Here is a 115,343-nt window from a genome sequence, read left to right as displayed (position 1 = left end):
CAGGAAAAGCTCGTCATCACCGTGGCGCCGTACGGACCGGAGTGGGAGCCCTCCGATTTTCCCGAAGACATCGCGGTGACGATGGAAGAGCAGGTCCAGAAAGCCGTGGATTGCTACAACGCCGGCGCCACGGTGCTGCACGTGCACGCGCGCGAGCCGGACGGCAAGGGTTCCAAGCGCCTGTCCAGGTTCAACGAGCTCCTCGCAGGGCTGCGCGACGCGGTGCCCGACATGATCCTGCAGGTCGGCGGCTCGATCTCCTTCTCCCCGGAGACCGAAGGGGAAAAGGCGAAATGGCTGAGCGATGATACACGCCACATGCTGGCCGAGCTCTCGCCCAAGCCCGATCAGGTCACGATCGCGATCAACACGTGCCAGATGAACATCGTCGAGCTGATGACCGAGGACGACTATGCCGGGAGCTCGTTCGCGCGGCCCGAGGTGTACAAGGCCTACCGCGAGATGACCGTGCCGGCCGGCCCGGCCTGGGTCGAAGAGCACCTCCGGCGGCTCTCGGCCGCCGGCATCCAGGCCCATTTCCAGCTCGCCAACGTCCCCCAGCTCGAGACGGTGGAGCGCCTCCTCCGCCGCGGGGCCTACACAGGGCCGCTCAACCTCACCTGGGTCGCCATCGGCGGCGGATTCGACGGGCCGAACCCCTACAACATGATGGAGTTCATCCACCGCGTGCCGAACGGCGCCTGCCTGACGCTGGAGACCGTCATGCGGAACGTGCTCCCCGTGAACACGATGGCGATCGCGATGGGTCTGCACACCCGCTGCGGCATCGAGGACACGTTGTGGCGGCGCAAGGGGCAGCGCATGACCTCCGTGCAACAAATCGAGCAGCTCGTCCGCATCGCGCGCGAGCTCGGCCGCGACGTGGCCACCGGCAAGGAGGCCCGCCGCATTTACAAGATCGGCGAGTTTTACAAGGATGCCGACGAAACCCTGGCAAAGCTCGGGTATGCGCCCAATCGCAAGGCAGGCGAGCGCGGGGTCCCGCGGCGCATGGCGGCCTAGCGAAGGCCAAGGGGGGCATTTCCATGGCCCACGCGGTTCGATTTCACGAGACCGGCGGCCCTTCGGTCCTCTGCTGGGAGGAGGTCGCCGTCGGCGACCCGGGTCCCGGCGAGGCCCGGGTCCGTCACGTCGCCGTCGGGCTCAACTTTGCCGACACCTACTTTCGCACGGGGCTTTATCCGGTGCCGCTCCCGAGCGGGATTGGCGTGGAGGCCGCCGGCGTGGTGGAGGCGGTCGGCGAAGGCGTCACGAACGTCGCGCCGGGCGACCGGGTGACGTATACCGGTTTTCTGGACACGCTCGGAGCGTACAGCACCGAGCGAACCCTGCCGGCGGCGCCCCTGATTCGGTTGCCCGAAAGCATCCGTCCCGAGACCGCCGCGGCCATGACCATGCGGGGCCTCACGGCCGCCTACCTCTTGCGCCGCATCTGGCCCCTGAAAGCCGGCGACAGCGTCCTCTTGCACGCGGCGGCGGGCGGCGTGGGCCTGATCGTATCGCAATGGGCGAAGCTCCTCGGCCTCACGGTGATCGGTACGGTGTCGACCGAAGCAAAGGCAGAAATCGCCCGCGCGCACGGCTGCGACCACGTCATTCATTACGGCCGCGAGGACGTGGCCCGGCGCGTGCGCGAACTGACGGGTGGGGCCGGCGTATCGATCGTGTACGACAGCGTCGGAAAGGACACGTTCACGGGCTCGCTCGATTCCCTGAAGCGGCGCGGGCTGCTCGTGTGCGTGGGCACGACCTCGGGCCCGGTGCCGCCGCTCGACGTATCGAGGCTCGCGGTCAAAGGCTCCGTCTTCGTCACGCGCCCGGCGCTCGCCGATTACATTGCCGATCCCGCGGAAAAGGCCGAGCTCGCCGGAGAGCTGTTCGGTCACGTCGCGGCGGGGCGGATCCGGATCGAAATCAACCAGCGCTACCGGCTGGAGGACGCGGCGCAGGCGCACCGCGACCTCGAATCACGCAAGACGACGGGATCGTCGATCTTCGTCGTCTGAAAACCCGAGAAATTCGACATGGAAACGTCAGCATCGTCCACTCCCGCCCCTGCCCGCGCGGCGACGGGCGGCACCATCGAGGTCGCGCCCTCGACCTGCACCATCGGCGCCGAGCTCAGCGGCGTGAGCCTCGCCGACGCCGCGCGCGATGACGTGCTCTTCGCGGAGATCCGGGCGCTCCTCTTGAAGCACCGGGTCCTGTTTTTGCGAGATCAGGACATCACGCGCGCCGACCACGTCGCCTTCGCGAGGCGCTTCGGCGAGCTCGAAGGCCACCCCGTCGCCGGCAGCGATCCCGACCATCCGGGGCTGGTCCGCATTTACAAGGACCTGAACAGCCCACCGGAGCATTACGAGAACGCCTACCACTGCGACGCGACGTTTCGCGAAGCGCCGCCGATGGGCTGCGTCCTGCGCTGCGTCGAGACGCCGGCCGTCGGCGGTGACACCATCTGGGTGAACATGGTCGAGGCCTATCGCCGGCTGCCCGAGCCCATCAAGCAGCAGATCGCCGGGCTACGCGCCAGGCACAGCATCGAGGCGACCTTCGGCGCGGTCATGCCCATGGAGAAGCGCCACGCGCTCAGGGACCGCTTTCCGGATGCGGAGCACCCGGTGGTGCGCACGCATCCGGAGACCGGCGAAAAGAGCCTGTTCGTCAATGCGTTCACCACGCACTTCGTCAACTTCCACACGCCGGCGAACGTGCGCTTCGGCCAGGACTTCACGCCCGGGGCGAGCCAGCTCCTGAGCTATTTGATCAGCCAGGCGCAGATCCCCGAGTATCAGGTGCGGTTTCGCTGGAAGAAGAACAGCGTCGCGATCTGGGACAATCGCTGCACGCAGCATTACGCGGTCCAGGATTACTGGCCGGCGGTGCGCAAGATGGAGCGCGCTACGATCGTGGGCGATCGGCCGGGATGACCGAGACGCTGAGGATCAGCTTTTCTCCGGCGACTCGCCCTCGCCCTCGGCACGCACCTCGGCGACCTCCGCCCACAGGGCATCGATATCGATCACGAGCCCGGCGCATCCCGGAACCGATTCAATCCGCCCGTCGGTCGACGTGACCTTGTGGATGTATTCGTTTTCGGGCCCGAGCTCGAGGATCTCGAACGATTGAAGCGCCGGATCGACGATCCAGTACCACTTCACGCCGAACGCCGCGTACTCCTTCAGCTTCTCCACGCGGTCGCGCCGCGCGTCCCGGGGGGTCGACGAGACGACCTCGACGGCGATGCTCGGGGGCACGCGGATCGGCCCTTCCGCGGGCGGGCGGCGCGCGCCGGCGAGGTACACCGTGAGGTCCGGCATGCGCCCGCGCGTGGCCGACACCGCGAACTTCCCGGCCGACCCCGCGACCCGCGCTCCATGCGCGAGCGCCCAGGAACGAAGCAGGTGCGCGAGCCAAACGACGACGACCTCGTGGACGTACCCGGCCATCTCTTCCTCGACGAGCTCGCCATCGACGAGCTCCCCCGGCTCATCCTCGGGCAGCGCGGCCCACTCCTCGAGCGTCATGCGCCGAGGGGACGCGCGGTCGGCATCGTGAGCGACGAAGCTCATGGGGGAAAGTCTACCGAACGTGGATGGGTGTGTCGAGGCGAGGGGGAAGCGGCGGGGAGGGGGGCGCGCGGGCTCTGCGGGGCGGGGCGAGCGCCGCGCCGGTCGATATCAGGCGTCCGCGGGCGGGAGGGGCTGCGAGGGAAGCGGGTCTTGCGCGCCGTCGTCCTCGCTCGTGGTGGTGACGATACTGGCCTCCTCGACGGCCGGGAAGATGACGTCCTGGGTTACGCGATCGCGCGGGAACGTGGCGCGGACCTGGCCCATGATCCGGTCGACGGTATCGTGGTGCGCTTCTCGGAGCGCGACCTCGAGCTTGAAGGCCTCGTCATGCGCAGTGAGCGCCGAAAGGTGCGCGGCGACGGCCGCCTCGAAGCTCGCGAGCGCGGCTTGCAGCTTCGGGAGCCACGCGGCGCGATACGCGTCGATGCCGACGACCTTCGAATTCGCCAGTCGCTCGACGAGCTCGCGCAATGGTTTGACCTGGCGTTTCCCGACGGGGGCGAGGATCGGCCGGGATCCCTTCGGAAAGACGCTCGCGCAGATACGCCCGCGCCTGCCACCGTCCTCCATTTCGGCGGCGCGGAGGGCCAACCGAATGACGCGCTCGACGCTATACTCGCCGAAGCGGAGCGCGGCGCGGGTCCTGATGACGGGGACCTGCAGGGCACGGCGCTTGTCGTGCTGGACCGCGAGGGCCTCGTTGACGGTCTGGATATCGGCGGCGGCGGAGGCCATCTCGGGGAACGAGGAGAGGCCGGCGGCGAGCTCGACGCCATACTCGAAACGAACGATCGACGAGGCATTGCTGCGATACTTGCGCATGAGGTCATCCCTGGGCCCAAGGCCCGGTCTGGTGGGTTTCGGAATCCCTGCCGCGCCATCGCGTCGGCGGGTCCCCGTTGAACGAGGGCCGTAGTTTTTCATTCGGGGAAGAGCAGGAGTTCGACGTTCGGAGCGACGCGAGCGGGCCTGCGCGAGGCGAGGGGGACGCGTCACCGCGACGCGAAGGCGTCGGGACCGAAGCGACGAGCGCGCGTGACCGTGACGCGTGGGGGTAGGCGCGAGGCCAGGGCCGCGCGGAGAGGCCACGCAGAGCGGTCGGCGCCGAGCTCGGGGCCTCGCGTCGAGACGACGCGAAGGGGTCGGCACGAGGCGAGGCGCGCGCGTCGGCGTAACGCGAAGGCGTTTTCGTCGAACCGAGGGGCGCGCGTCACCGTGACGCGAGGGGGTCGCCTCGCGGCGAGAGCGAAGGACACGAGCGAACGGGCGGCCCGGGAGCGGGGCCCTCTCTACCCCCTCTTCCGCCTGCGCAAGAGCCCTTCCTGGGCCGTGGACGCGACGAGCCGCCCGTCGCGCGAAAAGACGCTGCCCCGCACGAGCCCACGAGCCCCGGATGCCGACGGGCTGTGGATCACGTGCAGGAGCCAATCATCCATGCGGAAGGGCCGGTGAAACCACATCACGTGATCGATGCTGGCGACCTGCATCGAGAAATCGAACCACGTGACGCCGTGGGGGCGCAGCGCGGTGGTGACGAAGGCGTGGTCCGACGCATACGCGAGCAAGTACCGGTGCAGCGCCGGATCGTCGGGCAGGGGCCCGGCCGCGCGGATCCAGATGGCCTCGTGCGGATCTCTTTTCTCAGGGCGAAAAGGATCGATCGGGTTCACGTGGCGAATCTCGATCGGCTGCTCGGCGACGGCGCGGGTGCGGAAAGGCTCGGGGATCTTGTGCGCCAGGCGGCTCCAGATCTCCTGCTGGCTCGAGAGCCCGTCCGGACCTGGGACCTTTTCCATGCCATCGGCGTGCTCCAATCCCTCCTCTTCGACCTGGAAGGAGGCGGACATGTTGAAGATGGGCTGGCCATTCTGGATGGCCACCACGCGGCGGGTCGTGAAGCTCTGCCCGTCGCGAATGCGATCGACGTCGTAGACGATCGGCTTGCGCGCGTCGCCGGGGCGGAGGAAATACGCGTGGAGTGAATGGACCTGGCGCTCGGGCGGCACGGTCTGCGCGGCGGCAGAGAGCGCCTGGCCGAGGACCTGACCGCCAAAGACCTGACCCCAGCCGAGATCCTGGCTCTGGCCCCGAAACAGGTTGGTTTCGATCCTCTCCAGCGAGAGCAGCTCGATGAGCTCGGTCAGCACGCGCGTCATGGTGCTGTGCGTCATAGTGGACGCACTGCCAGGCCGGCAAGAGAGCGGGGTTCCAGAGGGCGTAAAAGTTTTGAGGGGCCGTGGCAGTCCTTACGGACTCCCCGAGGAGCCGGCTAATCGCGGCCCAGCGCGACGGCGTCGGCGCCGAACACCTTGATACTCCCGATTCGGTCCACGTAAATCGCGAGGTCCTCCCCCATCGCCCACTGGACCCGCAAGAACGGCCATGCATAGGCCCGGATCACGTGGCGTACCACGCTCGCGCCGGCGCCGATCGCCGAAAGGCCCGCGAGCGCCTTGTCGATCGTGTCGCCGAAATCGTGGCCGTGAAAATCGGGGCGGACCGTGCGCTCGCCGCCGCGATAGGCCGAGGCGGCCACGCGGCCCGTGAGGTCGTGGCAGCGCAGCTCCTCCGGTAACGCCTGCTGGAACTGGATGTCCTGCTCCATGCGGCTCTCCAGACCGAAGAGCGGCGGCACCGTCGTGATGTGCGACGGCATGTAGGCCTCGCTCAAAAAGGCCGGCGTGTCCGTGTAATAGCGGAGCCGCACCCGGTTTGACTTCGCCGCGCCGCCGCACGTCGGGCACGTGATGAAGCCACCGTCGCACGAGCAGGTCGTGAAGAAGACCGTGCCCGAGCCGCCACAGATGCGGCAGCGCCGTTTGCCCGGCGTCAGCGTGCACGCCGTGCACGGGCCGCCCCCGAGGCTCGCGTCGATCCGCACGTGGTGGTGGATCTCGAGATCGTCGGGCGGCGGCGGTTCGCCACGTTCGAGCGTCGCGGGCGCGATCTCCGTATCCTCCGCCCAGCTCGTGCGCCGGATCAACGCCGCGTGAACCACCAGCATCGCGAGCCGCTCCACCGAGACCGGCTCCCCGGCCGGCAGCGGGAGCTGCACGCGCGCTGTTTCGAGTGTCGGGAAATACGATGCCAGCGACATGTCCCGGAGGAAGCCAGCCTTGTCGCGCGCCGTCAAGGGAAGAGCCTTCCACGACCCCAGAGCTCTGTTACCATGCGCGACGAAAGGGCGTTTCGGGTGTGATGATGGCAACCTTCGGGCTCGGCAAGATCGTCCTCTACGCGGGGAATCCCGAAGCCGTGAGCGCCTTTTATGGGCGCGCCGCGGGGCTCTCGTTCGATCGGGTGGAGGGGACGCGGCGTTACGAGTCGGTGAGCGCAGGCGGGACCTCGCTCGTGATCGATCTCGCGCTCGAACCCCTTCCGCGAGGCCGCAGGGAGTGCGCGCTGTCGCTGCGCGTGCCGAACCTGCAAGCCGTCGCGTCGAGCCTGCGCGAGGACGGCATCGACGTGGGGCCGATCCTCGAAAGGCCCTCCGGCCTCTTCGCGTCGCTCAAGGACCCGGAGGGGCGTGACGTCGAGCTCTGGGAGCCCCGCGCCAAACCCGTGAGCGTCGCGCCGCCGCCGCTCGTGGACAAACCCACACTCGACACGCCGCCGCTCCCGCCCCCGCCGGTGCCGCTGCCGCCGGATGTGCCGGCGATCGTCGAGCCGCCCGCGATCGTCGACAAACCCGCGATCGTCGCGCCGCCCGCGATCGTCGACAAGCCGCCGGTGCGGCTCGAGATGCATTCGGCGCTCGACCTCGAAAAGGAAGTGGACAAACCCGCGACGGAGCCGGCCGCGGAAGAGGGTGCGACGTCCGAAAAGCGCGGGACCGAGCCGCCGCCGCCTCCGCCGATGATGGGCGCGCCGGGGCCCATGCTCACCGCGGCGCGGCCGGCGAAGGTGTCGGCGCAAGGCGGCACGAAGATCTCGCTCTACGGCGCGAACTTCGCCGACGGCTGCCGCGTGCTCGTCGACGGCGACGATTGTACGAAGCCGAAACGACTCGACGATTTTACCCTGGAGATCGAGGCGCCGCCCCACGCACCGGGGGCGGTCGATATCGTCGTGGAAAACCCCGACGGACAGCGCGCGGTCATCCAGATCGTCTACGACGAGGGTCCCGCGATCGAGCGTTTTTCCCCGCTCGAAGGCTCGCCGCGCGGCGGCACCGAGATCGTCGTCGAGGGCCGCAACTTCGAGGACGGCTGCCGCATCACGTTCTTCGGCAACCGCGCGCCCGAGGTCATCTTCGAGAGCGCCTCGCGCATCCGGTTCGTCACGCCGCCGCAGGAACAGCTCTTCCACGGCGAGCTCCGCGTGACGAACCCCGATGGCCTCTCCGCGCTCGCGGCCGAGCTCTTCACCTATCGCCTCGCGACGCCGCACGTGCGCGAGGTTTCGCCCGCGTCGGGCCTCATCGGCGGCTCGAAGCGCGTCGCCGTGACCGGCGTCGACTTCCATCCGCAATGCGTGGCGCGCCTCGGTGGCAAGCAAGCGGCCGTCACGTTCCGCAGCGCCGAATCGCTGGAGCTCGTGACCCCGCGGGCAAACGAGCCGGGACCGGTGGACCTCGAAATCGAGAATCCCGACGGGCAAATCGCGAAGCTCGAAGGCGCATTCACGTACGAGGCCGAGCCCACGCCGCCGCTGCTCGTCGAGGTGCGCCCCGACCGCGGGTATTGCGCGGGCGGGCAGACGATCCGGCTCGTCGGCGACAATTTCGAGGCGGATACGGTGGTGCGTGTCGGCGAGGTGCGAGCCATTTCGCGGACGCGGTCGCGGCACGAGATCGAGGTGGAGCTGCCGCAACGGACGCAGCCGGGCCTCGTGTCGATCGAGCTCGTCGATCGGCACGGCGTCGTCGTGCGCCGCGAAGATGCATTCACGTACGAGTCGCGCCCGGCGCCGCGCGTCGACAGCATCACGCCGCGCAATGGTCCCATGGTCGGCGGCACGCGGATCGTCCTCGAAGGCGATTTCTTCGATGAGCACGTGTTCGTGCGCATCGGCGGGCAGGCGCCGAAACGCGCCGTGGTCCGATCGGCCACGACGATCGAGCTCGTGGCGCCGCCGTCGCGCGCGTCGGGGTTCGTCGACGTCGAGGTCGGTCGCGGCGACGCGGGCACGACCGTCGTGAAGAATGCATTCCGCTACGACCCCTCGCCCGCCCCCGCGATCGATTCCGTCGCGCCCAACAAAGGTTCGGTCGAGGGCGGCACCGAGGTCAGCATCGAGGGCAAAAACTTCGTCGCCGAGTCGGCCGTGCTCTTCGGCGGCAAGCCTGCCCAACGCGTCAAATTCGTCTCGGCCTCGACACTCGAAGTCAAGGCGCCGCCGGGCAAGAATGGCGAGATGGTCGACGTCGTCGTGCGCAATCCCGACGGCAAAGAAGCCATCACGAAGCGCGCGTTCCTTTACGACGCGCGTTACCGTTCCTGACGTCTCGGCCTCATCATGCGGACGTTCCTGGCGATCACACTCTTCGGATGGGTCTCCGCGCTCGGAGCGGCCTGCATTCCCGAGGGCTCGACGACCCTCGATTGCCTCGAAGGAGGTGGCTGCGAGCAGAGCTGCGCGACGAACGAGGACTGCACGTTCACCTGCGAGACGGGCAGGTGCGATCAGACCTGCTCGGACACGCTCGATTGCAGCATGGACTGCAACGCCGGCGGCTGCGCGCAGCTCTGCTCGGGCAGCCAGTGCGTGATGACGTGCGACCTCGCGTCGTGCACCCAGGGCTGCGACAGCCACGTCTGCGGCGAGCGGTGCAGCGCGGGCGGGTGCACGCAGTCATGCGAGAGCGACGAGACATGCGCGCTCGATTGCAGCGTCGGGTGTCCGCAGACGTGCACGAGCCCGTCCTGCGGGCTCGTCTGCGCGGGAAGCCAGTGTGATCAGTCCTGCAAGGCGGGCCTCTGTGATGCGTCGTGCGACACGGATTGCCTGCAAACCTGCGAGGGCGACACCTGCCGGCTCGAATGCGGGGCGGGCGGCCATTGCACGCAGGCCTGCACGAAGCAGAGCGGCGGCACCTGCAACCAGGCCTGCGCGGGCGGGGGCTGCACGCAGGAGTGCACCCAGCCCACGTGCGTGCTCGACTGTGCCGGCGGCAATTGCACGCAGAAATGCCTCCAGGGCACGTGCGACCTCCACTGCGGCGGGGGCGGGTGCATCGTGGAATGCATGACCACGTGCGTGGTCGATTGCCCCGCCGGCGGCTGCCAGGTGACGTGCCCGGGCGGAACGCCGCCGATCACGTGCCCCGGAGGAACGCTCTCCTGCGGGGCGAATTGCCCGTGAGCCGCCTCAAGGCGCCTTCGTGATCGCCCACTCCTTCACGATCGCGATCTTGTCCGCCGGCAGCTTCTTCTCGTAGTTCGGCGGCGGCATCGATCGGTCCTCGGCCACGCGCGCGACTACGCGATCGACGAGGCCGAGCGCGACATCGTAGTTCTCGAAATCGATCTTCGGCGCGCCGCGCGTCCCCGAACCATGGCAATCGGCGCAATACTCGCGCATGATCGGCTTGACGTCCGTGAGGAACGAGAGCGGGGTGCCGAGCGCGAGCTTGCGCGCCATCGTCCCCTCGCCCGCATACACGTCGCCAATCCTGTCGACGGCGAGCGAGCGCGGCGCCTCCGCCGGCCCGAGCGTCGCCACGACCTCCGGCACCTCGCCCGCGCGCACGCGCAGGACCCAGCTTCCCGCGAGCGCGTAGAGCCGTTGCTTGCTCGCGTCGAGCGCGAATGCGTCGATTCCGACCGCCGATCCCCCTTCCGCGGCGAGCGGATAAAGCGAATACTCGCCGCTCGGCGAGCGCTCGACGAGTCCCGCGTCGGAGGCGAAATACACGAGCGAGCCGTCCTCGCACGCGAGGCTCCCGCAGGCCATGGCCCGGACGAACCCCACGTCGAAGACGAGCGGATACGCCTTGCCGCTCGCCTTGTCGATTTCGTACACGCGCTCGCCATAGGCGAGATACACGCGCTCCTTCTGCGTGAGGACGGCCGTGGGCGCGCCCTCCTCGCCCTCCACGGTCCAGGTCACGAGCGCCCCGCCGCCGAGCTCATAGGCTCCTTTTTCGCCGCGAATGGCGAGGTGCGTCTCGGCCGTCCCGTCGCCGTCGTCGTCGGCCACACGCGCGCGCATCGCCTGAATGCCGAGCGGCGCGAGCTCCGCGGTGCCGAGCGATCGCTGGAGCACACCGCCCGGCGTGAAGAACACGCCGCCCTCGGCCGCGACGAGCACGCCGTTTTCATAACCGGCCATCGCGCGCACGGCGCCTGTCTCGCTCGGGAGATCGGGCGCGTCGCCGACGATCGGCAGGAGCGTCGGGCCCGCCGCTGCGAGCTCGTAAACACCCGTCGTCGTGCCCACGGCGACGAACGCGCCCTGGCTGCCCATCGCGGTCGAGTATCCCTCGATCGTGAACGTGGCGCTTTCGGGCTCGGCGTTCGGCGTCGCGGGCGCGCCGTGCACGATGGCGAGCTCGGGGGGGCCTTCGGGGCCGGCATTCGTGGGGGGGGCCTCGCCGCAAGCCGCCGTTGTGATCACGGCAAGCATCGCAATGAGGCTCGAAAGGCGCCTGTGCGGTATTCTTCGGTGGAACTGTAGATGGGGGGAGTCGAACACAACCTGGCAGGATAACAAATTTCGTCCTCACTCCCAAGAGATGGTTGACGAAACGTTATGGCTCGGTTCCACTGGAAGGTGGCCCGCTCTCGCCCGCGGTGCCCCCCTCCTTTTGCCCCGAGCTGTATCATGAAGAGCAAACGACGCTGGCAAGCGCTCTGCTTCGCCCTCCTCGCGGCTGCGCCTTCCGTGGCGCTCGCCGAAGACGGAGAGCAATGTTTCTTGCACCGGGAGTTGCCCATCGAACGGCAGCTCCGACGCCTCTCGATCGATCTGCGTGGGACCGTGCCCGACGTCGCCGAGTACGACGCGGTCGCGGGGCTCTCCGAGCTACCCGATGCGCTCCTCGACGAGTATCTCGCGAGTGACGCGTTTCGCGTGCAAATGCGCCGTTATCACGAGAGCCTGCTCTGGACGAACCCGAACATCGCCCTCGCCGACGTGAACTTTTCACTGAACACCGTCAACTACGACGGGAGCCCGGTCTACTTCGTCCCAGGGGCGGGGAAGAGCGCGCTTTATCGCGGCGGCGACGGCACGCATACCTGCCAGAACAAGCCCCAGGACGCCCTCGGTTACGATCCCGTGACGGGATTGCCGAAAACCGAATCCATGGGCAGCGACGGCGTGAGCGAGTGGTTCGCCGAGGGCTGGGTCGAGGTGCATCCCTTCTGGGAAGCCGACCCGGCGAAAAAGGTGAAGGTCTGCGCGTTCGACGCCCAGGCGACGGAGACGTACACCCTGCCGCCCGGGGATCCGGACGCGGGGACGTATTCGTGTGATCACCTGATGGCCACGGGCAAGGCGAAGACCTGCGGCTGCGGGCCGGAGCTCAGCTATTGCATGCCGGCCGGCATCGTGCAGCCGCTCGTGCTCGCGGCGCTGCGCGAGCAGGTGCTCCGTCTCGTCGATGAGCACACGGACGGCACGCAGCCGTACTCCGGGCTGCTCACGACGAGGCGCGTGCATTACAATGGTCCGCTCGCCCATTACTTCCGCTACCATGCGCAGCGGCAGACGCTTTCGCGCACCCAGAACGAGCACCAGCCCTCGGACGGCCCGCTGCCGGAGCTCGCGTTCACGGACGTGGATACCTGGGTCGCGGTGGACCGCGAGGCGCCGCACGCCGGCCTCATCACGCTGCCCGCATTCCTGCTGCGTTTCCAGACGAACCGTGGACGGGCGAATCGCTACCGGATCGCGTTCCTCGGGCAATACTTCCAGCCGCCGAGCACGAAGGACACGAACTGCGAGAAAGAAGGCGACGACCTCACCCGCCGCTGCGTTTGCCGGAGCTGCCACGTGACGCTGGAGCCGCTCGCCGCGCACTTCGGTCAATTCACGGAGGCCGGGAGCATGTCCCTGCACGATTTCGCCCGCGAATACCCGACCCGCAAGGCCTGCGCCAAGGGCACCGCGCCGCAAAACGCGGGGTGGTGCGACCGCTATTATGTGCCGGTCTCGGACCAGACGGACCCCGATCTCCGGACGTACAGGTTGAAGGCGCTTCAATACGCCGACGACGAGCACCCGGAGCTCGAGCCGAATTTCGAGGCGGGTCCAGCCGAGCTCGTGAAGGCCGATCTCGAGAGCGGTCGGTTCCACGAGGTGGCCATCGAGCACCTCTTCTCGTACCTCATGAAACGCGAGCCGAACCTCGATCCGACGACGAGTGATTACGAGGGCGACGCGCTCGCCAAGATCGCCGCGGCGTTCCGGGTCCACGACGACATTCGTCAGGCGGTCCGGGATCTCGTCGAGCTGCCCGCCTACCGGAGGTTGCCATGAGCGCGTCTCGCCTCAGTTCCCTCTGCGCGCTCATCGCGCTCGCCGCGGCCGCGTGCACGAAAGAAGCGCCGTCCGCCGATCCCCAGGAGCCGTGGGAAGCGCCCGCGGTCGCCGCGAACGGTGAAACCGAGAATGCCCCCGTGGACCTCGGCGGCGGCACGCTGCCCGGCCCCGCGCGCGGGGTGCGGCGCCTGCGCATCGATACGCTCCAGGCGGCCATGAGCAAGGTCGCCGGCAATGACATTTATGGCGCCCCGATCCTCTGGCGTGTCAATACCCGGGACGGGTTCAGCGACCTCGCATTCGGCAAGGCGCTCGGCCGGCCCGATTATCAAACGTCGACCGAGGAGAGCACGGTCTCGAACGCGCTCTACCTCAAGTTCGTCGGGGACGCGGCGCGCGACATCTGCATGCAGATGGCCAAGAACGACATGAAGCGCTCGGGCGATTCACGCGCGCTCTTCCCGAAGGCGCCCGTGGACGGGACCGCGACCGACGCGCAGGTGAACGAGAACCTGCAATACCTCGTGCTCCGCTTCCTCGGCCTGCGCGTGGCGGCGGACGATTCGATGGTCACGAACCTGCGCGCGGTCTACGACGCGGGCGTGGCGAGCGTCTCGTCGCCGAACGGCGGCGAAATCACGGCAGCGGCCGAGGGATGGCGGGGCGTGTGCGTCACGCTCTTCGAGTCTCCCCTTTTCCACAACGATTGAGGAGGAACACGCCATGAGCCAGAAAGGCCAGATTTCACGACGCACGCTCCTCGGCGCGCTCGGCGCCGCGAGCGGCGCGCTCCTCCTCGACGGCCTGCTCGGCCTGCGCCACGCGCGCGCGGACAACGTCGATCCGGACAGCGCCCCGCTCCTCGTGATGTGCGAGTTCGCGGGCGGCTGGGATACGCTGTATTGCCTCGACCCGCGCAACCACCACGATTACGGCGAGTTCGCGGGCGGCATTTACACGGGCTTCGACCTCGTCACCGATGGCCCGACGAAAAAGGTCATCGAGGACGAGACGGGCGGCACGGGCCTCGTGAAGCCCGTCGGCTCGAGCGTCGCCTACGGGCCGACGATGTCGAAGCTCGCGGCCGCGCATTCCAAGGATCTCTGCGTCGTGCGTGGCATGAGCATGGGCACGCTGACGCACGAGGTCGGGCGGCGGTATTTCCTCACGGGCAAGTTCCCGCGGGGCCTCGCCGCGAGCGGCAGCTCCCTGGAGACGTGGTGGGCGGCGGCTTCGGGCCAGCTCGAGCATCACGAGATTCCGAATCTCGTCACGGGCGGCGCGGAGACGTACAACGAGGGGCTTTCGCCGCTCGCGAGCGGCCTCTCGGTGCCTAGCTACAACGAGATGTTGCAGGTGCTCCGGCCGCTCAATGCGTCGCTCTCGCTCGACGGCAAGGTGGAGCAGGCGGCCTCCAAGTTCCACCACGACGAGTATTGCCTGCACCAGCAGCTCGACGCTCGGGGCGGGCAGGTCTCGACGCACCTCTCGGCGTGGCGCTCGGCGCAGACGCTGGCGAACGGCGGACTCTGGAAGCATTTCGACTTCAAACCGAACCCGCCGGCGACGAGCCAGCTCGCGAAGCTCTACGAGACGTTCGGCGTGAATCCGACGAACCCGGGAGCGACACTCGCGGGCCAGCCGAAGGGCCAGGCCGCGCTCGCGGCGCAGGCGCTCGTGAATGGCATCTCGCAGGTCGTGCTCCTCAGGCTCGTCAACGTCACCGACGCCCATTTCGACGACGACTGGCCGTCGAACCACCCGGCGCGGCAGCGGGCGGGCTTCGACGCGGTGAGTGATCTCATCACGTACCTGAAGAACACGCTCGACAACAACGGCAAACCCTACTGGGACCGGACGACGCTGCTCTGCTTCTCGGAGTTCGCGCGCACGCCCCGGATCAACCCGCAGGGCGGACGTGATCACCACCTCGCGTCGGCCTGCCTCGTCGCGGGCAAGGGCATTCGGGGCAACATCGCGATCGGCGCGACGAAGGACACGAACTACGACGTGCGCCCGATCAACCTCGACACCGGCGCGCCGGACGACGAGATGGGCACGGTCGTGAAACCGTCGGACGTGCACGCGACCATCCTCACGGCCGCGGGTTTGCCCTACGATCACATCTCGAATCAGGATCCGAAGCTCATCAAGGCAATGCTCAAGAACCCTTGATGGCCTGACGGTGAGAGAGAGGCCTCGCCCGGCGGACGACCGGGCGAGGCCTTTTTCATTTCAGATGGGATCGAGCACGAGCGTCGGCGTCGAGAGGAACGGCATGCCGCTGCCGAGCTGCCCGTAATACGCCGCGCCCCAGCAGGAGAGCACGCCGTCCTGCGCGATGCCGCAGGTATGCTCGTTGCCGAGGGAGACGACGTTCCACGGGCTGAGGCTCGGGATCTTTTGCGGCGCATTGAAGCTCGACAGGTTGCCGAGGGCGAGCTGGCCGAAGGAGCCGACGCCCCAGCAATAGAGGTCGCCGTTTTTCTTCGTCGCGCAGGTGGTCAATCCTTGGCCGAGGAAGGGCCGCGCCCAGTCGGTCGCATTGCCGACCTGCGTGGGCGTGGCGATCGGCGTGACGGCATTGCCGAGGCCGAGCTCGCCGTTGTTGTTACGGCCCCAGCACCAGAGCTTGCCGTCGAGGCGCACGCCGCAGGTGTGGTTCGCGCCCGCGTCGATCGCCGTGTACGTCCCCGGGACGGCCTTCGGCACGTTCACGGGCGAGACTGTGTCGCCCTGGCCGAGCTGGCCGAGGCTGTTCACGCCCCAGCAAAACACGTTGCCGCCCTCGCGGAGGCCGCAGGTGAAATCGCCACTCGCCACGACGTCGAGCCAATCGGCGGGCTCGGCCTGAGCGATCCACCTCGGATCGGGCCGGGTCGTCGTCGAGGCGTCGCCGAGCTGGCCGCTCGCATTGCGGCCCCAGCACCAGAGGGTCTTGTCCTGGCGCACGGCGCAGGTGTGGTTGTACCCCGCCGCGATCTCGACCCAGGGCGAATCGTTGCCGACGGTGGAGTTCACGGCGGTGGGTACGTTCTGGCTCGTCACGGTAGGCCCATTGCCGAGCTCGCCATTTCCGTCGAGGCCCCAGCAATACGGGATGTCCGGGCCGCCGCCGTCGCTCGCGATGCCGCAGGTGTGTGTGCGACCGAGCGTGACGCGCTTCCAGATCTTGCCCGCGCCGATCTCCACGGGTGTGACGCGGGTGCGCGTCGTGCCGTCGCCGAGGTGACCGTAGACGTTGCGGCCCCAGCAGAAGAGCTTTCCGCCGGTGCGAATGGCGCAGCCATTGTCGAGCTGCGTGTCGACGCGCTCCCAGTCGGTATCGGCGGAGATGGGTGTGGCGTCGGTCCGGTCCGCGGAAAAACCCGCCCCGAGGGCGCCGCGGCTCGCCGAGCCCCAGCAGAGGAGATCGCCGGTTTGCCGTACGCCGCAGGCGAAACGCAGGCCGCTGGAGAACGAGACCCAGTCGCTGATGTTGGAGACAGGCAAGGGGGTCAGCGTGGGCCCCTCGTTGTCCGGCTGGCCGGTTTGTCCGACGCTGCCATCACCCCAGCAATGAAGCTCGCCGCTCTTTTTCTGGGCGCAGCCGGCGAGGTCACCGACGTCCAGGTTCGCAGACCAATCCGTGGCCATGTCCGCGGCCTTCGGCGTGACGACGGTCGCGAGCAAGCCGTCGCCGACCTGCCCCAAGGAGTTCGTGCCCCAGCAATGGCGCGTCCCGTCGGTCTTCGTGCCGCAGGTGAACGCATTGCCCGTCGACACGCTCGCCCAGTCGGTGGCGACCGTGAACTCCTGCGTGGGCACGAGCCGCTGCCCGGCGTTCGTGCCGTCGCCGAGCTGGCGGGCATTGTTGAAGCCCCAGCAATGAAGCGTCCCGTTCGCCTTGACGCCGCAAGTGAACTCGGTCCCCGCCGAGACCATCGACCAGGGGCCCGCGTCGACGAGCACGGGCGAGAGCGCGTTCGTCGTGGTGTTGTCGCCGATCTGGCCGCGGTTGTTCTGGCCCCAGCAATAAAGCGCGCCGCCCGTGCGAATGCCGCACGCATGCGTCGAGCCGGCGCTCAAGGCGATCCAGTCCTCGTAGCCGCCCGCGCCGATGGCGGGCGTCGATTGCGCGACGCCGAGGCCGTCGCCGATCTGGCCGACGCTCCCCGAGCCGAAGCACGAGATGCGCTTGTTCTCGTCGAGCGCGCAGGTGAACGCGCCGCCCGCGCTCACGGAGACCCAGTTCGCCGCGCCAGAGGCGGGCACGGGGCGCAAAAAGACCTGGTCCGACGTGCCGGTGCCGACCTGCCCGCTCGTGTTGAGGCCCCAGCAATGCAGGGTCTTGTCGGTGCGGATCGCGCAGGCGTGGTATTGCCCTGCCGACACGGACTTGTACTTCGCGTCGCAGGTCTTGCCGTCGCCCGAGAAGCCCGCGGGGCACGCGCAATCGAACCCGCCCGGCGTGTTCGAGCACGTCGCGTTCGTGTCGCAGTCGTGAAGGAGCGTCGTGCATTCGTCGACGTCCACGCACGTCTTGCCGTCGCCCTCGTACCCGGGCTTGCAAGTGCAGGTGAAATAGCCGGGGGTGTCGACGCATTCGGCGTCGGGCGCGCAGTCGTCGAGGCCGAGCGCGCATTCGTTGACCGCGAACGGGTCGCCGCCGCTCCCGCCATTGCCGCCGCTCCCGCCATTGCCGCCGCTTCCGCCTCCGCCGTTCCCGCCTGCGGCTCCGCCGCCGCCCCCGCACGCGGCGGCGGCGAGCGACACGAGGACGAACCACGCCCGAGCCCTTGCGCCTCGCAACATCGAAACCGATCTCCTTCAGCTCAACTCAATAGGACGCCGCAATGGGAACGGGCGCGAACGCGAGCCCGTCGCCGCGCGCATTTTGACCGATTTCCCCCGACCCCCAGCACGCGAGATTTCCGGCCTGCGTGACGCCGCAGCCATGGTTGAAGCCGAGGGTCGCCGCGACGAACGCCCCGGAGAGCGCGGTCGGCACCTTGCGCTGGCCCGTGTCCCCGAGCCCGAGCTGGCCGACGTTGTTCGCGCCCCAGCATTGCAATCCACCGCCCACCTTGCCCGCGCACGTCGATGCGTTGGCGGCGATGACGAAGGTCCAATCCGTGGCCGCGCCGATCTTCACAGGGGACGGCCGGTCGACGTTCGTGTTGTCGCCGATCTGGTTGTTCGCGTTCCGGCCCCAGCACCAGAGCGTGCCGTCCTTCTTGATCGCGCAGGTATGGTTGATGCCGGCCGCCACGGGCCCCTTCCAGTCGTCGCCCAGCGAATACGGCGCGGTCTTGCCGGCCGCCGGCGCTCCATTGCCGATCTGGCCTTCCACGTTCCGGCCCCAGCAATAAAGCGTGCCCGTGGCCCGGGTCGCGCAGGTGTGGAACTGGCCGGCCGCCACGCTCACCCAATCGGTGGGCGGCGCCTCGCCCGCGACGAGCTCGAGCTGGATCAGATTGCCGAGGGTCGGGTTTTTCAGGCCAATCTGTCCCTCGTTCGTGCGCCCCCAGCACCAGAGCGTCCCGTTCGTGGCGATGGCGCAGTTATGCTCCTCGCCCGCGGCGATCTCCTTCCACTGGAGCGCTTCGTAGGGTTTGCCCGTCTTCAGGATCTCGGCGAACGTGGTCGCCGGGGTGTTCGTCCCCCGGCCGAGCTGGCCCTGTACATTGCGGCCCGAGCAAGCGAGCTTGCCCGTGGCCGTGATCATGCACGTGTGCTGGCGGCCGAGGGCGACCTTCGCGGCGACCTCGAAATTGACCTTGGCCGGCTCAGCGCGGGTCTTGTTGTCGCCGAAGCCGAGCTGGCCGCTCTCGTTGTTGCCCCAGCATTGAAGCTCGCCGGCCCCGTTCAAGGCGCAAGCCGATTCGCCATACGAAACGACGTTCGTATGGGTCGTGTCCGCGCCGATGTTGGCAATCGCGGGCCAGAGGCTCATCGCGCCGTCGCCGAGCTGACCGAAGATGCGCGAGCCCCAGGTGAGCACGCGGCCGTCCGAGGTGACGCCGCCGCTGTGCACGACGCCGACCGCGAAATCGAGCCATTTCGTTCCCGGCGCGACGTCGATCGGCGCGGTCACCCAGCCTGGCGCCTCGCCCGAGATCTGCGCGGCCTGGTTCCGGCCCCAGCAATGGAGGGCGTTCTGATCGTCGAGCGCGCAGATGTGGTAGGCATTGGCACGCACCCGCTTCCAGGTCTTGCCCGCGCCGATCGCCACCGGCGCCGCCGTCGCCGGCCCGAGCGGCGTGCCGAGCTGGCCCTCGTTTCCGCGGCCCCAGCAATAAAGCCGCCCGTCCTTCTTCACGGCGCACGTGGTGAAGCCGATCGAGGCCGTCGCCCAGTCGGCGTCCGCCGCCATCGGCGCCGTCTCCACGAGGAACGGCGCGGTTACGGAGCCGCCGCCGACTTTCGAAACCTGCAGCTCGTTGTTTTGCCCCCAGCAATAAAGCCGCCCGTCCTGCTTCGTCGCGCACGTCGTGTCGCGGCCGGCAAAGACCTCTTTCCAGTCCTTGTCCGGCGTCGCCGCGAGCGGATCGAGGCTCACGGGCGAGAGTTCGAGCTTGTTGTCGAGATTGCCGAGCCCGAGCTGGCCCGCCTGGTTGCGGCCGAAGCAGAAGAGCCCGCCGTCGCTCTCCACGGCGCAGCTATGGTTGTCGCCCGCGGCGACGCTCGAGAACGTGCGTTCGAGCGACAGCCACGCCGGGAGCGTCTGGTTGTCGGTGTATCCGAGCCCGAGCTGGCCGAAATTGTTCGTACCCCAGCACCAGAGCGTGCCGGTTTTCTTGATCCCGCAGGTATGGGCCGAGCCCGCGACGACGCGGATCCAGTTGTCCGCCGCGCCGGCCTGCACGGGCGCCGGTTGGTTCGCGCCGAGGCCATTGCCGAGCCTGCCGCCGCCGCCGGCGCCGAAGCAGAAGATCGAGTTATCCATACGGCGCGCGCAGGTGTGATACGCGGCCGCGGTGATCTCGACGAACCGCTCCTCGCAGCCGGTCTTCGGATCCCCCACGGTGCCCGGCGGGCAAGCGCAGGTGAACGAGCCCACGGTATTCGTGCAGGCGGCGGTCGGATGACAATCGTCGAGCTGCTCGGTGCACTCGTCGAGATCCACGCAATCGCCGCCGTCGTTCACGAAGCCCGGGTCGCAAACGCAGGCGCCGCTCGCGTCGCAGCTCGCATGGTCGCCGCAGGGCCCGCACGTCGCGCCGCCCGCGCCGCCCTGCCCTCCGGCGCCGCCCGTCGACGACGACGAGCCGCCGCCCGCGCCGCCGGAGCCGCCGGTGCCCGAAGGCGTGCCTTCCGCGCCCCCGCCGGAGCACCCGGCGAGGACGATGGTTGTCCACAGGAAAGGAAAGAAAGCGCGCGCTCTTCGATGCATCTCCGCTATTTTCGGATGCTACGAAGCAAGCGGGACGACTGTCAACCCTCGATTCCGTGACATTCTCACTTCACGATGGTTGCGCAGCCGACGAGGACGTCGATCTCGGCCTTCGTGTCCTTGGCGACCTGCGAGCACGTCGCGTCGCAGAGGATGATCTGCTTCGGCGCGCCGGGCACGTCGTAGTACCAGGCGAGCCCCGCCGCAGGGCATTCGGCCTCCGATTTCACCTGCGGAATGATGACCGAGATGCCCGACTCCGGCGTGTACTCGACGTTGATCGCATTGTAATCGATGTCCTCGCCCGGCGGAGGTTGCGGGATGAGGTACGAGCAAGAGAGCGCCGCGCCGCGAATCTCGTTCATCGCCTGGATGAACTTGTCGGTCGCGTCCTGGTTCGCGTCGACGATGAACGCCGACCCGGTCCCGCCCGCGGCGGCAATGCCGTTCAGCGCGCCCGCGAGGTTGCCGACGCCGATGACGAACGTCTTGATGCTCGGGACGCCGGCGAGCGCGTTCGCCGCGATGTTGTTGATGTAGGCGAGATCGTCGTTGCACCCCGCCGGCTCGCCGTCGGTCGCGAGCACGACGATCACCGTGTGCGTCGGGTTCTGGGTCGCCCATTGCTTGGCATAATCGACCGCGCCCTCGAGCGCCGCGGAGGTCGGGGTGCCGCCGCCCGGGGAGTGGTTGTCCATCGAGGAGATGATCGTCGTGCCGACCGCCGGGAGCGGGGCGATCGGTACGTCGGGCTTGGCGTAATCGGCAGCTTTGCACGAATCGCCGCCGATGCCCTCGCAGACGCCCGGGAAGCCGGGCAAGGGCACGGTGCAGGGGCCACAAGCGGCAGGTCCGCACTCGGCGTCCGTGGCGCAGAAGGGGACGAGGGGGCACATGACGCCGCTCGATTGCGGGAAGTACTGGATGCCGACGCCGATCCCCGCGGCCGAGGGCTGCTCGACGAACGCCTTGAGCGCGTTCTTCGTGGCGTTCCACTTCGAGGTGTTGCCCGCGCTGTCGCTCATCGAGCCGGATTGGTCGAACATGATGTACATGTCGAGCGGGACCTGCTCGGCCTTGTTCTTCGTGGCCGCGCAGCTATCGTCGCCGCCCGAGCCCTGATTGCCGTTGCCGCCGGCGCCGGGGATGAAGCCGCCGCCGTCGCCGCCATTGCCACCATTGCCTCCGGGGTTGCCCGCGCCGGAGCCATTCTCACTGCTCGAATCGCCGAATTCGGTGTTGCCGCCCGTCGCCGAGCAGGCTGCAATCAGCGCGCCGGACAGCGCCGCCGCGCAAACGACCCTCGAGACGCCCGAAGAAAACCACCCGTTTCGCATGCCTCTGCCCTCCAAGCCGCGGATCGGAACAGCCGAGCGGGCGTGACGTCAAGCCCGGCGAACGGGACGACGTCACAATTTCGACGCGGTTCCGGCACGCGTTCGTCAATGTCGTCGCAAATGTCCGTGGCGAGCACCCCCGCCGCCCCGCTGGCGCAGCGCGTTGCTCGGTTGGCGAGGCGCGTAGAAGACTTGGCCCTCGCCCCGCGGCGAAGGTAGCTCCCTCCGATCATGGTGAACCTCGTCCCCGCCCCGGCGAGCGACCGCGCGCCGAAGGCGCCCCCGCGCGAAGGCCGCGGCCGCTCGTTCCAGAAAGCAGCCGCCCCCGGTCTTTCCAGGTTCACCCGCGACGCGGCGCAATCCCGGAATCGAAGCCTCGATATCAGCTCTTTCCAGGTTCCGAGCGCGACGGTTCCCCATCCTCTGCCCGCTCGCCTCGAATGGCGTGCCCGTTGCCCCAGGGCGACCGGCGAAACGATGATGGGTACACAGAGCACGTCCAGCCGCGGGAGCGGGCGCAAGAGCCTGGTCGGGAATACCCTCGTCACGGTGGGCGCGCTGTCGAGCGCGTTCGGGGCGGTCGGGTGGCTCTCCGCCCTGCGTTCCCCCTCGATCCTGACGATCGCGCTCGGGTTTGTCCTGTATGGCCTCTTGCCGCTCGTGGTGGGCGTCAGCTTCGTGTGGCGCGGGCTCGGCGCGATCGAGGAGGCCGAGGCCGCGCGGCGCGCGGACGCGGTGAGCCGCGCGGCGCTGCTCGACGCTCTGCGCGGCGGCGCGACGGCCCGCGAGGTCGCCGCGAGGCTTTGCATGCCGAACGCGCGTGACGCCGAGCGCGCGCTCGACGGGCTCGTGCGGGACGACCTCGCGAAGCTCGACGTCACGGACGACGGCGAGCTCGTCTACCGGCGCGACCCGGAGACGCTCCTGCTGCTCCACGACCGCGACGTGAACTGACCTTTCAATCGAGGACACGCCTGAGCGTGCGCTCGCCGAGCTCGCCCTCGGCCGCTTCTTCGAGCGCGCGCTTCATCGCCTCGTCCGCGCATGCATCCGCGGCCACGCGAATGCGCACACGCGCGTCGGGATGCTCTGCGATCCGGAGCGCCATGGCTGCCCCGAGCCGCTGCCCCGGCGGCAGGTCCGGATCGTCGACCACGGAGAAGAGCTCCTCGTGCGTCACGGCGGATTTCCGGTATCCCGCATTGAGCAGGAGGGCCTGGAGTTTGTCCTTCCATTCCGTGAACGACTTGCCCGCAGGGTCGAGCTCCGCCCCCACGGGCGGGCCGCCCGCACCGTTCGACCCGAGCGCAATCGCAAGGCGCAGCCGGCCGGCCACCGCCATGATGAAGCTCGGGTCGCCCGTCGCGACCTCGACCCGCCGGGTGGGCTTGCCTGCCTCGCCCACTTCGAGGAACAGCTCGCGTTGCTTCTCCTCGATCGTGCGGATCAGTGAATGCGGGATCCATTGATCGACGAAGCCGCCGCGGATGCGTAATCCGTCACTGCCCACGATAATCTCGTGCGGCCGCGTGAGCCGCACGATGAAGGACATCGTGAGCATGACGGCCCAGGCGAAGGCGCCCGTGGGCCAATGCGCGCCGGGATATTCGGTGACGAGATAACCGAGGGGAATGAAAAAGAGGACACAGACGATCGGGAGGCTCACGCAACCCGTGACGAGGGGCCGGTACGCCGAGCCGCAGAGGACAGCCACGCGCCGTCGCGACGCGTCGATGCCGAGCCGGTCGAGGAGCCGATGCGCCGCAATGCCGTCGGGGACCTCGGCCGTGAGCGCCGAGCCGTTGCGAAGGTAAAGCTCGACCCGCGGGCGTTTTCCATCGAGGCGCGTGCCCGGGAGGACGAGCCCGCCCTCGATCGCCGAACGCGCGAAATGGTGTTCCTTTCCTCGTTGCGCGACCACGAGGCCCTGGCCATCGGCCCGGAGCACGCCTGAGCTTCGCAGCGGAAGCGATAACGACGTGAGGACGGCGCCGGCGAGCGACACGACGGGCGCGACGAATAACCCGAGGATGCCGAGGAAGATGAGCACCGCCGAGAGGGCCACCGACGCGTCGGCCATCTTCGCCCCCGCGATCGCCAGGATCGTCACGATGAGCCCGGGGAGCCCGACGAAGGCGCCGAATCCCGCGCGCATGAGCCACCCGCCGAGCCGGGGACGGCGGTGTTCGATGGACGAGCTCGCGACGACGAGGGGCTCTGCGCTCATGGGGGCGGAGGGGCAGAGCCTATCATAACGACATCCGCGAACGAATTGTGTACATTGCCTCCATGGCCGACTCCGGACGCTCTCTTTCGCGGACGTGGCGCCTCTTCGCCTCGTCCCTCGTCGTGTGCTGCTTCGTGCCGCTCGGCATCGCGAGCTGCAGTTCGGGGGACGCGGTGAACACGTCCACGACCACGGGCGGCACCGCGACGACCGGCGCGGGCGCGTCGGGCGCCGGCGGCGCGGGGAACGGCGGCGCCGGGAGCGGCGGCGCGGGGGCCACGGGCGGTGCAGGCGGGACGGGCGGCTCGTCGACGTCGAGCACGGGCCATGGTGGCTCGGGCGGAGGGCCGGCGGCGAAGGTGGTCCGTCTGCTCGCGATCGGCGACACGGGCGAGGGCAACGAGGCCCAGCACGCCGTGGCCGATCGAATGAGCGAGAAATGCGAGAAGGTGGGCGGCTGCGACGCCGTGCTCGTGAACGGCGACAACTTCTACGACAACGGCGTGGCGAGTGTGGACGACCCGCAATGGGCCGCGAAATTCGAGGAGCCGTACGACCGGCCGCACCTCGACGGCGTGCCGTTTTACGCGGTGCTCGGCAACCACGATCACGGGCCCACGTCGAGCGGGAACAAGCAAGCGCAGATCGACTACGCGTCCTTGCCGCTCGGGAGTGGCCCCGGGATGCGGCCGAGCGCGAAATGGCACATGCCGGCGGCGTGGTACGACGTGAAGATCGGCCACGTGCATCTCTTCGCGCTCGACACGGTCGACTTTTTGAACGGCACGCAGAAGGACGACATGAGCGCCAGGGTGAAGAACGCGAAGGCGACGTGGAAGATCGTCGTCGGCCACCACCCGCGGTTCACGTCGGGCGAGCATTTCTGGGACAACAACCTGCTCGGCATCGCGGGGCTGTTCGCGTTCCAGAAGGCGATCTATTGCGGCGCGGACATGTTCATGACCGGGCACGACCACAACCTGGAGTTCATCGACAGGGGCCGTGACGGCGATTGCCCCGGCACGTATTTCGTGGTGAGCGGCGCGGGTGCGAAGACGCGCGACACGTTCGATTTCGTCCCGACGGACGAGAAACAGCTCTACTTCTCGGATGGCTTCGAAGGGTTCGCTTACATGGAGTTCGACGGGCCCAAGCTCTCGTTCGAGTTCATCGACAGAAACGGCGCCGTGGTCTTCTCGAAGACGATGACGAAATGAGGATCCCCATGCTCTCCCCGCGCTCTCTGCTCCTGCTCGTTCCCGCGTTGCTCCTCGCCTGCCAGGATCCGCGGCCGCCAGCGCCCGCGCCCGCCACGTCCGCGGCGCCCGCGGCTGCACCCTCGCCCACGCCTGCGCCGACGGCCGCGCCCACGCCCGAGAAAACAGCGGCCGCGCCGGAAAAACCCCCGGAGTGGATCACGGCGCAGCACGTGCTCGTCGCCTACAAGGGCGCGAAGAACGCGCCGAAGACGGTGACGCGGTCGAAGGCGGACGCGAAAAAGAGGGCCGAAGAGGTCGCCGGCAAGGCCAAGGCGGGCGAGGATTTCACGGCGCTCGTGAAGGAGTATTCGGACGACGCGGCGACGGTGGAGAGGCTCGGGAGCCTCGGGAAGTTCAAGGCGGATGGAATGGTAAAACCCTTCAGCGACGCGGCATTCGCGCTGAAGGTGGACGAGACGAGCGGCGTGGTGGAGACGCCGTTCGGGTTTCACGTGATCAAACGCAATCAGTGAAACCCGCGCGGCGCGGCTCGATCTACTCGCCCTTCCACTCCGTCCGCTGCACGACGGGCAATTGCAGCGCGCGCTCGCGGTCGAGGTCGAGCGAGCCGAGGTGAATCGCCAGCGGCGATTGCACCCACTTGAAGATCGACTGCGTGAACAGGCGCGCGAACTTCTCCGCCCACGCCGTGAGGATCGCCGGATCCCGATCCGGGAACACGCTCGTCAAGGCGAGCGCCACCTCGTTCGGCGCGAGTTTCTCCGCGCCGTAAAGGTAAAGGCAAGCGTCGAGCACCTCGAACGGCATGAGCTCGGCCTCGCCCGACTGGTTCGCCGCGAGCTCAGGGCCCGCCGTGGTCTCCAGCGTCGCGCGAATGCCCGGATAACCAAACCGCTTCTCCAGCCGCTCGAGCATCGCGATGACCACGGTCTTCGGCAGGTTCGCGATCACGCTGAACGCGCCCTCCAGATCGCCGCCGACGGTCGTGTACCCGAGCGCCTTCTCGCTCATGTTCCCCGTCTGCAGGAAGAGCGCGCCGCTCGTGTTCGACCAGTTCCACATGCGCTGGCCACGAATGCGCGCCTGCACGTTTTGCTTCGTGAGCTCGGTCGGCTCGGGCCCGCCCGGTCCGAGCAAGGTGCGCGTCGCTTCGAGCTCACGCACGAACGCATCCTCGATCGGCACGACCATGAAGGAGACGCCGAGGTCGGCGCAGATCCGCGCGGCCGCGTTTTGCGTGGCGTCGCTCGAATACCGCGACGGCATGTAGAACGCACTGATCATCTTTCCCGCCGCCTCGCGCCGCGCCGCGCCTTCGAGCTCGGGGTGGAGCAATTCGGCGGCGCGATGCGCGATGAGCAAGGTGAGCAGCGAATCGCGCCCGCCCGAAAGCGCGAGGCCGATGCGGCGGAACGCGCCGATCTTGCGGTAGTAATCGGCGACGCCGAGCGCGAGCGCGTCGTGAAAATCGTCAAGCAGCTCGTCGCGCGGCGTCTTCGCCGGCAGGCTCGCCGAGGGCAAGAAGAACGAGGTCCCGGGCGGCGGCGCGGGATATCGCAGCTTCGCTCGATCGGCCGTCTTCTCGTGCACCACCTGCGCGGGCACAGGCTCCTGCTCACGCCGGAAGGTTTCGAGGTCGCTCCGCCAGGTGCTCGCCTCGCGCCGGCTCCGGACCGTGCGATCGAGGTCGACGACCGTGGCCGCATATCCCTCGCGGAACCGCGTCGCCTCCAGCATCGGCCGGCCGTTCTGATTGACGAACCCGCCGCCGTCGAAGACGAGCCCGTCGTTGCCGCCGACGAGATTCGCATACGCGATCGTGCACTGGTTGTCCGCGGCCCGCGTGGCGATCATCTCGCGCCGCGTGCCCCCGATGCCCGCGCGAAACGGCGAAGCCGAGAGGTTGCAGACGATCTCCGCGTCCGAGTAAGCACGCCTGCGCATGGGGCCATCGGGCGACCAGATGTCCTCGCAGACCTCGATCGCGACGATGCCGAAATCGAACTGGAAGATTCGATCGCCGCAGAACACGCCGCGCGCCTCGCGGTCCATGTGCGGCATGCCGCGGGAGAAGACGCGCGACTCGTAGAAGACGTTGTACGTCGGCAGTTTTTCCTTGGGCACGAACGCGAGGATCTTGCCGCCGTGCACGAGCGCGCCGACGTTGAAGAGGTCGCCCTCGACGCCGACGGTCAGGCCGAGGGCGAACACCGTGCGGAGCCGCGCGGTCTCCGCGGCGAAGCGCTCGAGCTCGCGCCGCTGGCTGTCCACGAACGCCTGCCACTGCACGAGGTCCTCCGCCGCGTACCCGCCGACGACCTGCTCCGGGAACACCGCGAGCGTGACGTCGTCCTCGGCCATCGCCGTCGCGAGGCGGATGCACCGATCCACGTTCGAGCGGACGGCGCCGACCGTCGCGTTCACGCTGGCAACCCCGATCTTCACGAGCCTCATGGGGGCCGAGCGTAGCAGTGGGACGGCGCGAGCGTCAGCCTGCGTGTGAAGGCGTTCGGAGGGAGCAGCAAGGGGCCGGACCGGGGCGTGTGGCCGGCAGGAGAGGACGATGGAGGCGCGAGGTGCTTGCCCAGACGTGCGCCGCCTCCATCGCCCTCTTCTGCGGGTCATTCGTCGGAAAAGTCCCGCCCGAGTCCGAATACGGCGTCTTTTCGTTTCACGAGGCCAGGAGCAGAGCGTTCGGCTCGGGCGGGAGGGCGGCGCGTATCGTCGCCTCATTCCCTGATAGTTCCGGCCGGCCCGCGAACCCTCCCGGATTCGATCACTTTTGTTCGAGCGTGTCCTACGGCTGGAGCAGGTGCCCAAAAAGCGCGCGCGCATGCAGGGGGTCGCGCGGGTACATCCGGAGGTAGCGCACGAGGGCGGCGCGCGCGGCCTCTTGGTCTCCGTGCGCAGCCGCGCGCTCGATTTCAGCGACCAGCGCGCGGGGTCGGCTCGTGTCCAACGCATCCACACACGAGCAGGGCGACGCGGACGCGGGCGCAGGCGACAGCTCCGGCGCGACGGCTTCGGCGTTCACGTTCACCTGCACGGCGCGCGAGGAATACTGGGCGGTCCGAAGGACCTCGGGCGGCTGCATGAGGCCATAAGCGACGCCGGCAAGGCCGGCGGTACAGACGAGCACCTCCGCTGCGCGGCGTTCCCACCCCGCGGGACGCGCCTCGGAGCCCGCCAGGATCGCCGCCATGAAGGGGCGCAGCTCGCCCTCGTACCCGCGGAGGAGCTCTCGCGCCTGGGTGCAGGCCCGAAAGAGGCGTGAGCGCGCGGTGCCTTCGGGGATGCCGAGAGCTTCGGCGATCTCCACTTCCGAGAGCCCGTCGAAGACATGCGCGTAGAGCACGTCGCGCAAGCGCTCGTCCATGCTTCGCAGGCGCTGGTCGACGAATCGAAGCATCTCCTTTCGGGCGAGGAGCGCTGCGGGCGAGGGCGCTGCCGATACCACCTGCAGAGCGTCGTCGGGGTCGCCCCAATACGTGCTGGATTCCTCGACGACGCCCTTCTTGTGTCGAAAGGACTCGTTTTTCGCGATTCGATAGAGCCAGGTCGAGAGCTTCCCCCGCTCGGGGTCGTAGCTGTCGGCGTGCGCGAGGCGAGGACGAGGCCGCCGGCGAGCCTGCCCTCCTCGCGCTCGTCCTCTCTTTTGACGGAGGGCGCGACGAGGCCGCGCTTGCGTATTTCGCCGAGGTAGAGGGCGTCGACGGCGGCGATCTGGCTGCTCACGCGGTCGGGTGGCAACCCCGTGAGAGCAGGCTGCGCTCGACAGAGAGCTCGACGAGGTGCTGGTTTTGCAATCCACACCTGCCTTGACCGGAGCCCGGTGTTCCTGCTCCTATCCAAACGCCGGTGCCGAGTGACCGGCCGCGCGTCCCCGACGCCACGGCGTGGCGCCTCAAGGAGTGTGTGCAGGGGTTCAGCGGCGAGATCAACGCTGGCTTCTACACGCTCGATGCCACGGTGCAGGTGGACAAAGATGGCCACGTGATGGATGTGGAGACGAAGGGCGAGCCCCAGCCCGAGGTTGGGATTTGCATGCGGATCGCGCTGCGACGCATGAGCCTCCCGGAGGACCTTCTCGAGCAGCGCAAGCTGCGCCAGTCCGAGTCGTCCACGCCGGCGAATGGGGAGACGAGGCCGGAACGGGGGCAGATCGGGGAGATCGTCACCCTCACCATTGTTACGATTGCGCTCACCGAGATCATCATCGAAGCTTTCGCGACGACAATCGTCGTGGCTGTCACTGTGAAGGTTGCCGCGGATGCGGCGGCGAGGCCAAAGAAAGATGACGATGATGAGCGGTGCCGCGAGGTAAAGGAGAGGTGTATCGCTACTGCTCGGGGTCGCCAGGTTTGCCGGCCCCAGGTGGTGGTCGGTTTAGGCGATGCATGCGAGAGTGCATGGAGGCAGAAGGGTGTTCATTTTAGGAGTAGGGCTATGAAATTAGGCACGGTGGAAGCTGCACGAGTCGTGCGCGATGCCAGCATCGAGGCAATGGATGCTCTCAATTCGGTGGTGATCGAGATTGCTCCCCTATTGTCGGAGGCCAACAGCAAGGACCTACGATTGGCAGTCGCAAGGAGCATGACGGCGATACTCGATCATCTCGTGAACCCCGTGCTGGAAGAATATCCAGAGCTCGAAGTAGATGAGGACACCTGGGGGATATTGCAGCAGCTAGGGCCAGAGCGCGGCTGTCCGCTGCCACCGATTCATCGAACGAATGAGGAGCTATGCAAACGTCACAAACCGATGTTCTCCTGCGCGAGGGAAGCGAGGACGCGGACCTCACCGCCGAGCGAGAAGCGGGGCAAACCATACGGCGCGAACAGCCCCGCTGCGCCGAGCTCCCACTTTGGCCCTTGACTCTCACCTGGGTTTGTCGGAGGGGCCGGTACCGTCGTCACCTGGTAAAACGGATCCGGCGTACGCTGGCGAAGCGGGCCGTCATCGTCGTAGGCGAAGAAGGTTCGTAGCGGGGGGGACGGGGCCGGCGAGCCCACCTCGATCTGCGGTCGCAGCAAGAGCCACGCGGGAACGGGCTGCCTCCGAAGCTCCCACCGCCCGAGATTCAACGCGATCGCGTAGGCCGCATCCTGCACGAGCTCGCGGCAATCGAGTGGCGTCGGGATGACAGCCTGCCACCGCTCGACCCCGTCCTCGTCCGAGGCAGATACGTGCGCCTCGATCTCGCGACCTTTGCGCGTGAGCTCGACGCGCACGAGGGCGCGCGCATCGTCCCTGACAACCGGATAACCGAACCCCGACGCGAGCCACATGATGAAGTCTTCGCGGCCCATGCAGCCGCGGATCGTGCGGGGCGGGGTGTATTCGAACCGGAACGCTACGCGGTTCGGCTCCTCGCCCGCGCTCACAGGCGCGAGTAGGAGGAGGGATAGGCAGAGGAGCGGGGCGAGGGCTCGGGCGCGCGGCATGACAGGGAGAAGATACCGCAACCCGCGCAGAAAAAGGGGGAGGCCAACGCGAACGTCTTGGTGCTACTCGGGTCAAGAGCGCACGCCCAACGTTAGCCTCCGAGGACAATCCTTACCGGAGACAAACGTGGCTGTCAAGCCCGTGGACAAACTTTTGGTTCCGGGACGAACGGGGCGGCGGGGGGTCACTTGCCGTCGATCGCTTTCCAGGTCGGGTACCTCGCTCGCCCGCGGTTCGCCGCTTCCACCAGGCGGCGGTGCACCTCCGTGTCGTCGTAGACGGGCTCGCCTTCGACGTGTGCAGCCAGTACACACGCCATTGCCTCGGAGACGTGAACGAGCACTTCATGGATCCTGCCACGATACGTCGCAGCTTCCACCGCGTCGCAGTTCTCGCGCATGAAGCCTGCCATCGCCTCGATCCGCTCGTAGAGTCGGTTCAGCGACGCGCTCAGTTCGTCACGGTCCTCCTTCGTGAGCTTCAGCCGCGGTCGCTCGACGACCTGCATCGGCTTGAAATCCGGCGGCGCGAGTTCGAGATGCTCGCTTTGAATCGGCGCAATGACCTCGGTAAAGAGGTAGCCGCGCGACGTCAACAGGGTCGCGTCGCTGTCCGGCGAGAACCCCGCGTCCGCCATCCTCCGCAGCGCTTCCGTCATGCAGTGTTGGACGCCGGCGTCGTCGAGCGGCGGGCCCTTGGGCTTCACCGCCGTGACGCGGTCGCCCGTCAACTCGACCGCGAACTCGACTCGTACGCATTGTGCCGAAGCCGCTGGCCCCCGTCTTTGACGCACGCTTGAAGCGCCTGGACCTCATCGGAGGGAGCGCGAGCCCGCTGCCCTGCCTGGGCGCGACGGCGTACTCGTCGCTCGCCCCGCATCCCATCGGCACCATGGACACAGCCATGCACGTAGCGACCGAGATCACCCCGCCAGTCGCCAGCTTCTCATGCGCCCCCTCCCCGTCCCCGTGCGTAACCCGCGACGCAGGTGGGCAGGCTACGGAGGCGCCGACGCCCCCATCAACCGTTGTCCCAGCGTTTTCCCGCTGTTTCACGCGCCAACATGCCCGAAGTCGTCTCGCAACGCCTCGACATGCCGTTCCGAAGGTTTCAACCGCATTCGCAACGAAGTGCGGCCCCCGCCTCCACCCGCGATTCAGCACCGGGAGAGTTCCGCAAGCCCCTTCGCGGGCCGAAACCCGAACGTCGACGTGTCGCCCCCTCGCTTCTTTCGCATGAACCGCTCCGTCTCGCGTTGGCAGGCAGGTTCGAGCGTCCTCCGCGGCGGGGCAAAGGCTTGCACCACGCACCTCAGGCGCCGCGAGCGGCGACGCAACCGCTCGCCCCGCCGTTTCCCGCGCCCCCATCCCACCCGTCGACGTTGCAACCCCACTTCGGGCGCCCGAACCGCCCCCGCAACGCGTTGCAACGCCGCTTCAGCCTCCTCGAGCGCCCCCGCAAGCCGTCTCCAGCGCGGTCGAGCCCCTTCCCGTGAGGGACGGCCGTGTCCCCGGACCTCGACCGAGCTCGACAAGAAGCCCGGCTCCGCAGCGGCGCATCGAGGCGCCCATTCCCGGCGCGCCGTGACTACCGTGGCATCAACGTATCGGCGAGCGTGAGGAGCCGATCAATCTCGGACTGCGTGAGGTGCAGGTCGCTCTTCACCTGCGCGCCCTCGGCGCGGAACACGACGGGCGCGAAGAGGCGAACTTTTACAATGCCGAGGTTCAACGAGGTCGCCCGGTCAATCGAGGCCGTCAGCGCCGCCGCATCCGCGCTCGCCTGCACCGGGTCGGTGCTCTCGCCCGTGCTCGATACGTCGACACCGCCGTCGGCGGCGAGGCGCAAGCGCGCGACGGCATGACGAATCGTGGACGGCACGCGCGGCGCCTGCGAGCTCGCGAGGCTGCGCGAAGGATCGTCGGCGGTCGCGACGACGGCCTCGGGTCCCTCGGGATCCGGGAAACCGCCCGTGCCCTCGAAACGCGCCGCCTGCGGGGCGAGCGACTCCGGCAAGACCGCGAGAAAACCATCCTCCACGAGGGCGACGACGCGGGTTTGTCCACGCACCGTGACACGCGCCGAGGGCACGCTCGCCGTCGTGATCCACTCGCCGCGCGGCTCGCTGCGGGCGATCATCGTGTGGAGGCCCTGGCGCGCGCGCTGCTCGTCGAGCTTGTGCTGCACGATCGCGACCGCGAGGTCGTCACGCGTGACGCCGGTCGAAGCGATGTAGGCCGCGACGACGTCGCCGGTCACGTCGATGCCCGTGCCTTCGAGCATGCTCCGGAGCGGGTTCATCGCGCGCAGGCGGAACTCGAGCGGATGGCCTTTCAGCCGCTCGGGCCAGACCATCATGCCGACGCGCGCGTTCACGATCGACCGCGCGATCTCGGCGGCGTTCTTCGGCCGAGGCGGCGGGGGCGTGGCTGCTTCGGGGGCCTGCTCTTGCGACGCGCAGCCGAGGAGCCCAAATGACGTGAAGGGCGACGCGGCGAGCGCGAGCAGCAGAACAAGCGAGCGAAAGCGCCTCGTCACCAAACCAGGTTAGCGCCAGCCCGAAGGGGATGCTAGGGGCCGAAGTCATGAGCCACGGTCCGAAAAAGGTGGGAATCCTCGTCGGCGGCGGGCCCGCGCCGGGCATCAACGCCGTCATCGGCGCGGCCACGATCCGCGCGGTCCTCTCCGGCTACGACGTGGTCGGGATCCAGGACGGATTCCAGTGGATCATGAAGGGCGACCTCGAGCACGCCCGGCCGCTGTCCATCGACGACGTGAGCCGCATCCATTTCCGCGGCGGCTCATACCTCGGGATCTCGCGCGCGAACCCCACGAAGTCAAAGGACCTGCTCGAAGAGACGGTGCTCTCGCTGCTCCGGCTCGAGGTGGACAAGCTCATCACGATCGGCGGCGACGACACGGCGTTCTCCGCGTCGCAGGTCGCGCTCCAGTCGAAGGGGCGCCTGCGCGTGGTGCACGTGCCGAAGACGATCGACAACGACCTCGATCTGCCGGGACAGGCCGATACGTTCGGCTTCCAGACGGCGCGGCACATCGGCGTCGAGCTCGTCGAGAACCTGATGGTCGACGCGAAGACCACGCACCGCTGGTACTTCGTGGTCGCGATGGGCCGCAAGGCCGGCCACCTCGCGCTCGGCATCGGCAAGGCCGCGGGCGCGACGCTCACGCTGCTGCCCGAGGAGTTTCCGGAGGGGCACGTGCCGCTTCGGACCGTGGTCGACCTGCTCGCGGCGGCCATCGTAAAACGCCTCGCGACGGGGCGCGCCGACGGCGTGGCCATGATCGCCGAGGGGCTCGTCGAGCGCATGGAGGAGCACGACCTCGAAGGGCTCGCGGGCGTGGAGCGCGACGCGCACGGGCACGTGCGGATCGCGGAGATCGCGTTCGCCGACATCCTCAAGGCCGAGGTGCAGAAGCGGCTGAAACAGTTCGGGGTCAAAGCGACGATCATCCCGAAGAACATCGGCTACGAGCTGCGCTGCGCCGATCCGATCCCGTACGACATGGAATACGCGCGGGACCTCGGGTATTGCGCGGCGAAGTACCTCGCGGAGGGCGGCACGGGCGCGCTCGTGGCAATGGTGCAGGGCTCGTTCCAGGCCGTGCCGTTCGACACGATCATGGATCCGAAGACGGGCCGCATGCGGGTGCGGATGGTGGACATCGCGAGCGACCGGTACATGATCGCGCGAAGGTACATGCTGCGGCTGCGCAAGGATGACTTCGACGATTCGAGCCAGCTCGCGCGGTTCGCGAACGTGCTCGACATCTCGATCGAGGATTTTCAGAAGGAGTTCGGCTACCTCGTGGAGCACGAGCCGATCCCCCGCACGTTCTACCCCGACGAACGGCCGAAGCCGTCGATCGCGCCGCCGGGCAAGTGAGACAAGAGCCGATGGAGCCCGTATCGATTCGCCTCGCGCACGCGGGGGACGTGGAGACGCTCGCGCAAAATCACCGCGCGATGGCGCTCGAGACCGAAGGAAAAACCCTCGATCCGGAGACGACGCTCCGGGGCACGCGCGCGGTGATCGAGGACCCGGCAAAGGGGTTTTACCTGGTGGCCGAGCGCGAGGGCCAGGCCGTGGGGCAGCTGCTCGTGACGTTCGAGTGGAGCGACTGGCGGAACGGGACGTTCTGGTGGATCCAGTCGGTCTACGTCGCCGAAGGCGCGCGGCGCACGGGCGTCTACCGCGCGCTCTACGATCACGTGCTCGCGAAGGCGCGGGCCGACAAGAACGTCTGCGGCGTGCGGCTCTACGTGGACAAGGAGAACCACCACGCGCAGGCGACGTACGCGGCGATGGGGATGCGCGCCGCGCATTACGACTTCTTCGAGATCGATTTCGTGCTCGGCTGAGCGCGACGTCAGAACGCGGGCAGCATGACGCGCGCGCCGGCGCGCACCTCGAACGTGTACACGAGCGTGCGCGTCGCGTGCGCGCCGACCTCGACCGTGGCGCGCAAAAAGCCGTCCTTGTCGAGGGAAAAACCCCCTGCCTCGGCGAGGTGGATCTCGACGTCCTCGATCTCGCTGACCGGAATCCGCTCGGTGACGACGACCTTGCGCGCCTTGTTCGAGAGGTTCGAGAGGTAGAGCGTGACCTTGCGTTCGAGGCGTTGCGCGCCGGTGATCGCTTGCGTGTCGCGCTTTTCGTCTTCGCTCCTGCGCACGCGAATCGCGTCGTCGGGGCCGAAGCCGAGCTCGAAGGGCTCGCCCTTGCCCACGAAATCGAGGCGCGCGCGACCGACGAGGCTCGCCCCACGCGCGAGGCGCACCGGGCCCGCGAGCAGCGGCCCCGCGCCTTCGAGCGTGGCCGTGGCGCGGAGGTGCGCCGCGGGGGAACGCACGGCGACGACGACGCGGGCGAGCTCGGCCTTCACGGTCACGCGGCCGATCTCCACGCGGCACGGGCGTCCGTTCGAGGGCAGCGAGGCGCGCTCTTTGCCGGCGTAGGTGATCGGCTCGCCGCCGTCGTCGACGCCGGGCATCTCGGAGGCCGCGCGGTCGCCGCGCTCGAGGCCCGCGAGCTGGATCGATTGCTCGCGCGCGGCGACGACGATGTTGCGACGTTCCTCCTCGGTCTTCTTGCGGGTGCCGAGCACGTCGTCCGCGAGCAGCGGCGGCGAGGCGGCGCGTGTGGGCCTCGCCGTGGAGAAACGCAGATCGACGTCGTCCCACGATTCGCCCGTGCGTTGCCACGCGGTCGCGTACGTGACGATCTCGACCGTGCCCGCGGTGGCCTCGGGACCGTCCGAGATGAGGCGCGCGAGGTGCTCGGGACGCCAGAGCGCGCAGGGGAGGCGGTAGGTGATCTCGACCTCGACGTCGCTCGCCTCGGGCGCGTCGATTTCGACCTCGATCACCGCGTCGTACCGAGGTTTTTCCGCGCGTCCCTCGGCGAGGCGCGCTTCGGCGCGGCGACGATCGAGATCGGCTTGCGCGCGCGCTTCGCGGACGCGGGCGACCTCGTCGAGCGAAGTCTTCGCGGCTGCGTCGATCGCGCGCCATCCATCGCGATACGAGCCCGCGACGTCCGGATCCGATGCCTTGCGCGGGCCGAGCGAGGCGCTCTTCACCCATTGCGTGGCGAGCTCGTAATGGTGCTGCAAACCGCGCTGCAAGCGCTCGATCGCCCGGTCGGCGGCGGCCACGCGATCCCGCGCGGCGCGCGCCTCGCGTTCGAGCGCCTCGATCTCCTCGCGCCCGAGCACGCGCTCCTCGTGCGCGCGCCGGAGCACGCGGGCCGCGAGCACGCGCGCCTCGCCTTTCGTGACCTTGGCTTGCACCGTGCCGTCGTCGACGAGGAGCGAGACGCCGGCGATGGCCTCCCAGCGCGCGCCTTTTTCGGCGCGGAAGGAGGCGCGACGCACGACCTCGGCGCGGTCCTCGAAGAGCGTGACCCGCGCGGCTCGGCTCGCATGCGCGCGATCCTGCGAGGGCTTTTCCGAACGAACCTGCTCCACCACGGGCTCACTCACGGCGGTTTCCTCCGACGATCTCGCTCTTGGCAGGCAGCTTGATGCGATAGGCGTAGGTGATCTTCGACTTGCCGCTCGCGGGCACCTCGACGCGGAAGCGGCGGCCGCCACGCACGGGCGCGCCGATGTCCGCTTGATCGTAGACCTCGGGCTCGGGCTCGGCGGACGTGAGCTTCACGGTGACGTCCTTGTCGTCGGTGACCGGGATCCGTTCGAGGATCTCGATCTGGATCGGCACGCCGAGCGACGAGGTGAGGTCCACGGTGACGTGGTGGTCGACGACGGTGGATCCGCCGAGCAAGCCGGCCGAGCTTTCCTCGACGCGAGCGTTTCGCGCGATGCGCACGCGATCCTCGACGCCGAGGCCAACCTGCACGTAGCCGCCGCGATCGACGGCCGCGATCTCCGCGGTGGTGACGAGCGCGCCTTCGAGGAAAACATCGACGGGGCCGGCGCAGAGCGGCGCGCCGAGGGGATTTTCGATGCGGGCCTCGCGATAGACCTCGGTCGATTCGCGCGGGACGGCGCGGAAACGCGGGCTCGCGGGGCCCTCACCGACCTTGATGTGCACGCGGTGCGGGCGGCCGTTCGAGGGGACGTCGCCGCGGCCTTCGGCGTCGTAGCGGTGGTCGAAGCGGCCGCGCGAGACGAGCGGATCCTGCGTGCGTGCGGGGTTCGGGAGGACGTCGATGCGCTCGCGGGCGGAGTTCGCTTCGCGGCGGGAGGCGTCGTCGGGGACGCGGCCGAGGCGGCCACGGCGCTGTTTGTCGTCGGCGGGGGCGAGGACGAGGGCGTCGAATTCGAGCCAGCTATCGTCGGGTTCGAGAGGCGGCAGCGGCGCGGGTTCGTTGGAGGCGCCGGCATTCAGTTCGTCGAGGAGGCCTTCGGGACCGCCGCCGCCGCTGGGGCCGACGAGCGACTTGAGCGAGTACAGGACCGATTCCTCCTCCTTCCTCGCCGCCTTTTTGGCGGGCGCAGGCGCAGAGCGAGCGGGCATCGGCATGGCGGCGGGCGCCGGCATATCCATCGACGGGCCGAACCCCGGCGCCGGGGGCGGCGCGCCGAGCGATTGTGGTGCCACGGTGGCCGCCGGCTTGGGCGGCGGCGGGGGCGCCGCGGGCCGCGCGGCAGGCGGCGGTGGAGGAATGTCGGTGCGCGCGGCGCGCGGCATCTTCGCCATGGCCGCGTCGTAGGATTCGAACATCGCGTCGAGCCCGGGCGGCGGCGGGCGATAGCCACGCTTCGCCGGGGGCTGCGCCCGGCCAAACCGGAGCGATTGAAGCTCGGGCAAACGCGCGTCGTGGACGAGGTCGGCGGTCGAGAGGGCAAGCTCGACGTCCTTCCAGTCCTCGCCCGAGTCCTGCGCGACGAGCGCGTCGAGCTCGAGCCGCACGCGCGTCGCGTTCTTCGTGAGCCAAGCCTTGTACGTCGGCCACCAGCGCGCCGCGAGCACGACATACTCGATTTCGAGCGCCTCGATCACGCCCTGCCCCGCGCCGAGGCGCACGTGGCAAGCGAGGGTCGGTCGGGACGCACCCGTGCGCTCGTCGGTACTCGCCTGCGCTTCGGCGAGACGCGCAGCGTCGATTCCGCGCTGGACGCGCTCGATCGAGGCATCGAGCTCCGCGAGGCGTGTATCGATCACGGCGAGCTCTTCCTGGGCGAGGCGCGAGGTCGCGAGGGCGTCCTCGATCCGCGCCCGGGGATTTCCCTGCCGGAGGCGTCGATCCATGCCGAGATCGAAAGACAAACCGGCGAGCAGGTTGCGGCGGCCCGTGAGGTGCGTGCGCGCGTCGGTCAGCGCGTCGCGCTCGGCTTCGAGGACGCGCAGGCGTTCGCGCGCCGAGCCGACTTTGGCCGGCCCTTCGGGGACGACGAACCGCGCGCCGACGGAGACGACCTCGCGGTCGCCCTTGGCAAGCGCGCGGAAGCTCGACGGCTCGGAGAGCGGGGTGATACCGGGGACGACGAGCTCGCACGGCTCGCTCGAAAGCGCGGCCGGGAGCGTGACGGCCCGGGTGACGAGAGCGCCGCGCGCGTGCACGACGACACGGCGGATGCTGCTGCCGAGGGCGAGCGAGGTCATGGGCGGAGAGAGGATACGCGAAATCGCGGCGCGATTGCCCGCAAATCCGCCGCGTCGAAAAAGCTCAGGGCTCGAGGCGCGCCACGAACACGTCGAGCAGGCCCTGGCTCACGAGCGGCGCGGCCGGGGCGTTGAAATCGATCGTGCCAGCAAATCCGCCCGAGAGGAGCATCCTCGAATCCGGGAGGGCCGCGATGCCAAAGCCGCGCTGCGCCTCGGCGTCACCTGCCGTCCTCGCCCAGAGGAGCGCGCCGTCGGCCGAAGCGTATTTCGCAACGAACACGTCGGCCGTCCCCGCGGAGGGGATCGCGCCAGCGCCGAAATCGATGGATCCATCGAAGCTGCCGGTCACGACGACGTTGCCGGCCGCGTCGAACGCGACGCCCGCGCCGATCTGATCGCCGCCGGTCGCGTCGCCGAGCTTTTTCGCGAAACGGAGCGCGCCTTCGGGCTCGAAGACGAGGAGGAATGCGTCCACCGACGTCGCGCTGGTGAGGGTCGTGCCGGAGATCGTGATCGATCCGGCGAAGGTCCCGGTCACCGCAATCTCGTCCGAGGGGCCAACCGCGACCGCATAGGCGCGCTGCAGGAACGCGTCATCGCCGAGCTTGACGCTCCACCTTGCATTCGTATCCACGCCCGAGAGCCGCGCCACGAAGGCGTCGCCGCCGCCCGCGGAGGAAAGGACGCCGCTGCCGAGATCGAGCGATCCGTCGAATTCACCCGCCACGACGATGTCGCCGGCGGCCGTGAACGCAACGCTGTAGGCCGCCTGCGGGGAGGCGTCGCCGTAGATGCGGCTCCAGATGTGTTTGCCCTCGGAGTCGAGGATGGCCACGAATGCGTCGGCGCCACTCGCCGTGAGCGCGCTCCCGCCGAAGCTGACCATGCCCGAGGCCTCGCCCGCGACGGCAATCCAGCCGTCCGGCCCGGCCGCGACGGCATTCGCGAACTGGACTTGCTCGTCCCCGAACGCGCGCGCCCAGCGCACGTTGCCCGACGCGCTCACCGCGACGACGAAGGGATCGACGCCATTGCCTGCGCTCGTGATCGTCTTGCCATTGCCGAAATCCATCGCGCCCTGGAACTCACCCGCCGCGATGACGTCCCCGGACGTGGCCGCGACCGCGACACCACGCGCCGCCGCACGGCCGCCCATGGCAGGGACTTCCAGGCTCCACGTCGTGTCGAGGTTCGCGACGCGCCGATCCACGTAAAACGTTCCGGTGTTCACGGTCCGGAACGTCACGTCGCCGTCGATCACGCCGGCCGTCGCATGGACGATTCCGTTCGTCGCGACCGCGAATGCGACGTCCGCGTTCGCGCCGCCGCGGGAGACGAGAAAATCGACGGTTCCCGTGCATCCGGGCGTGGCGCCGTCGCAATCCTCGTCGGCCTCGGTCGCACAATCCTCGGGGTCCGGCGAGACGAACGGAAGACAGGGCCCGAAGGAGAAGCCGTCGGGCGTGCACGTGCGGGCGCCTTCCGCACACGCGCCGAGCTGCCCGGTCTCGCAAGGCAACGTGTCGCCGGGCGCGCAGAGGCACTCCTCGTCGTCGCGAGCTTTGCCGTCGCAATCCTCGTCGTCAGGCATGAAGCAGTCCTCCTTTTGGGGGACGACCTCGCCGAGGCACGCGCCGAACGTGCGATCGATACGACAAACGTGCGTGCCCGGCTTGCAAGCCCCGACGCCGGCCGTGCCGAGCGGGCCCGTGTAACAAGGCGCGGACACGCCGACGGTGCACGGCGCGTCGGGGTCGTACGTGCCGTACACGTCGAGCGCGCAGGCCGAGGGGAGCGCGGAGGCGAAGAGCGAGACGAGCCCCACGGCGGCGAGGCGCAGGTAGGTTCGTCTTCGGCTGAGCATGGAGAAGCTCCTCGGGGCGCGGCCCCAGAGACCGAGCGAGGAAAGGCGGAAGCGTATTCTACGGAATCCGGGCCCCTCGGATCAACTCCGCGGCGAATGTCGTCACGCCTCGGGGAGCGCGACGTTGATCCCCACGAGCCGCATGAGCCTGAGCGCGTTCGTGGTCGAGACGACGCCGGACCGGAGCACGTAATCGAACGTCATCTTCCCCTCCTCGACGTGCTCCTCGAAATGCACGTTCTCGACCCGGCCGCTCGTCTGCTCCGCGAGGTCCGCGAGCGCGAGGTCGTGCGAGGTGACGGCGCCGATCGCGCCCTTGTCGAGGAGGTGGACGACGACGGCGCGCGCGCCGATGTGACGCTCGCGCGAGTTCGTTCCGTGCAGGACCTCGTCGAGGAGGAAAAAGACGGGCTCGCCGTGATCCGCCGCGTCGACGACGGACTTGAGCTTCTCGAGCTCGGCATAAAAATGGGAGACGCCCTGCTCGAGCGAGTCGCTGATCCGCATGCTCGTGCGCACCGAGAGCGGCGTCATGCGGAGGGATCGCGCGCACACGGGCGCCCCCGCCTGCGCGAGCACGGCCGCGAGGCCCATCGAGCGGAGCCACGTGCTCTTGCCGCTCATGTTGGAGCCAGTGACGAGCATCCCGCGGCCCGGGCCGTCGATCGCGAGGTCGTTGTCGCGCCGCGCGCGCTCCGGGATGAGCGGATGCCCGAGCCGCTCGGCCACGAAGCACGGCGGGCCCTCCTCGACGACGGGGAACGTGAACGTCGGATGCTCGTACGCGAACGCGCCGAGGCTCGCGAGCGCCTCGATCTCGCCGAGCGAGGTGAACCAACCACGCACGTGGCGCCCCGCGCGCAGGCGGAAGCGCTCGAGCGCGGCGATGCAGAAGACGTCCCAGAGCAAGAAGAGGTTCAGGAGCATATGCGCGAGCCCCGAGTGCCGGAGCTCGACGAAGCCGAGGACACGCTCGAACGTGGCGAGCTCGCGGCAAGCCGAGGCGCCGTCGTCACCGCCGAGCAAGGCGGAGCGGAGCGAGACGAGGCGCGGCGCGCGCAGCGGTTCGGCCTCGATGCGCGCGAAGAGGTCGCGGTAGCGGCCGAACGGAGCCTCCTTCGACGAGGCTTGCGCGAGCACGGGCTGGATCTTCGCGCTGAGGACGAAGAGGACGACGACCTGCAAGACGAACGGCACGAGGTACGCCCGGCGGAGGAGCGGCGGCAGCGCGCTGCCGAGGCCTTGCGAGAGCGCAAAGAAGCCCACCGTGAGGGGCACGAGGACGAACGCCGCGCGCACGAGCGTACGAGGCCAACCCTCGCGCAGCACGGGCTCGGCCTCGGCCCACGCGACGAGCGGTTCGGTCGGGCGGCCGCGCGTGCCCGCGGAGGCGCCGAGCGTGGCGAGGTCTTCACGGAACGCAGACAGGCCCGCGAGCTCGCGCACGGCTTCCTGTCGCGCCGCGATCTCGGTGGGCGAGGCGCGCTCGCCGATCCAGCGCGCGAGCGTCGTGGTGCCCGGCGCGGTGCGGGTCTCGTCGAGGAGGCGGAAGATCGAGGCGGATCCGAAGACGTCGAGGTCGATCGCATACGGATGGCCCGGCTCGGCCGCAGGCCCGTTCGGGAGCGCCTCGGGCAACTTGCCGGCGAGGCGAGCGAGCGAACGGTCCACGATCCCGAGCCTCGTCTGCACCTCGGCCTCGCGCGTGACGAGCGCGCCGTGCACGGCGACGACGACGATGAAGACGGCCCAGCCGAGCGCGACGAGGACCCAGCCGAGCGTCGGGAGCGAACGGAAAAACCCGTAGCCGAGGGATCCGAGGGCCACGAGAAACAAAAGGCCGCGGAGACCCGAGAGGCGCGCGGATCGGCGGGCGAGATCGTCCGCTTCGGCCGCGAGCGTGTCCCTGCGCGCCTGCTGGGCGGCGTGTGGATCGGCGGATGTCGAAGTCGTTTCGGGCGCGTCGGACACGGCCGGAGCCTACCGCGGCGGGGGGCATGTACGCTCGCCCCATTTCGTGCAACCTTTCCGGCCCCGTGCTCGCCGCTCTTCCCTCGTCCGTCCCCCCCACGATCGTGCTCGCCGTGAGCGGGAGCATCGCCGCCTACAAGGCCGTGGAGGTCGCGCGGCTGCTGAAAAAAGCAGGAGCGCGCGTGATCCCGCTGCTGACCCGATCGGCGCGCGAGTTCGTGGGAGCTCAAACGCTCGCCGGCATCACGGGCGAGCCGGTGCACGAGGAGATGTTCGATCCGGGCTACCCCGGGGAAAAACACGTCGAGCTCGGGCGCACCGCGGACCTCGTGCTGATCGTGCCGGCGACGGCGGACCTCCTCGCGCGGATCGCCGCAGGCCGCGCCGATGATCTGCTGACGGCGCTCGTGCTGTGCGCGCGAGGGCCCGTGCTCGCGGCGCCCGCGATGCATCCGCGCATGTGGGGGCATCCGGCGACACAACGGAACGTGGCGACGCTCGCGGCAGACGGGCGCGTGTCGCTCATCGGTCCGGTGGAGGGCGAGGTGGCCTCGGGCGAACGAGGCATGGGGCGGATGGCCGATCCCGCGGAGATCGCGCACGCGGCGCTCGCGGCGGTGGAAACGCGGGATCTCGCGGGGATCCGGATCGTGGTGACGGCGGGGCCGACGGTGGAGGATCTCGATCCGGTGCGGTTCCTCGGCAACCGATCGACGGGGAAGATGGGTTTTGCGGTCGCAGAGCGCGCGGCGTCGCGAGGCGCGTCGGTGACGCTCGTCGCGGGGCCGGTCGCGCTCGCAACACCGCGGGGCGTGACGCGGGTCGACGTGCGGGGCGCGCTCGCGATGAAGGAGGCGCTCTGGGAGGCGATGGGCCCGGATCTCGGGCGCGCCGACGCGCTGATCATGTCGGCCGCGGTGGCCGATTATCGGCCCGCCGAGCAAAGCGCGACGAAGCGGAAGCGATCGGCGGAGGCGCTCGAGATCAAGCTCATCCCGAACCCGGATCTGCTCGCGGAGGTGGGCGCGGCGCGGACGGGGACGCGGCCCGTGCTCGTGGGGTTCGCCGTGGAGACGGCCGACGACGCGGGGATCGTGGCGTACGCGCGAGGCAAACTGCAGGCGAAGCGCGTGGACATGGTGGTCGCGAACCACGCGCAGGATTCGTTCGGCCGCGAGGACAACCGGGCGACGATCGTGACGGCGAACGACGCGGAGGCGCTCGGGGTGATGTCGAAGCGGGATCTCGCCGATCGGATCCTCGATCGCGTGGCGCAGAGGTGCCGGTGAGCGAGGCTTCGGACGACGACGTTCCGGACGAGGTCGACGAAGGCGAGGAGGTCGCCGAGGAGCCCACGTCGAAGCGGGAGGCGCTCTTCATCGCGGGCGGCGTGACCGCGGCGACCGCGCTCGCCGTGGGGTTTGCCTTCTCGGACGAGCACGCGGGCACGCCGTGGATGATCGGCTCGCTCGTGATCGTGTACACGGCGCTCGCGGCGTTCACGGTGTGGCGCCTGCGCGCGCGGGGCGAGCTCGACGAGCAGCTCCGGCCGCGCGGCGGGGATCTGACCGTCGGCGCGATCGTGGCGGCGGTGCTTTACGGCGTGGCGACGGGCGTGCACCTGCTCGTGACCTCGCCGCCGTCGCCGCGGGCCGCGTGGATCATGCACGTCTACGCGACGCTTGGTGATCCGGCCGCGGAGGGGCGGCACCTGCTCGGCGGGGCGGTCTTCGTGGTGGCGGCCCTCGAGGAGCTCGTCTGGCGGGGTCTCGTGCAGCGCGCCTTGCTCGCGTCGTTCGGGTGGCTGCGCGCGTGGCTTTTGCAGGCGGCGCTGTTTGGCGTGGCGCACCTGCCGACGATGTTCCTGCTCGGCGATGCGCGCGTGGGCCCGAACCCGCTGCTCGTCGCGGCGGGCGTCGCTTATTCGCTTGTGTGGGGCCGGCTCGCGATGCGGATGGATCGCTTGCCGCCGGCGCTCTTCGCGCACGCGCTCTTCACGTGGGGCGTGTTCGAGTTCCCGATCTGGAGCCCCTGAAACACGAAGGCGCCCGCGGATGGCCCGCGAGCGCCTCTCGCCACGTTTCGATCGAACGCGTGAATCAGCCGTTCTTGCGATTGCGACGCCGCGCGGCCGAGATGCCCATGGCCGCGAGGCCGAGCGCGATGCCCGTCATGGCGAACGGCGACTCGGTTTGTCCCGGCGACGCCGAGCAGCCGAGGCCGCTCGCCTCGCCCGAGCCCGAGCAATCCGCGCCGCCAAGCGTGATCGTGCACTCGCCCTGCGCCTGGGCCGAGACGTCGACCTGGAGGCCCTGCTCGATGAGGGCGTTGATGCACGACTTCACGTCGGTGGCGAACACGTACTGGTCGTTGCAGAAGAGCGCGCCCGTGGGCTCCTGGCACTGCACCCTGCAGCCGCCTTCGAGCTTCGCGTAACAGGCGAGGTCGCAATCCATGTTGATGTTCGCCGTGCACGCGCCCGTGCAGCACGTGTCGCAGTGCTCGATGCAGTTGCTCGGCTGGACCTGGCACTGGCTGCGGCAACGGCTGGTGCAGCTCGCCTTCGCGTCGGTCACGCAATCACGATCGGAGTGCTTCGCCTGGCAATCCGCGATGAACGGCTGCTCGCATTCGTCGTGACAGCCCTGAATGCAATCGAGCTTCGACGGATCGCACTCCGCGATGCAGCTCACGCCGCAATTATCGGTGCACGACGTCGACGCCGACGCGGTGCATCCGCCCTCGCAGCCGGCGGTGAACCGGAGCGACGTGCAGTCGGCTTCGCAGCCGCCCTCCACGCGGATTTCGCAGCCGAGGCCGTTCTTGTTGAAATCGAATTTCCCGCACTCGGGAGGGGTGTCGATGGCGAGCGCCTGCGAGGAGGCAAGGAGCAAGGCAGGGAATGCGAGGACCGAAAGTACGAGCTTGCCGAAGTTAGCCATGGGGTCTCCTTCCATGCGAAGGCAGAGGGTATCAGGAACCGTTGGATCGAAGCCCACGCGATCACGCGGGCGACCCCGTAAGACGGTCCTTCCCCAGGCTCGTTGCAGAGCTCGTTCGAGTCCGAATGTTGCTCGATGGACAGGCGACGAACGAAGGACGCGAGAGCGCGAGAGCGCTCTCGCCTCGAGAGGGGGACGCGAGGCGTCCCCCCTCGGGACTCGACTCAGCCCGCGATGCGAGCGAGCTCTTCTTCGGAGACGTCGAAGTCGGCGTAGACGTTCTGCACGTCGTCGTGATCGTCGAGCGCGTCGAAGAGGTTCAGGCAGAGCTCCGCGTCACGCCCCTCGACCTGCTTCTTGTTCTTCGGGACGTACGCAGGGCCGCTCGACTTGACCGCGATCTTCGCGTCCTCGAGCGCCTTCACGACCGGGTCCGTGGCCTCGATGGCGCACGTCACCTGCCACTCCTCGCCCTGGTCGGAGTAGTCGTCGGCGCCCGCGCCCACGGCGATCTCCATGAGCTGGTCCTCGTTCGCCGCGTCCTTCGCGAGCGTGATGACGCCCTTGCGATCGAAGGCCCACGCCGCCGAGCCTCCCGAACTCATCTGGCCGTTGCTCTTCTCGAACACCTTGCGGATCTCGGCGACGGTGCGGTTCTTGTTGTCCGTCATCACGTCGACGATGAAGAGCGTGCCACCGGGGCCCGTGCCCTCGTAGACGATCTCCTCGTAGTTCACGCCCTCGATCTCGCCGGTGCCGCGCTGGATCGCCCGCTTGATCGTGTCGGCGGGCATCGCCTGGCTGCGCGCGTCCGTGACCGCCTTGCGCAGGCGCGGGTTGCCGTCGACGTTGCCCCCGCCCATGCGCGCCGCGACGGTGATCTCCTTGATCAGCTTCGTGAAGAGCTTGCCGCGCTTCGCGTCGAGCGCGCCCTTCTTGCGCTTGATCGTGGCCCATTTGGAGTGGCCGCTCATGCCTTCACTGCTCCTCGAAAGTGTGCGCCCGGGGCGCACCGCACCGTAAAGCGCGCGGAAGGTAGCGAGGTGGCCCCCCGGAGGCAACCTCGGCTTGCGCTCCCCCGGGCGTTTTTCCGACCCGGAGCAGGCCAGCGCGGGCGGACGTCGCTTGCTTTCGGGGCCGCGGTGGCTCACGTTCTGCGCCCCAAACCAAGAGCTTTGTGCTGGCCGGGACCTCGACCGAGAGGGCTCGGCCGGTGGACAGGCCGAGCCCAACCGAGAGATCCGAGCCATGCCCGTCATCGAAGAAAAACCCCAGGACGAGAAGCTGTTTCGCATCCGCCACTCGCTCGCTCACGTCATGGCGCAGGCGGTCCAGACGCTCTACCCGGGGACGAAGCTCGGGTTCGGTCCGGCGATCGACGACGGCTTCTACTACGACTTCATCCTGCCGAAGCCGCTGAGCGACGCGGAGCTGCCCGCGATCGAGGGGAAGATGCGCGAGATCATCGCGGCGGCGCAGACGTTCTCGCACGAGGACCTGCCCCTCGACGCGGCCCTCACGCGCATCGAAGGCCAGATGGGCGAGCCCTTCAAGGCCGAGTACGCGCGGGAGCTCGCGAACAAGAAGGGCCACCGCGAAATTAGTTTCTACACCAACGGTGGCTTCGTCGACATGTGCGAAGGGCCGCACGTGTCGAAGACGAGCGACATTCCGGCGGACGCCTTCAAGCTGCACTCGCTCGCGGGCGCGTACTGGCGTGGCGACGAGCGCAACGCGATGATGACGCGGATCTACGGCTACGCGTTCAACACGAAGGCGGAGCTCGACGAGTACGTCACGGCCGTGGAGCAGGCCAGGCAGCGCGATCACCGCAAGCTCGGGGCGGAGCTGCGCATCTACGCGATCCGCGACGAGATCGGCAAGGGCCTGCCGCTCTGGCTGCCGAACGGCGCGGCGATCCGGCACGAGCTCGAGAAGCTCGCGCACGAGATGGAGTTCCGCGCGGGCTACAAGAAGGTCGCGACGCCGCACATCACGAAGCGCGGCATCTACGAGACCTCGGGCCACATCCCGCTCTACGAGGACGGCATGTACCCGCCGATGGTGCTCGAAGAGGAAGGGCGCGGCGCGGGTGGGCCCGAGGAGGCGTACTACCTGAAGCCCATGAACTGCCCGCACCACCACATGGTGTTCGCCTCGGAGAAGCACTCGTACCGCGATCTGCCGCTGCGCTACACCGAGTACGGCTCGGTCTACCGCTTCGAGCGCGCGGGCGCGCTCCAGGGCCTCACGCGCGTGCGCGGCATGACGATGAACGACGCGCACATCTACGTGACGCCCGAGCAGCTCAAGGAGGAGTTCCAGGCGGTCATGCAGCTCCATGAGCGGTACTATTCGCTGTTTGGACTGACGAACTACTTCATGCGCCTGTCGCTCTGGGATCCGGCGGATCCGAAGCGCGGGTCGAAGTACGTCGACGATCCGGAGAACTGGGCGCTCTCGGAGCGGCTCGTGACCGAGGCGCTCGAGGAGATGGGGGCGAACTACAAGCTCTCGCCCGGCGAAGCTGCGTTTTACGGGCCGAAGGTGGATTTCCAGTTCGTCACGGTGACGGGCCGCGAGTTCACGCTCTCCACGAATCAGCTCGATTTCGCGGTCCCGTCGCGCTTCGGGCTCGCGTACACGGACAAGGACGGCAAGGAGAAGACGCCGTACTGCATCCATCGCGCGCCGATGGGCACGCACGAGCGCTTCATCGCGTTCCTCATCGAGCACTTCGGCGGCGCGTTCCCGACGTGGCTCGCGCCCGTACAGGTCGTGATCATCCCCGTGAGCGACAAGTTCCTCGCGTACGGCAAGAAGATCGAGGCGCTGCTCCGCGAGGATCTCGTGCGCGTGGAGCTCGACACGAGCTCGGCCACGATGGGCAAGAAGATCCAGGAAGGCGCGACGCGCAAAGTGCCGATCCTGCTCGTCGTCGGCGGCAAGGAAGAGACGGAGCAGACGGTGACCGTGCGCAGGTACGGCATCAAGGAGCAGAAGGCGATGCCGCTCGCGGGCTTCGTCGAGATGCTGTCGCAGGAGATCAAGGAGCGGCGCCACGTGAAGTCGTGGTAATCCTCGGGGGGACTCGATGATCCCCCCGGCGCGCCTCGCTTCGTTCGTCCGGGAGGCGCCCAAGCTCGCGTTCGTGACGCTCGCGCCCCTCGCGGGGTGTGTCCTCCTCGCCGACGTCGACGAACGTCGGATCCAACAAGAACAAGCTTCGTCCGCGTCGTCGTCGTCCTCCGCGTCGTCGTCGTCCTCCGCGTCGTCTTCGTCCGCGTCCACGGGCGCGGGCGGCGCGGGCGGGCAAGGCGGCGCGGGTGGCGCGCCTTCGTGCACGAGCGACGCGGATTGTCCGGGGCTCGCCTCCGCGTGCGGTGAGCCGCGGTGCTTCGAGGACGGCCGCTGCGGCTTCGACAACCAGCCGATCGGAGCGCCCTGCGACGAGGGCGGCGGGGCCGCGTGTGACGGCAAAGGGAATTGCGTGGCGTGCACGTCCGGCGTGCATTGCGCGAGCGGCAAGTGCGGGCCGGATCGGACGTGCATTCCGCCGACATGCAGCGACGCGATCGAAAACGGCGACGAGACGGACGTCGATTGCGGCGGCTCGTGCGTCGCGGATTGCGGGACGGGCGCGGGTTGCGGCGCGGACAGCGATTGCGCGGGCGGTCTCTGCGAAGCGGACATCTGCGCGCCGACGTGCACGGACGGGGCGAAAAACGGCGCGGAGACGGGCGCGGATTGCGGCGGGCCGACGTGTCCCGCGTGCCCGCTCGGCGTGGCCTGCGAGATCGACGCGGATTGTGTCTCCGGGTTCTGCGAGGCCAGCGTCTGCGCGGCGATCCCCACATGCTCGGACGGGGCGAAGAACGGGGCCGAGACGGGCGTCGATTGCGGCGGGCCGGACTGCAAGAAATGCGGGCTGGGTTCGGCTTGCGAGGGCGGGATCGATTGCGACAGCGCGTCGTGCGTGCAGGGAGCGTGCGCGGGGCCCACGTGCGCGGACGGCGTGCAGAATGGGAACGAGGCGGGGATCGATTGCGGTGCGGTTTGCCCGAGCGGATGCGCGCCGGGCGCGCCTTGCGTGAATGGCGTCGATTGCGCGAGCAAGATCTGCGAAGGCCCGGTGGGCAGCGCCGTCTGCTCCACGCCTTCCTGCTTCGACGGCGAGCACAACGGCGACGAGACGAGCTACGACTGCGGCGGCTCGTGCGAGGTGAAGTGCCCGCCGTTTTACCCGTGCCTCGTCGACGCCGATTGCAAGGGCGGCGTATGTGATCCCGAGAAGCTCACGTGCAAGCCGACCTGCACCGACGGCTACCAGAACGGCGGCGAAACCGACCCGGATTGCGGCGGCCCCTGCGCGAAGAAATGCCCCGAGGGCGGCCATTGCGTGACGAACGTCGACTGCGTCCCCGGTTTTTCCTGCTTCCAGGGGCATTGTTTGCCATGAGGCGCCTCGGAGGCCTCGCGGCTCTCGCTGTCCTCGTGCTGACTTCGGGCGCGGCATTCGGAAATGGTCGATTTCCTTCGGCCGGACACGTGGAGGTCGATCCGATGGATCCGGCGCACGTGGTCCTGCGCGCGACGTACGGGCTCGTCGTGAGCACGGACGGGGGCGCGCGCTGGTCGTGGGTGTGCGAGGAGGCGATGTCGTTCGCGGGAATCTGGGACCCGCCGATCGGCATCACCGCAGGCAGCGCGCTGCTCGTGGGTTTGCCCGATGGGCTCTCGGTCTCGACACCGGACGGGTGCGGCTTTTCGCGGGTGGGCGCGCTCGAAGGGAAGCTCGTCGTCGACCTCGCGGTGGACAAGACAAACCCGGCCCGCGCCGTGGTGCTCACATCCTCACCGCTCGGTTCGGGCTTCGAGACGAGGCTTTTCTGGACCGAGGACGGCGGGGCGTCGTTCACGGACGCAGATGCGGTTTTCCCCGACAATCTGCGCGGGTTGACGGTCGATCTCACGCCGGATCCTGCGGTCGTATACGTGAGCGGCGTGCTCGGCGGGGCCATGCCGATGGGCGTCGTGCTCCGCTCCACGGACGGCGGGAAAACCCACGAGGTCACGCCGGTGCCCGGGAGCGACGACACGCACGGGCCTTTCATCGGCGCAGTCGATCCAGCGGACGCGAACCGCGTGTACGTGCGACTCGACGGCGCGCCAGGAAGGCTGCTCCATTCGGCGGACGGCGCGAAGACGTGGGAGGAGCTTTTCGTCGGGGAAGGAGCACTGCTGGGTTTTTCCCTGTCGCCCGACGGCAAAGCGCTCGTCGTGGGCGGCGAAAAGGACGGCATCTGGCGAACGCCTGCGCCCGCGTGGGCGTTCGAGCAGGTCTCTCGATTGCACGCGCGGTGCCTGCGCTGGGCGGAGGCGGGCGTGTATGCGTGCACCGAGGAGGCGCTCGACGGGTTTTCCGTGGGTTTGTCCGTGACCGCGGGCTCGACGTTCGGCGTGATCTCGCGCCTCGCGGATCTGTGCGGCCCGCTCCCCTGCCCCGCAGGCAGCGCAACCCGCTCGACCTGCGAGCCACGTTGGCCGATCATGCAAATGACGCTGAATGCGATGTCCTGCGATGGCGCCGGTGCTGGCGGCGGTGGAGCCGGCGGAGGGCCCGTGGACGCGGGCGTGCCGCCCGGGGACGTCCCGGCGACCGAGCCGCTGGGCGATTGTGCATGTGGCGTCGCGCGCGGGGGAACGGGCGGCGAGGCCAGCGTTTTTGGGGCGGCCCTCGTCGCCCTTGGGTTCATCGGGGCGCGACGCGCGCGCCGAAGAGGATTTCGCTCGTACGAGCCGAGAGGAAAACGACCGTGAACTGTCCCAAATGCAAAGCGGCGATGGAGATCGTGGTGTTCGAGGACATCGAGGTCGATCGCTGCACGGCCTGCAAAGGCCTCTGGTTCGACAGCCGCGAGAACGAGCGGCTGAAATCGATGCGAGGCTCGGAGATCATCGATTCGGGTGATCCGAAGACCGGGCGGAAAAACAACACGATCCCGTACGTGCGCTGTCCACGCGACGGCAATCCGCTCATACGCATGGTCGACCCGGCGCAGCCGCACCTCTGGTACGAGACGTGCTCGACGTGCGGCGGCGCGTATTTCGACGCGGGCGAGTTCCGTGATTACAAGAACCTCACGGTGCTCGATTTCATCAAGGATCTGTTCGCGAAGCCGCGGGCTTGAGACGGATCAAACCCGGAACGTGTCGCAGGCTTCGTCCGGAAAAACGCATCCGTAAGGCGGACAATTCATTCCTCCATTGGGGGTGCGGATGCAGCGGTGATTGCGTCGCCAGCCGTCGGGCGGGTCGTCGAGGGGAGGAGGAGGCGGCGGAGGGGGTTTGCGGGCGACGGTTCGGCCTGCGTCCAGGGCGCCGGCATCCGCGGGCGCGACGTCCACGCGCTGGGGTAATTCGGGCAAGGGGGGCGGGTCGTTCGTCGGAGCCCCGACGAGGAAAGGGCTCGGGGGCGGCGGGGCCTCGCGTGCCCGGTCCTCGGGCTGCGGCGTGGGCCGCGGCGGTTCAGGCGGGGCGAGGGGCGCGGCGCTCGCCGTGGCATTCTCGGCGGATTCGGGCTCGACCGCGGGCGAATCCTCGGTTTTGCAGGCCGTGCCCGCGAGGGTCATGGCCATGGCCGCGCCGAGCGCATATCGCTGCGCGCGCGACATCTCCGGGGAAAGGGCGGGCGTTTTCGATTTCCGCGCGGCGGGATCGAGCTCGAGGCCACAGAACGGACACGAGGGCTCGGACGAAAAGACGTGCCGCTTGCAAGCCGAGCACAGGATCATCGTTCGCATGGCAAGGCGCCTCGGTCAGGTTTTGCGCGCCCGGTAGGCGTCGAGCTCGGCTTTGCGCTCCTTGCCGATCTCATCCAGTTTGTTCTGCCAAACCCTTCGATAGGGCCGGAGCGTCTGCACGAGCTCGCGGGCGATGACCAGGTTCCGGTACCATTTCGTGTCCGCGGGCACGATCGTCCACGGGGCGCGCTTCGTCGCGGTGCGCGAGATGGCGTCCTCGTAGGCCTCGGTGTACTCGTTCCACTTCTCGCGCTCCTGCCAGTCGCCGGGGTTCAGCTTCCAGGCGGTGCGCGGGTCCTCTTCGCGCTCGAGGAGGCGCTTTTTCTGCTCGTCCTTGCTGATGTGCAGGAAAAACTTGAGCACGATCGTGCCGTGCTCGCAGAGCAGCTCCTCGAAATCGCGGATGTGGCCGAATCGCTCGCCCCAGACCTCGCGGGGGACGAGGTCGTGGACGCGCACGACGAGCACGTCTTCGTAATGGGAGCGGTTGAAGATCGAGAACTCGCCCCTGCGCGGCGTTTGGCGGTGGATGCGCCAGAGGAAATCGTGCTCGCGCTCCTCCTCCGTGGGCACGCCGAACGAGGTGACGTGCACGCCGCGCGGATTGAGCAGGCCCACGACGTTCTTGATCGCGCCGTCCTTGCCCGCGGTGTCGCGCCCCTGCAAGACGACGAGCACCGAATGCGTGCGCGCGCCCCAGAGGAGATCCTGTAGCTCGAAAAGCTCTTCGCCGAGCTCCCCGAGCTCGCGCGCCGCCTCCTCGCGCGTCACCCCGCCGGGCGGCGACTCGCTGATCGCGCCGAGATTCACCTTCTCCCCGTTCTTGTCGAACGTGACGACGCCCACGCGCTTTCTCCTTTCGAGGTCCGATGACCACGGGGCTCGCCCCGCTCGCCGAGCAAACGCAAAGATCCGCCGCACGTCAAGGGCCATTCGTGTATCGTCGGGCGTCGCATGGTCAGCGCGAGCGGGACGGATCCGGCAGCGAACGTGGAGGCGAAAGCGCCGCTGCTCGAGCGGCTCGGGGTGCTTTATTTCCGCCGGCTCTCGGCATCCTTGCCGCGCGTCGCCGCCGCCGACGCCGTGAGCGTGCTGAACGCCGAGGAGCGTCGGCATCTCTCGGTCGTGGTGCGCGGCGCCGTGATCCGCGCGTGCGTCGCAGGCGCGGTGAGCGCGGCGCTCGCGGCGGGCGCGGAGGTGCTCGCGGAGCGGCTCTTCGGCGCCGAGCACGCGAGCGTAGGCGCGGCCGCGCGATACTGGGCGCTCGTCGGCGGGGTGACGATCGTCGCGTCCGTGGCGGAGATTCTGTATCTTTATTGGGATTCGCTGCGTGCCGTGCACCAGCTCTCCCGCGCCGCGGGGCTCGATCCGTTCGCGACCGAGGCGAGCGGCGACGGCACGGCCGTGGCCACGGCGCTCGCGCGCGCGGCGCTCGAATTGCCAAACCCGACGGAGCGCGTGTTCGGGGTCGATCCGCGGCGCGAGGCGTCGAAGATCAAATTGGCGGTCGCATCGCTGCTCTACAAGCTGAAGGTGAGCGTCACCAATTTCGCGGTGAAGGTGCTCGTCCGTCGCCTCGCGGGCCGCGCGCTCGTGCGCACGTGGCTGCCGTTCGTCGCGGTGCCCGGTACGGCCGCGTGGAACGGGATCGTTTGCTGGATCGTGCTGCGCGAGGCGAAGATTCGTGTGATGGGCCCGTCGGCCGCGCGCGAGCTCGTGGGCGCGATCTTCGATCAGGGAATCGCGCTCTCGGCCGAGGGGCGGCTCGCGCTCGTGCGCGCGGTGGCGAGCGCGATCGTGCGAACGGAAGATCTGCACCCGAATCTGCATGCGGTGCTCGTCGAGGTCTTGCGGCGCGTGGACGATCCGCTGCCGGAGGGCATCGATGATTCACGCGTGTTCCTCGACGTGCTTTCGCGCCTGCCGCATGCGGAGCAACGAATGGCGCTGCAGGTCCTGCACGCGGCGGCGATCATCGACGGCCGCTTCACGAGCGCCGAAAAACGTCTTCTGCGCGAGGCGCAAGCCGCATGCGGGAGGACACCGGACGTGAAGCCGGCCGAGCGGCTGCGTCGCGCGTTCGTGGTCGGCGCGGGATCCCTCGACGAGCAGATTCGCGCGCTCCTCTGAACAGTCACGCGAGCGCCGTCCGGGATGTCAGCGCGGCGCCGGCAGCTTGCCGGTGACCACCCCGAGATCCACGAATGCGCGGTCGGTCATGACCACGAAAGGCCGCTCTTCGAGCCGGATCTCTCCATTTCCGTCGTGCTCGACGATCTGGAGCTTGCCCATGCCGTAGCCCATCGGACCCTTCGAATAGTAATGGGCCTGCAGGCGATACGGGTAGGCCACAGCGCGACCGTCGATGGCGAAGCATTCGGGGCCATAGCCCGTGGTGACGTCGGCGAAGAGCTCGCCGCCGGAGCGGAGCTTTCGGTGGCTGTAATAGGCGTGGCCGCGGCGGCTGTCGCGAATGTGGAAATCGACGTCGTTCGCGTCGGTCTCCCACGTGAGGACAAACCGAAGCGAGGGGCGCGTGGCGAGGGGGACGCCGAGCGCGCCCAAGGTTTTCTGGACCTCGGCGCGGCGCTCGGGTTTGGCGCGGATGAGCGCGGCGGCGAGGATGCCGACATCGTCGGCGAGGACGCGGCGAATGCCGGCAAAGCGGCCGCTCGGATAACGGCGCGCGAATGCGGCGGTGATGATCTCGAAAGCCTCGGCGAATTTTCCGGCGCGGGCGAGCGCATACGCGAGGAGCCGGTGTCCGGAGGGATGATCGGGGCGCGACGCGACGGCCTTTTCATAGGTGTCGACGACGAGGAAGGGGACGCCGTCGGCGCGAGGGCCAATTCGTTCGAGCCGCGCGCCGGCGAAACGGCGGAGGTCGGCGCGGGACGGGAAGAGGTCGATGATCGAGCCATAAGCACGCGCGGCCTGGGGGAGGTTGCCAAGGCCCTCGAACGACTCGCCGAGCGCGACGAGCGCGAGCGCGTCGCCCGGCTCGGCCTCGCGCCACGCACCGGCGAGGGCCAGCGCTTCGGCGTGTTTCTTCGACTGGATCAGGCTCATGACCTCGGCGAATTTGCCCTCGTAGGGCAGGACGCCGGAATCACTCGAATCGTCGTCCTCGTCGTTCTCGAATTCGCTCGGCGGCGGAGGCGGGGGCGGCCGCCGCCATGACGGCGGGCGCCGGGGGCTCGGCCTGTCGTCGAAGGGATTCAGGATCGAATCGGCCTCGATGCTGCGGGGGCGGGATGCGCCCGTGGCCGCCGACGGAGCGGCCTTCGCGGCCGCGCGGGGCGGGCTCGCGGGGCGCGGGGACGGGGACGGCTCGGCCTCGGCGGGTTCGGGTTTCGCCTCCCGCGCGAGCTCGTCCCGCGAAAGGGTTTCCGATTGCGGGGGAGGAGGAGGCGCGTCGGCCGCCGGCGCCGCGGAGGGCTCGGCGGACGGGGCGCCGGTATCCTTCTTTTTTTCCGCCCCCTCTGTCTGGTTCTTTTGCTCGGCCACCTTCGGTGGTTCGTCCGGGGACGTGGCCACGGTGACGGGGCCGCCTTTGCGGCTTTGCAGCTCGACGCCCGAGCGGCCGACCACGAGGATGTCCGCGAGCGCGGTCCGGTCGATACCAAAACGAGCGTAATCGTTCTCGGTCTCCAGGACGAGCAGCGCCGTGAGGTCGGAGAGCACCCGGAAGCGCGTCGAGAGCGAGACGATCTCGCGCCCGATCGCGGCGCGCCGGGCATCGTCCGGCGCCGTCTCCATTTCGAGGGAGAGACGTTCGATTTTCGCCCGCGTCGCCGCGCGTTCGAGCAGCGGGCGCTCGGCGAACTCCGTTTCGACCTTCGTCCGCGCCGTGCCGGAAGGCCCCTTGACCTCGACCTCGAACGGCGAGCTCGGCGGGATCTCCGCATACACGAGCGCCTCGTCGCCGGGCTGGACGGCGTCGAGTTTTTCCGGGTACACCCATTTCGCGCCGGGCACCCGCACCTCGAGGCCCGAGACGGTGGCGCGGCCGAGCCGATCGGCGAGCACGCGTGGGCTCTCCGCCGCGTCGAGGACGACGCCGTCCTGCGGGAACGTGCCCGTCGTGAGCCTGCGGAGGAGCGCCTCGTCACGGATGCCGCCGGCCACGATGGCGTCGAGCCTGCGAATGCCGGCGTCTCGCAATTGCTGGAGCTCGGGCGTGATCTCGCCGGGCGTCGTGGGCCCGGCCGTGGGAATGCCGTCCGTGAGGAGCAAGGCGCGGGTGAAGCGGCCGCCCTGCTTTTTCGCGTACCCCGCCGCGCTCTCCAGCGCGAGCCCGAGGTCGGAGGCGCCGAGCGCCTTTCTCTGCAGAATGGCCTCGATCTCCTTGCGGCCGAACCCCTTTTTGGGCCCCGTGTACACGGGTTCGAGCCCTTGATCGAAGCAGGCGACGGCAATCGGCATGTCGCTGCCCGGCTCGTCCGGCAGGGCCGCGAGGAGCGCGGCGAGGCGCTCGGCCTGCGTGGCGAGGTCGAGCGCGCGCGAGGCGCTCGTGTCGAGCAGGACGAGGAGATCCCGGACCGGCTCGGGGCGATTCTCCGCAAGGGGCGTGACCCGCGCGACCGCGAGCTCCTCGTGGCGCAGGCCGACGGCCTTCGCGCCGGCCGCGAGCGGGAGCACGAAATCACGGTCCGGGGCGAAATCGGCCTGCTTGAAGGAGTGAATGCGACGCACGGGCTCGCCCTTGTCCCCGCGGCGGCGCTCGATGACGCGCATGTCGAATGTGCCCATGCGCGGCAGGCCCCGAAGATAAGCGCGGTAGGGGTCGGCGCGCGAGGCGAGCGACTGCGAGTAGGAGACGATGATCTCCTTCTCGCCCGAGGCCGGAATGGGAAACACGCGGGCCTGAAAACGGTTGCCGGCCTGCTTTTCGAGCAGCGCCGGGTCGGCCCTGCGGTGGAGGAAATCTTCGTAGGCGACGCGCGCCGCCTTGAGCTCGACGACTTCACCCTCCTTCCAGCCGTCCGCGTTTTTCATGGCGAACCGGCTGATCGTGGCCCCGGGCGGCAGGACCAGCTCGAAGCGGCCCTCGATGGTGCGAGGCTCGGGGTTCTTGAAGGTGAAATGCAGCTCGGTGAACGCGAGCGGATCTTCGACGGCGGCCGCAACTTCGAGCGAAGTGATCACGAGGCCGACGCCGTCGGGCGAGGTGAGCGAGACGGGCGCGCCGCTGCGATCGCCCCCCGCGACCTCGAGCGATTGCGTCGGCTGCTCCTCCCAGCGCACGGGGACGATCGCGAGGTCCCCGGGGGCGCGCGTATTCCCGTCGGAAGCGCCGCCGAACTCCGCGGACTGCGGGCCCGTGACGATCGTGGGTCCCGGGCCGCAGCTCGCGAGGGTCTGAGCGAGGACAAGGAGGGCGATGCGGGCAAGACGGCGGCGCATACGGTCGAGAATACGCCCACCGCCGGGCGGAGCGGAAGCCGATCTCGCGAATCAGCTCGCCTTGACCGTGATTTGCCTGGGCTTCTGCGCGGATACCTTGGGCAGGCGGACCTTGAGGACGCCCTGGGTCACCTCGGCCGAGATCCCGTCGGCCACGATGCCCTGCGGGACCAGGAAGGTGCGCGTAAAATCCCCGGGGCGGCCCTCGACGGCGAGGGCGCTCCCCTCCGGCGCGCTCGCTCGCTTGCCCGCAATCGTGAGCTCGTTCTTGTCGAGGCGCACCGCGATATCGTTGGGGCCGACGCCGGGCAGGTCGGCGACGATCAAGAGCTCGGTCTTGTTCTCGAAGATATCGACCGCGGGCACGACGCCACGCCGCGTCTCCAGCGTCTCGGCCTGGTTCTCCCGCTCGTCACGGTTGATCTGCGCGTTCATGGCTGCTCTCTCCTTTTCCTTCCAGAATCCATTTCACGAGGCCGATTTCACAGCGATCTTCCGGGGCTGCGCCTCGGGCGACTTCGTGAGCGTCAGCGTGAGAACGCCGTCCTTCAGCACCGCGCTCGCCTTCTCCGCATCGACCTTGCAAGGCAAGGCGACGCTGCGCGAGAATTTCACGGGGACGCGCTCCTTCTTGTGGATCGCATACCCCTCCGGGACATCCGCCTTCCGCTCGCCGGAGAGCGTGAGCACGTCCTGATCGATCTCCAGCTTGATGTCCGATTCTTTCATTCCGGGAACATCGGCCGCGATGACCAGCGCGTCGCCCTTGTCGTACACGGAGAGCCGCGGCCACGTCGCGACCGTGCGCGACGCAAGCCCGGCCTCGAAGGGCTCGAAGAAGAAAGAAGATCGCGGCCAGGCGCCTCCGCGCGAATCGTACTCGTCGAACAGCCGGTCCATCCTCCGGCGAAGCTCATCCATCGCGGCAAAGGTCCTGTTCACGTCGCCGAATCGCATCAACATGGTTCGCCTCCGTATGCCCTCGTGGGGCGTGGCTCCGCCCCCACGGACCCCGAGCGCCGCCGGCAGGGCGAACCATGCCCATACCGCGGACGCCCTCCCGGGCCCGTCTGGTAAACCCATCCCCAAGGGCGGAGAATCGTTCTCGATTCTCGTCCACCACTCGGGTCCGGGGACGCGGTGCAATCTCTACACGGGTCGGCCGCTGTCAAGACCAGGTCCGGCAAGCCCGAGGCCCTACCGCTTCGACACGAAACAAAGGTTGACTTCCACGTCGAACCTTGTACAAAGCGTGTACAGCCTTGAGGCGTGCTACGCGGAGGAATCGGCGATGCGTTCCAGGGGAAAAGCTTCGAAGTTCATGACGGCGGCCGCCCTCGCGGCCGCGCTCGTGCCCGGCGTCTCCCTTGCCCTGCCCAAGGAAGGCGCCGAAGCCCCCAATGCCCGGTTGGAGGACGCCGACGGTCGCGCGCTGCAGATGAGCTCTCTCAAGGGCAAGCCGATCCTCATCGTATACGAAGACAAGGACTCCGCGGCGCAGAACCAGCCGCTCAAGGACGACCTGTCGAAGCTCGCCCAGGGCGACAAGTACAAGCAAAGGATCGCGCTCGCCGCGGTCGCGGACGTGAGCGGCTACGACTGGTGGCCCGCGAAAGGCTTCGTGAAGGACGCGATTCGCGAGGAGTCGAAAAAGCAGAAGACCACGATTTATTGCGACTGGGACGGCTCGTTCCGGAAGGCTTACGGCATTCGCAAGGGCGTGAGCAACGTGATCCTCGTCGGCAAAGACGGGCGCGTGCTCTTCGCCGGCTCGGGCGCGCTCGGCGCCACCGACCGGAAGAAGCTCATCGAGCTGCTCGGCGCCCAGGTCGAAGGCTGAACGTCACCACGCGATCATTCCTTGCTCGCCCGCGGCGAACGCTTGCGCTTCTGCGCCGCCACGACGCGCTCGATCGTCTGCCGCGCCGCCGCGAGGTCGCGGCCGACGCAGATGCCGCCGCGATCCTCGATCCACGGGCGCATGGCCTCCGAGCCGTCGCCGCCGACGAGCCACGCAGCGCCGCGGCAAGCGTCGGCATACGCGTCGACGAGCTCCCGCGCGCGCGGCGGCGGCGGCGCGATGGTGACGCTGAGGCCAACGAGGTCGGGCGCGAGCGAGTCGACGACACGCGAGATGGCCGGCGGCGGCGTGCGCGCGCCGAGCATGAGCGTGCGGAAGCCCCACGAAGCGAAGCGCAGGCCGACGCCGTACAGGCCGAGGACGTGGTCCTCGTCGGCGAAACAAGCGAGGGCAATGCGGCGCGTGGCGTCCGCGGGCTGCGCGAGGCGCAAGAGGTGGATGAGGGTGCCGCCGAGCACGTTGGAGGCGAGGTGCTCCTGCGCGACGGTGATCGCGCCCGCGTGCCAGAGGTCACCGATCTCGCGCAGCGCAGGGCCGATCGTGCGTTCGAAGATCGCCACGGCGGGGCCGAGGGTGAGGGTCTTCGAAACCTCTTCCTCGAGCGCGTCGGGGTCGAAGCGGCGCGTGGCCTCGACGATCCGATCACTCGCGGCGGTGAAGGGATCGGTGTCGAGGGTCGCCAGGCCGGGCGAAGGCACGGCGGGCGCGACGACGTTCGCGGGCTCGCTGAGCAGGAGGCGCGCGGATTCGGCCGGCGCCATGCCCGCCTTGACGAGGTCGCGCATCTTGAGGATGAGCGCGACATCTTCGTCGCTGTAGAGCCGGTAGGCGGAGGGCGTACGCGACGGCGCGGGGACGCCGTAACGACGCTCCCAGGCGCGCAGCGTCGCAGAGCTCACGCCTGTCAGTTCCGAGACGGTGCGGATTCGGTAGAGGCTCAACGGATCGCTCTCCACGGTCGCCCCGATCGTGAGGACCGACCAAGAGAAACCTTTTCCAAACTTGATACAGACCTTATACTGTCCGCATGCAAGGTTCAACCCCCAAGCCTCACGCGGTCATCATCGGCAGCGGTTTTGGTGGTCTGGCTGCGGCGGTCCGCCTGGGCGCCCGCGGCTACCGGGTGACGGTGCTGGAGAAGCTCGATGCCCCGGGCGGTCGAGCCTATGTCCACCGGATCAACGGGTTTACCTTTGACGCGGGGCCGACGGTCATCACCGCGCCGTTCCTGCTCGAGGAGCTGTGGACGCTCGCGGGCCGGCGCATGAGCGACGACATCGACATGCGACCGGTCACGCCCTTCTACCGTATTCGGTTTCATGACGGCGCCATGTTCGACTACACGGGCGACGCTGCTGCGATGCGCAAGGAGGTCGAGCGCCTCGCGCCGGGGGACGTGGCGGGGTACGAGCGGTTTCTCCGCACGAGCGAGGAGATCTTCAAGGTGGGCTTCGAGGAGCTCGCCCATGTGCCGTTCGGCTCGTGGTGGGACATGGCGAGGATCGTCCCCGACATGATGAAGCTCGAGAGTTATCGCTCGGTCTACAACCTCGTCGCCAAGCACGTGAAGGACGATCGGCTGCGGCAGGTGATGAGCTTCCACCCGCTGCTCGTCGGGGGAAACCCGTTCTCGACGACCTCGATTTACACGCTGATCGCATTTCTCGAGCGCAAGTGGGGCGTGCATTTCCCGATGGGCGGCACGGGCGCGCTCGTGAAAGGGCTCGTGCGCCTGATCGAGGGCCAGGGCGGCGAGGTGCGCTGCAACGCGGAGGTGAAGCAAATCCTGCTCGCCGGGCGAAAAGCGCGCGGCGTGCTTCTCCAGAGCGGCGAGACGATCGAGGCGGACGTGGTCGTGTCGAACGCGGATTCGGCCTGGACCTATCGCCATCTCGTCGACGAGAACGTCCGCAAGCGCTGGACGAACGAACGTTTGGAGAAGCAACGATACTCGATGGGGCTGTTCGTCTGGTACTTCGGGACCAAACGAACGTACGAGAACGTCGCACATCACACGATCTGCCTCGGCCCGCGCTACGAGGGGCTGCTCGACGACATCTTCCAGAGGCACGTGCTCGCGGATGATTTCAGCCTCTATTTGCACCGGCCGACGGCGACGGATCCGTCGCTCGCGCCCACGGGCTGCGACACGTTTTACGTGCTCTCGCCCGTGCCGAACCTCGCGAGCGGGACGAACTGGGAGAAAGAGGCGGAGCCTTACCGGAAGCGGGTCGAGCACTACCTCGCTTCCACGCTGATGCCCGGGCTCGACAAGGAGATCGTGGCGTCGCGCGTGACGCACCCGCAGGAGTTCCAGGACCGGCTGCTCTCGTTCCGCGGCGCGGCGTTCGGGATGGAGCCGGTGCTGACGCAGAGCGCGTTTTTCCGCCCGCACAACGAGAGCGAGGACGTGGAGCGGCTCTACATCGTGGGCGCAGGGACCCATCCAGGCGCGGGTCTGCCAGGCGTGCTCTCTTCGGCGCGGGTGCTCGACAGGGTGGTGCCCGATGCAGCCTCGCTCCATTGAACATGCGATGACCCTCGGCGCGCCGCTCCTCCCCTCGTCGGCCAAGCGCGCGGCGTCGGCAGGTGACATCGCCGCGTGCCACGAGCTCTTGCGGAAAGGCTCGAAGAGCTTCTTCGCCGCGTCGCTCTTGCTGCCGAAGCGCGTGCGCATGCCCATGCTGCCGGTCTACGCGTTCTGCCGCGTGGCCGACGACGTGGTGGACCAAGCGAGCGAGCCGGGCGCCGTGGAGGCGCTCAAAGCGCGGCTCGCCGCGGCGTACGAGGGCAAGCCGCACGACTCGCCGGTCGACCGGGCGTTCTCGGATGTGGCGCGCGCGTACGATCTGCCGCGCGAGGTGATGGAGGGCCTCATCGAGGGGTTCGCCTGGGACGCTGAGGGGCGGCGGTACGAGACGCTGTCGGAGCTCCACGCCTACTGCGCGCGCGTGGCCGCGACGGTCGGTGTGATCATGAGCGTGCTCATGGGTGTGCGCGATCCAAAGGCGATCGCGCGCGCGTGTGACCTCGGCGTCGCCATGCAGCTCACGAACATCGCGCGCGACGTGGGTGAGGACGCGCGAAACGGGCGCGTGTACCTGCCGCTCGCGTGGCTCGAAGAGGCCGAGATCGACGTGTCGAAATGGCTCGCGCGGCCGATGTTCACCACGGCGCTCGGCGGCGTGGTGGAGCGGCTTCTGCAGCAAGCGGCGGTGCTTTATGCCCGCGCGGATCTCGGGATCGCGATGCTGCCGCGCGACTGCCGGGCCTCGATCCGCGCGGCGAGCCTGATCTACGCGGACATCGGGCGCGTGGTCACGCGCGCGGGCTTCGACTCCGTGACGAGCCGCGCCTACGTGCCGCTCCGGCGCAAGTTGTGGCTGCTCTCGCGCGCGCTCGTCGCGCCCACGCCGAGGCCGTCGCTTCCGCTCGCCGCGTGGGATGCGAAGGTCGACCCGCCTCCGCTGCCGGAGGTGCGGTTCCTCGTCGATGCCTGCGCGCGAGCTGAGATCTCGCGATGATCCCTGCACGCAAGGTGTCCTGGTTCAACACCTGGTTCTCGGGCCATGCGCGCTCCCGGATCCAGGCGACGTTCGGCGAGGTGCGCGCGCGGGGGCTCGATCGGGCGCGGGCGCTCGCGAGGGAGGCGCCGCTGCTCGTCGTGTCGAACCACACGTCATGGTGGGATCCGCTCGTCGCGATGCACGTCTCGACGCACCTGCTCGGCACGGACGGCTACGCGATGATGGACGCGAAAAACCTCAGGCGCCTGCCGTTCTTCGCGCTCGTCGGCGCGTTCGGGGTGGACCTCGACAAACCCACGGACGGCGCGCTCGTGATGCGGCACGCGGCGCGGCTGCTCGACACGCCGGGCAAGCTCGTCTGGGTGTATCCGCAAGGGCAGGAGCGGCCGATCACGGAGAGGCCGCTCGGGTTTCGGCCGGGTTCGGCGGAGATCGCGCGGGTCTCGCGCAAAGCGTGCACGGTGCCGGTGGGGCTCCGGTACGAGTTCGGCGGGACGGAACGGCCGACGTTGTGGCTCTCGTTCGGCGAGCCCGTGCCGGCCGAGCGGGACACGACGAAGGGGCGTGTGGCGCAGGAGGAGGCGGTGGAGGCGGAGCTTTTGCGGATCGATCGCGCGGTGCGCGGCGAGGATGCGGAGAGCTTCGAGGTGGTGTTTCGCGCAGCACCGTCACGCGTGGGCGGCGTGCTCGAAGCCATGCTCGCCGCGATGACGCGGCCGTGGGTGATGCGGGCGCCGAAGGCCGCGCCGCCGCTCAGCGCCGGGGACGCTCCCCCGAAGGTGACTTCATCGCCGCCTTGATCGCCTCGCGCAGGTTGCTCCGCACCGTCGTCTTCGTGAGATCGGCCCCGAGCGCGACGAGCGTCTGCGCCACGGCGGGGCGGACGCCCGTGATGATGCTTTGAGCTCCAAGCAGTGTCGTGGCGCGGATGATGCGCAGGAGGTGATCGGCGGTCGCGTCGTCGACAGCCTCGACGCCGGTGAGGTCGAGGATGACCTGCGACGCGGCGAGCGAGACGACGCGCTCGAGGAGCCGCTCGGTGATGTCCGCGGCGCGCGCCTCGTCGAGCTGACCCACGACGGGGAGCGCGAGCACGCCGTCCCAGACCTGGATGATCGGCGCGGACATGGAGTGGATCGTCGAGCGCTGTTGCTCGATGATCGCGAGCTTCTCCTGGAGCTCGAGCTCGCGCTTCTTCTGATCGTCGATGTCCTGGAAGGCGCCGAAGATCCGAACGACCTTGCCGTCCTCCATGTGCGCGTGGCCAGCCGCGCGCACCCAGAGCTTGCGCTTCGTGTAGGTGACGATCTCGAGCTCGAGATCGAACGGCTCGCCCGCCCCCGCGCACCGCTCGACCGCCTTCGAGATCGCCGGGACCCACTCGGGCGCGTAGAAGTTGATCGCGGTGTCGAGCTCCGGCGCGAAGCCCGGCGGCGTCTCGTGGATGCGGTAGGTTTCCTCGGTCCAGAAGAGCTGGTTCGAGCGGCAATCGAGCTCCCAGCCGCCGACCTTGGCGAGCGCCTGCGTCTGCTGCAGGAGGATGACGGTGCGCCGGATCGTGTCGTCGCTCAGGGTGCTCGGGTCGACGTCACGACCGATGGAGTCCTCGCGGCGCGCGGGATGGGGAGGCTGGTTCATATGACCTCGAACGATTTCGAAGAGGTGACGACCGACCATCCCCCGCCGCGACTCATCGATACCACGAAACGTTCGCGGGCAGAACGCAGCCTCCTGCACGCTTTTTCGCTCGAAATCCGCCAAAATCTCGACAGCACGCGGCTGCCGTGGTGCGCACCGCCAAGGTGTCGACGGTGTTACGAGGACGTACGTTCGAGCTCAGGGCTTCACGGCACCGGGCTTTTGCAAAAGGCCGGTGCGATCGACGACGAGGACACGATCACGCCAGGTGACCGTTCGAGATCGCAGGGTTCGCGCAAAGGCGAAAGCGAGCACGACGTCGGCGAGGACGGCATCCCGCAGCGCGGAGAAGAGGCCGACCGGGCGGCCCGCGGCGCGCGCGGCGACGAGCGCGATGACGAGGCGCGCGAGGAGCGCGAGCAGCGCCGCGCCGAGGGCGACCTGCGGGACGACGAAGGCGAACGCCGACGCGAGCAGGACGATGGGCCAGGTGGCGAAGAAGAGCGCGGGATAGCTCCACAAGAGGAGCGGGCGCTGCGCGCGGATCACCGTGAGCCACCGGGAGAAGCGGGCGATGACGGCCTCCCACGATCGACCCTGGGCGAGCGAACGCGCGACGATCGGCACCGCCACGACCGAGCCGCCTTGTTCACGGACGCGCCGCGCGATCTCCATGTCCTCGCCGAGGTAGTCGACGAGCGAGCCAAAGCCGCCGATCGCCGCGAGCGCGCTCGCGCGGATGGCGAAGAGCTTGCCGACGAGGCCACGCGGGTCGAGCCACGCGAGCACCGGGAAGGCGTGAAGCGAGGCGCCGAGGACGGCCGCAGAGGCGTGATCGCCGAGCGTCCGCGGGGGCGCATGCTCGGCCGGCGGCGCCCACGCGACCCACGCAGGCGAGGCAGAGACGAGCGGCGCGACGAGGGCATCGAGGTCGACGCCGGCGAGGTCGACGTCGCTGTCCGTGACGATGAGGACGTCGGCGTCTTCGGCCGCGGCCGCGAGCTGCGCGGCCTTGCGGTTCGGTCCGCCGCTCCCAGTGAAGACGATCTCGGCCTCGATGCCGGCGCGCGTGAGCGCCTCGGCGGCCCTCTGCGCCGCGGGCAAGGCGGGGTCTGCCGCCTCCTCGATCGCGAAGCGGCAGCGGACGTCGAAGGAGCGCTTCGCGAGGACGAGCGAGGCGAGCGTACGTTCGAGCGAGGGCTCGCTGCCCGCGCACGGGCGCACCACGAGGACGGAGGGGTTTTCCTTCCGGACGGCCGCCTCGGCGCCTTCGCGCAGGGCGGCGCGTGGGGCGAAGGTCGTGCGCCGGACGGCCTCGAGCGAAGTCGAGGCAACGGCGAAGGACCAGCCGAAGAGGAGGAAACCGAGGAGGCTCGGGATGTCCGGCGTCATGACGAGGCGCGTCGCATCCGATACGGCAGCATGAACTGCACCACCGGGGTTCGGAACCGATCGAGCGAGAGCGCCTCGTGCACGCCATGCGCGTGTTCGCCGAGGTAACGGCCCGAGAGCTGCGAGCGCGCATAAAAGGGCGTGTCTTCGAGCGTGCGCACGAGCCGCGGGGACGTGCCCGGATCGACCCGGACGAGGCGCTCCATGCCCCAGAGCGTGCGCGAAACGCGCGCGGGGGCGAGCGGCTCGAGCGGCTCTGCGCGCCCGTCGGCGCAGAAGCTGTGCTGGATGAGATCACGGGTTCCATCTCGACGAACAGAGTCGTACGTCACGACCGTGCGGCTCCGCGTGGTGGCGCGGCTCCAGCTCCACCCGGAGAAGCCGTCTTCGAGCGGCTCGTCGCCGAAGTTGGAGTCGACGTACGCGAGGCCCGTCCAGCGCGTGCATTCGGGGAGGCGGATGTCGACCTCGGCCCGTGCGATCGGCGCAATGGGGGCCCAGCGGTGGCGGCCGTTCGTGTCGAGGACGAACGATGCATCGGCGACCGCGAACGGATGGATCCGCACGGTGCCGGAGACACGTCCGGGCAGCGGCGCGGTCTTTTCTTCGAAGCGCACGAGGAACGTGTCGTCCTGCCATTCCATCGAGCTCGGGCCGATGACGAGCGCCGTGCGATAACGACGCACGTCGGTCCCGCCCCGCTCGGTGAACGACCACGCGTCGCGCTCGGGGCCATACAGCGCGACGTTCATCGAGCAATGGGCGAGCGGGTCCGCCGGGCCGCGCTTGCGTGCGGCCGCGTAAAACGGCGAAAACACGCTGCCGACGAGGCCGATGATGGTGACGCCGTGACGGCCGTCATCGCTGAGCGCGTCTAGATACCACCACGCATAACCGTTTCGCGCGATCGGCTCGTCGAAGCGAGGTCCTCGATCACGGCTTTCGCGCAGAGGCGCCCGCTCAAGGCCGCCATCGGCACGCCCGCCCCCGGATGGGCGGCTCCACCCGCCAGGTAGAGCCCCGGAATCTTCGTGCGCGACGCCGCCCGCACGAACGGGGACCTCCACCCGTGCGACGCCGGGCCGTACAGCGCCCCCCCCGTCGCCGGGAACATGCGATCGAACTCGCTCGGTGTCGTCACGACGGGCGGCGCGGCAAACGGCGGAAAGACGAGACCCGCCCGCTCGAGGAGCGAGAACGCAGCTGTTTCGCATTGCTTGATCTCCGAAGTGGTAAGGGCGCGCTGATCCCCGCGGGCCGGGGCATTGACGAGGCAGAGGAAACGCTCGGGGCCCGGATGCGCGTGATCCCCGTCGTCGCGATCCTGGGCGCAGACGTACACCGTGGGCTCCCGGGGCAGGGTCCCGCGGCTTATGAGGTCGCGGAACTCCTCGTGATAATCCTTCGAGAAAAATACGTTGTGGCGCGTGAGCGGATACGCGCCCCGGGCCTCGGCGACGAAGGCCCAGGTGACGGCCGAGAGCGAGCGCTCCGCGGGGGCCGGAAGGGCGCGTTTCCCTTGCGCGCCGAGCATTCCCTGGAAAAGCGCCGCGGGGTCGCCATTGTGGACGACGAGATCGGCCTCGAGACGCTCGCCCGAGGCGAGGCGCACGCCGGCGACGCGGCTGCTGGCGACGACGAGCTCGGTGACGTGCTCGCCGCAGCGAATCGTGACGCCGTGGCGCTCGGCGACCCGCGCGAGCGCCTCGGCGACGCGGTACATGCCGCCCTCGACGAGGTAGACGCCGTCACGCTCGACCTGGGCGATCACGTTGAGCGTGGCCGGCGCGAGAAACGGCGAGGAGCCGCAATACGTGGCGTACCGGCCGAAGAGCTGACGCAAACGTGCGTCCTGAAAAAACTCGCCGAGGGCCTTCCAGAGCGTGCGGTGGCCGTCGATGTCGAGCATTCCCTGGATGCCGAGCGAGCCCACCGCCGCCATCGCCGACGTGAGGCTCGGACGCTCCGAGCAGAGAAATGGCTTCTGAACGGTATCGTAAATGCGCTGGGTGTACGCGCAGAACCTACGGTATCCCTCGCCCTCGGCGCGGCCGGCGAACGTCGATATGGCCTCGACCGAACGGTCGAGATTGGCGTACAAATCGAGTGTGGGACCTTCTCCCCAGGCGTGTCGCGCCAGGATCTCGGCCCGCCGAAGCGTGAGCTCGGCGTGGAGCGAGGTCCCCGCCGCAGAGAAGATCTCCTCGAGGACCCAGCGCATGGTCATGACCGTAGGCCCGGCGTCGATCGCCCGGCCGGCCACGTCGACCTGCCGCATCTTGCCGCCGACCTTGGGCGCTCGTTCGAGGACCACGACCTCGATCCCCTGGCGAGCAAGCAAAAGCGCCGACACCAGGCCACCCACCCCGGCGCCGATCACCACCGCACGGCTGGTCCCATTCGCCATGAGCCCATTCCTACAACAACCTTGGACACGTGTCTAGAGTTTGTTCATCATGTACCAACAAACCCTTGACAAGGGTTCCACATCGATGGACGATACCTCTCGCATGGATGTCTCCAGTCGCGTCGAGTGCGCTCTGCGCGCTGCCCTCGATCCCATGTGCGCCCCGGGCGCACCGCCCCGCCTCGCGGCCGCCGTCTACCACTCGGTGTTCCCGGCAGGCGCTCGCATTCGTCCGCAGCTCTGTCTCCGCGTCGCGATGGCCTGCGGGGAGGACGTCCACGGCCTCGCCGACGGCGTGGCCACCGCCATCGAGCTTTTGCATTGCGCGTCGCTCGTCCACGACGACCTGCCCTGCTTCGACGCTGCCCTGACCCGGCGCGGACAACCTTCGACACACCGTGCCTTCGGCGAGGCGCTCGCCGTGCTCGCCGGCGACCAGCTCATCACCCTCGCCTTCGAGACCCTGGCCCGCGCGGCCATTGCGGCCCCGCTCCGGCTAGGCAAGCTCGTGACCACGGTCAGCCGCGGCGTCGGGATGCCCTACGGGATCATCGCGGGCCAGGGCTGGGAGAGCGAGCCGAACATCCCCGCGACGCTCTACCGAAGGGCAAAGACGGGCGCGCTGTTCGAAGCCGCCGCGGTGGGCGGCGCGCTCGCAGCCGGCGCCGTTGCAGAGGAGGCGGAGGCGTGGCGCGGGTTCGGGCAGCGGATCGGCGAGGCCTACCAGATCGCCGACGACATGCTCGACGTGCTCAGCAACGCGGCGAGCGCCGGCAAGCCCGTGGGCCGCGATGCCGCGCTCGGGCGGCCGAACACGGCGAGCGACCTCGGCCTCGGCGCCTCGACGCACCTCTTCGAACAGCTCGTCGACGCGGCGATCGTGTCGATCCCGGATTGCCCCGGCCGCGAGGATCTTTCCCGCTGGGCCACGCAAGTCGTCGACCGCATCCGCCGCCGCGCCAACCTGGCCGTGTCGCAAGGCGCGCTCGGCGAGCAGCCCGAGCTCTGATCAGGCGACCTCGGGCTCGATGTCCGGCTCCGAAGGCGCAGGCGAGAGGCGCTTCGATCCGCCGCGAGGTTCGCCGCGCAGGGCCGGGATTCGCAGGATGAACACGCTGCCCTTGCCGTCCTCGGTGACCGGGCTCTTCACCTCGACGCTGCCGCCGTGGCTCTCGGCGATGTGCTTGACGAGCGCGAGCCCGATGCCGCTGCCGCGGATGCGTTGCTCGCCCGCCCGCCGCCCGCGCACGAAGCGCTCGAAGATGCGCTCCTGCTCCTCGGGATCGATGCCGGGGCCACGATCACTCACGCGCACGACGACCGAGCCATCGTCCGAAACGACGTCGACGTCGACGCGGCCGCCGTCCTTCGCGTACTTGAAGGCGTTGTCGAGCAGGTTGATGATCGCGAGCTCCATTGCGCGGGCGTCGATCATCGCCTCGGGCAGGCCCTCGGCGCTCGCGAGGTGCACGACGATGCCGTCGCGCTCGGCGCGATAGCGATACACGTCGACAGCGCGGCTGACGACGTCCTCGAGCCTGCCGGGCGCGAACTCGTACGCGGCCTTGCCGCGCTCGACCTTGGCGAAATCGAGGACGTTTTCGATGAGCGCCGTGAGCCGCTCGCTCTCGCTCACGATGATCTGGAGGTACTGCCTTCGCTTGTCCTCGCTGGCCACGCGATCTGCGAGGAGGATCTCGCCGAACATGCGGACGAGCGCGAGCGGGGTTTTCAGCTCGTGCGAGACGTTCGCCACGAAGTCGCTCTTCAGCGCGGCGAGCCTTCGCTCCTTGATCGACGCGAAGATGACGATCATGACGCCGACGAGCACGACGATGGCCGCGAAGCCGACCATGCCGAGCTCGACCATGCGCTGCCGCTCGACCTTGTCGCCGAGGTCGTCGGCGCTGGTGAGCGCGATCTGGAGGCGCCAGTTGTAGAGCGTGGTCGGGAAGGGGCGGCCGACGGTGAACTCGCCGGCCTTGATCGGCGGGCCGAAGACGATGCGGCCCTCCTCGTCGGTGATGTTCATGCGGCTGTTGCCGCGATCGATGTCGCGGTAGAGCCGCGGGAAGACGTCGTGCACGAGGCGCGGGACGTCGTGCCAGGCGACGACGAGATAACGCCGTCCCGCGTAGGAGCGCTGCCAGTAGCTGATCAGGATGCTCTGCTGATCGATGATCTGGTGCAGGTGGCGCAGCTCCTCCGTGTTGCCCTCGAAGTTCAGGCTGGAGAAGAGCCGGCCGAGCAGGAGCCGCCGAAACGCGTCGTCCTCGCGGCCCGGCGCGCGCGAGGCGAAGGCGAGGACATCGCGTGAGTCGTGGCTCAGATCGAGCACGAGGATCGCGCGCACCGTGGGCGTCTCGCGTGACGCCGTGGGCAGCCACCGGCGTGCGATCGTCGTGAGGTTCGCGATGTCGACGTGCGCGGCGACGACGTTGTCCTGCGCGATGATGATCTTGTCGAGGCGGTCGACGCGCTCGTCGGCGAGGGTGAGCGTCGCGTCGAAGACCGTCTGCTGGCGGGCTTTTTCGATCTGGAGCGTGGTGCGCAGCGCGATGCCGCCGAGCACGAGGACGGCGAAGACGATCGCGGGGACGATCGCGAAGTAGAGCAGCCGCTCGCGCAGCCGACGACGCTGCATGGACGGTTTCCGCGCGCCGCGCGACTAGCGCGCCGCCGCCTTGTTCGCCGTGGCCCGGATCTTCTCGGGATCGAGCACGACGCCCTGGATGGTGAGGAACTCCGCGAGCTCTTTGCCGACGTAGGTGAGCGCGTTGCCCTCGGCCATGGCGTAACGACCGCCGCCCGTGGGGTTCACGATCTCGATCAGGCCGAGCGTCTTGCCGCCGCCGAGCGCAGGGGCGCAGGCGATGCTCTTCGGATCGATGCCGAAGGCCTTCCAGCGCGCGTCGACGGCGCGCGGATCACGCTGCGCGTCGCTGATGACGAGGGCCTTCTTGTTGGCGATGGCGGCCTGCGCGAGGCCCGTTCGATCGGGCATGCGGGCGAGCAGCCGATCGTGCTTGCCGCCGTGCTGGCGCACGAGGACGAGCTCGCGCTTTTCCGCGTCGTGGAACCACACGAGGATGAGCTCGCTCGGGAGCTGCTCCTTGAGGATCGAGACCACGAAGTCGGCACCTTCGAGCGCGTCGCCCAGGAAGTGCAGATCCGTCGAGGCGCCTTCGAGCTCCTTCATGAGCTCTTCGGCGGTGCGCACGCGCGCCTTCGGCGGCGTGGACTTCGTGGTGGTCGTGACCCCGCCCTTGAGCGCGGGGTTCGACCCGGCCTGCGCGCGCGGAGGCGGCGCCGAGGGCGAACGAGCGGGCGGCGTCAGCGCGGGGTTCGACCCGGCCTGCGCGCGCGGAGGCGGCGCCGAGGGAGAACGCGCGGGCGGCGTCGAGACCGAGCGCTGCGCAGGCGGCGGACTGGAAACGGCACGCTGCGGCGGAGGCGGCGTCGAGCCGGGACGCGGCGCGGCCGGCGCAGGCGCGGCCACGGACTTGCTCGGCTGCGGCGCCGGCGGACGCACCTCCGGCTCACCGCGCCAGTCCTTCCACATCAGCGTCACGAGCGGCGCGCGCTCGGGTTTGCCCTCGTAAGCGTGATCGAACACCGCGAGGTTCACAAGCACACCACGAGCGCCGTCGAGCGCCTTTTTCACGGCCTCGAAGCGATCGAGCACGACCCGCCTTCCGACGTCGACCGACGTCCCCTCGGGCACGACGTACACGTACTCGCGGTACGTCAGCGGCGAGCTCTCCGTGGCGGCCACCTCGCGGCTCGAAAGCACGCGATGGTTCGGAAGCGGCGTGGCTGCGGGCGCGGGCGTCGCGCGGGGCGGCGCGGCGACGCGCGGGGGCGCGGTGACGGCCGGGCGACCCTTCGGCGGCTCCGCGGCGGCTTGCCCGCCGGGGGAGAGCTCGGCCGTGTCGGGTGCTTTGCGCACCGTGTAGCGGAGCTTCTTCACGGGATCGACGGCCTTGTAGCCGTCGTCGAGCAGCTCGATCGAGAAGTTGCCGAGCGACCCGTCGTCCCCGCGCATCGCGCGGGCCTTCTGGAGCGCGGGCTGCCACTGCGGCGCCTCCACCGTGAGCTTTGCCGGAGGTTCGGCAGCGGGCCCGGCCGACGAGATTTCCACGAACCAGCGCATCGGTCGTCCATTCGGCGTTGGCGCCTTCCGCGACGCTCGAACGCGATTCTTTTCTACAGGTGCGGCCGGACCTGGTCAACGCACGCGCCCTTGGAATTCGAGGTCCCCGGGTTCGGACGAGCCCCGTGCGTCGCGACGAGGTCCGCGCGCGGGCCGAACCGGGGATCGTGTAATAAGAGTCCCCCGTGCCCGCCACACTGGACCAAGACGAAGCGGAAGCGGCGCCCCCCCTCGGGGCCCGACGACGCGCAGGCGACGACGACGCGGGATTTTTCGCGCGCATCCTCGAAAGCTGGCCCGCGGTCGACCGCGTGCTTTACCCCGTCTTCGCCTCGGCCTGCGTCCTCTACGCGGCCACCGTGTTCTACGGGTACATGCACGTGCAGACGCGCGGCGGCTGGTCGGCGCCGCTCGACGACGTCTTCATCCACTTCGACTACGCGCGCGCCGCAGCCCGCGGCTTTCCCTTCCAGTGGTCCGAGGGCAACGGCTTCTCCAGCGGCAACACGAGCCTGCTCTACCCGTTCACGCTCTCCCTCGGCTACCTGCTCGGCTTCCGCAGCCTCGACCTCATGGCGTGGGCGGCGCTCATCGCGTGCGTCTCGACCACGTTCTTCCTCGTCGCCGCGGGCCGCGCGTGCGAGCCGCTCGGGCGCGCCGCGAAGTACCTCGTCCCGCCCGCCGTCGTCTCGCTCGGCGCGCTCGACTGGTCGCTCTTCAGCGGCATGGAGAACGCGTTCCACCTCGGCGTCTGGGCGCTCATGCTCCTGCCGATCCTCTCGATCGGACGGACGCCGGGCGATGCGCACGCCGTGCGCCGCGACGGCCTGCTCGCGGGCCTCGCGGGCGCGCTGCTCTACGCGACGCGGCCCGAGTCCGTCACGAGCATCGCGGTGTTCGCGTTCTACGCCGCGCTCGCCGTGTGGAAGCCCCTCGGCCTTCGCGCCGCGTTCGCCACGCTGCTCCGCGCCTCGGTTCCCGGCGCGATCATGGCCGTCGCGCAGGCGGTCGCGAACCGTGTCTTCACCGGCGAGTGGGCCGCCGCCGGCGCGATCGTCAAGCTCGCGCTGAACCACCCCTACATGAACGGGGAGCAGAAGCTCGACGAGTACCTCTCGCACCTGAAGTACGTCGTCCTCCGCAACACGCAGCACCACTTCGCCGACTGGATCCCCGGCCAGAACCTCCCCTGGGGCTGGATCGTCCCGCTCGTCGCGCTCATCCCCTTCTTCTCGAAGAAGACCCGCGCCATCGCCGCGATGCTCTGGGCGCAGGTCGTGACCTGGCTCCTCCTCGTCTCGATGAACGGCCAGGTCCGCTGGCAGAACGAGCGCTACACGATGAGCGCCGTCGCGTGGCTGCTCGTGCTCGCCGCGATGGGCCTCGGCGTCCTCCTCGTGCCCGCGCTCGAAGCGACCCGCCGCGCGCGGGGCCTCTTCGTGCTGCGCGTCGCGATCGCGTGCGGCGTGGTCGTCCTCTACGGCGTGAACCAGGCGCCGAACATGCGCGACCAGATCTGGTTCTTCGGCCGCGCGAGCCGCAACATTCGCGACCAGCACGTGGTCGCGGGCAAGGTCCTCGCCGAGCGCAAGGCGAGGCGCGTGCTCGTCGGCGACGCGGGCGCGCTCATGTATGCCTCGGACCTGCCCGGCCTCGACATCATCGGCCTCGGCGGCTACCACGACCTGCCTTTCGCGCGGGCCGGCGTGAACGGCCTCGGCGCCACGATCGAGCTCCTCGAGCGCATCCCGCCCGAAGATCGACCCGACCACATGGCGATCTACCCCTCGTGGTGGGGCGACCTCCCCGGCCTCTTCGGCCGTCGCCTCGTCGGCGTCCCCGTCGTCGGCAACGTGATCTGCGGCGGCGCGGAGAAGGTCATCTACAAGGCCGACTGGAGCGCGCTCGACAGGAACGGCTGGCCTCGCACGCAACGCGAAGGCGAGCGCATCGTCGACGACCTCGACATCGCGGACCTCGTCAGCGAAAAGGCCCACGGCTACAACTTCCCGCGCCCGGGCATGGGCTTCGTCGTGCACCGCGTCTTGCCCGAGCCTGGCCAGAGGCTCCGCGAGCTCTTCGACGCCGGCCGCATCGTCCCGCACAGGCAGCCCGAGCTCGCCATGATGAACGCGCCGAAGCGCGGCGGCCGGCTCGTCGTGCGCACGGTCGCAGGCCGGCAAGCGGCGGCCGAAGTTCGCATCGACGGCCGCCTCCTCGGCAAGCTCGAAGCGCGCCCCGGGCCCACGTGGACCGAGCCGAGCATCGACCTGCCGGCCGACCTCCCGCCACGTTTCCAGCTCGCGATCACGCCCGTCGAGGGCGAGTGGATCACCTACCACGTGTGGATCCTGGAGGGCGACGGAACTCCGTCGGCTGCGCGCTGATGCGGTTCCTGACGAGGATCCCGCTCGGTCTCTTGCTCGCCGTCGCCGTGATCGGCTGCGGCCGAACGGACGCGGAGAATGCGCGGCGCTTGGCCGTCTCGCCGCGCGGCGCGCGCCTGGTCTCGATCCCCGGCGCGACGTTCTCGTTCCGCGAGTCGATGGCCGTGAACCGCACCGTCGTCACGGTGAAGCCGTTCCAGATCGAAGCGACGGAGGTGACGGTCTCCGGATACGCCGCGTGTGTGGGCGCGAAGGCGTGCGTCGTGCCCGCGGGCGAAGGCCGCGTCGAGAAACACGACGAGCCGATGTGCAACTGGGGCAAGCCCGGCCGCGGGGATCACCCGATCAACTGCGTGAGCCCGGCCGAAGCCGAGGCGTACTGCCAATGGAACGGCGGACGCCGCCTGCCGACGATCTACGAGGCCTATTGGGCGGCGCTCGGCGACGGGCGCATGAGCGAAGAAGAGCGCCTCGGCGAGCGGCACCGCATCTATCCGTGGGGCCGCGACGAGCCGGAGAAGGTCGAGCATTGCTGGCAACGCGGCTCGATGGGCGGGACGCAAGGCGGCGTCGCCTCCCCCATCACGAGCACGGCGCCGCCCGTCGCCGTGGACCTCGGCACGTGCCCGGTTGCAAGTTACACGGGGGATCGGAGTCCCTTCGGGCTTTACGATACGGCGGGGAATGTGGCCGAATTCGTCTTCGACCCGAAGCCGATCACGTGCATCTCGACCAAAGGTGAAGAACCGTGCCCACGAGAAAACATGTTCCGCGTGACCGGAGGCACCTGGCACGACCACGGGCTCCACGGCAATCAGTCGCCCGCGGACAATCATCCGGTCTCGCGGCAGCGGCATCCTTGGTACGGGTTTCGGTGTGTGGCGGGCCCGGCTTGAGGAGGGGCGTCGCGCTCGCCCTCATGCTGACGGGCTGCGCCTCGTTCGAGCCTCCGAAAACGAAGACCGCGGCCGAGCTCCTCGCGGCCGGTGATCCCGGGGGCGCGCTCGACGCGACGACGCGAGACGACAAGGCGGACGACGCCACCCGGGAGCGCGTCGCGCGCGCTGCCATGGCGGCCGCCGGGCCGATGATCACGGTCGAGGCGATCCCGCTGGACGAGCTGAGAAAAGCGACCGGCATTCACTTCCTGCGCACCGTGGATCCCGCGTGGGTCTTCTTGCGCGTGCGCGGCTCTTCGCGCGACGCGGCCTTCGGCGCCGTGGAGGCGCGCGTGCACATTAGGTCCGAGGACAAGCTGCTCTTCGCCCTGCGCAAGGACGCGAAGTCGCTCACCGTGCTCACGGGCGAGACCTATCCGCGCGATATCAAGCACTCGGAGCTCAAAATCGCCGATTTCCCATTGCCTTTGCACATGCTCACGTTCGGCGTGCTCACGGTGCTGACGTCGCGCGTGGAGACGACGTACACGCGGCCGCCGGAGGAGATCGTGCGCGCCGCGATACCGCGCGCCCTCTTGCTCGAGAAGACGCTCGCCGGGAGCTCTACGAAGGGCGCTTCGGATCACCGCTTCGTGCTCAGGCGCCCGCAGCACGAGGACGCGCCGTTCTCGCTCGACGTGGTCGTGAACGTCACGCGGCCCTCGGGCGCGGTCGTGTCGGCGGTGGCGACGGTCCCCGTGCCCGAAGGAGGCCGGCTCGAGGAGCGGCTCGCACGTGCGGCGACGAACGTCCCCGTCGCGGAGCTCGCGGGCGCGCGCGTGGCGATCGGCCCGCGCGCCCTGCAGGACAGGGGGACTTGCGAGGAAGACTTCCTGCACTCCCCCGGCTCGCCCTGCGCCCCGAGCGCGCCGTGGCCCACGGACGCGTTCACGCCGATCGGGCTCGAGCTGCCTGAGGTCCCCGAGCGGCGCGCCTCCGCGAAGGAGAGCCGCGCTGCGCGGCCCTCCTGGGTGACCCGTGATGACGATGCGCCCATGCCGAAGGTCGCGTTGCTCGACGCGTCCCTGCCCGTCGGGGCGCAGGTGGAGGGCGGTGTGCTCGCGTGCGACACCAAGGCGTTCAACGTCCCGGGGGACGATACCGATCGCGTGTTCGCGAAGGTGACGATCGACGGCCGCGCCTCCACGGTGAGCGGCAACCCTTTCGCGCTCCCCCTGGTCTCGCTCGACCCGAAGTCCAAGGTCACGGTTTCCTTTTATGACGCGGACTGGCTGAGCGGCGCCGACCACCTCGCCACCGTCACGCTGAAGCGCGACGGCGCCACGATGGCAGGCTCCGTCGGCTCCGCGGCGCGCCTCGATCGGACGCACGTGGCCTTGCAATGCCGCATCTTCGATCGGGGCGCCGTGGAGGCGGCGTTCGCCAAGGCGTGGTACCGCGCGGAGGACGCCCTCGACGCGTGCGCCGAGTCGCCGGTGATCGTGCATCCGGAGAAGCGCGATTACGGTCTCGGCGACTCGCTTCTCCCCGAGGCGCAGCGCCGCGTGACCGATGCGGCGGCCTTCGTGGGGTGGAGCGATCCGCGGGTCGCCCGGCTCGTGTCTCGCTGGGACGAGCAAAAGAGGCGGTTCTGGCCGGGCGTACGGCAATCGCTCGAAGGACTGAAGGCGGATCCTTCGGGCAGGGTCGTGCTGGAGCGCTCCGACAAGCCCGAGGGGAAGATTCATGGCGTGAGCGTGCGCTGCGGCGCGGTGGTGAAGCGTGACATCGAGGCGGACGGCATGGTCGCGGCGAGGCTCTACGACGCGGCGTACCTCCCGGACGTCTGCGCGGTCGATATCGATTTCGAGAATCTCGACAGGTACCCGAAGTACCCGAACACGCTCCTCGACAGGAGCCAGATCGTGCTCGGCGATGGCTACGCGCTCGACGTGATCGCCCTCGGCGGCAACGACGCGATCGCGCCGGGCGCGCGGGCGAAGGTCACGCTCCTGCCCAAGGAGACGCCACCTCCCTCGTCACGCGCGGCGAAGCCGTGGAGGTTCGTGATGCGCAGCTTCCGCTGGACGGAGATCGTGCCCCTCTCGCCGCCGTGAGAGGGTGTTCCACAGGCATTCGGACCTCACCCACCCCAACCCTCCCTCTCCACACTGTGGAGAGGGAGGGAGGTCTCGGCTCGATCCAGCGCCTTTCGCCCCCTCTCCGCCGCGCGGAGAGGGGGTCGGGGGGTGAGGTTCTGGGGCGGCCGCAACGCCACACCGTACCCGGAGCACGCCGACATGCCTTCGGCGCAACGCCATACCGTACCCGGAGCACGCCGACATGCCTTCGGCGCAGCGCCACACCGTACCCGAGGCACCCGGACATGCCTTTGGCGCAACGCCACACCGTACCTGGGGCACGCCGACATGCCTTCGGCGCAGCGCCACACCGTACCTGGGGCACGTCGACATGCCTTTGGCGCAGCGCCACACCGTACCTGGGGCACGCCGACATGCCTTCGGCGTATCGCCACACCACACCCGCAGCACGCGGACATGCCTTTGGCGCAGCGCCACACCACACCCATCGCGCCCGGACCCCTCTTCGCACCCACGGATGTGAGAAAACTCGCTCCACGAACCCCCCGCGCCCCTTCCGCTTCCGAGGTACGCTCTCCCTCCACCCGCTCCCGGACCCTCCCGCGCTTCCCCCTTGACATCCCCCCGTGCGCTTCGGCCTCCCCCGTGACCCCGCCCAGCTCGCCGCCCTCCTCGCCGCGCTGATCGCCCTCGTCCTCGCCCCGCGCATCGTTCGACCTGCAACCAAAACCCGCCTCTTCCTCGCCCTCGCCTCCCTCACGGCCGCCGCCCTCTCCGCCGCGTACGTCGCGCTCTACCTCCGCGGCGGACCTCGCATCATCGACGCCACGAGTTACTTCCTCGAAGCGCGCGCCCTCGCGAACGGCCACCTCGCCTTCCCTCTCGACGAGCCCGTCGCCTCCACGCTCGGCCGCTTCCTCGTCCGCACGGACGGCCCCGACGGGCCCACCGCGGCCGTCCTCTTTCCGCCCGGCTACCCCGCGCTCCTCGCGCTTGGCTTCCTCGCCCACGCGCCCCTCGCGGTAGGCCCGCTCCTCGCCGCGGCCCTCACGATCGCCACGTACGCCCTCGCCGAGCGTGCCCTCCCGGAAGGCACGCCCCTCGCGGATCGCCTCTCGATCCCTCGCCTCGCGACCCTCTTCTCCGTGCTCTGCGCCGCGCTCCGCTACCACACGGCCGACACCATGTCGCACGGCCTCGCCGCGCTCTGCTTCACGAGCGCGCTCGCCCTCGCGCTCACCGCCGTGCGTGCGCTCGAAGCCGGAACCGCAACACGCGCCCTTCTCCCCTCGCTCGGCACAGGCTTTTTCGCAGGCTGGCTCGCCGCGACGCGCCCTCCCTCCGCGGTCGCCCTCCTCCTCGCGCTCGCCTTCCTCGTCGTCACGACACGCCGCACCACCGCGCACGCTCCCCGTAGCTCGCGCCTCACCGCCCTCGCGCTCCTCGCCCTCGGCGCCCTCCCCGGCCTCGCCCTGCTCGTCGCGCATCAACACGCGGCCACCGGCGAGCTCTTCACCTCGTCGCAGCGCCTCTACTACGCCCTCTCCGACGGCCCGCCCGGCTGCTTCCGTTACGGCTTCGGCGCCTCGATCGGTTGCCTCGGCGAGCACGGCGACTTCGTTCGGCACAACCTCCCGAACGGCTACGGCGCCTATGCCGCCGCCGCGACCACGCTCCGCCGCCTCAAGCAACACCTCGTCGACGCGGGCAACGCCGAGCCCTTCACGCTCCTCGTCCTCTTCGGCGCGATCCTCGCCGCGCGCATCCCACGCGCGCGCTTGCTCCCCGTCGCCGTCGCCCTCCAGATCGCCGCGTACGTCCCCTTCTACTTCGACGGCAATTACCCCGGCGGCGGCGCGCGCTTCTACGCCGACGTCCTCCCGCTCGAACACATCCTCGCCGCGCTCGCCGCCACACATATCGCCGCGCGCGCCCAAAACCTCGGCCGGGCCTCACGCCGCATCGCCGCCCTCGTCGCCCTCGTCCCGCTCGGCTTCGCCTTCCGCGCTGGCTTCGACCACGCCTTGCTGCGCGATCGTGAAGGCGGCCTCCCGATGTTCGAGCCCGCGCGCCTCGGAAAACTCCCTCCGCGCGCGCTCGTGTTCGTCGACACCGACCACGGCTTCAACCTCGCCTACGACCCTTGGACCTCGAACGAACGCACGATCGCCCGCTACCGCGGCGACGCCCTCGACCGCTTCGCCTGGGAGGCGCACGGGCGGCCTCCTGCATACCGTTACCTCTTCCCCATCCCGCCCGACGGCGAGCCGCCGCCCTCCCCGCCGCACCTCGTCCCGTACTCCTTTGACCCCCAAGCACCACTCGCCCTCGAAGGCGAGAACCTCTGGCCCGCGCTCGCTCAGAAAGACGCCTGGGCCCTTCCCGCCTGGGCCACCGACGCCTGCGCCTCCGATCGCCGCTGGCTCGCCGTTTCCCCCGCGGACCCCACGAAAACCGGCTCGATCACCGTCTCCCTCCCCGCCCCCTTCCTCGCCGGCCGCTCCCTCGTGCCGCGCCTCGCCCTCCTCGGCCCCGCCTCCGTCTCGGTCACGCTCGTCGTCGACGGACGCCCTTTGCACACCCACGACCTCGCGCCTGCCGCGGCCCCGCATCCGCCCTGCGTCACGCTCCCGGCCTTCCCGATCCCGAGCGCCGCTCGCTCCGTCGCGCTCACGCTCCGCCTCGGCCCTCAGCCCGCGGGTTCACTCGTGACGCTGGACCGATTGGATTTCTTGGAGAACGAAAGTCATTGACGCTGGGCGTCCAGGATGCGAGGTGTGCTCTAAGTTCCTGGAATCGTAAGTCGTATCCGTCCGGACGTCACATCAGGTCGGGGGGACGTAGGGACGGGGGGCGGCGTGACGGCCGCCGAGGGGTACCTATGACGAAGAGCGAGCTCATCGACGCGATCGCGGGCCGTGGCGAGCTCACCAAGGCTCGCGCCGAGCTCGTGGTCAATTGCATCTTCGACGCAATGACCGAGGCGCTCCAGCGTGGTGAAGGAATCGAGATCCGCGGCTTTGGCAGCTTCACGGTCCGCCCGTACAAACCGTACAGCGGCCGAAACCCGCGCACGGGTCAGCCCGTGCCCGTACCCGCCAAGCGCCTGCCGTTCTTCAAGGTCGGCAAGGAGCTGAAAGAGCTCGTCAACCAGAGCCGCGCCTTCGCCATCACCGGCGGCAAGGACGACGAGGACGACGACGACCTCGACGAGGACGACGAGGACGACGAATGATCGCCCCGGCCGGGCGAAGCGCCTCGCTGCGCGCTTCTCCGGCCGCGTGACGCTTGCGCGCGGCGCGCCGTCCGGCAAAGTCTCCCCCATGCTTTCCGCCGAGCGTCAACTGGAGGAGTTGTGCCGGGGCGTCGTGGACTTCCACGTCCGCGCCGAACTCGAAGAGCGCCTGAAGGAGGGCCGGCCGCTGCGCATCAAGGCCGGCTTCGACCCCACGCGTCCAGACCTGCACCTCGGGCACACCGTGCTCATGCAGAAGATGCGGCAGTTCCAGGAGCTCGGGCACCAGGTCATCTTCCTCGTCGGCGACTTCACCGCGATGGTTGGTGATCCAACGGGCAAGAGCGAGTCCCGCCCGCGCCTGACGCGCGAAGAAGTCCGCGCCGCCGCCGAGACCTACCAGCAGCAGGCCTTCAAGATCCTCGACAAGAAGCGGACCGAGGTCCGCTACAACTCCGAGTGGCTCGGCAAGCTCTCGCCAACGGAGATCATCGAGCTCGGCGCGAAATACACCGTCGCGCGCATGCTCGAGCGCGACGATTTTTCGAAGCGCTTCCACGGCAATGTGCCGATCCACATCCACGAGTTCCTCTACCCGCTGCTCCAGGCCTACGACTCGGTCGTGCTGGAGAACGACGTCGAGCTCGGCGGCACCGATCAGCTCTTCAACCTGCTCGTCGGCCGCGATCTCATGCCGCGCTACGGCAAGCGCGCGCAGATCGTCATGACCACGCCGATCCTCGAAGGCACGAACGCGCGCGTCGAGAGCGGCAAGGTCGTCGGCCTGAAGATGTCGAAGAGCGCGAACAACTACGTCGGCATCACCGAGCCGGCCTTCGAGATGCTGCAGAAGCTCATGCTCGTCGACGATCAGGTGATCTGGCGATACATGGAGCTGCTCTCGTCGAGGTCGAACCAGGAGATCGCCGAGCTGCGCGAGACCGTGGATCGCGGCCACGCGAACATCGTCCAGGTGAAGGAAGCGTTCGCGAAGGAGATCGTCACGCGCTTCCACGACGCGGAGGCCGCCGACGCCGCGCTCGAACGGCGCCGCAGCGTGGCAGCCGGCGGCGTGCCCGACGACATCGAGGAGATCAACGTGGTCACCGAGGCCGAGTCGCTCTGGATCGCCAAAGCCTTGTCACTCGCGGGCCTCGTGAAGTCGACGAACGAGGGGCTCCGGCTCGTGAAGAGCGGCGCCGTCCACCTCGACGGCGAGGTCGTGCGCGACGAGCAACAGAAGCTCGAGCGGGGCCGGAGGTATCTTGTCCGCGTCGGATCAAAGAACCGAAAGTTCGCGCACCTCGTCGTCGGCTGACGTAACGGTTCCGGGGCGGCGCGCCTTCTTCGCCGCCACGCTCGCCACGCTCGCCTCCGCCCTCACAGGCTGCGGCGCGTCGCCCACGACCGTCACGAAGACCGCCGAAACGCCCGAGCCGCCACTCGCCGTGCCCTCGCTCGACAGCCTCTTGCCGCTCGCGGGCCTGCGCTGGCTCGTGCTCGTGAACCCCCGCGAGATCACCTCGATCCCGTGGCTCGTCCCCTTCGTCGGCACCGTCATCTCCGAGGCGCGCTTCGACCGCTTCGCGAGCGGCACCGCCGTCGATCTGCGAAGGACGCCCGAGGCCGTCGTCGCGTCCTACGCGACGAACGAAGGCGACGCGACCGTCGAGCTCCTCCGCCACACGGGCGACGCGCGCGCCGTCGAGCGCGCCTTCCGCGACCGCCTCAGCACCGAGGCCACGCGCGCCGCGGACCGCCACGACCTCGTCCGTGTCTCCGGCAAGATCGGCCGCGCGACGCACGCCTTCGCCGCGATCGGCCCCGACGTCGTCTGCTTCCAGCAAGCGGGCTCGATCCAGCGCGGCCCCTGCCGCATCGCCAGCCTCTTCGCCCGCGGCGCCCTCTCGCGCGCGGCCCGCGCCTTCTCCGATCCATCGCTGCGCGCGCTCGCCGAGCGCCTCGGCCCTGCGCCGGCCCGCGCGTTTGCGCTCGGCCCGTTCGAGGGCGAGCTCGCGCGGGGCGCCCGGGGCCTGCTCGCGGCTGCCACCGCCATCGGCGCCGCCGCGAGGCCGAGCGCACGTGAGGGCATCTTGCTCTCCATCGCCGTCGCCGGCGACTTCTCCCGCACCGGCGAAGCGGCGTCCGAGGAGCTTGCCGCGTCTTGGAGAGACCTCGCCGAGGGCTCGTTTGGCCATCTGCTCGGCCTCGACGTGCCCGTGACGGCGCCGCTGCCCACGCATGCGCCCGACGCCGTCGCGATCGCGGTCGAGCTCGACCCGAAGAAGCTCGCGAAGGGCCTCGCGGACGTGACCTCGAACGAGATCGATCAGATCATGCGATGAGGGGACGCGTGCCTACCGCCGCCCCTTGAAGCCCATCATTCCTTGCACGACGGCCTCGCTCTCCTCGGCGATCGCGCCTTCCTGGGCGACGCGGTCGGCGCAGTCCTCGCACATCTTCTTCTTCTTGGTCCCGACCTTGACCGTCTTCAGCTCGTCGACCTCGTTGTCGCACTCGCGGCACGTGGGCATTCCGGATCCTCCTCGGCGCGATCCTAGCCCAAAGAGCTCCTCGGGTCGGGCGATGGCAAAAAGTTGGCCCTCCCGATCTGCTTCTCGTATCGGGCAGACGGACACACTTTCATGGAACGACGGATCGGCCCTCGCGCACAGTGCGACTATCCCCTGGTTGCCATCGTGGATGGGCATCGCCACGCGTGCCGCGCCGTCGACCTCTCGGTGAGCGGGCTCGTCTTCGAAAGGCCACGTGGGCTCGTCGATCGGGAGCTCAGCATGACCACCGCGTTCGAGCTCGACGTCGGCGCGGGCCGACCGATTCGCCTGCGCGGCCGTCCGATCTGGTCGAAGGACCGGCTGCAGGCGATTCGTTTCGTCTCGATGAACGACGCCGACCGGCTCACCCTCGCCGAGCAGCTCGATCGGAAAAAGATCCTCGGCGATCCCTTGCATTGAAGCCCGAGCGCCGCCGCCCGACGACGAGCGCCATTCCGAGCGCCATCATCGCCGCCATCACGCCGTCTTTTTCCTCGCTCCCGCCCGCGGCGGTGCAGGCGCAGCCGCCCGTCATCACCATTCCGTCATCGCCGATGGTCCCCTGATTCGGGCCCGCGCCCGTGCCGCCCGCGCCGCCGACGCCATCGAATCCGCCGACGCCCGCGCCGCCCATTCCGCCGGCGCCGCTCGTCCCCGAGGCGACCAGCGCCCCGAACGTGTACACCGAACCGGCATTCTCGCCCTTGTCGTTATCATCGCCCGGGGCGCCGATGAGCACGGTGTCCACGGAGACCGCGACCGCGATGCCGAAGAAATCGCCGTCGACCCCGTCCGACGCGAGAAGCCGATGATCATGGGCAAAAACGCCGTCCTCGCGCACGAATACGTAGGCCGACCCTGCGCCCGTTACATTCGGCCCGGCGAGATAGGTCCCCACGAGCGCCACGTCTCCCGAGATCGACGTCGCCATTCCGAACCTGCCGAATTTCTCCACCGCGGAGGGGACGAGCTTCTGCGGCGCGCTCCAGAGCTTGTCCACCCGCGAAAACACATACGCCGCGCCGCCGTCCTCGGCGACGTCGTCGTCCCCCGCCGCGCCCACGAGCGTCGTGTCTCCCGAGATCGCCACGGAAATTCCGAAATAGTCTTGCTCGCCCGCGTCGTCCGCCGCGAGAATCTGTTCGAGCGGCCAGGCGCCCTCGGCCCGGTCGAAGACGTAGGCCGCACCGACCGGGACCGGCATCCCGGCGTTGTCCCGCGGCGCCCCGACCACCGCAGCGTTCGCCGAAAGCGCGACCGACGCGCCGAAATGGCTCGGCGTCCCGTCCGCCGGCAAAAGCGTCTTTTGCAGGCCCCACATATCCCCGGACGCGTCCCGCACGAAGATGTACGCCGCGCCGGAATCGAATCCGACCCCGTCCTCGCGGCTCGCTCCGACGAGCGCGATCGTACCCACGATCGCCACCGACGTGCCGAACGAGCCAATCATCTCCGGGTTCGGCGAGACGAGCTTCTGCTGCTCCTTCCAGGCCCCGCCCTCGCGCACGAAGACGTACGCCGCGCCCGCGTTTTCGGCCTGGTCGTCACCGTTCGGCGCGCCGACGATCGCGATATCGCCCGAGATCGCCACGGAATAACCGAATGCATCCGTCGCCTCTGCATCGGACGCGACGAGCTTCTGCTCCGGGACCCAGACGCCGTCTTTTCGCACGAAGATCTGCGCCGCGCCGGCGTGCTCCGCGATCCCATCGTCGGAGGGCGCCCCGACGATCGCGGTATCTCCATCGATCGCGACCGATACGCCAAACTCTGCTTCGTTCGTCCCCTCGGGCGCCATGACCTTGTCGCCCTGGTTCCATTCCAGCGCATGGACCGCGACTCCAGTGCGCTCGGACCCGTCGGCCCCGCAACCGGCGACGAGCCACAAAAGCGGGATGAGCCCGCGGCACAGCACGGAACAAATGGTGCGCATGTGTTTCCCCCCGCATCACGCGCGGGCGCTCCGCGTGTGATTCCCGGAAATCAAAACGCGCTAGGTTTACACCACGGAGCGCGCGTGACCACCCGACTCGCGGGATTCACACAAAATCCTGGCGAGCGCCCCCCTTCCGCCGGAGACGTCCGCGGCTCAAATCTCGATGACGCGTTCGTCCGTCACGACAATCGGCAGCGGCACGTCGCCCTCCGTCACCGGCACCTCCGATAACACCTGAAAATCGTACGCCACGCCAATCGCCACCCCTGGCGGACAGAATCGCGGGATCGTTCGATCGTAATACCCCGCGCCATACCCGATCCGGTTCCCCTCCCCGTCCACGCCGAGCGCCGGCACCACCACCACGTCGACCTCCGCCGCCTCCGGCTCCGTGAGCCGCGGCTCCTGAAAGCCGAGCCCCTGCTCCTCCATCGCCTCGGGATCGGCGGGGATCCGGAACGTCATCACCCGCGTCTCCGGGTGGATCGAAGGAAATGCCACGACGACGCCCCGCGCCCGGAGCTCAGAGACGAGCGGCCTGAGGTCCACCTCACCGCGTTTCAAAATCGGCCAGAAAAGCGCGACCGTCCGGGCGCCGGCCATCTCCGACCGCGCGAGCAGCCCGGCGCGGATCTTCGCCGACCGCTCGGCCAAGGACTCACGCGGGATCGAGTTCCGGAGCGCCCGCATCCGCTGCCGCAGCACCCCCTTCGCGCGGTAACGCAGCACCCGCATCGCCTCGGGATCGAAGTCTTCCATCGCGGCCACCCTACCCCGAACGCCCCCCCTGCGCACGCCGGTGTCCTGCGCGGCGCTCCCCCACGCGCCCTTGCCGTGGTAACGGTTCTCGAACCGATGCGTCCTTGCGCGATCATCCCCGCTTATCAGGCCGCCCGCACCATCGCCGAGGTCGTCCGCGCCACGCGCGCCCTCTGGCCCGACCCGTCCGCGGTCTTCGTCATCGACGACGGCTCCACCGACGGCACGGCCGACCTCGCCCGCGCGGCCGGCGTCACCGTTTTGTCGCACCCTAACAATCGCGGCAAGGGCGCGGCCCTCCGCACCGGCATGATGCACGCCTTGCGGCGCGGCTTCGATGTCGCCGTCACCCTCGATGCCGACGCTCAGCATCCGCCCGCCGAGGCGCACCGCATCGCCTTCGTCGACCCCGACCCGCGCGCCCTCGTCCTCGGCGTGCGTGACCTCGTCAAGGCCGGCGCGCCGCGCGCGAACCAGATGTCGAACCGCATCTCGAACTTTTTCCTCTCGCTCTTCAGCGGTCGCCCCCTCGCCGACACGCAATGCGGCCTGCGCCGTTATCCGATCCAGACCACGCTCTCGCTCGGGGCCCGCGACGACGGCTATGCCTTCGAGGCCGAGATCATCCTCCGCGCCATTGCGGCCGGCGTCCGCGTCGTCGAGGTCCCGATGGACGTCGTGTATCCGCCGGAGCACGAGCGCATCACCCATTTCCACAGCGTGCGCGACCCGGCGCGTATCGTCTTCCGCGTCGTCACCACTATCGCTGAATCGAGGCTCGCCCCCGTCACGATTCCCCCGGCGCCCCCGCCCGCCCCCTCGGCCAAACCCTCGCGACCCCCGCGGGAAACGCCCCTCGAAAGCGCCCAGGAGCTCTGACCCGAGGCGCCGTGACCGAAGAAGACCCGAAGAAGCCCGCCCAGAGGCCCCGCGCACGCTGGAAACGGCGCCTTCTCGTGGCGTTTGTCCTCCTCGTCGTCGTCCCGTCTCTCGCCCACGTCGGAATCCTCGCCGGCACGCGCATCGAGCCCCCGACCATTGCCGCCACGACTGGCGACGCCGTCGAAACGCGCCCCGGCCTGCGTGTCCTCGGCCCTGCGTATGCCCGAAAGCGCGGCGCGATCCTCGAAGTCCGCCTCGCCGGCACCCCCGAGGAGATCGGCCACCAGCACGCGCGCCTCCTCTATCGCGAAATGGTCGAAAACGAGGGCACGCTGTACGACCAGTTCAGCCATTACGTCCCCGTCCCGCCCCTCCGCTGGCTCCTCGTCGACCTTAGCCGCCTCGAATTCCGCCACGTCGACCAGGGCATGCAGGACGAACGCCGCCGCGAAATCGCCGCCCAGGCCCGCGGCTTCTCGCCCGACCCTTACGACGGCTTCCTCTCGACCTACCATCGCTTCGTTTTTCTGCATTCCCTCTACGACATCGCCCTCTCCTTCGAGCATTCCCCGCTCATCGGCTGCACGAGCTTCGCCCTCGGCGACGGCGCCTTCGAGGACGGCCACACCGTCCTCGCCCGCAATTTCGATTTCGAGGCCGGCAGCATCTTCGACACGGGCAAGGCCGTCTTCCTCGTCCGCGAAGAAGGCCGCATTCCATATGCTTCCGTCGCCTGGCCCGGCCTCGTCGGCGCCGTCAGCGGCATGAACGCCGAGGGCCTCGCGCTCGTCGTCCACGGCGCCCGCGCCAGCGAGCCTCGCAACGTCGGCGAGCCCGTCGTCCACACGACCCGCGACCTCCTCGGCCGCGCCCGCACCACCGCCGAGGCCATCGACCTCCTCCGCGACCGGTCGCCCATGGTCTCGCACATGATCATGCTCACCGACGCGAAAGGCGACGTCGCGATCGTCGAACGCGCCCCGGGCGAGCCGATCCACGTCCGTCGTGGACGCGGAAAAGTCCCGCTCACGAACCACCTCGAAGGCCCGCTCGCCGGCGATCCTGCGAACAAGCGCGTCGAGAGCACGACCTCCACGCACCCGCGCCGCGAGCGCCTCGACGAGCTCCTCTCGAATCTCCCGCCGGCCGCGTCCGTCGAACGCGTGATGGGCGTTCTGCGCGACAAAAAGGGCCTCGGCGGGGCGGACCTCCCGATCGGCCATCGCCGCGCGCTCGACGCCCTCATCGCCACGCACGCCGTCGTCATGGACACGACGGCGCGTGTCCTCTGGGTCAGCGAAGGCCCGCACCTGCTCGGACGTTTCGTGCGGTTCGACATCGCCCGGCTCCTCGAATCGGGCTACGAACCGAAGGACGACGAGCCGCTCGTCACCACCCCCGAGGATCCGCTCTATCGGTCTCCGGCCTACGAGGCGTGGGAAAAGGCGGGCAAGCCGCATCATGGAGAGCTGTGATGGATCGACGTGATTTCATTCGAAATGCCCTCGCCGCCTCGGGCGCGCTCCTCGTCCCCGCGACGTTTTGCGGCGAGGCCCATGCCGACGAGGTCTCCGAGGTCCTCGTCCGGATCACGAAGGCGCGCGCGGATCTCAAGACGCTCGTCGGTCCGTTCGAGCAGGAGCGCACGATTGGCCTGCTCGCGACGGCCGTGAAGAGCGCCGGCGAGATGACCCTGGTGCGCCCCGATCGATTGCGCTGGGAGCTCTTGCCCCCGGACGCGGTCACGTACTGGGTCGGCCCCGAGGGTTTTTCCTTTGCGACCCCGCGTGGCGCGGCGAGCGTCGGCAAGGCCGCGGCGGGCCGGTTCGGCGCGGTGCTCGGGGATCTCATGATTCTGATGGGCGGCGACCTCGAAAAACTCCGCGCCCGCTACGACATCAGCATTCCCAGCAAGAAAGACGGCATCACGCTCCGCGCCCTTCCCCGGGCCGAGGACGTGAAAAAACACGTCAAGCGCCTCGAAATGCGCCTCGGCCAGGAGCTCTGGACGATCAGCGAGGTCACGATCGAGGAGCAGGGCGGCGACCAGAGCGTCATTCGATTCGGCAAGCAGAAGCGCGACGTCCCGGTCGACCCGGCGAAGATGACGCCGCCGAAGAGCTGACGCATCCTCTCAATGCCGCGCGCGCTTCCGCGCCGCGGCGAGTCCATCCCGCAACGTCGCTTTCGTCGTCATGCCGCCGAGCTCCATGTCGAGCTCCACCAGCGTGTGGGCCGCGGACGGCCCGAGGCCCGTGAGCACGACGCGCGCGCCGAGCAGCCCCACCGCTTTCGTCGCGCGCACGAGCGCCTCCGCCACGGAGGCGTCCACCGACGGCACGCCGGTCACGTCGAGAATAGCGACCTCGGCTGCGTGCGTCACCACGCCGTCGAGCAGCGCCGCCATCATTTGTTCGGCCCGCGCGGAATCCATCGTCCCCACGAGCGGCATCAAAAGAACGCCGTCGCCGAGCGGCACGAGCGGCGTGGAAATCGCCCGGAGCATGTCCCTTTGCGCGCGAATCGTCTCCTCCTGCGCGGCCGCCGCCTGCGCTGCCCGCTCCGCCGCGAGCTGCTCGGTCACGTCCGTCAGCACCGCTTGCGACCGGATCACATTGCCTGCCTCGTCCCGGTCGGCGATCGCCGAGAGCATGACATCGAGGAGCGAGCCGTCCTTGCGGACGAACTGATAGAGCACGTTGTCGCATCGGCCTGTCTTGAAAAACGCGGGCAGGACGATCTCGCGCGCATACCGAGCCGATTCCGGCGTCAAGAACTCCGTCGAGCGCCGCCCGAGCGCCTCGTCCCGCGTGTATCCCAGGGTCTCGATCCAGCGATCGTTCACCGCGCTGATCCGCCCTTGTGCGTCGATCGAATGCATGATCGTCGGCAGGTTCTGGAACATCCAATCATGGTGTTCGAGCGCGTGGCGCGTCTTCCCGAGGGCCGCCACGGATTGCCTCGCGAGCGACGTCGAGACGCGCTCCACCACGTCCTCCACGAAGGACGCCGCCGCGCCGCCGACCTCCGGCTCGCCCGACGCGAGCACGTGACGAACGAGGGCGCGACGCACGACTTCGAGCGCGAGGATCTCACCATCGAGCGGAATCCCCGTCGTTTCCAGCATTTCGCTCAATGTCGCCGCCGCGGCCTCCGCATCCCCGGCGTCGGCCGCGCGAAAAAACCCGTCCACGAGCGGGTCGACGATCGCGGCGGGCGCATTCGTCCCTCCGCGCGAGGCGCGATCGTCGAGGTCCCGGCGGGCCTCTTCCAGGATGGCTTCACGCCGGGGGAGCAGCGATCCAAGGGCGGCAGCGTGCGAGGACGACATGAGCGGCCGATATAGGACGCGCCGCGGCGTTTGAAAACGGCATTTTGACCACGAAAGACTGTAAAACCGTAGTAGGCTTCGCACATGCGCGCTCTCTCGCTCTCGCTCCGGGCGCTCCTCCTCGCCCCGATCTTCCTCACGGCCTGCGCCGCTCCGCTCGCCCACGGCCCCTCGAAGGGCCTGCGCCTACGACACGTCGTCCTCTACCAGAATGGCCTCGGCTACTTCGAGCGCACCGGCGAGATGTCCTCGGACAAACTCGCGCTCCGGTTCCGCGAGCGGGAGGTCGACGATGTTTTGAAGAGCGTCGTCGTCGTCGAGGAGGGGCTCGGCCCGAACGAGACGCCCTCGACCGTCAGCGCCCGTTTGCCGCGCTCGGGCCGCGGCGACTCGCCCGAGGAGCCGACCGAGCTCGAGCTCGTCTTCTCCCCGCGCCCGTCGCGCCCCGTCTCCATTGCGTATGCCGTCCCCACCGCCGCCTGGAAAGCCACGTATCGCATCATCCTCCCGACGAAGGAGCAAAAGGAGCGCCGTGCGCTCCTGCAAGCGTGGGCGCTCATCGACAACATCGGCGACGAGGACTGGAACGACGTGCGCGTCACGCTCGCCACGGGCGCGCCGCTTTCGTACAGCTCCGATCTTCGCTCGCCCACGATGATCGAAAGGCCCGAGCTCAAGGGCATTTACGGCCCGCAGGGCGGCGCCGTCGGCCCCGTCCTCGCCGAGAACGTCGCGGGCCGCGACACGGACGCGGACGGCGTCCCCGATCGCGAGGACGCTTGTCCCAACGACCGCGGCACCGTGCATACCGATCCCAAGCTCGCCGGCTGCCCCTCGCACGTGCGCCTGGTCTCGAGCGAGCTCAAAATCCTCCCGCAGGTCCTCTTCGACAAGGGCTCCGATATCGTGAAGCCCGTGAGTCATCCGCTCCTCGACGAGGTCGCGAAGGTGCTCCTGGAGAACCCGTGGATCACGCTCGTCGAAATCGAGGGACACACCTCGACCGACGAGACGAGCCCGCCCGATCTCGCGACGCGCCGCGCCTCGGCCGTGCGAGCCGCGCTGGTCAAGCGGGGTGTCCCAGGCATGCGGCTCTCGATTCGCTCGTATGGCACGGATCGGCCCTTGGACAGCAATGCGACGGAGCAGGGGCGCGCGAAAAACCGGCGCGTCGCATTCAACGTCGCCGATCAGGTGAAGCGGGAGGCCACGAACACCACGACGGGGACGACCTCGCCGATCACGACGGAGGCGCTCGCGCGGATGCCCGAGGGTGCAGGCCGCATCGACGCTTCGAGCGGCAGTTATCGGTACCAGATCGCGAACCCCGTCACGCTCGCGAAAAAATCGTCGGCGCTGATCACGCTCATCAATCGCCCGATGAACGGCGACGACGTTCTTCTTTATCGTCCCGACCCCGCGGCGCCGCAAAGCGCGACGCACCCGTTCCGCGCGGCCGAGATCGAGAACAAGAGCGACATCGGCCTGCAACCCGGCTCGGTCTCGATCTTCTCGGGCGGCACGTTCGTCGGCGAGGGCGTGATCATGCGCCTCCTTCCGGGCGAACGATCGACCATTCCGTACGCCGTCGACAATTCGACCCGCGTTTCGCAGGGCCGGATGTCCCTCGACGAACCCCTGCGCATCGTGGCCCTCGCGCGCGGGGTCCTGCGCGTCACGGACCGGCAGCGGCTCGTCACCACGTACGAGGTCGAGCCCGGCCACAACGTGCCGAATACGCTCGTCCTGCGGCATCCGCGAACGCCCGGCTACGAGCCGCTCGCGTTACCCGAGGGCACCGAAAAGAACCCCGATGCCTATTTCATCCGCGTCGCGCTCACACCCCAGAAGCCCCTGAAGATCGTCATCGAGGAGGCGCGCCCCGTCGAGCGGCAATGGTTCGTGCTCACGGCCGACGGCGAACGGCTCGCGCTGTACCTGAAGGGCTCGGCGCTGCCCGAGGACACGCAAAAACGAATGGCTCGCATCGTCGAGCTCCGCCGCACGCTCGGCGCCGCGAACGACGAGCTCAATCGATTGCGCGAAAAACGGCAGGAGGCCGTGGAGCGCGCCGTGGAGCTCAGGGAAAACGTGAAGGCCATCGAGAAGACGCCCCAGGCCGAAAAGCTCCGCAAGATGCTGCTCGAGCGGCTCGAAAGCGTGACGAAGACCGGCGACGAGCTCGCCGTGAAGATCACCCAGCGCAGCGACGACGCGGCCATCGCCCGCGCCGAGCTCGACGATGCCGTGCGCGACCTCGTCATCGAGGAGGACGCGAAGGCGGACCGGGAAAAACCCTAGCTCAGAGCATCGCCACGGGGTCGACGTCCACCACGACCCGCACGCGCCGATCGATCTCGGGAATCGCCGCCGCCGCCGCCGCGGTCGCGGCCCGGAGCGCGCGGCGATCCTTGGCGCGCAAAAGAACCCGGAATCGATACCGACCTCGCAGGCGCGCGAGCGGCGCCGCCGCGGGGCCGAGGACCTCGACCACGCGCGATTGCCCCTCGGGCGAGGTCTTCGCGTGCGCCGCAATCACGCCCGCCGCGCGCCGCGCCACCTCCTCGTCGAGCGCGTCGACCCGGAAGAGCGCCAAACGCGAGAAGGGCGGATACCCAACCTCCGCCCGATCGGCGAGCTCGTGCTCCAGAAACGCGCTCACGTCGTGCCGCTTCGCGAATTGCACTGCAGGTTGCTCGGGATTGCGCGTCTGGATGAGCACCCGGCCCGGTCGATCCCGCCGCCCGGCGCGCCCCGCGACCTGCACGAGCAGCTGAAAACCTCGCTCCGACGCGCGAAAATCCGGCAAGGAGAGCGCCGCGTCCGCATTGAGCACGCCGACGAGCGTCACGTTGCCGAGGTCGTGCCCCTTCGTGACCATTTGTGTGCCCACGAGCACGTCGATCTCGCCCGCCCGCATCTTCGCGAGAATGGCCTCCGCCTTCGCGCCGTCGGCCACGTCCCGATCGAGCCGCGCCACGCGCGCCGTGGGAAACGCCTCGGCGATCGTCTCTTCGAGCCGCTCGGTCCCGAGCCCTTCCAGCGCGAGCGCGGGCGCCCTGCATTCCGAGCACGCCGCGGGCATCGGCCCTTCCCAATCGCAATAATGGCACCGCATGCGTCCGCCCCGCGCCCGGTGAAACGTGAGCGCCACCGAGCAAGCGAGGCACGTGGCCACGTGCCCGCACGACTCGCACACGACGCTCGGCGCAAAGCCGCGTCGATTGAGGAACAGGATCGCCTGCTCCCCCGCCGCGAGCGTCTTTTCGAGCGCGCGATGCAAAGGGAGCGAGATGAGCTTGTTCCCCGTCGGCCCCGCCCCGATGCGACGTAGATCGACCGTCGTCACCTCGGGCAACGTCGCCTCCCGGTGCGCGCGGTCGGGCAGGCGCAATTCGACGAGTTTGCCCTGACGCACGAGGTGCACCGACTCGAGCGAGGGCGTCGCCGAGCCGAGCACCGCCACGGCGGAAGCGCGGTGCGCGCGCAGCAGGGCCATGTCGCGGGCGTGGTACCGCACGCCCTCCTCCTGCTTGAACGAGCCGTCGTGCTCCTCGTCCACGAGGATGAGCCCGAGGTTCGCGACGGGCGCGAAGATCGCCGAGCGCGCCCCGATCGCCACGCGCACGGCCCCGGTCCGCACGCGTTTCCACATCGCGTGCCGATCCGCCTCCGACAAACCGCTGTGCAAGACCGCGAGATCGTCGCCGAACCGCGCTCGGAACCGCGCCACGAGCTGCGGCGTGAGCGCGATTTCGGGCACCATCACGATCGCGCCCCGCCCCCGCGCGAGGCAGCCCGCAATGGCCCGCAGGTACACCTCGGTTTTTCCGGATCCCGTCACGCCGAAAAGCAGAAATGCCGCCGATTTCTGCGCCCCAATCCCCTGCAGCGCCTCCTCGATCCGCGCCTCGGCCGCGCTTTGCGCTTCGTTCAACACCGGCGGCTCGTCGCGCGGCTCGGGCCTTGCGAAAAACGCGTCCCGCGGCGGCTCCCGCTCCTCCGTCACCACGAGCCCGAGCGAGGCGAGCTTCTTCACCGCGGCCCGCGCATTGCCGAATTTTTCTTCGAGCCGCGCGATGGGCATTTCCCCGTTCGACCGGAGAAGCGCGAGCACCGACGCGGCTTGCCCGCGCAAAACCCCCGGCTCCTCCACGGCGTCCGTCGGCCGCGCATACGCAATCTTGCGCCCGCCCACCTGCTTCACGCGCGAGAGCGTGCCCGGAAGCTCCCCCTGCGCTTCGAGCGCGCGCACGTCCTCGCGCTCGACGGCCGGGAGCGCGAGCCGTAGGACCTCGCCGATCGGCGCGAAATAATACGACGAGAGCTCGCGTAAAAACGAGAGCAGCTCCGGCGGCAGGACCGGCTCGGGATCAACGACCGCCGCGATGGGCTTGAGCCGCACGCCCTCGGGCGCCGCGCCCTCGGACGTCGCGAGGACCACGCCGAGGACCTTCTTTCGGCCGAACTCGACGAGCACGCGCGCGCCCGGACGAACCGAGGCGGCGAGCGCGGGCGGGACCTCGTAGGAAAAGGCCCGAGCGAGCGGGACGGGGACGGCGACCTCGCAGAGGAGGGGCATGACTGCCGGAGAGGTATCAGGTTTTCGAGGGTCGTGCATCCAGGAGGACGAGCAAGCGCGACCATGTGCGGATCGTGATAACCTCGGGGCATGACGCGTGGCCTCCTCGATTACCTCGCAGATCCGGCGGAGCGGCCCTTGCTCGAGTTCGCGATGAACGGCACGCTCACGAGCCGGATGCGGCTCGCCTATGCAGCACGGCTCGAAGCGACCGATCCCCAGCGCGCCGAGTGGCTGCGGCTCGAGGTCGCGCTGCATGAGAACGCTGCCGAGGATCCGACGACCCGGGCGCGATTCACCGAGCTCTCGGGCCTCGTCTCCCGCGATTGGACGGATCTCCTCGGCCGCAACGAGATCCTGAATTGCGGCAGCGCCAAGCAAGAGAAGCAGTACGTCCGGTTCACGTTCGAATGCCCCGAGCGCTGGGAGACACTCGCGCCGACCGAGGAGGCATCCGTGCGCTTCTGCGGCCGCTGCCAGGAGCGCGTCTATCTCTGCAGTCGTGGAAGAGACGCGACGGCACATGCCCAGGCGGGGCATTGCATCGCGGTACCCCGGGAGCGATCGCTGGTCCTGGGGAGGCCCGATCCGAACGGCGACTTGGCCAACGCCATTTTCCCCGGCGACGACTGATTCTTTTCAGCCGCCCGCGGTGAGCTGGAGCATCACGAGCCCCGCCACCATCGCCGCCGCGAGCAGCAGAATCGCGCCCGCATACCCGCCCTCCGACGCCTCGCGTGGCGCGACCTTCATCGCGGCGACGCTTTTTCCCTGCGCTTTCAGCGCCTTGCGCCGCTTCTTCGCGAGCCGCTTCTCCCGCTCCGCCGGATCGAGCGATTTCGTCTGCCGCACGCCGCTCTCGGGCGCCTCGGCGACCGCTTCCTTCCGCGGCACCACGCGCTGCGTGGGCGGCGCCTCCGTGTGGTTCGGGTTTTTCTCGGCCGCATTCCCGTTCGCCGGCCGCGCGCGTTTCCCGATCGGCGTGATCACCGCGACCGGACCACGCTCGATCGCCTCGATCGCGCGCTGCCGCGCCCGCCGCTCGGAGATCACTGCCTTGCCGAAATGGTGCGTGAGCCACGCGCCGAACTGGGTCGGGCTCGCCAGCATGCGCGTCTTCGTCGCGTACGCTTCGAGGTCCTCTCGCATCGCCGCGGCCGTGGGATATCGCTCCTCCGTGTCCCGGGCGAGCGCGCGCCGCACGATGCCAAAAAGCTCCTCCTCCTCGGGCAAACCCCGGCTCGGGAGCGCCGGGATCTCCGCCCTGCGCGAGGCCTCCCGCAGCGACTCCCCGGGCTCCGCCTTGTAAAGACGCCTGCCCGCGAGCAGCTCCCACAGGATGATTCCGACCGCAAAGACGTCCGAGGCCCCTGTGAGCGCGTCGCCCCGCGCCTGCTCCGGGCTCATGTACCCGGCTTTGCCCTGGAACGCCGTATCCACGCCGCTCACCGCGCCCGCCCGCGCAATCCCGAAATCGCAGAGCTTGACTCCCCCTTCGAAGCTCACGAGTACGTTCGCCGGCGAAACGTCGCGATGCACGATCCCGAGCGGCGCGCCGCTCTCGTCCTTCCATCGATGCGCGTAATCGAGCCCGCGGAGCACGTCGCCCACGATCCTGAGCGAATACGCGACCGGAAAGGGCACCTTCGCCGCGGCCGCGCGGCGCAAGAGCTCGCGCAGATCGAATCCCTCGACGTACTCCATCGCGAGGTAGAGGCTCTCGCCGTCGCGGCCGAGGTCGTGCACCTCGACGACGTTCTCGTGGCGGAGCAGGCTCGTGATGCGGGCCTCTTCGGCGAGCATCTCCGCCATGCGCGCATCGTGCGCGAGCTCCGGCAACACCTCCTTGATGACGCAGAGGTGATGCCCGCCGAGCTCGGTCTTCCGGCGGGCGAGATACACGTTCGCCATGCCGCCGTAGCCGATCCGCTCGAAGAGCGTGTACGGGCCGAGCTTGCAAGGCAATCGCCGGCTCGCGCGCGGTTTCCGGCGCGAGGACGGAACGGCGGAGGGCGGGGGCGTGGGGGTCGGTTGGACGGCGAGCGCGGCGGTCACGACTCGTCCCCCATGCCAGAGGGCCGGGGGACGGGCCAAGAAACCGCGCGGCTAGAACAGGACTTCGCGCTGAGCGGACTGCGGCACGCCGCGGGTCTTCTTGTTGCTGCCGAAGACGATGAACGGATCGTCACGCGACGGACCGGTCAAGCGCTCGTAGATGGCGTCGATCGAGAGGATGAGGCTCGCGCTGAGCGTGGCATCGGGGCTATAGAACGGATTGCGCCGCTTGCCGTCGAGGCCAATCTGCGTGTTGGCGTTGCCGTAATCGATCGAAAAACCCCACTCCGAAGCGGGGAAGTAGCTCACGCCAACGCCGAAGCTCGTCGTGTACCGCGTCGTCGTCGGGCTCGTGACGCGGCCCGGATCGGCGCACCCCGTGGTGATTTGCACGCAGTCGCTCACCTGGGGCTGATTGAGGAACGAATACTGGAGGCCGCCGCTCAGGAAGACCCAGAGCGTGTGGCCGAAGAGCTTCTCGTCGAAGAAGAGGAACGCGCCGGTGCGCAAGCTGTTCGTGTCGATCGAGCCGCCCGTGAGCTGGTCCGACATCGACACGGTCCCCTGGAGCGTCTGCCGCGGCCGCTGGATGTCCGGGTTCGTCGGGACCGTCGCCCGCGTGAACTGGTGATCCCAGCGCGCGCTCACGCCGAGGAGCACATTCTTCAAGAAATCCGCGTCCTTGCCCCGCATCGGCACCTGCGCGAAGAGCGACACGCGCGGCGACGTCGTCACGTAGATCCCGCGATCGTGCGAGAGCTTCGAGGTCGGCAAAAGCACGGTGCCGTTCACCGCCATGCTGAGCCCCCATTCCTCGTTCGCGCTCCTCCACAGCGGCTTGGAGAAAATGCCCTGAATGGGCAGGTCGCGGAAGAGCGGCTCGCGCTTCGTCGTGGTGAAATCGCTGTTCGTCAGCTCGACGTCGAAGCCGGGCGCCGTCTGCACGCGGAACGAATACCCGCGCGGCGTGCCGTCGGCGCGCTTCGGCTCGAGGATGAAGTAGTTCAGCACGAGGCCGAAGCCCATCGAGACCTGCTCGCCCTCGCTGCCGATGTTATCGCGGCCGATCCCGAGCGCCGTCGTCGTCGCGTTCGTACCCCAGTTGAGGTTCGTGCCGCGCCACCGAACGCGCGCCGGCGCCGTCTTCGGCGTGACGCCCGCATCCGCGCCCGGCCCCGGCGGCGCGAGCGTCCCGCTGTTGCCTCCGGGCGGAGGCGGCGGCGGCGGCGGATTGAGCGGCGTCGTGGTGTTGCCGGTGAGATAAGGCGGAAGCGCGACGGGCGGCGGAGCCTCGGGCGTCCCGGCCGGACCCCCCGGCGGAGGCGGCGGCGGCGGCGCGTCTGGGTTCGGGGAGGGAGGCGGGGGCGGCGGCGCAGCCGGATCGGCCTGATCCGCTGCCGCGGCCGGCGCCGGCTGCGCCAGCGCCGAGGCCTGCCCAAAGAGCCCCACGCCGAGGGCAAAGACGATCCCGAGACGATGCTTCATGCCGTGCTTCTCCACGATCGACCGAGCGCCCTCGCCGCCGGTGCCGACGCCCCGAGGGACTCGGTTGCGTCTCACACCTGGCCCCCGGCGTCAATGACAGGGGGAGGAGGGCGCAGCGATCCAAGGCAGGAACCGTACCGCACCCGAAGCAGCCGCGATCCACGTGTTTTTTCGAGGAAACGGCGCAGGGGTCAGGGGCCGAGGCGGGGGATCGTTACGGTCTTGACGAGGGGAGCCGTCGCGATGCTGACGAGTCGAGAACGGCGGGCGGGGGCGCGGCGTGGGCAGGCTCGCCGAACGTCAGCAGGGGCAGAGGAAGTAGGGGACGGAGACGCTGCGGACCGCGAAGCCGGTCGGTCCCTTGCGGAGGACCGACTGGTAGCCGAGCAAGGAGGGCGACCCGTCTCGATCGAGGTGGACCAGGGTGCTCGGGAGGAAGTCGTCCGCGCCCTCGTAGAGCTTCACGAAACGGGCGTCCTTGCCGGAGCCGCCTTCGAGCTTCCAGAGCGCCGTGAGTTTCCCCCGGAACGCGCTGCAAACCTCGCCCGCGTCGGCGTCGAGCCACACGTACGTCGCGCCCTCGCCCGAAAACACTTTTACGGTCGGGGTCGCGCCATTGAGATGCTCCCAGGCGACGTCGGGCGTCTGGATGCCCGAGTTCTGGTAGGTCTCGTCGATCTCCGTGTACCCCGCGAGGTTTCGCATCTCGGCGGCGGCGCGCGTCGCGAGCGCGGCGGACGCGTCCTTGACCGTGAGCGGGCGCGCCTGGGGGAGGTCGCGGTCACGCGCGAACATCGCGTCCTTGCAATCGCCCTGCACGTCGCCGAGCTCCGCGACGAGCGAACGGCCGCCCTCGGCCATGTCCCACGCCTCCTCGGCGATCTGCTCGGGCTTTGCGGGCGGGATCGGCGTCCCGTCGTAATCTTCGCCCTTCCATTGCTGGCGAACGTTGTACTCCGGCTCGACGCGGCTGATCAGGCTGATCGGGCCGAGCCTGCCCTCGCACACGGCGCCCTCGGGGCCATACAGGCGGACGGGCGTGCCGCTGCGGCGGACGAGCGAGGCCGGAAGCGCGTTCGGCACGATTTCGCGGCGCGCGACGACGGGGGATTCGTCGGAGACGAGGGTCGGCGCGCCCTGGGCCCAGCGATCGACGTCCGGATTGGTATCGAGGACGACGTACGTCTTCCCATTCTCGACGAGGACGTGCGCAAAAAGGCTGGGATCGATGTCGCCCGGCATGACCGGGGCTTTTTCGGGCAAAGGCGCCACGGGCGCGGGGGCCGGCGCGATGACGACGGAGGGCTCGACGCTGGGGATTTTGACGGCGGCCTCGCGCTTCGAGCAACCGGCGGCGGATACGACGAGCAGAAGAGCAGCGAGAGCAGAACCGAGACGCATGACGAAGCCTCCGGGCACGGTACCATCACGATCCGTGCCGGGCCTCGTTTTCGGGCAAGACGCGGCGCGCGCGGGATCTCGCCGCGAAGAGCCGTGTCTCTCGGTCCACCGGCCGTAGCGCCGGCCCCACGCCGCTCTATCCCGTCAAGCCGCCGCGGCTTCCGGCTTGGACTCCGCTTTTTTTGCAGCGTCCGCAGACGCTGCGGCGGCCTTGGGCTTGGCGTTCCACACGCGCGTGGCGAAGAGCAGGCCCACGGTGGCGACCGGGAGCATGGCGAGCGGCCATTGCTTCCAGTTCGCCGGATCCTTCGCGGCCTCGCCGGAGGGCAGGATGCGGGCATACAGGAGCGACTGGAAGCCCGTGCCGAGGTACACGAATCCGTCGATGATGCCCGTGGCCACGCCCGCATTCTTCTTGCCGCCGAAGTCCATGCTCGCGGTGCCGGAGAGCATGCCGTGCACGCCGATCACGCAAAGCGACATGAAGACGACGGCCCAGCCCGTGATGGTGCTGCCGAGCACGGCGAGCGTGACCACAGCGCCCAGGAGTAGGCCCGCATAAAGGACCGACGCGACCGGGCCGCGACGCGATTCGAAGACGTGGTCGGAGATGAGCCCCGCGAAGATGCCGCCGAGGATACCCGCCACGCAGAGCAAGACGCCCCAGTTCGCCGAGACGAACTCCTTCGTGACCCCCGTCTTGTCGGCGAAGACGAGGTACCATTTCATGACGGCGTTCCGGAGGAAGCCGCTGCAGAACTCGATTGCGATGATGATCCAGATGACCTTCTGGGAGAACATCCTCCGCGCGACCTCGGCGAGCCCGACCGGCTCGCCCGTGTCGCCGCTCGACGCGTCGGCCGTGTCGAAATCAGCAAAACCCGCTTGTCCGGGCGTATCGCGGATGATGAACGCGTCGATGACGAAGAAGCCGACGAGCAAGGCCGCCGGGACCATGAAGGCTGCGGTCATGCCCATCGCTTTCGCGATGAAGCGGCTCCAGTCGTAGGCGAAGTAGAGGCCGAGCGAGATCAGGATGCCGAAGACGCCGCCGAGCACGCCACGCTCGCGGATGTGGAACCAGGGCGCATTGACCTTGACGATCGAGACGGCGCCGAAGCTCTGGAAATACATGTTCCCCGCGAAAAGCACGGTCATCGCGGTGACGACGGAGCCGTGATCCATCTGGCCGGCCTGCGCGCGCATCGTGACCACGCCGAGCAGCGCGTTCATGAGCGCCGAGCCGCCGGCCGCGATGAGGATCGTCGCGCGGCCGCCCCATCGATCCGTGAGCGGGCCGTTCAGGAGGAAGGCCACGCCGTACAAGATGGAACCCACGCCGTCGATGTCGCCGTACTCCTGCTTCGTGAGCAGACCGATCTTCTCCATCAGCGACGCGTTCGCCGAGAGGTTGTAGCGGCCGAAATAGAGCAGCGCGTACGTGAGCCCGAGGGGGAACCAGTTCAAGAAACGCCGACGCTTGAAGGCTTCCGAGTGACCGAGGTCGATCTTCGGCAGGCGGCTTGTGACCACGGCGATCGCCGCGAGCAGGAGCACGATCGGCAGGAGGTTCTTGAGCCAGTCGGGCATGACGGACCCCATCCTACCCGAGCCTTCCCTCCGTTCGCACGCGTAAAGCCACGTTGCAGCTCCGCGAAACGCCTGCAACGCTGCGCCGTCCCCGACACCACGGAGCGAAGAACGGCGCATGATGCCCGAAGAGAGGATCGAGGAGGTGGAGCTCGCGACGGACCCGAACGTCGTGCGAAGGGACAGGCTCCTCGGCGCGATCTTCGCGGAAGATCCGGAGAGCTGCCTCGTCCAGCACGGGGTCGTCGCGTCCCACGTGGTGACGACGAGCGCGCCGCCGCAGATCCTCCTCCTGCCCACGCGTGATCGCGACGCGCTGGACAAGCTGCCGAAGCTGCTCGCGCAGATCGTGGCCTCCACGCAACAAGCGCCCGTGCCGATGCACGTGGTCGCGGTCGGCGGCGGTCCCGAAATCGTGAACGCGCTGCGTCGCGCGTCATCGAGCGACGCGGCGGCGACGAAGATAGGCTTTCACCACGTCGACGACGCGAGCCGCTTCGCGCACGTGAACGGGCCCAAGCTCGCGCTGCTCGAACGCGCGGCCGAGCGGATCCGCACGACCGAGCCACCTTCGCCCGAGCGGATCGAGGAGGCGCTCGTGAAGGGGAGAAACCTCGCGCAGCGCGATCGACGCGCGGTCTCGCGGCTGCGCGGTGGGACGCCCGTGACGATCGGGATCATCGCGATCTGCGCGGTGCTCGGCGTGCTCACGTTGATCTGGAAGCAGAGCATGGGGACCACGCAGGCGCTCGTCTCGCTCGGCGCGACGAGCGGGCCCGCGGTGAAGAGCGGCGAGGTGTGGCGCATCTTCGCCTCGGCGTTCCTGCACGCGAGCGTGATGCATTTCGTGATGAACATGGTCGCGCTCTGGAGCCTCGGGCTGATGCTCGAGCCGATCCTCGGATCGCGGCGCTTCCTCGTGCTCTACGGCCTCTCCGGCCTCGGCGGCGCGCTCGCGACGACGCTGCTCGGCAGCGGGCAGTGGAGCGTCGGCGCGTCGGGCGCGATCTGGGGGCTCATGACCGCGGTGCTCGCGATCGTCCTCTTCCCGCGCGGCATCTTGCCTCCGCTCTTCATCACGCGGCTCAAGCAAGGCGCGTGGCGTCCGCTCGTCCCGAACGTGCTCATCAGCTTCTTCCCGGGCGTCGACTACCTCGCGCATTTCGGCGGCGGGATCCTGGGCTTCGTGGTCACGGCGCTCTTCCTCGGTCGCGGGCTCAAGCCCGTCGAGGAGCGCATCGACGAAGGCGACGTCGAGCCCGGCCCGCGCCCCTTGCTCTCGCTCGCCGCGACGCTCGTGGGCGCGGTGATGCTCGTCTCGATCGGCGCGGGCGTGGCGCTCGGCGGACCGTGGACGATGAAGAAGCCGCCCGCGATGACGCGGACGACGCTGCCGGACCTGGGTTTGTCCGTGGAGATGCCCGCGCCGCTCGCGAAGAAGCCCGCGAAGGAGGTGCGCGAAGGCATGCCGGTGCTCACGTTCGGGGACATCGACGCGTCGCCCGTGTTCGTCGAGATCCTCGTGGTGGATCTGGAGCAGGCGCCGCCCGCCGAGGAGCTCGACGCGTTCGTCGAGGAGATGCGCGCCGCGGCGGACGAGGCGGCGCCGGCGAAGGCGACGCGGCTCGACAAGGCGCGGATCGAGACCGTGGGCACGCGGAAGGTGGTGCACGTCGAGCACGAGCTGTCGATCGGCGGCGAGTCGTTCTCGCTGCGCACGTACTTCGTGATCGTCGGCTCGCGCGAGCTCATCGTGCGCGGGTATGCGCGCAAGGGCGGGCGGCCCGAGGGGTGGAAGGGGATCGAGGAGAAGGTCGTGGCGTCGATCGAGGAGCGCTGAGCGGCCTCACGGATCCACGAACGTCGGATCCTCGATCGCCTCGGCGCTGCACTCGCTCGGCGCCGTCACGGGGTTGCAGCGCGAGGGCGTACCGTCCGGGATCTCGACCCAGTATTCGGCCTCCGGGACCTTCGCGGGGAAGTCCGTCGAGACGAACTGCGCGCCGCTTGCGATCGCGGCTTCCCGCTCGATCGTGCTGCCCGTCTCGATCACGTCGCCGGCGTTCCCATCAGCGCGCGTGCGCACGAGCATGTTCGCGGCGAGCGCCTCGGCGATGGCGGCCGCCTCGCCGACGGGGTTGTTGATGATCGCGATCGCGGCCCACGGATCGGTGGGCGAGGCGTCCGCGAAGAGGATCCGACCGGCGAGGCTCGTATGGTTTTTCGTGTACGCCTTCCGCGCGTCACCGGAGTCATCCAGCGTGAAGAGCACGTGCCCGCGGACCTCGCCGAGTGTCGGCCAGCCTTTCGAAAGAACCGCTTCCCGTAGCGTGGGCGCGTCGGCCTGGACCTCGTCCGGGACGAGGATCCGATCGTCCGGCCAAACGCTGCGGATCTCCTCGTGCAAGGCCGCGAAATAACTCTCCGCCCCGGCCTCGTCGGCCGGCACGGCGTCCTTGATCTCGAATTGCACGACGATCGGGTGATGGGCCCGGTGCGCGTCGGACCAGTTTTTCAGGACCCGCAGGCAATCCGTGAGCTTCCTGCACGTCGTCTGCTCGTCGAGGACGGGCAGGTGATACACCTCGAACGATTCGAGATCGTGGTCGTACCGCAGATCCAGCTCGACGTGCCGCACGCCCTGCGCGCCGAGCTGCACGTCGAGCGGCGCGTGCGTGTAGCGCCACTCGCCGACGGTGTTCCCCTCGGTCTCGATGTGGTAGCTGTTGTGCGTCGATTTCGTCTGCAAATGGTTCAGACGAAGGACGTCGTCGAGCGGATAATCGAACTTCGGCGGCGGCTCCGGGGGTTTGACCGCGGGCGAATCCCCTTCGCCGCCGCACGCGGCGAGCGCGACGACGAGGCCGAGGCACGCCGCGGCCCGAAAGCGGAGAGACATCGAAAAAAACCTTTCGATCAAGGTCCGTAGGCGAAGTACGTGGCGCTCACGGCCCAGCTCCCGCCCGACTCGACCGTGTTCACCGCCCACTGGAACGAATGCTGCCCGGGTTTTCCGAGCTCGGGCGTCTCCCAGACCTTCGGCGCCGTCATGCTCCCCGGGCACCAGTTCGCCCGCGGGGCCTTCACGCTCGAAATGGCGCCGCAGGGATTTTCGAGGCAGTAGGTAAAGCTGTTTCCGCTCGGCCAGGTGTGCATCGTCTCCGTGCAGAGATCCTTGCAGTCCGTCCGCCACGGCTTCCACGTGTCGATCACGGCGCCGTCGACGGAGACCGTGTGCGTGCGGTTGCAGAACTCCTCGGCGGGCCCGATGCAACCCGAACCGGCGTTGCCGCCTCCGTGGCCGCTCGTGCGAAATTCGATCTTGCCCGACGTCGTGCCCTCAGGCACCTCGAAGTTGAGCGCGCCCGGCCCCTCCGCCGTCGTCTGCGACCCGTAATGGAGCGATTTCACCGCGAGCACGTTCCGCGGCGGCGCGCCCGGGACCATTTCGAGCTTCGCCGTCACGTTCCAGCCGCCGTTCGACCCCGAGACCATGCCCGCGCCGTCCGAATACGTCGTGATGTGCGCGCGCATCCGATGCTTGCCCGGCAGGCCGTTCGCCACGTCCGTGACGTCGATTTCGAGGTGCAGCGGCCCGCCGAACGGCGTGATCGCGTGCATCACCTCGAGACCCGGCGGCTCCGTCGCCGGGTCCATCGGATCATCGAGCGAGATGTCGAAATTGCGATCGAACGCATCGCAATCGGCCGGCCAGTTCTGCCCTTGCGGCGGCGGGTTGTCGAGCCACTTGTCGAACGGATAACAGGTGCTCGCGAGGTCCACGACGAGCTTCGCGCTCGCGAACGGGCCGTCCTTGAAATCGACGTCCGCGAACACCGTCTGGAAATTCGGCTGGCTCCCGTCGCTCGTGATGCGCGTATCGTCGAATGGGGTGATCGTGTACGGATCCGCATACGACGGCCCACCGCCGCCGCCCTGGCCGCCGCTGCCGCCCGAGCCGCCGCTCGCGCCTTGCCCGCCCGCGCCGCCCTGGCCGCCCGAGCCTCCCCCGCATCCCACAAGCCAAAGCGCGCCAAGCAAAGCAGCAAAGCCCACGCGCACGGACGGCACGTTCCTCATCGACCACCTCCGGGCGCGAGGGTACCGCAAGGTCGAACCCGGCCGCTAGCCATCTCCGCTGACAGAATCTCCCCTCCCCCACCCGCGCCGCCGGCGCTAAAGAGCCGAGCCGATGAAAATCATCAAGGTCCAGGACGACAGACAACGCCGTCACATTTTCACAGCTCCACCGAGGCGTGTCGTCTCGCTCGTCCCGAGCGATACCTACTCGGTCATCCGGCTCGGCGCCAAAGACCGCCTGGTCGGCAGAACCCGCTTTTGCATCGCCCCCGAAGGCGAAGTCGAGGCGATCGAGGACGTCGGCGGCACGAAAGACGTCGACGTCGACAAGGTCCTCGCCCTCGAGCCCGACCTCGTGATCGCGAACCAGGAAGAGAACACCCGCTCGCAGATCGAGCGCCTCGACGCGGCCGGCGTCGCCGTGTTCGTCTCGTTCCCCAAGCGCGTCGCCGATGGAATCGCGCACCTCGCGCGCCTCGCCCTCGCCCTCGGCCTCGATCGCGACGACGCTGCCCGCTCGCTCCTCGCCTCGGCGTACCACGCGCACCGCGAGGCCGAGAAGCACCGCGGCGAGCGCGTCCCCGTCCGCGCGTTCGTCCCGATCTGGATGGATCCGCTCATGACGGTGCACGAGGAGACGTTCATCTCCGACATGATGGATCTCGTTGGAGCGCAAAACATCTTCGCGGACCGCAGGCGCCGCTACCCGCTCGCCGCCGATCTCGGCAAGGCCACGCCACTACCGCCCGAACGCGTGGGCAACCGGGACACGCGGTATCCGCGCGTCACCCTCGACGAAGTCGTCGCGCGGCAGCCCGAGATCGTCCTCCTGCCCGACGAGCCGCACGCGTTCACCGAGGACGATGCCGAGGTCTTCCGCAAGCTCGACATCCCCGCCGCGAAGACCGGCCGCGTGCTCCTTTGCAACGGCAAGGACCTCATGTGGTACGGCGCGCGCAGCGTGGAGGGCTTCGAACGGCTGAGGCGCCTGGTGAACGGGGGCGAATTGGAGTAGGAAGCGCCCCATGACTTGGAATCGGGAAACCGTCCACAAAGAGCTGCTCAAGGTGTTCGGCCAGCACAAGCAGACCGAGGTCGACGTGAGCGAGACGAGCGAGATCGTCGCCGATCTCGGCATCGATTCGCTCGGGGTCATGGAGGTGCTCGCCGACATCGAGGACACCTTCAAGCTCCAGATTCCGGACGACGCGCTCCGCGAAATCAACACGATCGGCGACGTCGCGACCGCGATCCTCACCCGCCTCGAGCGCGACGGAAAGCTCGAAGCATGAGCGCGCCTTCGCCCCGCACCGTCGCGCAGGCCATCGAGGACGCGGCGGCGAGCAGCAGCACGGGTTACCGCTTCCTCGACGAATCGCCCGACGTCGCGCCCTTCCACTCGTACGCCGACGTCGAGCGGATGAGCGCTCGCTACGGCGGCGCGATGCAGGCCATGGGCCTGCGCAAAGGCGATCGCATCGCCCTGATCCTCCCCGACAACGCCGATTTCGTCTTCGCGTTCCTCGGCGCCGTGCGGGCCGGCATCATCCCCGTGCCGATCTACCCGCCCACGGGCCTCGGCAAGCTCTCGGGCTACCTCGAAAACACGCTGCACATCGTGGCGAAGAGCGGCGCGCGCGTGCTGCTCACGAGCAGCGAGATCAAGAAGATCCTCGGCACGATCCAGGCCCAGGCGCCGGGCCTCGAGAAGGTCGTCGCGGTCGAGGGCGTGCGCACGTCGAGCGACAAGCTCCGGCCCGAAAAGATCGACCTCGACGACGTCTGCTTCCTGCAGTTCACGAGCGGCTCGACCGCGCGGCCGAAGGGCGTGACGCTCACGCACCGAAACCTCGCCGCGAACGTGCACGCGATCATGCCCGTCGGCCTGAGCATCAGGGACGGCGTCGATCACGGCGTCTCGTGGCTACCGCTTTACCACGACATGGGGCTCATCGGCTTCGTGATCGCGCCGGTCTACCACCGGAACTCGATCACGTTCCTGCCGCCACTGCTCTTCCTGAAACGCCCGGCGCGCTGGCTCGAATCGATCTCGAAGTACAAGGGCACGATCTCGTTCGGCCCCAATTTCGCCTATGCGCTCGCGGTCAAGCGCATCAAGGAGAGCGAGATGGAGGGGCTCGATCTGTCGAGCTGGCGCATCGCGGGCTGCGGCGCCGAGCCGATTCGCGCCGAGAACCTCCGCGCCTTCGCGGAAAAGTTCTCCCGCATCGGCTTCGACGAGCGCGCGTTCGTGTGCTGCTACGGCATGGCCGAGTCGACGCTCGCGGTCTCGTTCAGCAAGATCTGGACAGGCGTGCGGACCGATGTCGTCGACGGCGAAACGCTCTGGTCGAAGGGCCGCGCCGAACCCGCGTCGGAAGGCTCGCCGCGCGCCTCGGGCATCGTCGAGTGCGGCATGGCCTTCGAGGGCCACGAGATCAAGACGTTCGCGCCCGACGACGAGGAGAGCGCGCGCCCTTTGCCCGAGCGCGAGGTCGGCGAGCTGCGCATCCGCGGGCCGAGCGTGATGCAAGGCTACTGGAACGACCCGGAGGTCACGAAGCGGTCGTTCGCGGGCGGCTTTTTGCGCACGGGCGACCTCGGGTACATTGCGGAGGGTAAGGTCTACATCTGCGGGCGCTCGAAGGAGGTCGTGATCGTCAACGGCCGCAACTACTACCCGCAGGACATCGAGTGGGAGGCGAGCCAGGTCGAGGGCGTGCGCAAGGGCAACGTCATCGCGTTCGGCACGATGAAGGGCCCCTCGGATCGCGAGCGCGTGGTCATCGCGTTCGAGACGGGCGAGAAGGACGAGGCCGGCAAGAAGCGGCTCGAAGCCGACGTGCGCAAGGCCGTGCAGCAGAGCGTGGGCCTGACCGTCGACGACGTCGTGCCGCTCGCGCCGGGCGTCCTGCCGAAGACGTCGAGCGGCAAGCTGCAGCGCGCGAAGACGCGGGAGCTGTACGAATCCGGAGAGCTTCTCGGTCGGACGAGTGCGCGCGAGGTGGACAAACTCGATCTCGTGAAAGAGATAGCGAAGAGCCAGATCGGATACTTCCGGCACCGGCTCTTCGGAAAGAGCGACGATTAAAATGAAGAAGACCTACAAGGGAAGCTGTCATTGCGGCGCGGTCCGGTTCGAAGCGGACCTCGATCTTTCGGCGGGCACCGGCCGGTGCAACTGCTCGATCTGCGCGAAGGTCCGGTGGTGGGGCGCGATCGTGAAGCCCGACGCGTTCCGCCTGCTCGAAGGCGAGTCTGCGCTCGGCGATTACCAGTTCGGCTCCATGAGCGGGCATCACCTCTTCTGCAAGACGTGCGGGGTGAAGCCGTTCGGGCGCGGATACGTCGAGGAGATCGGCGGCGCGTACATCTCGATCAACGTGGGCTGCCTCGACGATGTCGATCCGGAGGAGCTCGCCGCTGCCCCGATCCAGTATTTCGACGGGCGCAACAACAACTGGTTCAACCCGCCCGCCGTCACCAAATATCTCTAAAACCCCGCCTCCACCGATAGCTGCGGGATCGTGATCGGCCCGAGCAGTCGCGGCTGACAGATCCCGCGGGCGCACGTCACGTCGAAGACCTCTTTGCTCAAGGTCGCATTCTGCATGTCGAGCACGAGCGAGACGAACCCGGTCTCGCCGACCTTCCATCGCCGCGACACGCGCAGATCGAGCCGATAAAACGGCCGGACCCGCGGCGGATCCTCGATCACGGTCCCGCTGCCCGCCTCCTGCGCGGGAAAACCACTGTAGAACACGTGCCGCACGCCCGCCTTCCAGCCCTTGCCGAGGTCGTAGAGCAAGGCCACGTGCGCGACGTGTGTCCGATCGACCGCCGAGGGCGTGGTCAGGCCGCTCTTCGACGTGCGCGTCGAGCGCGAGAGCGTGTACGAGGCGAGGAAGAGCAAATCCTTGCGTAATGCGCCGCGCGCGGAGACTTCGAGACCATACGCGTCGCCCGTGCTGCGGGAGAGGAACCGGGCGGTGCCGAGGTTCGTGCCGCGCTCGGAGCCGATCGGGTCCGTGAGGTTGAACGTCACCTGGCGGAAGAGCGAGCCGCTGATCTCGACCGGAATGGGCGAGAGTTTGACCTCGGCGCCGAAGCTCGATTGCAAGGATCGCTGAAGGCCGCCCGTGATGCCGCCGATTTGCAGCGCCGGCAGCGGCGCGAAGCCGGGGAGCTGGGACGCCACGCCAAACGAGGGAACGATCCGCACGCGCTCGCCGACGCCGAACCGGCCCGTGATCTTCGGGTCGATCGCGAGCGCCGTGTTGCCCATCGACGTGTAATGGTCGACGCGCAGCCCCGGGGTGATCGTCGCCCGATCCGAGAGGACCACGAGCGCGTCGGCCCACGCGCCCACGGCCGTGTCCCAGCGGCTCGGAAAAAGCGCGCGGAACGCCTCGTCGAGCTCGCCGAGTGGCCCGGAGGCGCATTCTTCGAGGGAGATGTCGCAGGGCTCCTTGTGCACGATGTCGTAACGATCGACCATCAGATCGATCCCGCCGCGCAGGAGCGCCTTTCCCCCGCCGATCGGCTTCGATCCACGCAGCCGCGCCCCGATCTTCCAATTGGTCGCGCTCTCCGCGCCGACCTTCCTCGACCGATCGAGCCCGAGCATCACCGCGGCGCGGAGTTTTCCGCCCGAATCGAATTCATGATCGTATCGGAAATCCAGCCTGTGAAAATCCGCGTCGAGCAGGACGTCCTTCTCGCCGCTCGCATCCCCTGTCGTCGTGGTCGCCAGATAATCCCACGCCCCGAACGCGAGCGCCGTGAACCGGCCACGCTCCCCCACGCGACGGCTCACGCGCGCCTGGTAATCGCCGTACCCGAAATCGACGTTGTCGATCAGCGCCGAAAGAATGTGCCCGCCGAACGCATAATGCCCGCCGACGAGGACCGTCGTCTTGTCGCCGATCGGCCCCTCGATCACGCCGCCCACGTCCACGAACCGGAGCGCGCCCTCGCCCTTCCATTCATTCGGAAACGGCGCCGCCTCGGCCTCGACCGCCGCGCCCGCGAGCCGCCCGATGTCGGCCGGATACGGCCCCATGTGCAGCGTCACGCGCGAGACGAGCGGCGCCGGAATCACGCTCGGCCCCGCGCCCACGTGAAAAAGCAGGGGCACACGCACGCCGTCGTAGAAAAATCCGATGTTCCCGGGCGGCGCGCCGCGAATGTAATAGTACGGCAGTCCGCTCGCCGTCGGCGTCACGCCCGGCTGCACCTCGATCGCGCGGTACGGGTCGCCGAGCACGCCCGGCATCTCCCGGATGTCCCGGCGCTTGAGCGAGACCGACCCCGCCGGCGCCCGATCGCCCTCGACGGTCACCTCGATCGGCTGAGGAGGCGGCGGCTCAGGCGCGGGCTCCGCGGACAGAGGCGCGGGCTCTTCCGGCGGCGCGGTCTCCGCGGGCGGCGGCTCGTCCTGGGCGAGCGCAGGAGCGGCGGCGAGGGACGTGGCGAGCGCGAGGCCGAGCCCGCGCCGGAGCGCTCTACACATCAAACATCCGAAAGGCCAGCCGCCTCCATCACGTCGATCGCCGCGGCCAGTGTCTTGTCTCCGCGCATCACGTGGCGCAACTCGGAAGGCCCCTGATCCCGCAGATGCGTCCCCTTGGCCGCATGCCGACCAAGCACCTCCGTGAGCCCGTGGAGCAACGGATGCCGGTTGAGATCGACCGGCAGATCGCCCTCGTGCAGCGCGGGTTCGAGCAGCCGCGCGATCTGCCCCTCGGACCAGCCGAGCGACTTCTGCGCATCGACAACGACCACGCGGAGCTGCGCCCAGAACAGCCGCTCGGCGCGCTCCGCCGCGGGACCGAGCAGCGACTCGGCGCGCGTGCGGAGCGCGGCGCTCTCGTCCTTCGATGCGCGGCGCATCTCCTTGTAGACCTCGCTCACGAGCCCGAGCAGATGCGGGTTCGGTCGATCCGCCGTGAGCATGTGCCGCTCGGCGCGTTCGAATGCTTCGAGCAGCGCCGCCTCGGTTTTGTCCCAGCGCCGCTGCGCGATCTTGAGCCGCGCCGAGGAGCAGAGCGCGGTGACCATGTCGTGCTCGGCGAGCGCCTTCGTGTCGGCCGTCGCCTCGGCATCCTCGAAGACGGGCTCGAGCCACGTGCGCAGGCGCTCCACGAGCGCGTCGATCTCCTCCTTCGGATCGCCCGCGACCATGCAGAGCGCGACGCGCAGAAACATCGCTTGCCGCGCCTCGGCGTCTCGATCCGCGCGGTTCTGGCAGAGCAGCGGGATGGCTGCTTCGAGCTCGGCGGCGGCCTCCTCCTGGCGACCGCGATCGAGCTCGGCGCGGGCGAGGTCGAAGTGCAGCGATCCGAGCCGATCTTTCGGATACGTCGGCTGCTTCTCGGCGCTGGCGATGGCGAGGCGTTGGTAGCGCGCGGACATGCCGGCGTTGTTGTCGAGCGCGTAGGCGAGCGCCGCGATGCGCGCTGCCTCGACGTACCGCGGATGCTCCCGCCCGAGCTCGTGCGCGATTTCCATGGCCTTTTCCGAGGCGACGAGGGCCTCGCCGAGGAGCTTTGCCTCGAGGTAGGAGCGGACCGCGGAGATGGCGCTGCTCAGCCGGCTTTCGACGTCGCTCATGGCGGGGCGGATTGCATCACGTGAGACGGCGACGTGCAACGCGGTCGCAGGATCTTGGACGGGTGGGCGGAAGGCGGCGACGGGGAGGGAGGGCCGCCGGCGCCGAGCTGAAGGGACCGGAGCTCGAGGACCCATCCTCTGGAGGCCCCATTGCAACGATCAAACGTCGTCCACGGCGGGGAATGCGCGCTCGATTTCGGATGGGCGGGAGTCGTCAACAGAATCTAGGTCGACCAATGTCTGGGACCGCGTGCGCAATGTGCAGCATCCGCCCTGGACGGTGCTATCCTATCGATATCTCGCGCGCGCCGGCCCCGTTTCTGGATGGCGCATGACCGCGCGGATGGTCATGCGCGTCGGCGCCGCGGGATGGACGTCAACATCGGATGTCATGAGGTGACCCATGTCCAAAAATGCTCCTATGAGGCAAAAGTTCGAGATCCACGAACTCGTCGCCAGGTTCGCGGATTGCGTGAACCGCAAGGCAATGGATGAAATGCCCCACCTCTTCACGCCGGACGCGGTGCTCGACATCCCCGGCTTTTCTCAGCACATCGTCGGCCGCGATAACATCATCACGTTCCTGACCGACATCCTGAGCCTCTGGAGCGGTATCGTTCAGGCGGTCCACTCCGGCACCGTCGTGCTCGTGTCGGACACGCACCCGCAGCGGGCCACGGGGCGCTGGTACCTGAGCGAGTTCGGCGTGAAGGAGAACGTCGACACGTATGTGGGCGGCGTCTACAGCGATGACTACGTGCGGACGGCGAGCGGATTCCGGTTCACCCGGCGTCGATTCGATCTCCTTTACCTCCGCGCCGGCACGAGCGTCACGGCCCAGCCGTTCCCCTCCGACCTGCCCTGAAGAGCCTCGCAGAGCCACGACCACCTCGTCGGCCCGCTCCACCCGCGGCGCCTTGCGCGCTACGGGTGGAGGCTCTGGAGCTCGCGACAGAAGACGTTATCGGGACCGGCCAAACGGCACGCCTCGGTGGCGCTCTTCTTGTCGCCTCGGTCGAGGGCCGTCGCGGCGGCGCGCCCGAGCGAACGCGGCCCCGCGTTCTTGTGCGTATCGGCCGCCGGACAAGGGGGCGTGCGCGGCGGGGGCGGGGACGGGGGGCAGAAGGGCGGCGGCTCGACGGTCGGGCTTGGCTGCATGGGGTCGGTCACGAGCGGCAGCACACCTGCCCCCGGCCGCAGAGCGGGCACCACGAGCGTGAAGTGATTCGCCCAGGGCGACTCCCTCCGCGAAAGCAGATAGAGGAGAAGGGCGACGATGCCAGCGGCGACCGCAAAGCGGCGCGTCCATGGCCCCCATGCGGCCGTGGTTGGCCCTGCAGGCGGAAGGGCGGCCGGGATGGAGGTCGAAACGGGCGTCGGCCGCTCGCCTTGCGTGTCGTCCTCGACCTCCGCGGCGCCAAGCCTCTCGACGAGGAACGGCGGCACCGCGCCCCGACGCGCGTCCTCGACGCCGACGCGCTGGAGCGCCTCGCGCATCCTCCGGTTGACGCGCCGCAAGGCCGCGTCGACGGCGTCTTCTGTACGGTCGAACGAAGTGGCGACTTCGCGAATCGAGAGCTCGTCGAAGAACCACGCCGCGACCATCTCGCGCTCCTGCGCGGACAGGGAGTCCAGGAACCGGTGGAGGAGCGAATCCGTTTCGTGAATCGAAACGTCGCCCTCGGGGGTGGACGGGGCAACATCGTCCTCGTGGAGGAGCGGCGCGGCCCGCTCGCGCACCTGGGCGCGCTTGTGGTGGGCGTGGGCCACCGTGCGCATCCGGGAATGCACCCAGCCCCCGATCTCCTTGGTAGGGTCGTACTCCTCGCGCTTTTTCCAGCAAGAGAGGAGCGTCTCCTGCACGAGGTCGGGCACATCAGCGGCGAGGAACCGGCGCGAGAGCCAAGCTTGCAGCTTGGTCCGTTGCGATTCCAGGGCTCTTGCGAATTCGCGTTCGTCCATGGCGACCTCGATCAAACCAGACAGCAAAGGGTGTGGGGGCCGGCGAGCGCGACCTCTCCCACGACGTTACCGCCCGCGGCAGCGCAGGAACCGGCGTGATACACGGGCAGAGAGGCCGTCTTCGCGCCGAGCGCGCGGCCCTTGGGGACGACGTCGTGGCACCTCGGACCGTCCGACCATGCGCTGGCGATCAAAGGGGACGTGGTGCAGGCGGCATCGGCGAAGATGGAGACGTCCGAAGAGCAGAAGCTGCCCTCCGGCGCGCCGCAGGTGCAGGCGGTGCAGGTGCGTTCGTCCTTGTATGATTCGTAGACGACGGACGCCTCGACGTACCCCTCGGCCGGGCAAGCGTGCTCGCCCGTCAGGTACACGCACTGCCGAAAGTCAGGGGGCGGCTTGGGGGCGCAATGCTCGTCCGATTCGCACTTCCCGAAGGCGCTGCCCTCGCAGACGCGAGCCATGCGGCTCCACGAAGGCTTCGGCGGGGCGGTCGTGGTGGCGCCCGTCTTGTCGATCACGGCGCAGCCGATGTCTTCTTTGCCGAGCGGCCCGATGGTCACGGATTGCACGCAGGGAGTTCCCAGGCCGCAAGAGAGTCCCGCGGCGATCGCATTGTCCGCGGCGCAGGTGCCGTCCCAGGCGGCGGGGGGATCATGCGGAGTCGCGGCGGTGCCCTCGGGCGGCGTGCAGGGGGCGGCGTGGGCGGTGATCGTCTCGGGGAGGGAACAGGTGCCGTCCGAGGGGCCGCAGGAGCACGGGCCGCATTGTTTGGGTGGAATGACGAGGTCCGCGAACCAGACGAATTGCTCGACGGGCGCGTTGGGCGGGCAAT

General features: G+C 68.9%; 91 protein-coding genes (2 of these 91 cut by a window edge). 45 read left to right on the top strand and 46 right to left on the bottom strand.

The features are described 5' to 3' along the window. The 3 genes in view from KEG57_RS07135 to KEG57_RS07125 are tightly spaced (at most 23 nt apart) and all read left to right on the top strand, a layout consistent with a single transcriptional unit that may run on beyond the window. Positions 1-1,023, top strand: partial view of a beta-keto acid cleavage family enzyme gene (locus tag KEG57_RS07135; protein ID WP_272417292.1) — the 3' portion only. The gene continues 36 nt to the left of window position 1, outside the view; 1,023 of the gene's 1,059 nt are visible here — the last part of the coding sequence; its start codon lies beyond the left edge, outside the window; the stop codon is at positions 1,021-1,023. Positions 1,024-1,046: 23 nt separating this feature from the next. Next, positions 1,047-2,027, top strand: coding sequence for a quinone oxidoreductase family protein (locus KEG57_RS07130; protein ID WP_272417291.1), 981 nt, complete (start codon positions 1,047-1,049; stop codon positions 2,025-2,027). Positions 2,028-2,045: 18 nt separating this feature from the next. Next, entirely contained in the window at positions 2,046-2,951 is a 906-nt protein-coding gene (locus KEG57_RS07125) for a TauD/TfdA dioxygenase family protein (protein WP_272458317.1), read from the top strand. Positions 2,952-2,966: 15 nt separating this feature from the next. On the opposite strand, the gene KEG57_RS07120 is transcribed toward KEG57_RS07125, so the two are convergent. From KEG57_RS07120 to KEG57_RS07105, 4 genes are all read right to left on the bottom strand, one after another. Then, positions 2,967-3,593 carry a Uma2 family endonuclease gene (locus KEG57_RS07120; RefSeq protein ID WP_272458316.1) on the bottom strand — a complete coding sequence of 209 codons (627 nt, stop codon included), beginning with the start codon at positions 3,591-3,593 and terminating at the stop codon, positions 2,967-2,969. Positions 3,594-3,701: 108 nt separating this feature from the next. Further along, a complete protein-coding gene (locus KEG57_RS07115) occupies positions 3,702-4,415 on the bottom strand; it encodes a hypothetical protein (protein ID WP_272458315.1) in 714 nt (237 codons plus the stop codon). Between the two features lie 467 nt (positions 4,416-4,882). Beyond that, positions 4,883-5,764, bottom strand: a complete 882-nt coding sequence (gene tesB / locus KEG57_RS07110; protein WP_276072122.1) for an acyl-CoA thioesterase II — start codon at positions 5,762-5,764, stop codon at positions 4,883-4,885. Between the two features lie 98 nt (positions 5,765-5,862). Continuing rightward, positions 5,863-6,726: a DnaJ-like cysteine-rich domain-containing protein gene (locus tag KEG57_RS07105; protein WP_272458314.1), complete on the bottom strand. Its 864-nt coding sequence runs from the start codon at positions 6,724-6,726 to the stop codon at positions 5,863-5,865. Positions 6,727-6,791: 65 nt separating this feature from the next. Between KEG57_RS07105 and KEG57_RS07100 the strand changes: the two genes are divergently transcribed. After that, positions 6,792-9,035 carry an IPT/TIG domain-containing protein gene (locus KEG57_RS07100; RefSeq protein WP_272458313.1) on the top strand — a complete coding sequence of 748 codons (2,244 nt, stop codon included), beginning with the start codon at positions 6,792-6,794 and terminating at the stop codon, positions 9,033-9,035. 15 nt (positions 9,036-9,050) lie between these two features. Next, positions 9,051-9,896, top strand: coding sequence for a hypothetical protein (locus KEG57_RS07095; protein ID WP_272417278.1), 846 nt, complete (start codon positions 9,051-9,053; stop codon positions 9,894-9,896). A gap of 6 nt (positions 9,897-9,902) precedes the next feature. On the opposite strand, the gene KEG57_RS07090 is transcribed toward KEG57_RS07095, so the two are convergent. Continuing rightward, positions 9,903-11,159, bottom strand: coding sequence for a hypothetical protein (locus KEG57_RS07090; RefSeq protein ID WP_272417277.1), 1,257 nt, complete (start codon positions 11,157-11,159; stop codon positions 9,903-9,905). A 198-nt stretch (positions 11,160-11,357) separates the two neighbouring features. Between KEG57_RS07090 and KEG57_RS07085 the strand changes: the two genes are divergently transcribed. Genes KEG57_RS07085 through KEG57_RS07075 form a run of 3 tightly spaced genes read left to right on the top strand, consistent with a single transcriptional unit; the run spans position 11,358 to position 15,194 of the window. Then, a complete protein-coding gene (locus KEG57_RS07085; RefSeq protein WP_272417276.1) occupies positions 11,358-13,016 on the top strand; it encodes a hypothetical protein in 1,659 nt (552 codons plus the stop codon). Then, positions 13,013-13,729 (top strand): hypothetical protein, encoded by a 717-nt coding sequence (locus KEG57_RS07080; protein WP_272417275.1) that lies wholly within the window; start codon positions 13,013-13,015, stop codon positions 13,727-13,729. The genes KEG57_RS07085 and KEG57_RS07080 overlap by 4 nt, the downstream gene beginning before the upstream one ends. Before the next feature lie 13 nt (positions 13,730-13,742). After that, entirely contained in the window at positions 13,743-15,194 is a 1,452-nt protein-coding gene (locus tag KEG57_RS07075) for a DUF1501 domain-containing protein (protein WP_272417274.1), read from the top strand. Positions 15,195-15,254: 60 nt separating this feature from the next. Here KEG57_RS07075 and KEG57_RS07070 read toward each other — a convergent pair whose 3' ends face one another. The 3 genes from KEG57_RS07070 to KEG57_RS07060 all read right to left on the bottom strand — a co-directional run bounded on the left by KEG57_RS07070 (position 15,255) and on the right by KEG57_RS07060 (position 21,731). Beyond that, entirely contained in the window at positions 15,255-17,813 is a 2,559-nt protein-coding gene (locus KEG57_RS07070) for an RCC1 domain-containing protein (protein WP_272417273.1), read from the bottom strand. Between the two features lie 25 nt (positions 17,814-17,838). Next, positions 17,839-20,394: an RCC1 domain-containing protein gene (locus KEG57_RS07065; RefSeq protein ID WP_272458312.1), complete on the bottom strand. Its 2,556-nt coding sequence runs from the start codon at positions 20,392-20,394 to the stop codon at positions 17,839-17,841. Between the two features lie 65 nt (positions 20,395-20,459). Further along, positions 20,460-21,731, bottom strand: coding sequence for a vWA domain-containing protein (locus KEG57_RS07060; RefSeq protein WP_272458311.1), 1,272 nt, complete (start codon positions 21,729-21,731; stop codon positions 20,460-20,462). A gap of 477 nt (positions 21,732-22,208) precedes the next feature. Here KEG57_RS07060 and KEG57_RS07055 point away from each other — a divergent pair, with 477 nt between their 5' ends. Beyond that, positions 22,209-22,685, top strand: a complete 477-nt coding sequence (locus tag KEG57_RS07055; RefSeq protein WP_272458310.1) for a hypothetical protein — start codon at positions 22,209-22,211, stop codon at positions 22,683-22,685. A gap of 4 nt (positions 22,686-22,689) precedes the next feature. Here the strand turns inward: KEG57_RS07055 and KEG57_RS07050 are convergent, their stop codons facing one another. Continuing rightward, entirely contained in the window at positions 22,690-23,958 is a 1,269-nt protein-coding gene (locus KEG57_RS07050; protein WP_272458309.1) for a hypothetical protein, read from the bottom strand. A gap of 62 nt (positions 23,959-24,020) precedes the next feature. Between KEG57_RS07050 and KEG57_RS07045 the strand changes: the two genes are divergently transcribed. Both KEG57_RS07045 and KEG57_RS07040 read left to right on the top strand, forming a co-directional pair. After that, the gene (locus KEG57_RS07045; protein ID WP_272458308.1) at positions 24,021-25,175 is read left to right on the top strand and encodes a metallophosphoesterase; all 1,155 of its coding nucleotides are present in this window, start codon (positions 24,021-24,023) and stop codon (positions 25,173-25,175) included. Continuing rightward, entirely contained in the window at positions 25,172-25,690 is a 519-nt protein-coding gene (locus tag KEG57_RS07040) for a peptidylprolyl isomerase (protein ID WP_272458307.1), read from the top strand. Before KEG57_RS07045 ends, KEG57_RS07040 begins: the two co-directional genes overlap by 4 nt. A gap of 22 nt (positions 25,691-25,712) precedes the next feature. Here KEG57_RS07040 and nadE read toward each other — a convergent pair whose 3' ends face one another. Together nadE and KEG57_RS07030 are read right to left on the bottom strand one after the other, a co-directional pair. Then, on the bottom strand, positions 25,713-27,632 hold the full coding sequence (gene nadE / locus KEG57_RS07035; RefSeq protein ID WP_272458306.1) for an NAD(+) synthase: 1,920 nt from the start codon (positions 27,630-27,632) through the stop codon (positions 25,713-25,715). Positions 27,633-27,975: 343 nt separating this feature from the next. Then, on the bottom strand, positions 27,976-28,989 hold the full coding sequence (locus KEG57_RS07030) for an RNA polymerase sigma factor (protein WP_272458305.1): 1,014 nt from the start codon (positions 28,987-28,989) through the stop codon (positions 27,976-27,978). A 47-nt stretch (positions 28,990-29,036) separates the two neighbouring features. Here KEG57_RS07030 and KEG57_RS07025 point away from each other — a divergent pair, with 47 nt between their 5' ends. After that, positions 29,037-30,053 (top strand): hypothetical protein, encoded by a 1,017-nt coding sequence (locus KEG57_RS07025; RefSeq protein ID WP_272458304.1) that lies wholly within the window; start codon positions 29,037-29,039, stop codon positions 30,051-30,053. A gap of 754 nt (positions 30,054-30,807) precedes the next feature. Here the strand turns inward: KEG57_RS07025 and KEG57_RS07020 are convergent. Together KEG57_RS07020 and KEG57_RS07015 are read right to left on the bottom strand one after the other, a co-directional pair. Then, positions 30,808-31,353, bottom strand: a complete 546-nt coding sequence (locus KEG57_RS07020) for a hypothetical protein (RefSeq protein WP_272458303.1) — start codon at positions 31,351-31,353, stop codon at positions 30,808-30,810. Positions 31,354-32,210: 857 nt separating this feature from the next. Beyond that, entirely contained in the window at positions 32,211-33,161 is a 951-nt protein-coding gene (locus tag KEG57_RS07015; RefSeq protein WP_272417261.1) for a hypothetical protein, read from the bottom strand. A gap of 47 nt (positions 33,162-33,208) precedes the next feature. Here KEG57_RS07015 and pfp point away from each other — a divergent pair, with 47 nt between their 5' ends. After that, entirely contained in the window at positions 33,209-34,528 is a 1,320-nt protein-coding gene (pfp, locus tag KEG57_RS07010; protein ID WP_272417260.1) for a diphosphate--fructose-6-phosphate 1-phosphotransferase, read from the top strand. A gap of 11 nt (positions 34,529-34,539) precedes the next feature. Continuing rightward, positions 34,540-35,004, top strand: a complete 465-nt coding sequence (locus KEG57_RS07005; protein WP_272417259.1) for a GNAT family N-acetyltransferase — start codon at positions 34,540-34,542, stop codon at positions 35,002-35,004. 8 nt (positions 35,005-35,012) lie between these two features. On the opposite strand, the gene KEG57_RS07000 is transcribed toward KEG57_RS07005, so the two are convergent. The 4 genes from KEG57_RS07000 to KEG57_RS55490 form a co-directional block, all read right to left on the bottom strand. After that, the gene (locus KEG57_RS07000; RefSeq protein WP_272417258.1) at positions 35,013-36,626 is read right to left on the bottom strand and encodes a DUF4139 domain-containing protein; all 1,614 of its coding nucleotides are present in this window, start codon (positions 36,624-36,626) and stop codon (positions 35,013-35,015) included. Further along, positions 36,619-38,712 (bottom strand): DUF4139 domain-containing protein, encoded by a 2,094-nt coding sequence (locus KEG57_RS06995; RefSeq protein ID WP_272417257.1) that lies wholly within the window; start codon positions 38,710-38,712, stop codon positions 36,619-36,621. Before KEG57_RS06995 ends, KEG57_RS07000 begins: the two co-directional genes overlap by 8 nt. Before the next feature lie 64 nt (positions 38,713-38,776). Beyond that, complete coding sequence (locus tag KEG57_RS06990; protein WP_272458302.1) at positions 38,777-40,579, bottom strand: NHL repeat-containing protein; 1,803 nt, start codon at positions 40,577-40,579, stop codon at positions 38,777-38,779. A 102-nt stretch (positions 40,580-40,681) separates the two neighbouring features. Then, positions 40,682-42,550: a MutS family DNA mismatch repair protein gene (locus KEG57_RS55490; protein WP_272458301.1), complete on the bottom strand. Its 1,869-nt coding sequence runs from the start codon at positions 42,548-42,550 to the stop codon at positions 40,682-40,684. 26 nt (positions 42,551-42,576) lie between these two features. On the opposite strand from KEG57_RS55490, the gene coaBC reads away from it, so the two are divergent. Both coaBC and KEG57_RS55485 read left to right on the top strand, forming a co-directional pair. Next, positions 42,577-43,839: a bifunctional phosphopantothenoylcysteine decarboxylase/phosphopantothenate--cysteine ligase CoaBC gene (gene coaBC / locus KEG57_RS06980; RefSeq protein WP_272458300.1), complete on the top strand. Its 1,263-nt coding sequence runs from the start codon at positions 42,577-42,579 to the stop codon at positions 43,837-43,839. Next, on the top strand, positions 43,836-44,585 hold the full coding sequence (locus tag KEG57_RS55485) for a CPBP family intramembrane glutamic endopeptidase (RefSeq protein WP_272458299.1): 750 nt from the start codon (positions 43,836-43,838) through the stop codon (positions 44,583-44,585). The genes coaBC and KEG57_RS55485 overlap by 4 nt, the downstream gene beginning before the upstream one ends. A 64-nt stretch (positions 44,586-44,649) precedes the next feature. On the opposite strand, the gene KEG57_RS06970 is transcribed toward KEG57_RS55485, so the two are convergent. Beyond that, positions 44,650-45,492: a hypothetical protein gene (locus KEG57_RS06970; protein WP_272417252.1), complete on the bottom strand. Its 843-nt coding sequence runs from the start codon at positions 45,490-45,492 to the stop codon at positions 44,650-44,652. A 224-nt stretch (positions 45,493-45,716) separates the two neighbouring features. Beyond that, entirely contained in the window at positions 45,717-46,466 is a 750-nt protein-coding gene (locus tag KEG57_RS06965; protein WP_272417251.1) for a YebC/PmpR family DNA-binding transcriptional regulator, read from the bottom strand. Positions 46,467-46,740: 274 nt separating this feature from the next. Between KEG57_RS06965 and thrS the strand changes: the two genes are divergently transcribed. Genes thrS through KEG57_RS06945 form a run of 4 tightly spaced genes read left to right on the top strand, consistent with a single transcriptional unit; the run spans position 46,741 to position 51,683 of the window. Next, entirely contained in the window at positions 46,741-48,570 is a 1,830-nt protein-coding gene (gene thrS, locus KEG57_RS06960; protein ID WP_272417250.1) for a threonine--tRNA ligase, read from the top strand. A gap of 16 nt (positions 48,571-48,586) precedes the next feature. Then, a complete protein-coding gene (locus KEG57_RS06955; protein ID WP_272417249.1) occupies positions 48,587-49,951 on the top strand; it encodes a hypothetical protein in 1,365 nt (454 codons plus the stop codon). Next, positions 49,948-51,312, top strand: a complete 1,365-nt coding sequence (locus KEG57_RS06950) for a WD40/YVTN/BNR-like repeat-containing protein (RefSeq protein ID WP_272417248.1) — start codon at positions 49,948-49,950, stop codon at positions 51,310-51,312. Before KEG57_RS06955 ends, KEG57_RS06950 begins: the two co-directional genes overlap by 4 nt. Continuing rightward, complete coding sequence (locus tag KEG57_RS06945; RefSeq protein WP_272417247.1) at positions 51,309-51,683, top strand: zf-TFIIB domain-containing protein; 375 nt, start codon at positions 51,309-51,311, stop codon at positions 51,681-51,683. Before KEG57_RS06950 ends, KEG57_RS06945 begins: the two co-directional genes overlap by 4 nt. 6 nt (positions 51,684-51,689) lie before the next feature. Here KEG57_RS06945 and KEG57_RS06940 read toward each other — a convergent pair whose 3' ends face one another. After that, positions 51,690-52,295: a hypothetical protein gene (locus KEG57_RS06940; protein WP_272417246.1), complete on the bottom strand. Its 606-nt coding sequence runs from the start codon at positions 52,293-52,295 to the stop codon at positions 51,690-51,692. 15 nt (positions 52,296-52,310) lie between these two features. After that, entirely contained in the window at positions 52,311-53,141 is an 831-nt protein-coding gene (locus tag KEG57_RS06935) for a PPK2 family polyphosphate kinase (protein WP_272417245.1), read from the bottom strand. Between the two features lie 108 nt (positions 53,142-53,249). Between KEG57_RS06935 and KEG57_RS06930 the strand changes: the two genes are divergently transcribed. Next, a complete protein-coding gene (locus KEG57_RS06930) occupies positions 53,250-54,425 on the top strand; it encodes an LBF_2804 family protein (RefSeq protein ID WP_272417244.1) in 1,176 nt (391 codons plus the stop codon). Between the two features lie 27 nt (positions 54,426-54,452). Here the strand turns inward: KEG57_RS06930 and KEG57_RS06925 are convergent, their stop codons facing one another. From KEG57_RS06925 to KEG57_RS06915, 3 genes are read right to left on the bottom strand one after another with little or no spacing between them, the layout of a single operon-like run. Next, positions 54,453-57,701: a VIT domain-containing protein gene (locus KEG57_RS06925; protein WP_272417243.1), complete on the bottom strand. Its 3,249-nt coding sequence runs from the start codon at positions 57,699-57,701 to the stop codon at positions 54,453-54,455. Positions 57,702-57,752: 51 nt separating this feature from the next. Continuing rightward, a complete protein-coding gene (locus tag KEG57_RS06920; protein ID WP_272417242.1) occupies positions 57,753-58,136 on the bottom strand; it encodes an Hsp20/alpha crystallin family protein in 384 nt (127 codons plus the stop codon). 33 nt (positions 58,137-58,169) lie between these two features. Continuing rightward, positions 58,170-58,664 (bottom strand): Hsp20/alpha crystallin family protein, encoded by a 495-nt coding sequence (locus KEG57_RS06915; protein WP_272417241.1) that lies wholly within the window; start codon positions 58,662-58,664, stop codon positions 58,170-58,172. Between the two features lie 328 nt (positions 58,665-58,992). Here KEG57_RS06915 and KEG57_RS06910 point away from each other — a divergent pair, with 328 nt between their 5' ends. After that, positions 58,993-59,541 (top strand): YtfJ family protein, encoded by a 549-nt coding sequence (locus KEG57_RS06910; RefSeq protein ID WP_272417240.1) that lies wholly within the window; start codon positions 58,993-58,995, stop codon positions 59,539-59,541. A gap of 14 nt (positions 59,542-59,555) precedes the next feature. Here KEG57_RS06910 and KEG57_RS06905 read toward each other — a convergent pair whose 3' ends face one another. Next, entirely contained in the window at positions 59,556-60,503 is a 948-nt protein-coding gene (locus tag KEG57_RS06905) for a MerR family transcriptional regulator (protein WP_272417239.1), read from the bottom strand. Between the two features lie 86 nt (positions 60,504-60,589). On the opposite strand from KEG57_RS06905, the gene KEG57_RS06900 reads away from it, so the two are divergent. From KEG57_RS06900 to KEG57_RS06890, 3 genes are read left to right on the top strand one after another with little or no spacing between them, the layout of a single operon-like run. Continuing rightward, positions 60,590-62,089, top strand: coding sequence for a phytoene desaturase (locus KEG57_RS06900; RefSeq protein WP_272417238.1), 1,500 nt, complete (start codon positions 60,590-60,592; stop codon positions 62,087-62,089). 7 nt (positions 62,090-62,096) lie between these two features. Next, positions 62,097-63,086, top strand: a complete 990-nt coding sequence (locus KEG57_RS06895) for a phytoene/squalene synthase family protein (protein WP_272458298.1) — start codon at positions 62,097-62,099, stop codon at positions 63,084-63,086. Beyond that, on the top strand, positions 63,083-63,889 hold the full coding sequence (locus tag KEG57_RS06890; RefSeq protein ID WP_272417236.1) for a lysophospholipid acyltransferase family protein: 807 nt from the start codon (positions 63,083-63,085) through the stop codon (positions 63,887-63,889). Before KEG57_RS06895 ends, KEG57_RS06890 begins: the two co-directional genes overlap by 4 nt. On the opposite strand, the gene KEG57_RS06885 is transcribed toward KEG57_RS06890, so the two are convergent. The 4 genes from KEG57_RS06885 to crtD form a co-directional block, all read right to left on the bottom strand. After that, positions 63,843-64,727 (bottom strand): STAS domain-containing protein, encoded by an 885-nt coding sequence (locus KEG57_RS06885; protein WP_272417235.1) that lies wholly within the window; start codon positions 64,725-64,727, stop codon positions 63,843-63,845. The two genes, KEG57_RS06890 and KEG57_RS06885, sit on opposite strands and share 47 nt — an antisense overlap. Before the next feature lie 198 nt (positions 64,728-64,925). Beyond that, positions 64,926-66,119 (bottom strand): glycosyltransferase family 2 protein, encoded by a 1,194-nt coding sequence (locus KEG57_RS06880; RefSeq protein ID WP_272417234.1) that lies wholly within the window; start codon positions 66,117-66,119, stop codon positions 64,926-64,928. Then, positions 66,116-66,955, bottom strand: a complete 840-nt coding sequence (locus tag KEG57_RS06875; protein ID WP_504968468.1) for a carotenoid 1,2-hydratase family protein — start codon at positions 66,953-66,955, stop codon at positions 66,116-66,118. The genes KEG57_RS06880 and KEG57_RS06875 overlap by 4 nt, the downstream gene beginning before the upstream one ends. Positions 66,956-66,993: 38 nt before the next feature. Continuing rightward, positions 66,994-68,526, bottom strand: coding sequence for a 1-hydroxycarotenoid 3,4-desaturase CrtD (gene crtD, locus KEG57_RS06870; RefSeq protein WP_272417232.1), 1,533 nt, complete (start codon positions 68,524-68,526; stop codon positions 66,994-66,996). Between the two features lie 85 nt (positions 68,527-68,611). Between crtD and KEG57_RS06865 the strand changes: the two genes are divergently transcribed. Next, on the top strand, positions 68,612-69,535 hold the full coding sequence (locus tag KEG57_RS06865) for a polyprenyl synthetase family protein (RefSeq protein ID WP_272417231.1): 924 nt from the start codon (positions 68,612-68,614) through the stop codon (positions 69,533-69,535). Here the strand turns inward: KEG57_RS06865 and KEG57_RS06860 are convergent, their stop codons facing one another. After that, positions 69,536-71,170 (bottom strand): sensor histidine kinase, encoded by a 1,635-nt coding sequence (locus tag KEG57_RS06860; RefSeq protein WP_272417230.1) that lies wholly within the window; start codon positions 71,168-71,170, stop codon positions 69,536-69,538. A 24-nt stretch (positions 71,171-71,194) separates the two neighbouring features. Further along, positions 71,195-72,679, bottom strand: coding sequence for a GAF domain-containing protein (locus KEG57_RS06855; protein ID WP_272458297.1), 1,485 nt, complete (start codon positions 72,677-72,679; stop codon positions 71,195-71,197). Positions 72,680-72,864: 185 nt separating this feature from the next. Here KEG57_RS06855 and KEG57_RS06850 point away from each other — a divergent pair, with 185 nt between their 5' ends. The 7 genes from KEG57_RS06850 (at position 72,865) to KEG57_RS06820 (ending at position 83,626) form a co-directional block, all read left to right on the top strand. Then, the gene (locus KEG57_RS06850) at positions 72,865-75,066 is read left to right on the top strand and encodes a hypothetical protein (protein WP_272458296.1); all 2,202 of its coding nucleotides are present in this window, start codon (positions 72,865-72,867) and stop codon (positions 75,064-75,066) included. After that, a complete protein-coding gene (locus KEG57_RS06845; protein ID WP_272458295.1) occupies positions 75,066-75,962 on the top strand; it encodes an SUMF1/EgtB/PvdO family nonheme iron enzyme in 897 nt (298 codons plus the stop codon). Before KEG57_RS06850 ends, KEG57_RS06845 begins: the two co-directional genes overlap by 1 nt. Continuing rightward, a complete protein-coding gene (locus KEG57_RS06840) occupies positions 75,959-78,061 on the top strand; it encodes a hypothetical protein (protein ID WP_272458294.1) in 2,103 nt (700 codons plus the stop codon). The genes KEG57_RS06845 and KEG57_RS06840 overlap by 4 nt, the downstream gene beginning before the upstream one ends. Before the next feature lie 611 nt (positions 78,062-78,672). Beyond that, positions 78,673-80,799 (top strand): hypothetical protein, encoded by a 2,127-nt coding sequence (locus KEG57_RS06835; RefSeq protein WP_272417225.1) that lies wholly within the window; start codon positions 78,673-78,675, stop codon positions 80,797-80,799. A 128-nt stretch (positions 80,800-80,927) separates the two neighbouring features. Next, positions 80,928-81,281: an HU family DNA-binding protein gene (locus KEG57_RS06830; RefSeq protein WP_272417224.1), complete on the top strand. Its 354-nt coding sequence runs from the start codon at positions 80,928-80,930 to the stop codon at positions 81,279-81,281. Between the two features lie 46 nt (positions 81,282-81,327). Further along, positions 81,328-82,599, top strand: coding sequence for a tyrosine--tRNA ligase (gene tyrS, locus KEG57_RS06825; protein ID WP_308215613.1), 1,272 nt, complete (start codon positions 81,328-81,330; stop codon positions 82,597-82,599). Further along, complete coding sequence (locus KEG57_RS06820) at positions 82,547-83,626, top strand: hypothetical protein (protein WP_272458293.1); 1,080 nt, start codon at positions 82,547-82,549, stop codon at positions 83,624-83,626. Before tyrS ends, KEG57_RS06820 begins: the two co-directional genes overlap by 53 nt. Before the next feature lie 12 nt (positions 83,627-83,638). On the opposite strand, the gene KEG57_RS06815 is transcribed toward KEG57_RS06820, so the two are convergent. Then, positions 83,639-83,815, bottom strand: coding sequence for a hypothetical protein (locus KEG57_RS06815; RefSeq protein WP_272417222.1), 177 nt, complete (start codon positions 83,813-83,815; stop codon positions 83,639-83,641). A 111-nt stretch (positions 83,816-83,926) separates the two neighbouring features. On the opposite strand from KEG57_RS06815, the gene KEG57_RS06810 reads away from it, so the two are divergent. Beyond that, positions 83,927-84,256 carry a PilZ domain-containing protein gene (locus KEG57_RS06810; protein ID WP_272458292.1) on the top strand — a complete coding sequence of 110 codons (330 nt, stop codon included), beginning with the start codon at positions 83,927-83,929 and terminating at the stop codon, positions 84,254-84,256. Here the strand turns inward: KEG57_RS06810 and KEG57_RS06805 are convergent. Beyond that, positions 84,201-85,769, bottom strand: a complete 1,569-nt coding sequence (locus KEG57_RS06805) for an FG-GAP repeat protein (RefSeq protein WP_272458291.1) — start codon at positions 85,767-85,769, stop codon at positions 84,201-84,203. The two genes, KEG57_RS06810 and KEG57_RS06805, sit on opposite strands and share 56 nt — an antisense overlap. Before the next feature lie 156 nt (positions 85,770-85,925). Beyond that, positions 85,926-86,531 carry a 5-formyltetrahydrofolate cyclo-ligase gene (locus tag KEG57_RS06800; RefSeq protein WP_272417219.1) on the bottom strand — a complete coding sequence of 202 codons (606 nt, stop codon included), beginning with the start codon at positions 86,529-86,531 and terminating at the stop codon, positions 85,926-85,928. Positions 86,532-86,627: 96 nt separating this feature from the next. Here KEG57_RS06800 and KEG57_RS06795 point away from each other — a divergent pair, with 96 nt between their 5' ends. Genes KEG57_RS06795 through KEG57_RS06785 form a run of 3 tightly spaced genes read left to right on the top strand, consistent with a single transcriptional unit; the run spans position 86,628 to position 89,538 of the window. Continuing rightward, positions 86,628-87,410 carry a glycosyltransferase family 2 protein gene (locus KEG57_RS06795; protein WP_272458290.1) on the top strand — a complete coding sequence of 261 codons (783 nt, stop codon included), beginning with the start codon at positions 86,628-86,630 and terminating at the stop codon, positions 87,408-87,410. A gap of 11 nt (positions 87,411-87,421) precedes the next feature. Next, positions 87,422-88,888, top strand: coding sequence for a C45 family autoproteolytic acyltransferase/hydrolase (locus KEG57_RS06790; RefSeq protein ID WP_272417217.1), 1,467 nt, complete (start codon positions 87,422-87,424; stop codon positions 88,886-88,888). Next, positions 88,888-89,538: a LolA family protein gene (locus KEG57_RS06785; RefSeq protein ID WP_272417216.1), complete on the top strand. Its 651-nt coding sequence runs from the start codon at positions 88,888-88,890 to the stop codon at positions 89,536-89,538. The genes KEG57_RS06790 and KEG57_RS06785 overlap by 1 nt, the downstream gene beginning before the upstream one ends. Positions 89,539-89,547: 9 nt before the next feature. On the opposite strand, the gene KEG57_RS06780 is transcribed toward KEG57_RS06785, so the two are convergent. Further along, positions 89,548-90,744, bottom strand: a complete 1,197-nt coding sequence (locus KEG57_RS06780; RefSeq protein ID WP_272417215.1) for a PAS domain S-box protein — start codon at positions 90,742-90,744, stop codon at positions 89,548-89,550. A gap of 84 nt (positions 90,745-90,828) precedes the next feature. On the opposite strand from KEG57_RS06780, the gene KEG57_RS06775 reads away from it, so the two are divergent. Then, on the top strand, positions 90,829-93,045 hold the full coding sequence (locus KEG57_RS06775) for an OmpA family protein (protein ID WP_272417214.1): 2,217 nt from the start codon (positions 90,829-90,831) through the stop codon (positions 93,043-93,045). Position 93,046: 1 nt separating this feature from the next. Here KEG57_RS06775 and priA read toward each other — a convergent pair whose 3' ends face one another. Further along, a complete protein-coding gene (gene priA, locus KEG57_RS06770) occupies positions 93,047-95,326 on the bottom strand; it encodes a replication restart helicase PriA (RefSeq protein WP_272417213.1) in 2,280 nt (759 codons plus the stop codon). A 90-nt stretch (positions 95,327-95,416) separates the two neighbouring features. Between priA and KEG57_RS06765 the strand changes: the two genes are divergently transcribed. Next, positions 95,417-95,959: a hypothetical protein gene (locus tag KEG57_RS06765; protein ID WP_272417212.1), complete on the top strand. Its 543-nt coding sequence runs from the start codon at positions 95,417-95,419 to the stop codon at positions 95,957-95,959. Positions 95,960-95,965: 6 nt separating this feature from the next. Here KEG57_RS06765 and KEG57_RS06760 read toward each other — a convergent pair whose 3' ends face one another. The 4 genes from KEG57_RS06760 to KEG57_RS06745 form a co-directional block, all read right to left on the bottom strand. After that, complete coding sequence (locus KEG57_RS06760; RefSeq protein WP_272417211.1) at positions 95,966-97,381, bottom strand: serine/threonine-protein kinase; 1,416 nt, start codon at positions 97,379-97,381, stop codon at positions 95,966-95,968. A gap of 51 nt (positions 97,382-97,432) precedes the next feature. Then, entirely contained in the window at positions 97,433-98,866 is a 1,434-nt protein-coding gene (locus KEG57_RS06755; protein ID WP_272417210.1) for a hypothetical protein, read from the bottom strand. A gap of 300 nt (positions 98,867-99,166) precedes the next feature. Continuing rightward, complete coding sequence (locus tag KEG57_RS06750; protein WP_272417209.1) at positions 99,167-100,267, bottom strand: hypothetical protein; 1,101 nt, start codon at positions 100,265-100,267, stop codon at positions 99,167-99,169. A 144-nt stretch (positions 100,268-100,411) separates the two neighbouring features. Further along, complete coding sequence (locus KEG57_RS06745) at positions 100,412-101,857, bottom strand: MFS transporter (protein ID WP_272417208.1); 1,446 nt, start codon at positions 101,855-101,857, stop codon at positions 100,412-100,414. 118 nt (positions 101,858-101,975) lie between these two features. Between KEG57_RS06745 and KEG57_RS06740 the strand changes: the two genes are divergently transcribed. After that, complete coding sequence (locus tag KEG57_RS06740) at positions 101,976-103,697, top strand: rhomboid family intramembrane serine protease (protein ID WP_272417207.1); 1,722 nt, start codon at positions 101,976-101,978, stop codon at positions 103,695-103,697. A 6-nt stretch (positions 103,698-103,703) separates the two neighbouring features. Here KEG57_RS06740 and KEG57_RS06735 read toward each other — a convergent pair whose 3' ends face one another. Continuing rightward, positions 103,704-104,756 carry a Ca2+-dependent phosphoinositide-specific phospholipase C gene (locus tag KEG57_RS06735; protein ID WP_272417206.1) on the bottom strand — a complete coding sequence of 351 codons (1,053 nt, stop codon included), beginning with the start codon at positions 104,754-104,756 and terminating at the stop codon, positions 103,704-103,706. A gap of 17 nt (positions 104,757-104,773) precedes the next feature. Further along, a complete protein-coding gene (locus KEG57_RS06730) occupies positions 104,774-105,937 on the bottom strand; it encodes a peptide-N-glycosidase F-related protein (protein WP_272417205.1) in 1,164 nt (387 codons plus the stop codon). A gap of 112 nt (positions 105,938-106,049) precedes the next feature. Here KEG57_RS06730 and KEG57_RS06725 point away from each other — a divergent pair, with 112 nt between their 5' ends. From KEG57_RS06725 to KEG57_RS06710, 4 genes are read left to right on the top strand one after another with little or no spacing between them, the layout of a single operon-like run. After that, complete coding sequence (locus KEG57_RS06725; RefSeq protein WP_272417204.1) at positions 106,050-106,952, top strand: ABC transporter substrate-binding protein; 903 nt, start codon at positions 106,050-106,052, stop codon at positions 106,950-106,952. 10 nt (positions 106,953-106,962) lie between these two features. Beyond that, the gene (locus KEG57_RS06720; RefSeq protein ID WP_272417203.1) at positions 106,963-107,229 is read left to right on the top strand and encodes an acyl carrier protein; all 267 of its coding nucleotides are present in this window, start codon (positions 106,963-106,965) and stop codon (positions 107,227-107,229) included. Beyond that, positions 107,226-109,028 carry a fatty acyl-AMP ligase gene (locus tag KEG57_RS06715; RefSeq protein ID WP_272417202.1) on the top strand — a complete coding sequence of 601 codons (1,803 nt, stop codon included), beginning with the start codon at positions 107,226-107,228 and terminating at the stop codon, positions 109,026-109,028. Before KEG57_RS06720 ends, KEG57_RS06715 begins: the two co-directional genes overlap by 4 nt. A gap of 1 nt (position 109,029) precedes the next feature. Further along, positions 109,030-109,434: a GFA family protein gene (locus KEG57_RS06710; RefSeq protein ID WP_272417201.1), complete on the top strand. Its 405-nt coding sequence runs from the start codon at positions 109,030-109,032 to the stop codon at positions 109,432-109,434. On the opposite strand, the gene KEG57_RS06705 is transcribed toward KEG57_RS06710, so the two are convergent. Both KEG57_RS06705 and KEG57_RS06700 read right to left on the bottom strand, forming a co-directional pair. After that, positions 109,431-111,449 carry a TonB-dependent receptor plug domain-containing protein gene (locus tag KEG57_RS06705; RefSeq protein ID WP_272458289.1) on the bottom strand — a complete coding sequence of 673 codons (2,019 nt, stop codon included), beginning with the start codon at positions 111,447-111,449 and terminating at the stop codon, positions 109,431-109,433. The two genes, KEG57_RS06710 and KEG57_RS06705, sit on opposite strands and share 4 nt — an antisense overlap. Next, positions 111,449-112,549: a hypothetical protein gene (locus KEG57_RS06700; protein ID WP_272417199.1), complete on the bottom strand. Its 1,101-nt coding sequence runs from the start codon at positions 112,547-112,549 to the stop codon at positions 111,449-111,451. Before KEG57_RS06700 ends, KEG57_RS06705 begins: the two co-directional genes overlap by 1 nt. A 421-nt stretch (positions 112,550-112,970) precedes the next feature. Between KEG57_RS06700 and KEG57_RS06695 the strand changes: the two genes are divergently transcribed. After that, positions 112,971-113,414 (top strand): nuclear transport factor 2 family protein, encoded by a 444-nt coding sequence (locus KEG57_RS06695; RefSeq protein ID WP_272458288.1) that lies wholly within the window; start codon positions 112,971-112,973, stop codon positions 113,412-113,414. 59 nt (positions 113,415-113,473) lie between these two features. Here the strand turns inward: KEG57_RS06695 and KEG57_RS06690 are convergent, their stop codons facing one another. Next, on the bottom strand, positions 113,474-114,511 hold the full coding sequence (locus KEG57_RS06690; RefSeq protein ID WP_272458287.1) for a sigma-70 family RNA polymerase sigma factor: 1,038 nt from the start codon (positions 114,509-114,511) through the stop codon (positions 113,474-113,476). 11 nt (positions 114,512-114,522) lie between these two features. Beyond that, positions 114,523-115,343, bottom strand: partial view of a hypothetical protein gene (locus KEG57_RS06685; RefSeq protein WP_272458286.1) — the 3' portion only. 298 nt of this gene lie beyond the right edge of the window; the window shows 821 of its 1,119 coding nt (coding positions 299-1,119); the start codon falls outside the window, past its right edge — the gene reads right to left on this strand; its stop codon occupies positions 114,523-114,525.

The organism is Polyangium jinanense (assembly GCF_028435365.1).
Note: the sequence above shows the minus strand (reverse complement) of the source record. Positions and strands in the feature narration are given on the sequence as shown.

Bases quoted from the DNA above. Each gene is read 5' to 3' on its own strand.
- KEG57_RS07130 (WP_272417291.1), top strand. From the start codon at position 1,047: ATGGCCCACGCGGTTCGATTTCACGAGACCGGCGGCCCTTCGGTCCTC.
- KEG57_RS07125 (WP_272458317.1), top strand. From the start codon at position 2,046: ATGGAAACGTCAGCATCGTCCACTCCCGCCCCTGCCCGCGCGGCGACG.
- KEG57_RS07120 (WP_272458316.1), bottom strand. From the start codon at position 3,593: ATGAGCTTCGTCGCTCACGATGCCGACCGCGCGTCCCCTCGGCGCATG.
- KEG57_RS07115 (WP_272458315.1), bottom strand. From the start codon at position 4,415: ATGCGCAAGTATCGCAGCAATGCCTCGTCGATCGTTCGTTTCGAGTAT.
- tesB (WP_276072122.1), bottom strand. From the start codon at position 5,764: ATGACGCACAGCACCATGACGCGCGTGCTGACCGAGCTCATCGAGCTG.
- KEG57_RS07100 (WP_272458313.1), top strand. From the start codon at position 6,792: ATGATGGCAACCTTCGGGCTCGGCAAGATCGTCCTCTACGCGGGGAAT.
- KEG57_RS07095 (WP_272417278.1), top strand. From the start codon at position 9,051: ATGCGGACGTTCCTGGCGATCACACTCTTCGGATGGGTCTCCGCGCTC.
- KEG57_RS07090 (WP_272417277.1), bottom strand. From the start codon at position 11,159: ATGCTTGCCGTGATCACAACGGCGGCTTGCGGCGAGGCCCCCCCCACG.
- KEG57_RS07085 (WP_272417276.1), top strand. From the start codon at position 11,358: ATGAAGAGCAAACGACGCTGGCAAGCGCTCTGCTTCGCCCTCCTCGCG.
- KEG57_RS07080 (WP_272417275.1), top strand. From the start codon at position 13,013: ATGAGCGCGTCTCGCCTCAGTTCCCTCTGCGCGCTCATCGCGCTCGCC.
- KEG57_RS07075 (WP_272417274.1), top strand. From the start codon at position 13,743: ATGAGCCAGAAAGGCCAGATTTCACGACGCACGCTCCTCGGCGCGCTC.
- KEG57_RS07070 (WP_272417273.1), bottom strand. From the start codon at position 17,813: ATGTTGCGAGGCGCAAGGGCTCGGGCGTGGTTCGTCCTCGTGTCGCTC.
- KEG57_RS07065 (WP_272458312.1), bottom strand. From the start codon at position 20,394: ATGCATCGAAGAGCGCGCGCTTTCTTTCCTTTCCTGTGGACAACCATC.
- KEG57_RS07060 (WP_272458311.1), bottom strand. From the start codon at position 21,731: ATGCGAAACGGGTGGTTTTCTTCGGGCGTCTCGAGGGTCGTTTGCGCG.
- KEG57_RS07055 (WP_272458310.1), top strand. From the start codon at position 22,209: ATGATGGGTACACAGAGCACGTCCAGCCGCGGGAGCGGGCGCAAGAGC.
- KEG57_RS07050 (WP_272458309.1), bottom strand. From the start codon at position 23,958: ATGAGCGCAGAGCCCCTCGTCGTCGCGAGCTCGTCCATCGAACACCGC.
- KEG57_RS07045 (WP_272458308.1), top strand. From the start codon at position 24,021: ATGGCCGACTCCGGACGCTCTCTTTCGCGGACGTGGCGCCTCTTCGCC.
- KEG57_RS07040 (WP_272458307.1), top strand. From the start codon at position 25,172: ATGAGGATCCCCATGCTCTCCCCGCGCTCTCTGCTCCTGCTCGTTCCC.
- nadE (WP_272458306.1), bottom strand. From the start codon at position 27,632: ATGAGGCTCGTGAAGATCGGGGTTGCCAGCGTGAACGCGACGGTCGGC.
- pfp (WP_272417260.1), top strand. From the start codon at position 33,209: ATGAGCCACGGTCCGAAAAAGGTGGGAATCCTCGTCGGCGGCGGGCCC.
- KEG57_RS07005 (WP_272417259.1), top strand. From the start codon at position 34,540: ATGGAGCCCGTATCGATTCGCCTCGCGCACGCGGGGGACGTGGAGACG.
- KEG57_RS06995 (WP_272417257.1), bottom strand. From the start codon at position 38,712: ATGACCTCGCTCGCCCTCGGCAGCAGCATCCGCCGTGTCGTCGTGCAC.
- KEG57_RS06990 (WP_272458302.1), bottom strand. From the start codon at position 40,579: ATGCTCAGCCGAAGACGAACCTACCTGCGCCTCGCCGCCGTGGGGCTC.
- coaBC (WP_272458300.1), top strand. From the start codon at position 42,577: ATGTACGCTCGCCCCATTTCGTGCAACCTTTCCGGCCCCGTGCTCGCC.
- KEG57_RS06970 (WP_272417252.1), bottom strand. From the start codon at position 45,492: ATGGCTAACTTCGGCAAGCTCGTACTTTCGGTCCTCGCATTCCCTGCC.
- KEG57_RS06965 (WP_272417251.1), bottom strand. From the start codon at position 46,466: ATGAGCGGCCACTCCAAATGGGCCACGATCAAGCGCAAGAAGGGCGCG.
- thrS (WP_272417250.1), top strand. From the start codon at position 46,741: ATGCCCGTCATCGAAGAAAAACCCCAGGACGAGAAGCTGTTTCGCATC.
- KEG57_RS06955 (WP_272417249.1), top strand. From the start codon at position 48,587: ATGATCCCCCCGGCGCGCCTCGCTTCGTTCGTCCGGGAGGCGCCCAAG.
- KEG57_RS06950 (WP_272417248.1), top strand. From the start codon at position 49,948: ATGAGGCGCCTCGGAGGCCTCGCGGCTCTCGCTGTCCTCGTGCTGACT.
- KEG57_RS06940 (WP_272417246.1), bottom strand. From the start codon at position 52,295: ATGCGAACGATGATCCTGTGCTCGGCTTGCAAGCGGCACGTCTTTTCG.
- KEG57_RS06930 (WP_272417244.1), top strand. From the start codon at position 53,250: ATGGTCAGCGCGAGCGGGACGGATCCGGCAGCGAACGTGGAGGCGAAA.
- KEG57_RS06925 (WP_272417243.1), bottom strand. From the start codon at position 57,701: ATGCGCCGCCGTCTTGCCCGCATCGCCCTCCTTGTCCTCGCTCAGACC.
- KEG57_RS06920 (WP_272417242.1), bottom strand. From the start codon at position 58,136: ATGAACGCGCAGATCAACCGTGACGAGCGGGAGAACCAGGCCGAGACG.
- KEG57_RS06915 (WP_272417241.1), bottom strand. From the start codon at position 58,664: ATGTTGATGCGATTCGGCGACGTGAACAGGACCTTTGCCGCGATGGAT.
- KEG57_RS06910 (WP_272417240.1), top strand. From the start codon at position 58,993: ATGCGTTCCAGGGGAAAAGCTTCGAAGTTCATGACGGCGGCCGCCCTC.
- KEG57_RS06900 (WP_272417238.1), top strand. From the start codon at position 60,590: ATGCAAGGTTCAACCCCCAAGCCTCACGCGGTCATCATCGGCAGCGGT.
- KEG57_RS06895 (WP_272458298.1), top strand. From the start codon at position 62,097: ATGACCCTCGGCGCGCCGCTCCTCCCCTCGTCGGCCAAGCGCGCGGCG.
- KEG57_RS06890 (WP_272417236.1), top strand. From the start codon at position 63,083: ATGATCCCTGCACGCAAGGTGTCCTGGTTCAACACCTGGTTCTCGGGC.
- KEG57_RS06885 (WP_272417235.1), bottom strand. From the start codon at position 64,727: ATGAACCAGCCTCCCCATCCCGCGCGCCGCGAGGACTCCATCGGTCGT.
- KEG57_RS06880 (WP_272417234.1), bottom strand. From the start codon at position 66,119: ATGACGCCGGACATCCCGAGCCTCCTCGGTTTCCTCCTCTTCGGCTGG.
- crtD (WP_272417232.1), bottom strand. From the start codon at position 68,526: ATGGCGAATGGGACCAGCCGTGCGGTGGTGATCGGCGCCGGGGTGGGT.
- KEG57_RS06865 (WP_272417231.1), top strand. From the start codon at position 68,612: ATGGACGATACCTCTCGCATGGATGTCTCCAGTCGCGTCGAGTGCGCT.
- KEG57_RS06860 (WP_272417230.1), bottom strand. From the start codon at position 71,170: ATGCAGCGTCGTCGGCTGCGCGAGCGGCTGCTCTACTTCGCGATCGTC.
- KEG57_RS06855 (WP_272458297.1), bottom strand. From the start codon at position 72,679: ATGCGCTGGTTCGTGGAAATCTCGTCGGCCGGGCCCGCTGCCGAACCT.
- KEG57_RS06845 (WP_272458295.1), top strand. From the start codon at position 75,066: ATGCGGTTCCTGACGAGGATCCCGCTCGGTCTCTTGCTCGCCGTCGCC.
- KEG57_RS06830 (WP_272417224.1), top strand. From the start codon at position 80,928: ATGACGAAGAGCGAGCTCATCGACGCGATCGCGGGCCGTGGCGAGCTC.
- KEG57_RS06815 (WP_272417222.1), bottom strand. From the start codon at position 83,815: ATGCCCACGTGCCGCGAGTGCGACAACGAGGTCGACGAGCTGAAGACG.
- KEG57_RS06810 (WP_272458292.1), top strand. From the start codon at position 83,927: ATGGAACGACGGATCGGCCCTCGCGCACAGTGCGACTATCCCCTGGTT.
- KEG57_RS06805 (WP_272458291.1), bottom strand. From the start codon at position 85,769: ATGCGCACCATTTGTTCCGTGCTGTGCCGCGGGCTCATCCCGCTTTTG.
- KEG57_RS06800 (WP_272417219.1), bottom strand. From the start codon at position 86,531: ATGGAAGACTTCGATCCCGAGGCGATGCGGGTGCTGCGTTACCGCGCG.
- KEG57_RS06795 (WP_272458290.1), top strand. From the start codon at position 86,628: ATGCGTCCTTGCGCGATCATCCCCGCTTATCAGGCCGCCCGCACCATC.
- KEG57_RS06785 (WP_272417216.1), top strand. From the start codon at position 88,888: ATGGATCGACGTGATTTCATTCGAAATGCCCTCGCCGCCTCGGGCGCG.
- KEG57_RS06780 (WP_272417215.1), bottom strand. From the start codon at position 90,744: ATGTCGTCCTCGCACGCTGCCGCCCTTGGATCGCTGCTCCCCCGGCGT.
- KEG57_RS06775 (WP_272417214.1), top strand. From the start codon at position 90,829: ATGCGCGCTCTCTCGCTCTCGCTCCGGGCGCTCCTCCTCGCCCCGATC.
- priA (WP_272417213.1), bottom strand. From the start codon at position 95,326: ATGCCCCTCCTCTGCGAGGTCGCCGTCCCCGTCCCGCTCGCTCGGGCC.
- KEG57_RS06765 (WP_272417212.1), top strand. From the start codon at position 95,417: ATGACGCGTGGCCTCCTCGATTACCTCGCAGATCCGGCGGAGCGGCCC.
- KEG57_RS06755 (WP_272417210.1), bottom strand. From the start codon at position 98,866: ATGAAGCATCGTCTCGGGATCGTCTTTGCCCTCGGCGTGGGGCTCTTT.
- KEG57_RS06750 (WP_272417209.1), bottom strand. From the start codon at position 100,267: ATGCGTCTCGGTTCTGCTCTCGCTGCTCTTCTGCTCGTCGTATCCGCC.
- KEG57_RS06745 (WP_272417208.1), bottom strand. From the start codon at position 101,857: ATGCCCGACTGGCTCAAGAACCTCCTGCCGATCGTGCTCCTGCTCGCG.
- KEG57_RS06740 (WP_272417207.1), top strand. From the start codon at position 101,976: ATGATGCCCGAAGAGAGGATCGAGGAGGTGGAGCTCGCGACGGACCCG.
- KEG57_RS06735 (WP_272417206.1), bottom strand. From the start codon at position 104,756: ATGTCTCTCCGCTTTCGGGCCGCGGCGTGCCTCGGCCTCGTCGTCGCG.
- KEG57_RS06730 (WP_272417205.1), bottom strand. From the start codon at position 105,937: ATGAGGAACGTGCCGTCCGTGCGCGTGGGCTTTGCTGCTTTGCTTGGC.
- KEG57_RS06725 (WP_272417204.1), top strand. From the start codon at position 106,050: ATGAAAATCATCAAGGTCCAGGACGACAGACAACGCCGTCACATTTTC.
- KEG57_RS06720 (WP_272417203.1), top strand. From the start codon at position 106,963: ATGACTTGGAATCGGGAAACCGTCCACAAAGAGCTGCTCAAGGTGTTC.
- KEG57_RS06715 (WP_272417202.1), top strand. From the start codon at position 107,226: ATGAGCGCGCCTTCGCCCCGCACCGTCGCGCAGGCCATCGAGGACGCG.
- KEG57_RS06710 (WP_272417201.1), top strand. From the start codon at position 109,030: ATGAAGAAGACCTACAAGGGAAGCTGTCATTGCGGCGCGGTCCGGTTC.
- KEG57_RS06705 (WP_272458289.1), bottom strand. From the start codon at position 111,449: ATGTGTAGAGCGCTCCGGCGCGGGCTCGGCCTCGCGCTCGCCACGTCC.
- KEG57_RS06700 (WP_272417199.1), bottom strand. From the start codon at position 112,549: ATGAGCGACGTCGAAAGCCGGCTGAGCAGCGCCATCTCCGCGGTCCGC.
- KEG57_RS06695 (WP_272458288.1), top strand. From the start codon at position 112,971: ATGAGGCAAAAGTTCGAGATCCACGAACTCGTCGCCAGGTTCGCGGAT.
- KEG57_RS06690 (WP_272458287.1), bottom strand. From the start codon at position 114,511: ATGGACGAACGCGAATTCGCAAGAGCCCTGGAATCGCAACGGACCAAG.